The organism is Actinomyces sp. HMSC075C01 (assembly GCF_001812965.1).
Taxonomy (GTDB): Bacteria; Actinomycetota; Actinomycetes; order Actinomycetales; family Actinomycetaceae; genus Actinomyces; species Actinomyces acetigenes.
This window is the reverse complement of sequence record NZ_KV810928.1, coordinates 1-84,948: the sequence shown is the minus strand read 5'-3', so window position 1 is coordinate 84,948 and position 84,948 is coordinate 1. Positions and strand designations below refer to the sequence as shown.

The 84,948-nt window shown below is 68.7% G+C and carries 71 protein-coding genes, 1 tRNA gene and 1 pseudogene; 30 read left to right on the top strand and 43 right to left on the bottom strand.

Annotation, left to right across the window (positions count from 1 at the left end; genetic code table 11):
- Positions 1 to 127: 127 nt before the first annotated feature.
- Positions 128 to 2,488 (bottom strand): phosphoribosylformylglycinamidine synthase subunit PurL, encoded by a 2,361-nt coding sequence (gene purL / locus HMPREF2883_RS00720; RefSeq protein WP_070658257.1) that lies wholly within the window; start codon positions 2,486 to 2,488, stop codon positions 128 to 130.
- A 240-nt stretch (positions 2,489 to 2,728) separates the two neighbouring features.
- On the opposite strand from purL, the gene HMPREF2883_RS00715 reads away from it, so the two are divergent.
- Together HMPREF2883_RS00715 and HMPREF2883_RS00710 are read left to right on the top strand one after the other, a co-directional pair.
- A complete protein-coding gene (locus tag HMPREF2883_RS00715; protein WP_070658256.1) occupies positions 2,729 to 4,141 on the top strand; it encodes a glycosyltransferase in 1,413 nt (470 codons plus the stop codon).
- 306 nt (positions 4,142 to 4,447) lie between these two features.
- Positions 4,448 to 4,828: a TfoX/Sxy family protein gene (locus HMPREF2883_RS00710; RefSeq protein ID WP_070658255.1), complete on the top strand. Its 381-nt coding sequence runs from the start codon at positions 4,448 to 4,450 to the stop codon at positions 4,826 to 4,828.
- Positions 4,829 to 6,246: 1,418 nt separating this feature from the next.
- Here the strand turns inward: HMPREF2883_RS00710 and purQ are convergent.
- The 7 genes from purQ to HMPREF2883_RS00675 all read right to left on the bottom strand — a co-directional run bounded on the left by purQ (position 6,247) and on the right by HMPREF2883_RS00675 (position 13,762).
- Entirely contained in the window at positions 6,247 to 6,969 is a 723-nt protein-coding gene (gene purQ / locus HMPREF2883_RS00705; RefSeq protein ID WP_070658254.1) for a phosphoribosylformylglycinamidine synthase subunit PurQ, read from the bottom strand.
- Between the two features lie 3 nt (positions 6,970 to 6,972).
- Positions 6,973 to 7,227, bottom strand: a complete 255-nt coding sequence (locus tag HMPREF2883_RS00700; protein ID WP_070658253.1) for a phosphoribosylformylglycinamidine synthase subunit PurS — start codon at positions 7,225 to 7,227, stop codon at positions 6,973 to 6,975.
- 89 nt (positions 7,228 to 7,316) lie between these two features.
- Complete coding sequence (locus HMPREF2883_RS14970; RefSeq protein ID WP_070658251.1) at positions 7,317 to 9,041, bottom strand: hypothetical protein; 1,725 nt, start codon at positions 9,039 to 9,041, stop codon at positions 7,317 to 7,319.
- Positions 9,038 to 9,712, bottom strand: coding sequence for a hypothetical protein (locus HMPREF2883_RS00690; RefSeq protein WP_070658249.1), 675 nt, complete (start codon positions 9,710 to 9,712; stop codon positions 9,038 to 9,040). Before HMPREF2883_RS00690 ends, HMPREF2883_RS14970 begins: the two co-directional genes overlap by 4 nt.
- Positions 9,709 to 10,659 carry a phosphoribosylaminoimidazolesuccinocarboxamide synthase gene (locus tag HMPREF2883_RS00685; RefSeq protein WP_070658247.1) on the bottom strand — a complete coding sequence of 317 codons (951 nt, stop codon included), beginning with the start codon at positions 10,657 to 10,659 and terminating at the stop codon, positions 9,709 to 9,711. Before HMPREF2883_RS00685 ends, HMPREF2883_RS00690 begins: the two co-directional genes overlap by 4 nt.
- A 449-nt stretch (positions 10,660 to 11,108) precedes the next feature.
- Complete coding sequence (gene purD / locus HMPREF2883_RS00680; protein ID WP_070658245.1) at positions 11,109 to 12,389, bottom strand: phosphoribosylamine--glycine ligase; 1,281 nt, start codon at positions 12,387 to 12,389, stop codon at positions 11,109 to 11,111.
- Positions 12,390 to 12,526: 137 nt separating this feature from the next.
- Positions 12,527 to 13,762 carry a hypothetical protein gene (locus HMPREF2883_RS00675; RefSeq protein ID WP_070658243.1) on the bottom strand — a complete coding sequence of 412 codons (1,236 nt, stop codon included), beginning with the start codon at positions 13,760 to 13,762 and terminating at the stop codon, positions 12,527 to 12,529.
- A gap of 298 nt (positions 13,763 to 14,060) precedes the next feature.
- Between HMPREF2883_RS00675 and HMPREF2883_RS00670 the strand changes: the two genes are divergently transcribed.
- From HMPREF2883_RS00670 to HMPREF2883_RS00660, 4 genes are all read left to right on the top strand, one after another.
- On the top strand, positions 14,061 to 15,410 hold the full coding sequence (locus HMPREF2883_RS00670) for a hypothetical protein (protein WP_070658240.1): 1,350 nt from the start codon (positions 14,061 to 14,063) through the stop codon (positions 15,408 to 15,410).
- 107 nt (positions 15,411 to 15,517) lie between these two features.
- Entirely contained in the window at positions 15,518 to 17,830 is a 2,313-nt protein-coding gene (locus HMPREF2883_RS00665; RefSeq protein ID WP_070658238.1) for a TerD family protein, read from the top strand.
- 8 nt (positions 17,831 to 17,838) lie between these two features.
- The gene (locus HMPREF2883_RS15805) at positions 17,839 to 18,306 is read left to right on the top strand and encodes a type II toxin-antitoxin system VapB family antitoxin (protein WP_346477255.1); all 468 of its coding nucleotides are present in this window, start codon (positions 17,839 to 17,841) and stop codon (positions 18,304 to 18,306) included.
- Between the two features lie 195 nt (positions 18,307 to 18,501).
- Positions 18,502 to 18,993, top strand: coding sequence for a hypothetical protein (locus HMPREF2883_RS00660; RefSeq protein ID WP_256277253.1), 492 nt, complete (start codon positions 18,502 to 18,504; stop codon positions 18,991 to 18,993).
- Here HMPREF2883_RS00660 and HMPREF2883_RS00655 read toward each other — a convergent pair.
- Positions 18,981 to 20,225, bottom strand: coding sequence for a hypothetical protein (locus HMPREF2883_RS00655; protein WP_070658234.1), 1,245 nt, complete (start codon positions 20,223 to 20,225; stop codon positions 18,981 to 18,983). The two genes, HMPREF2883_RS00660 and HMPREF2883_RS00655, sit on opposite strands and share 13 nt — an antisense overlap.
- 357 nt (positions 20,226 to 20,582) lie before the next feature.
- Positions 20,583 to 22,430, bottom strand: coding sequence for a phosphoenolpyruvate carboxykinase (GTP) (locus HMPREF2883_RS00650; protein WP_070658231.1), 1,848 nt, complete (start codon positions 22,428 to 22,430; stop codon positions 20,583 to 20,585).
- 243 nt (positions 22,431 to 22,673) lie between these two features.
- Here HMPREF2883_RS00650 and HMPREF2883_RS00645 point away from each other — a divergent pair, with 243 nt between their 5' ends.
- From HMPREF2883_RS00645 to HMPREF2883_RS00625, 5 genes are all read left to right on the top strand, one after another.
- A complete protein-coding gene (locus HMPREF2883_RS00645; RefSeq protein WP_070658229.1) occupies positions 22,674 to 23,516 on the top strand; it encodes an LppM family (lipo)protein in 843 nt (280 codons plus the stop codon).
- A 48-nt stretch (positions 23,517 to 23,564) separates the two neighbouring features.
- Positions 23,565 to 24,596 (top strand): LppM family (lipo)protein, encoded by a 1,032-nt coding sequence (locus HMPREF2883_RS00640; protein ID WP_070658227.1) that lies wholly within the window; start codon positions 23,565 to 23,567, stop codon positions 24,594 to 24,596.
- Between the two features lie 76 nt (positions 24,597 to 24,672).
- Positions 24,673 to 25,503, top strand: a complete 831-nt coding sequence (locus tag HMPREF2883_RS00635; RefSeq protein WP_070658225.1) for an LppM family (lipo)protein — start codon at positions 24,673 to 24,675, stop codon at positions 25,501 to 25,503.
- A 197-nt stretch (positions 25,504 to 25,700) separates the two neighbouring features.
- A complete protein-coding gene (locus HMPREF2883_RS00630; protein WP_256277252.1) occupies positions 25,701 to 26,492 on the top strand; it encodes an LppM family (lipo)protein in 792 nt (263 codons plus the stop codon).
- Between the two features lie 176 nt (positions 26,493 to 26,668).
- On the top strand, positions 26,669 to 27,541 hold the full coding sequence (locus HMPREF2883_RS00625; RefSeq protein WP_256277251.1) for a hypothetical protein: 873 nt from the start codon (positions 26,669 to 26,671) through the stop codon (positions 27,539 to 27,541).
- 139 nt (positions 27,542 to 27,680) lie between these two features.
- Here the strand turns inward: HMPREF2883_RS00625 and HMPREF2883_RS14525 are convergent, their stop codons facing one another.
- Positions 27,681 to 28,544: a hypothetical protein gene (locus HMPREF2883_RS14525; RefSeq protein WP_141758975.1), complete on the bottom strand. Its 864-nt coding sequence runs from the start codon at positions 28,542 to 28,544 to the stop codon at positions 27,681 to 27,683.
- 176 nt (positions 28,545 to 28,720) lie between these two features.
- On the opposite strand from HMPREF2883_RS14525, the pseudogene HMPREF2883_RS00615 reads away from it, so the two are divergent.
- Positions 28,721 to 29,508 (top strand): annotated as a pseudogene (locus HMPREF2883_RS00615) (transposase family protein).
- Between the two features lie 135 nt (positions 29,509 to 29,643).
- Here the strand turns inward: HMPREF2883_RS00615 and HMPREF2883_RS14520 are convergent.
- The 4 genes from HMPREF2883_RS14520 to HMPREF2883_RS00605 form a co-directional block, all read right to left on the bottom strand.
- Entirely contained in the window at positions 29,644 to 30,465 is an 822-nt protein-coding gene (locus HMPREF2883_RS14520; RefSeq protein ID WP_141758974.1) for a hypothetical protein, read from the bottom strand.
- Positions 30,466 to 30,658: 193 nt separating this feature from the next.
- On the bottom strand, positions 30,659 to 31,228 hold the full coding sequence (locus HMPREF2883_RS14515) for a hypothetical protein (RefSeq protein ID WP_176747105.1): 570 nt from the start codon (positions 31,226 to 31,228) through the stop codon (positions 30,659 to 30,661).
- A 246-nt stretch (positions 31,229 to 31,474) separates the two neighbouring features.
- Positions 31,475 to 33,409: a hypothetical protein gene (locus HMPREF2883_RS00610; protein ID WP_256277250.1), complete on the bottom strand. Its 1,935-nt coding sequence runs from the start codon at positions 33,407 to 33,409 to the stop codon at positions 31,475 to 31,477.
- A 14-nt stretch (positions 33,410 to 33,423) separates the two neighbouring features.
- Positions 33,424 to 34,710, bottom strand: a complete 1,287-nt coding sequence (locus tag HMPREF2883_RS00605) for an adenylosuccinate synthase (RefSeq protein WP_070658215.1) — start codon at positions 34,708 to 34,710, stop codon at positions 33,424 to 33,426.
- A gap of 124 nt (positions 34,711 to 34,834) precedes the next feature.
- Here HMPREF2883_RS00605 and HMPREF2883_RS00600 point away from each other — a divergent pair, with 124 nt between their 5' ends.
- Positions 34,835 to 35,794 (top strand): LppM family (lipo)protein, encoded by a 960-nt coding sequence (locus HMPREF2883_RS00600; protein WP_070658213.1) that lies wholly within the window; start codon positions 34,835 to 34,837, stop codon positions 35,792 to 35,794.
- Positions 35,795 to 35,865: 71 nt separating this feature from the next.
- On the opposite strand, the gene HMPREF2883_RS00595 is transcribed toward HMPREF2883_RS00600, so the two are convergent.
- The 9 genes from HMPREF2883_RS00595 to HMPREF2883_RS00555 all read right to left on the bottom strand — a co-directional run bounded on the left by HMPREF2883_RS00595 (position 35,866) and on the right by HMPREF2883_RS00555 (position 44,557).
- Positions 35,866 to 36,546, bottom strand: coding sequence for a MusI family membrane protein (locus tag HMPREF2883_RS00595; RefSeq protein WP_070658211.1), 681 nt, complete (start codon positions 36,544 to 36,546; stop codon positions 35,866 to 35,868).
- Positions 36,547 to 36,658: 112 nt separating this feature from the next.
- Positions 36,659 to 37,564 (bottom strand): carbohydrate ABC transporter permease, encoded by a 906-nt coding sequence (locus tag HMPREF2883_RS00590; RefSeq protein ID WP_070658208.1) that lies wholly within the window; start codon positions 37,562 to 37,564, stop codon positions 36,659 to 36,661.
- A complete protein-coding gene (locus HMPREF2883_RS00585; RefSeq protein ID WP_070658205.1) occupies positions 37,561 to 38,406 on the bottom strand; it encodes a carbohydrate ABC transporter permease in 846 nt (281 codons plus the stop codon). Before HMPREF2883_RS00585 ends, HMPREF2883_RS00590 begins: the two co-directional genes overlap by 4 nt.
- Before the next feature lie 189 nt (positions 38,407 to 38,595).
- Positions 38,596 to 39,939, bottom strand: a complete 1,344-nt coding sequence (locus tag HMPREF2883_RS00580) for an ABC transporter substrate-binding protein (protein ID WP_070658203.1) — start codon at positions 39,937 to 39,939, stop codon at positions 38,596 to 38,598.
- 410 nt (positions 39,940 to 40,349) lie between these two features.
- Positions 40,350 to 41,399 (bottom strand): class II fructose-bisphosphate aldolase, encoded by a 1,050-nt coding sequence (fbaA, locus tag HMPREF2883_RS00575; protein ID WP_070658201.1) that lies wholly within the window; start codon positions 41,397 to 41,399, stop codon positions 40,350 to 40,352.
- 187 nt (positions 41,400 to 41,586) lie between these two features.
- Complete coding sequence (locus tag HMPREF2883_RS00570; RefSeq protein WP_371080126.1) at positions 41,587 to 42,240, bottom strand: TrmH family RNA methyltransferase; 654 nt, start codon at positions 42,238 to 42,240, stop codon at positions 41,587 to 41,589.
- 98 nt (positions 42,241 to 42,338) lie between these two features.
- Positions 42,339 to 42,908: an orotate phosphoribosyltransferase gene (pyrE, locus tag HMPREF2883_RS00565; protein ID WP_070658199.1), complete on the bottom strand. Its 570-nt coding sequence runs from the start codon at positions 42,906 to 42,908 to the stop codon at positions 42,339 to 42,341.
- Positions 42,909 to 43,029: 121 nt separating this feature from the next.
- A complete protein-coding gene (gene tpx, locus HMPREF2883_RS00560) occupies positions 43,030 to 43,527 on the bottom strand; it encodes a thiol peroxidase (RefSeq protein WP_070658269.1) in 498 nt (165 codons plus the stop codon).
- A 235-nt stretch (positions 43,528 to 43,762) separates the two neighbouring features.
- Positions 43,763 to 44,557, bottom strand: coding sequence for an SDR family NAD(P)-dependent oxidoreductase (locus HMPREF2883_RS00555; protein WP_070658197.1), 795 nt, complete (start codon positions 44,555 to 44,557; stop codon positions 43,763 to 43,765).
- A gap of 69 nt (positions 44,558 to 44,626) precedes the next feature.
- Between HMPREF2883_RS00555 and HMPREF2883_RS00550 the strand changes: the two genes are divergently transcribed.
- A complete protein-coding gene (locus HMPREF2883_RS00550; protein WP_070658267.1) occupies positions 44,627 to 45,436 on the top strand; it encodes an exodeoxyribonuclease III in 810 nt (269 codons plus the stop codon).
- Between the two features lie 59 nt (positions 45,437 to 45,495).
- Here the strand turns inward: HMPREF2883_RS00550 and HMPREF2883_RS00545 are convergent, their stop codons facing one another.
- Positions 45,496 to 46,347, bottom strand: coding sequence for a serine hydrolase domain-containing protein (locus tag HMPREF2883_RS00545; RefSeq protein WP_070658195.1), 852 nt, complete (start codon positions 46,345 to 46,347; stop codon positions 45,496 to 45,498).
- 215 nt (positions 46,348 to 46,562) lie between these two features.
- Here HMPREF2883_RS00545 and HMPREF2883_RS00540 point away from each other — a divergent pair, with 215 nt between their 5' ends.
- The gene (locus tag HMPREF2883_RS00540) at positions 46,563 to 47,366 is read left to right on the top strand and encodes a 3'-5' exonuclease (protein WP_070658193.1); all 804 of its coding nucleotides are present in this window, start codon (positions 46,563 to 46,565) and stop codon (positions 47,364 to 47,366) included.
- Positions 47,367 to 47,739: 373 nt separating this feature from the next.
- On the opposite strand, the gene HMPREF2883_RS00535 is transcribed toward HMPREF2883_RS00540, so the two are convergent.
- From HMPREF2883_RS00535 to HMPREF2883_RS15355, 3 genes are all read right to left on the bottom strand, one after another.
- Entirely contained in the window at positions 47,740 to 48,867 is a 1,128-nt protein-coding gene (locus tag HMPREF2883_RS00535) for a hypothetical protein (RefSeq protein WP_070658191.1), read from the bottom strand.
- Entirely contained in the window at positions 48,864 to 49,499 is a 636-nt protein-coding gene (gene dcd, locus HMPREF2883_RS00530; RefSeq protein ID WP_070658189.1) for a dCTP deaminase, read from the bottom strand. Before dcd ends, HMPREF2883_RS00535 begins: the two co-directional genes overlap by 4 nt.
- 79 nt (positions 49,500 to 49,578) lie before the next feature.
- Positions 49,579 to 50,097, bottom strand: coding sequence for a TM2 domain-containing protein (locus HMPREF2883_RS15355; RefSeq protein WP_256277249.1), 519 nt, complete (start codon positions 50,095 to 50,097; stop codon positions 49,579 to 49,581).
- A gap of 166 nt (positions 50,098 to 50,263) precedes the next feature.
- On the opposite strand from HMPREF2883_RS15355, the gene HMPREF2883_RS00520 reads away from it, so the two are divergent.
- A tRNA-Gly gene (locus HMPREF2883_RS00520) sits at positions 50,264 to 50,337 on the top strand.
- 113 nt (positions 50,338 to 50,450) lie between these two features.
- Here the strand turns inward: HMPREF2883_RS00520 and HMPREF2883_RS00515 are convergent.
- The 14 genes from HMPREF2883_RS00515 to HMPREF2883_RS00450 all read right to left on the bottom strand — a co-directional run bounded on the left by HMPREF2883_RS00515 (position 50,451) and on the right by HMPREF2883_RS00450 (position 64,357).
- Positions 50,451 to 51,668 (bottom strand): sugar ABC transporter substrate-binding protein, encoded by a 1,218-nt coding sequence (locus HMPREF2883_RS00515; RefSeq protein ID WP_070658187.1) that lies wholly within the window; start codon positions 51,666 to 51,668, stop codon positions 50,451 to 50,453.
- A gap of 186 nt (positions 51,669 to 51,854) precedes the next feature.
- Positions 51,855 to 52,562: a M50 family metallopeptidase gene (locus HMPREF2883_RS00510; protein WP_070658185.1), complete on the bottom strand. Its 708-nt coding sequence runs from the start codon at positions 52,560 to 52,562 to the stop codon at positions 51,855 to 51,857.
- Positions 52,563 to 52,616: 54 nt separating this feature from the next.
- On the bottom strand, positions 52,617 to 53,309 hold the full coding sequence (locus HMPREF2883_RS00505; protein WP_070658183.1) for a TetR/AcrR family transcriptional regulator: 693 nt from the start codon (positions 53,307 to 53,309) through the stop codon (positions 52,617 to 52,619).
- Positions 53,310 to 53,457: 148 nt separating this feature from the next.
- Positions 53,458 to 53,955 carry an NUDIX domain-containing protein gene (locus HMPREF2883_RS00500; RefSeq protein WP_070658178.1) on the bottom strand — a complete coding sequence of 166 codons (498 nt, stop codon included), beginning with the start codon at positions 53,953 to 53,955 and terminating at the stop codon, positions 53,458 to 53,460.
- Positions 53,952 to 54,941, bottom strand: coding sequence for a hypothetical protein (locus HMPREF2883_RS00495; RefSeq protein WP_256277248.1), 990 nt, complete (start codon positions 54,939 to 54,941; stop codon positions 53,952 to 53,954). The genes HMPREF2883_RS00500 and HMPREF2883_RS00495 overlap by 4 nt, the downstream gene beginning before the upstream one ends.
- Positions 54,941 to 56,044 (bottom strand): VWA domain-containing protein, encoded by a 1,104-nt coding sequence (locus tag HMPREF2883_RS00490; RefSeq protein WP_070658175.1) that lies wholly within the window; start codon positions 56,042 to 56,044, stop codon positions 54,941 to 54,943. Before HMPREF2883_RS00490 ends, HMPREF2883_RS00495 begins: the two co-directional genes overlap by 1 nt.
- Positions 56,041 to 57,153 carry a vWA domain-containing protein gene (locus tag HMPREF2883_RS00485; RefSeq protein ID WP_070658173.1) on the bottom strand — a complete coding sequence of 371 codons (1,113 nt, stop codon included), beginning with the start codon at positions 57,151 to 57,153 and terminating at the stop codon, positions 56,041 to 56,043. Before HMPREF2883_RS00485 ends, HMPREF2883_RS00490 begins: the two co-directional genes overlap by 4 nt.
- The gene (locus HMPREF2883_RS00480) at positions 57,147 to 57,668 is read right to left on the bottom strand and encodes an alpha-amylase (RefSeq protein WP_070658171.1); all 522 of its coding nucleotides are present in this window, start codon (positions 57,666 to 57,668) and stop codon (positions 57,147 to 57,149) included. The genes HMPREF2883_RS00485 and HMPREF2883_RS00480 overlap by 7 nt, the downstream gene beginning before the upstream one ends.
- 4 nt (positions 57,669 to 57,672) lie before the next feature.
- On the bottom strand, positions 57,673 to 58,674 hold the full coding sequence (locus tag HMPREF2883_RS00475) for a DUF58 domain-containing protein (RefSeq protein ID WP_070658169.1): 1,002 nt from the start codon (positions 58,672 to 58,674) through the stop codon (positions 57,673 to 57,675).
- A 22-nt stretch (positions 58,675 to 58,696) separates the two neighbouring features.
- Positions 58,697 to 60,031 carry an AAA family ATPase gene (locus HMPREF2883_RS00470; RefSeq protein ID WP_070658167.1) on the bottom strand — a complete coding sequence of 445 codons (1,335 nt, stop codon included), beginning with the start codon at positions 60,029 to 60,031 and terminating at the stop codon, positions 58,697 to 58,699.
- A 213-nt stretch (positions 60,032 to 60,244) separates the two neighbouring features.
- Positions 60,245 to 61,177 carry an LmeA family phospholipid-binding protein gene (locus tag HMPREF2883_RS00465; protein WP_070658165.1) on the bottom strand — a complete coding sequence of 311 codons (933 nt, stop codon included), beginning with the start codon at positions 61,175 to 61,177 and terminating at the stop codon, positions 60,245 to 60,247.
- Between the two features lie 16 nt (positions 61,178 to 61,193).
- Complete coding sequence (locus tag HMPREF2883_RS00460; RefSeq protein WP_070658164.1) at positions 61,194 to 62,027, bottom strand: FHA domain-containing protein; 834 nt, start codon at positions 62,025 to 62,027, stop codon at positions 61,194 to 61,196.
- Positions 62,028 to 62,129: 102 nt separating this feature from the next.
- Complete coding sequence (locus tag HMPREF2883_RS00455; RefSeq protein ID WP_070658264.1) at positions 62,130 to 63,494, bottom strand: hypothetical protein; 1,365 nt, start codon at positions 63,492 to 63,494, stop codon at positions 62,130 to 62,132.
- A complete protein-coding gene (locus HMPREF2883_RS00450; protein WP_070658162.1) occupies positions 63,491 to 64,357 on the bottom strand; it encodes a PP2C family protein-serine/threonine phosphatase in 867 nt (288 codons plus the stop codon). Before HMPREF2883_RS00450 ends, HMPREF2883_RS00455 begins: the two co-directional genes overlap by 4 nt.
- 410 nt (positions 64,358 to 64,767) lie before the next feature.
- Here HMPREF2883_RS00450 and HMPREF2883_RS00445 point away from each other — a divergent pair, with 410 nt between their 5' ends.
- From HMPREF2883_RS00445 to HMPREF2883_RS00420, 6 genes are all read left to right on the top strand, one after another.
- Complete coding sequence (locus HMPREF2883_RS00445; protein WP_070658160.1) at positions 64,768 to 66,060, top strand: variant leucine-rich repeat-containing protein; 1,293 nt, start codon at positions 64,768 to 64,770, stop codon at positions 66,058 to 66,060.
- Positions 66,061 to 66,147: 87 nt separating this feature from the next.
- Positions 66,148 to 67,398, top strand: coding sequence for an MFS transporter (locus HMPREF2883_RS00440; protein WP_070658158.1), 1,251 nt, complete (start codon positions 66,148 to 66,150; stop codon positions 67,396 to 67,398).
- 60 nt (positions 67,399 to 67,458) lie between these two features.
- Positions 67,459 to 68,817 (top strand): glycosyltransferase 87 family protein, encoded by a 1,359-nt coding sequence (locus HMPREF2883_RS00435; RefSeq protein WP_256277247.1) that lies wholly within the window; start codon positions 67,459 to 67,461, stop codon positions 68,815 to 68,817.
- 153 nt (positions 68,818 to 68,970) lie between these two features.
- Entirely contained in the window at positions 68,971 to 70,236 is a 1,266-nt protein-coding gene (locus HMPREF2883_RS00430; RefSeq protein WP_070658156.1) for an App1 family protein, read from the top strand.
- A gap of 240 nt (positions 70,237 to 70,476) precedes the next feature.
- A complete protein-coding gene (locus HMPREF2883_RS00425) occupies positions 70,477 to 70,797 on the top strand; it encodes a hypothetical protein (RefSeq protein WP_070658154.1) in 321 nt (106 codons plus the stop codon).
- A gap of 159 nt (positions 70,798 to 70,956) precedes the next feature.
- Positions 70,957 to 71,274 carry a protoporphyrinogen oxidase gene (locus HMPREF2883_RS00420; RefSeq protein ID WP_070658152.1) on the top strand — a complete coding sequence of 106 codons (318 nt, stop codon included), beginning with the start codon at positions 70,957 to 70,959 and terminating at the stop codon, positions 71,272 to 71,274.
- A gap of 25 nt (positions 71,275 to 71,299) precedes the next feature.
- Here HMPREF2883_RS00420 and HMPREF2883_RS00415 read toward each other — a convergent pair whose 3' ends face one another.
- Entirely contained in the window at positions 71,300 to 72,079 is a 780-nt protein-coding gene (locus HMPREF2883_RS00415) for a trimeric intracellular cation channel family protein (protein WP_070658260.1), read from the bottom strand.
- A 227-nt stretch (positions 72,080 to 72,306) separates the two neighbouring features.
- Here HMPREF2883_RS00415 and HMPREF2883_RS00410 point away from each other — a divergent pair, with 227 nt between their 5' ends.
- The 8 genes from HMPREF2883_RS00410 to HMPREF2883_RS00380 all read left to right on the top strand — a co-directional run bounded on the left by HMPREF2883_RS00410 (position 72,307) and on the right by HMPREF2883_RS00380 (position 84,772).
- Entirely contained in the window at positions 72,307 to 73,221 is a 915-nt protein-coding gene (locus HMPREF2883_RS00410) for a cation diffusion facilitator family transporter (protein ID WP_070658150.1), read from the top strand.
- Positions 73,222 to 73,287: 66 nt separating this feature from the next.
- Complete coding sequence (locus tag HMPREF2883_RS00405) at positions 73,288 to 74,199, top strand: copper homeostasis protein CutC (protein WP_176747106.1); 912 nt, start codon at positions 73,288 to 73,290, stop codon at positions 74,197 to 74,199.
- Positions 74,200 to 74,490: 291 nt separating this feature from the next.
- The gene (locus tag HMPREF2883_RS00400; RefSeq protein WP_070658148.1) at positions 74,491 to 75,312 is read left to right on the top strand and encodes an alpha/beta hydrolase family protein; all 822 of its coding nucleotides are present in this window, start codon (positions 74,491 to 74,493) and stop codon (positions 75,310 to 75,312) included.
- A gap of 86 nt (positions 75,313 to 75,398) precedes the next feature.
- Positions 75,399 to 80,189 carry a DUF3418 domain-containing protein gene (locus HMPREF2883_RS00395; protein ID WP_070658146.1) on the top strand — a complete coding sequence of 1,597 codons (4,791 nt, stop codon included), beginning with the start codon at positions 75,399 to 75,401 and terminating at the stop codon, positions 80,187 to 80,189.
- 192 nt (positions 80,190 to 80,381) lie between these two features.
- A complete protein-coding gene (locus HMPREF2883_RS00390; protein WP_070658144.1) occupies positions 80,382 to 80,681 on the top strand; it encodes an MFS transporter in 300 nt (99 codons plus the stop codon).
- Between the two features lie 79 nt (positions 80,682 to 80,760).
- On the top strand, positions 80,761 to 82,413 hold the full coding sequence (locus HMPREF2883_RS13770) for an alpha/beta hydrolase (RefSeq protein WP_075371307.1): 1,653 nt from the start codon (positions 80,761 to 80,763) through the stop codon (positions 82,411 to 82,413).
- 125 nt (positions 82,414 to 82,538) lie between these two features.
- Positions 82,539 to 83,618: a hypothetical protein gene (locus HMPREF2883_RS00385; protein ID WP_070658142.1), complete on the top strand. Its 1,080-nt coding sequence runs from the start codon at positions 82,539 to 82,541 to the stop codon at positions 83,616 to 83,618.
- Between the two features lie 215 nt (positions 83,619 to 83,833).
- Positions 83,834 to 84,772, top strand: a complete 939-nt coding sequence (locus HMPREF2883_RS00380) for a hypothetical protein (RefSeq protein WP_141758971.1) — start codon at positions 83,834 to 83,836, stop codon at positions 84,770 to 84,772.
- Positions 84,773 to 84,948 lie beyond the last annotated feature (176 nt).

Below are 84,948 nucleotides of genomic sequence, written 5' to 3'. Positions count from 1 at the left end.
GCACTGTCCGAAAAACACCTAGCAGTCCAAACCGGACGATCAGCACACTCACCAGGACCAACGACCCCTCACGGACATGGCTCCCAGTTGAGCCGCGTCCCGCGAAGGTGACGGTGGACGAGTGCGCTCAGAACAGCGCCGGCAGGACGCCCTCGACGTCGTCCCTCAGCTCGGCCAGGTCCAGGACGAGGGGACGCCCGGCACCGCCGTCGGAGAGCAGGTCGCTGCCGGCCACGGCGAGCAGGTCACCACCGGTGGTCCCCAGGCGCGCCACGGCGACGTCCTCGGCCTCGGCGGCCGCGGTGACGGCGGGCACGAGCTCCTCGCGCACGGCGAGGATCGCGCGGGCCCCGGACTCGGAGAACAGGGCGGTGAAGTCGTCCACGCCCTCCTCCTGGATGGCGGTCAGGTCCACGCTGGCCCCGACGCCGCAGCGCAGGCAGGAGTCCACGAGGGTCTGGATGAGGCCGCCGGTCGAGCAGTCGTGGGCGGCGCGCACCAGCGACTCGCCGTCGGGCCCCTCCGCCTCGCTCAGGGCCAGCAGCACCCGCCCGAGCGCCATCTCCGCCTCAAGGTCGACGCGCGGGGGCAGCCCGCCGAGGTGGTCGTGGACCACGCGGGACCAGGCCGAGCCGTCGAGCTCGTCAGTGGTGGCGCCCAGGGTCATAATGGCCAGGCCCTCCTCGTGCCAGCCCGAGGGGTTGGCACAGCGCACGTCGTCCATGACGCCCAGGACGCCGACGACGGGCGTGGGGTTGATCGAGGAGTCGATCTGCCCCTTGACCTTGCCGTGGGAGTTGTAGAGGGAGACGTTGCCACCGGTGACCGGCACACCCATGGCGGCGCAGGCGTCGGCCAGGCCGGTGATGGCCTCGACGAGCTGCCACATGGCGTCGGGGTCCTCCGGCGAGCCGAAGTTCAGGCAGTCGGTGACGGCCAGGGGCCGGGCGCCCACGGTGCACACGTTGCGGTAGGACTCGGCCAGGGCCTGGGCGGCGCCGGTGGCCGGGTCGAGCTTGGTGAAGCGGCCGTTGGCGTCGGTGGAGATGGCCACGCCGCGGCCGGTGGCCTCATCGACGCGGATGACGCCGGCGTCGTCGGGCTGGCACAGGGCGGTGTCGCCGCGCACGAAGCGGTCGTACTGGTTGGTCACCCAGGCGGTGGAGGCCTGGTTGGGGCTGGTGACGACGGCGCGCACCTGCTCGGCGAGCTCGGTGGCGGACTCGGGGCGGGCCAGGCGCTCGGTGGTGTCGGCGTTGAGCGCGTCCTGCCAGGCGGGGCGGGCGTAGGGGCGCTCGTAGGTGGGGCCCTCGTGGGCCACGGTGCGCGGGTCGACGTCGACGATCCGCTCCCCGAAGTGGTCGATGGTCAGGCGGCCCGAGCCGTTGACCTCCCCGATGACGGCGGCCTCGACGTCCCACTTGTCGATGACGGCCATGAACTCCTCGAGCTTGTCGGGCGCGACGACGGCCATCATGCGCTCCTGGGACTCGCTCATGAGGATCTCCCCGGCGGTCAGGGTGGGGTCGCGCAGGAGCACCTTCTCCAGGTCGACGTGCATGCCGCCGTCACCGTTGGAGGCCAGCTCGGAGGTGGCGCAGGAGATGCCGGCGGCGCCCAGGTCCTGGATGCCGAGCACGAGCCCGGCGCCGAACAGGTCCAGGCAGCACTCGATGAGGACCTTCTCCATGAAGGGGTCGCCCACCTGGACGCTGGGGCGCTTGGCGGGCATGCCGTCCTCGAAGGACTCCGAGGCCAGGATGGAGGCCCCGCCGATGCCGTCGCCGCCGGTGCGGGCTCCGAAGAGCACCACCTTGTTGCCGGCGCCGGTGGCGTTGGCCAGGTGGATGTCCTCGTGGCGCAGCACACCCACGCACAGGGCGTTGACCAGCGGGTTCTCCTGGTAGGAGGAGTCGAACTCGGTCTCGCCGCCGATGTTGGGCAGGCCCAGGGAGTTGCCGTAGGTGCCCACGCCGGCCACGACGCCGTGGACGACGCGCGCGGTGTCGGGGTGGTCGACGGCGCCGAAGCGCAGCTGGTCCATGACGGCCACGGGCCGGGCCCCCATGGAGATGATGTCGCGCACGATGCCGCCCACGCCGGTGGCGGCCCCCTGGTAGGGCTCGACGTAGCTGGGGTGGTTGTGGGACTCGACCTTGTAGGTCACGGCCCAGCCGTCGCCGATGTCGACGACGCCGGCGTTCTCACCCATGCCGACCAGGAGGTGCTCGCGCATTCCGGGGGTGGTCTTGGCGCCGAACTGGCGCAGGTGGATCTTGGAGGACTTGTAGGAGCAGTGCTCGGACCACATGACCGAGTACATGGCCAGCTCGGCGTTGGTGGGGCGGCGCCCCAGCAGCCCGCGGATGGACTCGTACTCGTCGGCCTTGAGGCCCAGCTCCTTCCAGGGCATCTCCCGCTCGGGCGTCGCGGCGGCGTCGGCGACGGTGTCGGGGTGGGCGGCTGGGATCACGGGCTCGGACGCCATGGGGGCTCCTGGTTGAAGAGGGAGTGCGGCCGAGCCAAGCCTACCCGCGCCCCCGCAGCACCTCACACCACGACCCTCGCGGGATCGCACTCCACACACCCTCCGCTCCCGCCGAGAACACCGCGTTCGCCCGATCAGGGCGCTGCGGAAGCCCGCCAGAAGAATGCCGAAACGGCAACAAGACGCCACGCCCACACTCAAAGTGCTGCGCCTCACAGGATTTCGGGGGAAGATCATGGCATGAGAGACATCGACGTCGCCCCGCTGCCCCTGTCGCACTTGGAGAGCCACCTGGACGAGGTAGCCATCAAACGACTGCACACGAGCCTGACGGGCGCCGAGGCCCTGCTGGAGGGGCACACCGTGTGGACGGTCACGCCGTCGGCCGCCGCCGGCTCGGGACCGGCGGAGACGGTCGCCCCCCTCGTGGGCTACTCCCTGGGCGCCGGCCTCAATGTGCGCTGGCTGACCCTGGACGCCCCCGAGGAGTTCACCCGGATCGCGGCCCGCCTGCACGCCGGCATCCACGGGGACCACGGCGACGGTGGCAAGCTCGGGGACAAGCAGCGCGACATCTACGAGCACGTTCTGGCCTCCAACGCGGAGAACATCGTCGAGGAGGTCCGCCCCGACGACATCGTCATCCTTCACGACCCACCCACGGCGGGCCTGGCCAAGGCCCTCAAGGCGGCGGGCGCCACCGTCATCTGGCGCTGCCACGCCGGGGCCGAGGGCGCGGGCGAGGCCGCTGACTACGCCTGGGCCTTCCTGGACCGCTACCTGGAGGACGTGGACCTCGTCATCGTCTCCCGCCCCGAGTACCGCCCGCCCTACATCGAGGCCGAGCGCTGCGCGGTCCTGGCCCCCTCCATCGACGCCGACTCCCCCAAGAACCGGGTCCTGGACCTGGACGAGGCCTGGTCGGTGGCGCGCCTGTCGGGGATCTTCGCCGGCGAGCCACCCTTCGAGGCCGTGCCCTTCATGCGTTATGACGGACGCGCCGACGCCTTCCGCGGCCTGCCCGAGGACCCGGTCCTGGCCGGCGACCCTGTGCCGCTGGGCGCCCGGGTCATCACCCAGGTCAACCGCTGGGACCGACTCAAGGGCGGCCTGGAGCTGGTGGAGGCCTTCGCCGATAACATCGCCGTGCTGCCCGAGGACGCCCACCTGCTGCTGGTCGGCCCGACCCCGGACGGGCGCGAGTCGCAGGCCACCCTCACCCAGATCGTGGAGCGCTGCTCGGTGCTGCCGGAATCGGTTGCCTCGCGAATCCACGTGGCCGCTGTGAGCATGGAGGACCGTGAGGTCAACGCCACCGTCGTCAACGCCGTCCAGCGAGTCAGCTCGGTGGTCACCCAACGCTCCCTCATCGAGGCCTTCGGGCTGACGGTGGCCGAGGCGATGTGGAAGAAGGCCCCGGTGGTCGCCTCCGCGGTAGGCGGCATCCGCGATCAGATCGATGACGGCGTCGACGGCGTCCTGGTCGACCCGGCCGATGGAGTCGCCTGGGCCGAGGCCGTGCGCGACCTGCTGCTCTTCCCCGAGCGGGCCCAGGAGATGGGGCTGGCCGCCCACGAGTCCGTGCGCCGGGAGTTCCTGTCCAACCGGCACCTGCAGGACCTCCTGCAGATCGTGGCCGACCTGGTGGGCTGACGAGCCGACGAAAGACGCCTGGCGGGGATGTCGGTGTCCATGGTGCTGCTCCCCATGCTACGCGTGGACGACCCCGCGTCGCCGAGGAGGAGCCGGCCGCGTAGGCCGCCGTCGCGTTCGTACCTTATGCCTCGCGTTCGGGGGTTCAGGGTACGAACTCGCGACCTACCCTACGAACGCGAGGGCTACCCTACGAACGCGCAGCGCTCGCCCAAGGGGGGAGCTCGGAGGCCGGGGTTCAACGCCGGCTCCGGGCCGGACCACTGGCAACCACTGACCGACTGACCATCAACGGGAGACGACGCCATGGCAGCCATGACACCCGAGCAGCACCACCTCGTTCAGCGCATCCGCGCGCTGGTCGACGACGAACCGGACGTGCGCGAGGTCCCCATGTTCGGAGGCCGGGCGATCATGGTCAACGACAAGATGATCGTCAGCGCCGGAAAGGCCGGGGACCTCCTGGTGCGTGTTGCCGCCGACCGCCACGAGACGCTCCTGAGCGAGCCGGGCGCCGAGCAGGCCCAGATGGGGACCGGGCGAGTCATGAGGCCCGGCTGGATCACCGTCGCCCCCGAGGCCATCGCCGACGACACCCGCCTCGCCTTCTGGATCGACGTTGCCATGCGCCACAACCGCACCGTCACCGGCGGGCAATCGGTAGGCAAGAAATCCCGGAGGGCATGAGGGGTCCTCCAAGGACCGCCGTCAGGCCTCTTGGGGCCCGACCCAACGAGCACGTCACACAGCGACGCCATAAGTCACTTCATTGAGGAGCCGCACATGACCACTGACAACAAGACCGCTGCCGACGCCGCCCTACGTGTTGTCACCGCCTATCACGAGGCATGGAGGCTTATTCAAGGAGAGCCACTTAGTTTTCGATAGGCTGTCCCATACTCCACCCACCGACTCTCGGTGAATGTGACTCGCACTGGTGACACCGCCTACTCTTCGCGGACCAGGCAGGGCGGATGCTGTCCAAACGGGACGACTTTGAAGTCGCTATGTGCAGGCCGAGCCAAGCTGAATCACCCTGACCTGCACAGATACAAACGGCACTCGCAGACCCTGGCGTCGAAGTCGTCCCATCTGGACACTTTGACGCCAATGACCCCACCTCCCTCGCGGTGCGCCCTCGGGGGCTGGCGGCTCTGAGCGCGCCCCGACGCTACGCAGACCCACTCGGGCTGGGAGGTGGCAATCTAGGAGCGACCGTCCGGTACTCATGCTGATCGGGACGCACCTCGTGGTCAGCGACTGCGTTCTCCCGCACGCATCTGGGCTCCGAGCGCAGTCGTTGGTGGAAGACGTACGTCCTGGACGCAAACCGCAGGCCGGCCGATGAGCCTGCGGAGGTCTGCGGGGGCGCGTTGCGCCGCCCCCACAGGGCTGGGGGAAGGTTGATCGCAGGTGGATCCGAGCCGCCTGCCCTCGCACGATTTCAGCAACCACCACAGCGCCAGAACCACCATCTCCCGAGGCCGCGAAGGCCACGGAGCGCAGACGCACCTGAAGTCGCGCACTGCCGTCTGCTGATCAATGGTCTGCCACACCTCACCCGACCATCGTGTCCCTCAGGCCTTCTCAGACGGCACCCGGACGGCCCACCCAGGAGGACCGCGAAGGGGGCTTCATCACACCCTGAGCGGAGTTATCCACAGGTCGTGTCCACAGGCTTGTGCAGGGGTGTGTGGGTTCGTGGAATGTCGCCACTCCCCCTGTGCACAAGACCCGTTCGAGACCTCCAACCCGGGTGAGCGATCATGCTGGAGGCTTCCCACAAACACTCCCGCACACCTTGGGGCATCATCGCTATAGACAGAGTTTTGGCTGGAAAGACAGGGAAACTGGCCGATCAGTCGGGTCCTGTCCCCGGGATTCCAACAGCCACGACCCCGGCGACGGCGACGGCACACTCTTCATCGTCGTGCAACTCGAACAAGACCGCTCCGAGGAGGTCCGGGCAAGGAGTCACCCCGCCCTCTCCACAGTTCCACACAGGCCCGACACGGATCTGTGGATAACTTGGAGGAGCGGGGTGTTCTGGTTCTCGCCCCCTGATGACCGTCAGAAGCGGCGCTGCCGGAGCGAGCCCGGCGGCCTCAGACGGACAGCAGCGAGTCGATGGCGGAGCGGAAGACTCCCAGGCCGTCGGTCCCGGTGCGCGGGCCGGCCTGTGAGCCGGGACCGAAACCGGGCTCCACGGCGTGCTCGGGGTGGGGCATGAGCCCGACGACGTTACCGCGCTCGTTGCGCACGCCGGCAATGTCGCGGGCCGAGCCGTTGGGGTTGCCCACGTAGCGGAAGACGACGAGCCCCTCCCCCTCGAGGCGGTCGAGCTCCTCGGGGGAGGCGATGAAGTTACCCTCGCCGTTCTTCATGGGGACGACGATCTCCTCCCCCTCCGCGTACCGGTTGGTCCAGGCGGTCTGCGTGTTCTCCACGCGCAGGCGCTGCTCGACGCAGATGAAGCGCTGGTTCGCGTTGCGCAGGAGGGCGCCGGGCAGGAGGTGGGCCTCAGCGAGGATCTGGAAGCCGTTGCAGATGCCGAGCACCGGCATGCCGCGCTCGGCGGCGGCCACGACCTCCTCCATGACGGGGGCGAAGCGGGCGATGGCGCCGCAGCGCAGGTAGTCGCCGTAGGAGAAGCCTCCGGGCACGACGACGGCATCGACCCCGCGCAGGTCGGCGTCCTTGTGCCACAGGCTCACCGCCTCGGCCCCGGCCAGGCGCACGGCGCGGGCGGCGTCGACGTCGTCGAGGGTCCCGGGGAAGGTGATGACGCCGATACGGGCGGCGGGGGAGCTGCTGGGCGACTCGCTCACGGCTCAGGCCTCCTCGTCGGCGGCGACGGAGACGACGTCCTCGATGATCGGGTTGGACAGGAGGGTGCCGGCGGCCTCGCGGGCGGCGGCCAGGTGCTCCTCGGTGACGGGGCCGTCCACGGTCAGCTCGAAGCGGCGGCCCTGACGCACACCGGTGAACTGCTCGAATCCGAGGCGGGGAAGGCTTCCGACCACCGCCTTGCCCTGGGGGTCAAGAATCTCGGGCTTGGGCATGACCTCGACGACGATGCGTCCCATGGGTGCTCCTCGGATAAGGCGGGATGAGTGCGCAGCCCAAGACTACCCGCATGCAGCCCGGGGCAGTGACTTGGCGGGCCCGCGCGGGCTCAGACCTGGCCGAGCCACTCGCCGGCCAGCCGGATCGCCAGGACTCCGCCCAGGGTGAGGGCGGCGGTGGCGATGAGCCAGCTAGAGCCCAGGATGAGGGCGACGACGGCGCAGACCACGGCGCTGGCGAGCATGAACCCGCCCACGGCGCCGGCGACACCGGCGGGGGCGTGGATGGACTGGTCGACGGTGGAGGTCCCCATGACCGGCGTGGGGCCGGAGTCCACGGTGGGGGCCGTCTCGTCGCCGCGCTCGGAGGTGCCCAGCAGGAGCGGTCCGCGAGCGCGGGCCACCAGCCGGGCGGGGTCGTGGACCTTGACGGACCCGGTGGTCAGACCGGCGGCGGCATCGAGCACGCCGGGCTTCCAGCGCTCGGCCTCGCGGCGCACCGGGGTGCCTCCGGCCCAGGCGAGGTAGCCGGCGGCGGCCACCAGCCCGGCCCCGCCGAGGACCGCGACGAGCCACGGCGGAATCCACGGGTGGCCGGCTTCGGCGTTGCGGGCCAGGTTCATGGCCGAGGCGGTGGCCAGGACCAGCCCCAGCAGGGCGAAGGCCACGCCGGCCAGGCGCTGGCGGCGCACGGCTGCCGGCCACGGGGAGCGGGGCCGGGCGCTGGAGCTCTTGGCTCGTCCGCGCCCCACGCCCCAGTCGGTGCCCGAGGAGGGGCGGCGGGGGCCGCGCCCCTTGGCGGGGCCGCGTCCCACACCCCAGTCGGTGCCTCCCTGGGCCTGGATCTCCTCGGCGTCCAGGGCGTTGGTGGCCGCTTCCCAGGCGCTGGACTCGGCCAGGATGCCGGCGTCGTCCTCCTCGCCCTCGGGCGGCTGGGCCGCTGGGCTCGTGGGCGCAGCGGGAGCAGTGGACGCAGCACTGGGGCGCGTCTGGTAGCCGCGGCCGCGGGCGGAGGGGGTTCCCACGCCGGGGGCTGGGGCGGCCGACGCTGCCGGCGCTGCTGGTACGGCCGGTGCTGCGGTCGCCGGCGGCGGTGCGGAGGCCACAGAAGCCGCTGAGGCGCCGCTGGGCACGGCCTCGGGCCTGCCCTGGGAGATGGTGAAGACACGGGTGGTGGTGGCTCCTGTCTGGGGCGCGCTTCCCGGTCCCTCGACGGCGGTGGGGCGCACGACGGGCCGTGGTGAGCGACCGTCGGCGCTGCCGGCGGCCCGCTCCTGCTGGGGGGACGGGGAGCCGGGGGCGCCGGCGGCACTGCCGGCGCTGGCGGGGAGCGGGTCCGGGGTGCCCGTCGGGTCGGGCTCACCGTGGCCCCCGGGGGTGTCGGAGGGCCGGCTGTCAACGTGCAGGATGGCCGGGGAGGCGGGCGAGCCGGCGGACCGGGCGGAGTCGGCCCAGCCGGCGTCGTCGTCGGACACGTCGGCCAGGTCAATGGCGATGGCGGCGTCGACGGCGTCAGCGGTTCCTGAGGCGATGGCCTGGGCCGCGGCCGAGCGCAGGTCCTCTTCCGTCATGACCGCCGCGTCACCCGTGCCGCCCGCCTCGCGGGCGCCGGCGGAGCCGTCGACCGAGCCGGCGCCGGAGGCCGCGGAGCCTCCCGAGGTGGACGAGGCAGCCGAGCCGGTGGGGGCGGGGTTGTTGCCGGAGCGGACGACCTCAAGCAGGCCACTGCCGCCGGGCCGGGTGGAGGCGCTCTTCGGTCGTGGGGTCCGTTTGGGCATGATGCCCCAGTTGACGGGCCCCTGCTCGTTGTCGGGACGTCGGTCACGAGGGGTCATGAGATCACCTGTCCCAGGATGGAGGCGAGCCCCAGGGCCACGAGCACGAAGCCGGTGGCGCCGAGCAGGAGCTGGCCGACACGGATGAGGGTCTCGCCGGTGGAGGTCCCGGCCAGGCGCTCGTCGACCGCACGCCCGAATGACGTCGCGGCCAGTGCGGTGGTGACGGGGCCCGAGACCACGTCGAGGGTGGTCAGCTCACGCCGACCTGTCGACTCAGGCACGAGCACCTTGGTTCCCGGCACGGTGAGCGTTGCCAGATCGGTGCCGGGCAGGCGTGCGCCGTCGGCCCCCGGGCCCCGCTGCGAGGACGGGGAGCCCTTGGCCCCCTTGCCGCTTCCCCCCTTCTTGGAGGACTCGCTGAGCTGCCGGGCCTGGGCCGCGCGGACCCGGTTGCGCTCCAGGCGCAGGCGGGGGGCGTTGACCACCAGGGAGCGTGCGGAGAGCCTTAAGGAGGCGAGCATGCCCAGCCCCACCAGGACCAGGGCGATACCGCCCAGGATGCGGGAGGTCTCGTCCGCCCCAAGGGCGGAGGTGATGGCGGCCGACAGCGCCAGCACGATCGTCAGGACGATGAGGCCGACCAGGACGTAGAAGCCCGGCCCCGGTTTGAAGGCGCGGGCGGTGCTCCCGGTATCGGGGAGGTCCGACGTGGGTGAGGTCGTGGTCATGACAGCTCCAGGGGGTGGCCGGTCAGCCGCTCGTAGGCCTCGAGGTAGCGGGCTCGGGTCCGTTCGACGACGTCGTCGGGCAGTGCGGGGGGCTCCTGGCCGCCGTCCCGGTCCCAGCCGGAGGCCGGGGAGGTGAGCCAGTCGCGCACGTACTGCTTGTCGAAGGAGGGGGTGACCCGGCCGGGCTCCCAGGCGTCGGCTGGCCAGAAGCGGGAGGAGTCGGGGGTGAGGACCTCATCTCCCAGGATCAGCTCGCCGTCGGCGTCGGTGCCGAGCTCGAACTTGGTGTCGGCCAGGATGATGCCGCGGTCCCGGGCGATCTCGGCGGCCCGGGAGTAGAGGGCCAGGGTGGTCTCGCGCAGGGCGGTGGCGGGCCCCTCCCCCACCATCTGGATGACGCGCTCGAAGGCGACGTTCTCGTCGTGCTCCCCGAGTTCGGCCTTGGCGGCGGGGGTGAAGATCGGCTCGGGCAGGCGGGAGGCCTCGGTCAGGCCCTCGGGCAGGGCGACGCCGCACACGGAGCGGCCCTGTCGGTACTCGACCAGGCCGGAGCCGGTGAGGTAGCCGCGGGCCACGCACTCCACCGGGTACATCTCCAGCCGCCGGCAGATCATGGCGCGTCCGGCGACCTGGGCGGGGACGTCGAGGGAGACGAGGTGGCTCGGGACGACGTCGGCGAGCCGCTCGAACCACCAGGCGCTCAGGGCCGTGAGGACCTTGCCCTTGTCCGGGATCGGGGTGGCCAGGATGTGGTCGTAGGCGCTGATGCGGTCCGAGGCGACCACGAGGAGCACGTCCTGCCCGCCCCACGGGCCGTCGGAGGTGGGGGCGTAGACGTCCCGGACCTTGCCGCTGGAGCGGTGCGCCCACCCGGGGACGGCGGGGGGCCGGGAGCCGGCTGCTGAGGCACTGGGACCAACTGAGGCGGAGCTCGCGGACTGAGTCATACCCCCATCCTGCCATCGGCGGGCACCCTGTGTCCGATTCCGGGCCGCTGCGTCGCCCGCAGGGCTCACCACTGGATGCCCGCCCGCTTGCCGCGCCATGACGCCCATTCATCCGGGCCGGCCCGTCGGTGGGAGCCGGGGCGCGACCGGAGCAAATCCCACCGACGGGATGGGAACGGATCTCTTCTCCCACCCCTTCCGAGCAGTCAGGCAGCGGACTGATGTGGGCCAACACCGGTGCCGGAATCCGCCCCTCACCATCCGGAGAAGGGTCGCAGTACTCCCTCAGGAAAGAGACGAGCGGTGTGCGTTTGGTCTCGGAAGAAGTGCGTGCGTCACGCGCGTCGCCTCCGCGGCCGGGTCTGGCGGCGCGGCCTTCGGAGGGTTCAGCGCACGGCGAGATGCTCGCCGTGGTCGCGACGGTCAGGAGGCTCTACTCAGCTACTCGGCTACTCGGCCCCGTCGGCACCGCCGGCACTGGCCGCCCGGGCGATGTCGGTGCGGTACTGGGCCCCCTCGAGGTTGATGCGCTCGACGGCCTTGTAGGCGCGTTCCCGCGCCGCCTCGACGCTCGCTCCCAGGGCGACGACGGACAGGACCCGCCCGCCGACGGCGACCAGCTCCCCACGCTCGGTGGTGCCGGTGCCGGCGTGCAGCACGTGGACGTCGTCGAGCTCCTCGGCGGCCTCGATCCCGGTGATGGTGCCGCCGGTGGTGACGGTTCCGGGGTAGCCGGGGGCGGCGATGACGACGTCGACGGCGCACTGCTCGGACCAGGTGGGCTCGGGGACCTCGGCGAGGCGGCCGGTGGCGGCGGCGTGGAGGAGCTCGGGCAGGGAGGAGGTCAGGCGGGCCAGGACGGCCTGGGTCTCGGGGTCGCCGAATCGGACGTTGAACTCGACGACGCGCAGGCCGCGGCTGGTCAGGGCCAGGCCGCAGTAGAGCAGGCCGATGAAGGTGGTGCCGCGGCGGGCCATCTCGTCGACGACGGGTTGGGCGATCTCGCGCACCACCTGCTCGACCAGGTCGGCCGGGGCCCAGGACAGGGGCGAGTAGGCGCCCATGCCGCCGGTGTTGGGGCCGGCGTCGTCGTTGAGGAGCCGCTTGAAGTCCTGGGCGGGTGCCAGGGGGCGGACGGTGGCTCCGTCGCACACGCAGAACACGGAGGCCTCGGGGCCGTCCAGGTAGTCCTCGACGACGACGCGACCGCTGCCGCGGGTCAGGCAGGCATGCCCGTGGGCCAGGGCGACGGGGCGCTCGTCGGTGACGACGACGCCCTTGCCGGCGGCCAGGCCGTCCTCCTTGACGACGTAGGGGGCCCCGAAGCGGTCCAGGGCGGCGGTCAGCTCGGCCTCGGTGGTGCACACGGCGGCCTCGGCGGTGGGGACGCCCGCGGCGGTCATGATCTCCTTGGCGAAGGCCTTCGAGCCCTCCAGGCGGGCGGCCTCGGCACCGGGTCCGAAGCAGGGGATCCCGGCCTCGCGCACGGCGTCGGCGACACCGGCTACCAGGGGCGCCTCGGGGCCGACGACGACGAGGTCGGCCTTCATCTGCGTGGCCAGGGCCACGACCTCCTCGGGGACACTGGGGTCGATGTTGAGGTTCGTGGCGATGGCCGAGGTGCCGGGGTTTCCGGGGGCGACGAGGAGCTCGGTGGTCTGCGGATCACGGGCGAGGGCGCGGGCCAGGGCGTGCTCGCGCGCGCCGGAGCCGAGGAGCAGGATCTTCACAGCCTCAGCCTAGTTGATGGAGGCCATAACCACGCCCGGAACTGCGGGGACTGTACGTTCGGCAGGGCATGTATGTCCGGCGGTGAGGACTGGTGGAGCGGTCTCCTCGGATCGGCTGCGCCTCAGTCCCGGATCGATCAGTTCTCCAGGACGTAGCGCGGGAGTGCGTCGAGGTAGGGACCGAGGTCGTCCTTGAAGGTCGGGGAGGTGATGATGTCCGGCCATGGCAGAGGCACGCGGTTGAGCTGGTGGTCGATGAACTCGACGACGTTCTGCGTCTGCCGGACGATGACGGCGAGGTTGTCGAGGTTGACGACACGGGCCTGCCCGATGCACTCGTTCCTCATCCTGCCCTCCGCGTCACACGTCCGCAGGTAGAACCCCTCGGCGATGAGATGGTCGGTCAGGTGAACGGAGTGGTGGAGGCTCGAGCCGGTGTCATCCGCCGGGGGCGCATCGGCCCACAGGAGGCTGTTGGCATCGTCGGGCAGCCACGGTTCCCTGACGTCGATGCACCCGGTATCGAGGAGGTCCGCAGTGTCGTCGCGCAGGGGGATGTGGAGGCGGTTCACCAGATCCTCGCCGGCGGGGTGTGACCGTCGGTTGAGCAGCTGCTCCAGGACGCGGTGTCGGCAGGCCCTGGCGGCGTCCTCATCGGCGAGGCAGAAGATGACGACGTCAAGGTTTCCCAGCGGGATCGGCTCCCGGTGCACCCGCGGGTGGTGGCCGAGGTCAGCCAGAGCGTTCCCGATCCTCAGGTTGAGGGAGTCCACCTCGGCGCGTCCCCGTATCCCTGCGGGGACGGCCACGGAGACGATGACGCCGTCCCGGTCACAAGGCACCAGGGTGGGCTGCCTGCCGGCCTCGAGGAGTCGCCGCGCCGGAGCGACGCCGTAGGACGGTTGTCCACTCCACCCGGTGCCGACGGCGCGCGGGTCGTCGGTGACGAAGGTGTGGCGGACCCGGCAGGCTGCGGGTGCCACATGGGCCAGGAGAGCGTCGGCGACGTCGAGGTTCCGCGGTCCCCGAATGCGCAGGTCGCCCAGCGTCAGCGCATTGGCGCCGGTGTAGGCAGCCAGGTCCTGCGGCCAGACCGGTCTGGGAGTGGGCGCCGGTTCGGCCGGTACAGCCAGGCCCGGTGCGGCGAGGAGCCCGCCGAGTCGGTCCCAGGCTGCCAGGACGGCTCGGCTCCGCCCCTCGATCATGACGGTGGTTGAGATGGTCCCCACGTCCACTGAGACCAGGGGCGGGGGAGACTGGGCGCCCCTGACATTGATGGAACGTTGAAGATCCGCTTTCAGCGCCGCCGAAAGCAGAGCCAGCGTGCCGATCCGCGACGGCCCCTCGTCGACGACGCCGTAGTCGAGGATCATTCCGAGCCTCAGGTGATCGGGACCTTGCCGGCCTGGATTCAGGATCCTCCAGTCATGTCCCGCATGGGTCACCCACTCGCTGTTATCCAATGCTCCCCCCTACTCTGCCCACTGGTTCTCGCAGAAGTCCGACGCATGAGTCCAGCGGAGGTCGAATGCGGTCAGCCTAGATGCTTGGGCCACTGCCCAGAAGCCCAGGGCCAGGCACTTTCCATGGGGAGAGTGACCCTGATGAATCCGCGAGATGACGCATATGCTGGGGTGAGCAGGTCGGCAGGGCAACAGACGGAGGACAGACGTGAACAGCACCGTGAACCCCGAGGTGGAGATGTCTAACCGTGTGGCCTCTCTGATGGGCACCACCCTGACCGGGGCGGACGTGCACCGCTTCCTGCTCGACGCCGCCGACATCCTGGGCACCGGGTCCTTCGCCGTCTACGGTCCGGACCTCTTCTTCCGCTGGCGGGTCGGGGAGCGGATCATCGAGATCGAGCCGGACTATCGCCCGTTGAGAGACGAGTACGAGCTGACTGTCAACTCCTACAACCCCACCTACCCCATCGATACCGACGAGTTTCAGAGCTTCAAGTGGGGCGAGGCCGAGGACTATCCATACTTATGGACGGTAGAACTTGGACGGGAGCCGGTCAGTGACTGGGGCCCCGGAGAGGCCTACGTCGTCAACTGGGAGATGTTCGGGCAGACCACGGCGAAGACTCTCGGCGGCCTTCCCGACAACCTGGCTCTCATGCCGCCGCAGTGGCGCCGCCCCTTCACCCTCCGCTGGGACATGGGCGCCTCGGGTCTGGGCCTCGTCTCCTTCACCGGCACGGCCGAGGGCCTCACGGTCACCGTCGAGTCCACCGGGGAGCAGGTCCTCATCCCCCGCCATCTCCTCGGCAGCGAACGAAGCCAGATCAGTATGCGCGACGTCGTCGCCGGCCTGGCCGGAGGACGCCCCCTCATAGACATCCGCTTCGCCGGCTCCGAGGGCTTCGGCGACTATGGTCTCATCGCCGCCAGCCCCAGCGGAGACGAGAACGATATGGAAAGGGACGATATCGACTTCCTCCTGGAGGATCGGGGGAAGGACTCACCCAGGCCCGCAATGACGATGGATGAGCTTCGCAGGCTGGCCGCCTCCACGCCCGCACCCACCGGTCCCGACCGGCCACCGGTGAACTGGCAGGTCGTACCGATGCGGATCGGACTGTCCATCCCCCAGATCCTCTCCGTCGTCGAGCAGGTCCTCGACGGCGCCGCCATCACGAGCGTCCTCAAGCGGCTCGGCGGCTGCCCGGGCATCAGGTTGGACCGCCCCATTCTGCGCGGAGACGGCTGGCTCGCGGAGAAATCGCGATTCTCCGACACCTGGGGCATCGAGGTGGTCACTAAGCCTGAGGGGGATGAGGAGGAGCGGCTGCGCTTCGACGACCGCCACGTGGCCGACTACACCTGGCGAATCGCCCAGGCCCTGGAGCAGCGCTATGGGTTCCCCTACGGGATACGCACCACGAACGACGGGTTCCTCATGCGCCTGTTCCAGATCGGGGACCACGGAGTCGAGGTGACCAGCGGATTCAGCAAGGTTGAGGTTGAGATCGACTCCTTTCGGACACTGCTGGAGAACTCGTACGGACGCTACTGAGTCACCCAGCCGCCTTCCACCCCCAGTGCGAGGAGCGATGCTCCCGGTAGGCTCAAGCCGCTTCCGGGGAGAGGAGTCCCTGGAGGGCGATGTGTCAGGAGGCCCGGGTGGAAGTCGATCAGTTCCCTGCCAGGAGGTCGCTCGCGGCTGGAGCCGGCACGCCGGCTGCCCCTTCCCCCGGTGCTGAGGCCGCCGCGGAGCTCAACGCGGTGACGATCCACCGGCTCGGGGCCGTCCATCTCCCGCCGGCCGCCGACGGGCCGGCGCCGTCGCGCTCCGCTTCAACGCAGGGTGCGGAGCCCGCGCCGCAGCGGGGCAGCGACGCGGGTGTCGACGCGGCCCTGACCACGCTGCGCGCCCTGGGCTACCGGCTCTCCGACCCCGCCCGGGCGGCCCTCACCCGCCCCGAGCAGGCCTGGGCGCTGGTCAATGCCGCCGCCCGCCTCACCTCCGGCTCCCCGGCCGCCGACTACCGGCCCTTCTACCCAGACTTCCCCGTCCAGGTCCGTACCGCCTCCGAGGCCACGCTGCTGGTCAATGCCGCCCTGCACTACCTGGGCGACGTCGTCGGGGTCCGAATCCTGCCGGACTACCGGCCCAGCCCCCGCCAGCCCCTGCCGGGAGACGACAACGCCCTCACCGAGCTGGGCCTGGCCACGGTGCAGGACCTGGAGCGGATCGTGGCCGACCTCGTCGCCCAGGCGACCCCCTTCAGCGCCCAGGACCGCGCGGACCTGACGGCCCTGCGCGACTTCGGTCCTACTCGGGCGCCGCACGTGGCGGTCAAGGAGAACCTCGCCGTCCTCACCGTCACCTTCCCCGGGCTGGACTTCTCCGCCTCCTACCGCACCGTCACTGACGTGCTGCGCCTGGCGGTCGCCCTGGCGGGTGGTGATGTCTCCCTGGCCGAGCCGTGCCGGTTCCCCTCCTTCTCCCGCGCCCAGCGGCGTCGGCTGCTGGGGCTGCTCGACGCCGTCGGGCAGGTCCAGGACGGCCGGGACTGCGCCGAGGAGATGGGTCGGCGCTGCGAGCGGTGGAAGCGCCTGGCCCGTCACCTGCGTCCCGGCGACTACGCACGCCGCTTCCCGCGAGCCGCCGCGCTGCTGCACCAGGTCGCCTCCGGGGGCGCCGAAGCGGGTTTCACCTCCCGCCTGGAGGAGGCTCTGGCGCGCCGCGACGTTGAGGGAGCTCTTCGCCTGCTGGCCGCCCGCCCCGGGGTCTTCGCCCGCCGACTCAACCACCTGCTGCGGCTGTGCGCCGATGACGCCGCCCGCAAGCGCGTGGTCGCCGAGTTCGCCCGGGTCGCGCCCGAGGTCTCTCTTCCGGTCCTGGTGCGCCTGTGGGAGTACTTCTCCTCCCCCGGGCCAGACACCCTGCCGTGGCGGGTCGTTGCCATCAAGGCGGCCGTGGGCACCAAGACGACGCTCATCCCCTCCACCCGCCGCCCCGGCCCCGTCGACGCGGAGGTGGTTCGCGTCGTCGAGGAGGCCCTGAGCCGGCGGGCGCACCTGGGGCGGATCGCCGTCGACCAGGGGCTTTATGAGGGTTACACGGCCCCGCTGGGTCTGCGCTCGGCCTCGCCGGGCCTGCGCACGGCGGGGCGCGGCACCCGTCTGCCGCTGCCCGAGGGCGAGACGATCCGCTTCTTCCTGCACTGGCACGACCTGCCCGAGCACCCACCCGAGACCCCGGAGCCTGCCGGACCTGTTGCCGAGGATGGCCGAGGGACCCGCGTGGACCTGGACCTGTCGGCCTTCTTCGTCTCCGAGGACCTCGCACGCACCGAGCAGATCGCCTACTACAACCTGCGCTCGACGGCGGCCGTGCACTCCGGCGACCTCACCTCGGCGCCCGACGGGGCGGCCGAGTTCATCGACGTCACCCTGGCCGAGGCGCTGCACCAGGGGTGGCGCTATGTCGTCATGACGGTCCACTCCTTCTCCCACCACCGGCTCAGCGAGGTGCCCGAGTGCTGGACGGGGGCGATGGCCCGCGGCACGGACCTGCAGCGCGGGGAGGTCTTCGAGGCCTCCACTGTCATGCAGCGCCTCGATCTGGTCTCTCCCACGTTCAACGCGACGCCTTTCGTCATTGACCTCGCCGAGCGCCGCCTCATCTGGTGGGACCTGCCCGTGGGGGTGGGTGAGCACCAGGTGGCGAACCTGGATCGCAGCAGCAACCGGGTCCTGGCGCACCTGCTCGACCTGCTGGAGGGGCGGCGCATGCCGTTGGTGCACCTGCTGGGGCTCCTGGCCGACGTCGTCGTCGAGGACCCCGATGAGGCCGAGCTGGTCTTCGGTGAGGGCGGGATCCTGCCGTGGCAGACCGAGCGGATTCTGGCGCTGCTGGGCCCCGCGGAGGTCACGGTGGAGGCGGCCTTCGACGCGGGCCAGGGCACCGAGGGTCGGCAGGCGGAGTAACCTGAGCCGTGTCCGGCCATGAGGGTGCTTCCTTCTGCCTTCACATTTCTCCCAGCGCCTTCGCTTCCCGGACGCAGTCGGGCGGGCCCACCGGTGGCCCCGCCCGACTGGTGCGTGAGGATCAGAACGTGGTGAGCGACCAGCGCGCACCGTGCGGGTCCGGCCGCCCTGGTCGCGACGGCGGGGCTGGTCATCCCATCCGAACCGCTCTAGAACTTGCATCACCTAATGACGATTCTGGTGCAGGAGGTATCGTGCGAACCACTGTGACACTCAGTGATGACCTCATTGCCAACGCGCAGGAGCTCACAGGCATCACTGAGCGCACCGAGCTGCTGCGGGCCGGTCTGGAGACCTTGGTCAGAGTGGAGAGTGCACGTCGCCTTGCGGCTCTCGGCGGCTCTGATCGGAAGGCGAGCGCCGCTCCGCGCTGCCGAAGAGTGCGGAGTCTCCTTCGTCGAGGGCCCAACGGCTGAGGGACGGAAATAGGCCGCTTCGCAGAAAACCTGACTTGCTACGCTACAACGGCAGTTGAAGCACAGCCAGAAAACGGATCGATGTCGACTCCCCAGAATCAGCCCCCGTATCAGCCGCCATACCAGCCCCCGTATCAGGCTGTACCCCCTTACGGGCAGCAGCGTCCCCGCCAGACGCACGTCGGAAAGTTGGTCATGGCGATCATCCTGTTCGTCATCGGCCCAGTGATGGGGCTGTTCATCGGGGGCATCGGGTCGGCCATCGTCGCCGCCAGCATCGCCACCAGTGGTGACGTCATCACTAACGGACAGCAGGTCAGCCTGAGCAGCAATGACGAGCGCGCCCTGTACGTGTCGAACGCCGCCACCGTCAACAGCTGCACCGTCCTTGCCCCTGACGGCAAGGAGGTCCCCACCTCCCGTAGCGGCGGGACGCATGTCTCCAACAACGACGGCGATTTCAGCTCGGTTCTCACATTCAAAGCCGACAAGGCGGGAGACTACCGGGTCTCATGCGAGGGCCTGGACAACACCGACGCGATCCTCGTAGGCCCCACCTTCACGTTCAGCAAGTTCACGGTGCCCCTCATCGCTGGCCTGGCCGCCGGGGCGATCTGCTGGATCCTTGCCATCATCCTGCTGATCTGGCGCCACCGGGCCCTGGCCGCACAGAATCAAGCGGGCTGACCCCGGCGAGGAACCGCTAAGCCGATCCCGCGTTCAAGGATCTCGCGCTCCTCCTGCATGCCGGCATTCCCAAGGGGGACATAACGACCGGTCTCCCGGGTCGCGCCATGGGCGACCCCCCAGAGCCAGATCGCCTCACACCTGGCGACCAGCTGCTCCTGTCTGCGCTGAAAGCTCCCCCACGTGACACCGGCACCATCCAGGGCCAGGTGCCTGCCGTTGCCATAGACGACGAAGATCCGGTCCCCAGCAACGAACAGTCCGGAGCGGGACTCCGGCCAGACGCACGAGCGTCTTCCCACGCGAATCCCCTGCTCGTCCACGACGACTCGCTGAAAGCACTCGTAGATCTTGTAGAGCGGATACGCCATGGTCACCGGACCGAGCAGAAGGAAGAGTAACGCGAAGGCGATATCCGATCCGCTGAGCGGCTCCGTCTCGAAGAACAGCTGCTGACCACCGATCACCAGGAACAGCACCCCCACGCCGATGAGGAAGAGCCCGCCGTTGCACAGGTGCTCCTTGATTCTGCGCCAGAGCGGAGTACGGAACACCAGACGGCTGCGCTGCAGCATCTTCTCCGCCCCGTGCCGTACCCTGGCCGCCACGAGATGTGGGTCCTCGCTGACAGCGACCTCCTCCGAAATACCCCACCCCCGCGCGTAGATGTAGTACTGCAAGTCCCCCACAGCCGCAGAGGCACGGTCCTCAGAGCTCCCCCATGTCATCCCGATGACGCACCCGGGAAGCCGGATGGCATCGTCGTCGCCGTTCTCGATGGCGATCCGAGTCCGCTCAATGAACCCGCTGTGCGCCGCGTCCTCAGTCAGATTGAGCGTGGACAGCGTGAACCTCGAGCCCACCGACTCCCAGGGGCGCCGCTCGGTGAACAGCAGGCGGCGCATGGTGATGCCGTTCTTGCTCAACACCGTCCGACGCCTCAGGGTATTGATCGCCCAGACCACCGGAATGCCGAACATGATCGCCCCGATCATGGCGTCCTTGACTTCATACTCGGTGATGTAGGGGCTCATCAGCGGCAGCACGTTGTAGATCATGGCGGGCACCCCCACCACGAGCGCCACCAACGCACAGCAGCGGATCATCACCGAGCGTCGCAGGAGCAGGCGCCCATCAGACGTCTCCGTCGCCCACCACCGCATCGACTTCCCCAGCGTCTCATCGAACAGGTTCCCCCGACCGCCACCGCGGTCGTTGTCCCGCCATTCCATGCTCCGCCCTTTCCACGCCGCTGCAGGTCACCGGCACGTTGGGAAAGCGATCCACGCTCCCACCATCGGCCCTTCGTCACTGTAGAAGCGACCGCGGCGCCAATTCGCATTCTCCGATGAGCATCGTTCACCATCCCGTCTGCGACGTCGCCCCGCGAGGACGCCCCACACGATCCGAGGACTGTGCCCCCGGCGCTCAGCTCTCGGGCCTGAGAGTGCGTTCTCGACGCCGACACTGCGCACAGCCGCCACTGAGCCGGCAGCAAGGAGCAAGAGCAGCAACGAGCGGGGGCTCCAGCCGGCGAACCGGTCGGAGCCCCCGCCTCATTCCTCCCCGGGGAAGGACCTCAGTGGCGATCAGGCCTTCTTGGCCTCGTCAATGCGCGCACGGAACTTGGCGAGCTGCTCCTTGATGGCCTCGGGCAGCTTGTCACCGAACTGCTTGTAGTACTCCTCGGTGTCGTCCATCTCGGCGGCCCAGGCCTCGGGGTCGATGTCGTACATCTTGGCCCACTCCTCCTCGCCCAGGTCGAGGCCCTCGAGGTTGAAGTCCTCGAACTTGGGGTAGCGGCCGGTGACGCCGTCGACGGCCTCGACCTCGCCGGCGGCGCGGCGCACGATCCAGTCGAGCACGCGGGAGTTGTCGCCGTAGCCGGGCCAGATGAACTTGCCGTTCTCGTCCTTGCGGAACCAGTTGACCTGGTAGACCTTGGGGAACTTGTCGCCCAGCTTCTCCTGCATCTCCAGCCAGTGCGACCAGTAGTCGGCCATGTGGTAGCCGCAGAAGGGCAGCATGGCCATGGGGTCGTGACGCAGGGAGCCGACCTTGGCGTCCAGGGCGGCGGCGGTGACCTCGGAGGCCACGGCGGAGCCGATGAACACGCCGTGGGCGTTCTCGTACTGCTCAGCGACCAGCGGCACGTTGGTGGCGCGGCGACCGCCGAAGAGGATGGCGTCGACGGCCACACCCTCGGGGGCCTCCCAGTCGGGGCAGATGATCGGGCACTGCGAGGCCGGGGTGGTGAAGCGGCTGTTGGGGTGGGCGGCCTTCTTGCCCTCGGCGGCGTCGGCCGGGGTGAAGTCGTTGCCCTGCCAGTCGATGAGGTGCTCCGGCATCGGGGCGTCGATGCCCTCCCACCACACGTCACCGTCGTCGGTCAGGGCGACGTTGGTGAAGATGGTGTTGGCCTTCATCGTGTCCATGGCCATCGGGTTGGTGCCGTAGGAGGTGCCGGGGGCGACGCCGAAGAAGCCGGCCTCGGGGTTGATGGCGCGCAGGCGGCCGTCGGGGCCGGGGCGCATCCAGGCGATGTCGTCACCGACGGTCTCGACCTTGTAGCCCGGGATGGTGGGCTGGAGCATGGCGAGGTTGGTCTTGCCGCAGGCGCTCGGGAAGGCGGCGGTGACGTGGTACTGCTTGCCGCTCTTCTCGTCGGTCAGACGCAGGATGAGCATGTGCTCGGCCATCCAGCCGTCGCGGCGGGCCATGGTCGAGGCGATGCGCAGCGCGTAGCACTTCTTGCCCAGCAGGGCGTTGCCGCCGTAGCCGGAGCCGAAGGACCAGATCTCGTTGGTCTCCGGGAAGTGGGTGATGTACTTCTCGTCGTTACAGGGCCAGGTGGTGTCCTTCTCGTGCTCGGCCAGCGGTGCACCGACGGAGTGGACGGCCGGGACCCAGGGGCGGCCCTCATTGATGAGGTCCATGGCGGCCGCACCCATGCGGGTCATGATCCGCATGTTGACCACCACGTAGGGGGAGTCGGTGATCTCGATGCCGAGCTGGGAGATGGGGCCACCCAGGGGGCCCATGGAGAAGGGGATCACGTAGAGGGTCCGGCCGCGCATGGCGCCGTCGAACTTCTCGTTGAGGATCTTCTTCATCTCGGCCGGGTCGTACCAGTTGTTGGTCGGGCCAGCGTCCTCCTCCTTCTCGGAGCAGATGAAGGTCCTGGACTCCACGCGGGCGACGTCGCTGGGCAGGGAGCGCGCGAGGAAGGAGTTGGGGCGCTTGTCGGGGTTGAGGCGCGTGAACACGCCGGACTCCACCATCTCAGTGGTGAGGCGGTCCCACTCCTCCTGTGAACCGTCCGTGAAGTAGACGTTCTCGGGCTTGGCCAGCTCGGCGATGCGCGTGACGAATTCGATGACATCCTCAGGGGCGTTAGCCGGCGCGGCGGCGCGAACGTCCTTCTCAGACACAGTCATGCGAGTCCCTTCCTTGGGTATGTTGATCCGGTGAGCGCGCCGTTGCCGGTTCGCTCGGTCGAGGGCCATCCTCCCCTACCTGGCGCCTCAGGTCACATCGCCGAAGGTCCCAACTCGACCTCACTCCCCTGCCGGACCAGCATGTGATCGGCCACATTCGGGAGGATGACGGCTTTTGCCGCCTTTGAAATGGCGGCGTTCCGCCCTCAGTGAAGGTCCAGTGCGAGCGTGTAGCGTGCCCGCATGCCCGTCGCGCCGTCCTCCGCGTCCAGTTCCACGAGCTCCTTGCCGCACGCCCTGCCCCGCCCGCCGGCACCCCGGGGCCTTCGACCGGCCGTGGTGGCGGCCGTCGCCTGTCTGACACTGTCGGCCTGCACCGCCCACATGGACATGACCATCAGCTCCCAGGGCAGATACGACGTCGCCCTGGAGATGCGCGACACGACCGGGACCGTCTTCCCGAAGGGAAAGGCCCCCGACTGCTCGGCCTACTCCGACCCCACCGCTCTGGGCGTGCCCGCGGGCACCACGGTCAAGGCCGAGCCCATCACCGGCGACGACGGACTCGGCTGCCAGGTCACCATCAGCGGCGTCAAGGTCCCCCAGGCCTCTCAGGCCGAACCGAACACGATCGTCGTTCGCGACGGCGAGGTCTACAAGGTGACGATCCAGCCCTTCCCCTCCGACCCCTCCCAGGACGCCAACGGGTCCGGTGACGCACAGGGGGGCGCACCGCAGGCCTCTGCTGCGCCGTCGGGCGGCCCGGGCGGAGCCCAACCGACCAACGCGTCCTTCAAGGGCATCGTCGACACCAAGGTCTCCGTCACCTTTCCCGGCGCGGTGACGCAGTCCGGCGGGGGGAAGGTCTCGGGGACCACGGTCACCTGGGACGATCCGGACACGGTGGCCAAGGGCGTGAGCGCCTCGGGCTACGCCCAGGACTCTCAGGGCGTATCTTGGTGGAGTCGCTCCCGCATCTGGCTGACCGCGGGGCTGGCCCTGCTCGGCGGCATCCTGGCTGTGGCCGTCCTCCGACGGCGCAGCAGCGGTCGCGCACCCCGCAAGGCAGCACGAGGGTGGCGCTGAGCATTCCGACTGTTCCGCGTAGACACAGCACCGAATTAGACTCGACGCATGAATCATGACTCCCGCACCGTCAGGCGACGCGTGGCCGTGGCGGTACTGACCGGCCTGGCACTGCTGCTGTCCGGATGCGGGGCTCACTACGACTTCGTCATCCATGACAACGAGACCGCCGACCTGACCTACGTCATGTGGGACTCATCGGGGCTGTCACTCATCACCCGGGAGAGCTGCACCCAGGACAAGCTCGAGAAGTCCACCCCCCTGCCCAAGGGAGTCAAGGCGATCTACACCTTCACGTCCCACAACGGGCAGCCGGCGTGCCAGGTCACAGCCAAGTCGGTTCCACTCAACAACCTGCAGACCGACATCTGGACGATCAAGCACCAGGGCGGGAAGTACGTCTTCGACCTGTCCCCCGAGGCGCTGAGCAAGCTCGGTCAGGACGACTCCCTCCCCTCCTCCTCGGGCGCCTCGGGAGGAATGAAGATCTCGATAGCCGTGACCTTTCCCGAGAAGGTGACGAAGTCCAACGGGAGGAATGACGACAACAAGGTCACCTGGGACAACGTGCTGGAGAGCCCCGAGGCCCTCCACGCCGAGGGCGGGGACGGCACGTTCCACCTGCAGTGGTGGATGATTGCGACGGCCTGCGCCGTCGTCCTCCTCATCGTGATCGGCGTCGTGATGTACCTCCTGAGGACTCGCCGCGCCAAGCAGCTGGCTCCGGCGCTGCCGTACGGCGAGGCCTTTCAGGGTGCCGCGGCGACCAGCACCATGCCTCCGGAGATCTATACCGGTGGCCCGTACCAGTCTTCCCCGGGTCCCCTGCAGCCGATGCCGGGATCGACCCACCCCTATCCCGTCACCAACCTTCGCGACGGCTACGCCCCCTACGCCGACCCGGGCCAGGACACCTGCGTCTTCGCGCCACCGCAGGTCTCTGGAAGCGCAGGCGTGTTCAGCACCTACGGGGCCCAGCAGGGGGGACCTCAGTCACCCGGACCCGGGTACACCCACATGCCCTACCAGGAAGGGCACAGTCCCACTGACTTCCAGCCCCCGTCTCAGCAGCCCCGGTGACGGTCTGCCCGGAGCGGGGAACGATACCCATAACGACCCGGTTACAACCTGGCATCTGACCCGCTACTGTGTGGGCATGACACCTGCCATCGCTCACCGCATCCCTAGGCCCCTGTCCGTCTTCACAGCTCTTGCGGCGCTCGCCCTGTCCGCACCCCTCGCACTGATCGGCACCCCGGGGCACGCCGCCCCCATGGCCGACGACTCCTCAAACTCCGGCCTGAAGATCACCTCAGACATCGTCATCAAGTCCAACGACACCTACTCCGTGAAAGCGGTGATGACCGACAATAGCGGTTTCGGCATCTTCAACAAAGACAATTGTAAAGTCGACGATTTCTCGAAAACGCAGTTCGGCAAGAACTCCAAGAACGCCAAGGCCACTTTCAAGGAGGATGGCGACTCGACTTCCTGCACGATTGAAGGGTCCGCCTCCATCAAGGACAGCGACGACACAATTAAGCATCAGGGCAGCGAGTACGTCGTCAAGATCGGCACCGACGAGGCAATCGGCGACACGGGCCAGCTTGACGTCACCCAGACCATCACCTTCCCTGGAAAGGTCACAGAGGCCGACGGCGGCAAGGTCGACGGCAACAAGGTCACCTTCACCGACGTCAAGTCCCACACCGTGAAGGGCAGAGACGGCTCCATCCCCATGTGGGTCTGGATCGTCGTTGGAGCCGGCGCCCTGGCGCTCATCGGTGGCCTGACCCTCTTCTTCGTCATCCGCAGCAAGAAGAACAAGACCCAGACGCCTTACGGAGCCCCCGGCCAGGGCTATGACCCGAACCAGGCGTTCCCGGCTCAGCAGCAGCCCGGCTACGGAGCCCCCGGCCAGCAGGCGGGCTACGGCGCCCCACAGGCACAGCCCGGCTACGGGGCCCCCGGCCAAGGCACCTACTGACCCATTACCCCTCCTGTTGTTGTGGCCCTCAGATCTGACGATCCAGGGCCACAACACCTTTTTTCGCGTCATCATTCCCCATGCGGGGAGCCCATCAACACTGACCAACTAGGGTGAGGACTATGGCTATAACCGCCCCCCGACACCGCTCCTTGGGCGCACTCGTCTTTCTGGCATTTCTCTTGAGCCTGACGCTCTTGACCCCTCCAAGTCACGCCGTCACTTCCGCCGCGCACGACGATCCAGACCGCTCGCTATCCGCGCGGATCGTCATCAACCAGGACGACACCTACAACATGACCGTCATAGGTCAAGTCAAGAGCAAGTCCTCCTCCGACAAGCGGGAAATGAAGGAGAATTGCAACTCTTCTGACGCCGGAGAGCCGTTTGACGACCTGAAGGCCTCCTACTCCGAGAGCAACGGCTTCCCCACCTGCACCTTCACCGGCAAGTCGATCGACCTCTCCGAGGCCGATGGATTCATCAAGCACAAGGGCGACGAGTACGTCCTCGACAGCCAGAAGGGGAACTTTCCCTCCTCTTCTTCCGGATTCGACATTGAGTACAAGTTCTCCGTGACATTCCCCGGCAAGGTCACGGATGCCGACGGTGGCAAGGTCAACGGGAGCACGGTGACCTTCACCAAGCCTGGAAGGTACCGCGTCAGCGGCAAGGACACTCCCGCCTTTCCCTGGGTATGGGTGATCGTGGGGGTCGTGCTGGTCGGAGCGACCGGCGGAGGCCTCTTCTGGTTCCTCAACCGCAAGAAGAGGGCGCAGCAGCAGGCCTACGCGGTCGGCACCGCGGGTTATGTGCCGCAGCAGCCCTACGCCCCTGGCCAGGTGCAGGCTCCCGGCGCCGTGCCCCCGTCTCCTTCCGGCTTCGTCGCCCAGGGTGACAACCAGCCCGGGCCGAGCGGCACGATGCCTCCGGGGGCTGTACCGCCCCCTCCCGGCTACCCACCAGCCCCTTCCTCCACTTGGGGCTGAGCTCCGACTGCGGCACCGACACTCTTCGCACCCTAGCGACAGCGCCCTCCGCACCGCTCTCCAGTCACCTCACCCACACCATTCGAAGGCTGCACATGCGCTACCTCACTTTGAGGCACACCACCCCAGTCACGAGTCTCGTCGGGATGCTCTGTCTCACGACCTCACTCCTCCTCGTGGCGGCAGCGCCCCCCAGCAGCGCCGCAGCTCTTGCAAAGCTCACGAACGAAGACAAGCTCAGCGCTGAGATCGTCATCAAGTCCGATCAAGAGGTGACGACAACCATCACGATCACTTCGCCGACCTCCAGAGAAAAGAACCTGAAAGAGTTCTGCGTCGAAAGCAGCTTTCGCCAGACTCCCACAAAGACCGATGCGACCTTCTCCAACGAAAACGGGGCTCCGACCTGCAAGGCCACGTCCACGAGAGCCATATCCCAAAACAAATATGTGTCTCACGACGGGGATGAGTATGTCGTCGACACTTACAAGGACTCCACATCCGATGGCAGCGACAACAACTCAACGCCTCTCACCATCGTCTTCCCCGGCAAGGTAACGGAAGCCGATGGAGGGAAGATCGAGGGCAACGAGCAGAACAAGGTGTCATTCTCAACCTTCTACGATCACAAGGCCCGCGGCAAGGACACCGCCCAGGCAGCATCTCAGCCTGAGTCCAGCTCAACACCCTCGTCCAGTTCGACGCCCACACCCGGTTCGACGTCCTCGTCTCACTCATCGGGCGGGATGACAAGCATCATCGTGATACTCATTGCGATCGCTGTTGTCGGAGCAGCTGTCGCCATCGTCAGCAACACACTCAAGAAGAACCGGGAGCAGAAGTACCTGGATGCGCTGGGGCAGCAGTCGATTCAAGCAAGTACTCCCATCCCCGCTTCCCAGCCGGTCGCCTTCCCCTCTCAAGCACAGGCAGGTCCGCTCCCCACCCAGCCCAACTCGCCTGCTTCCCAGCAGTACCAGCCGCCATTCCCTCAGGGACCAGGCCCCACGTCGCATGTACCGCCGAACCACAATGGCTACCGCGGCTAATGAGCCTCAGACTGATGCAGGTATCAGACCGCAGGCATTGATGCCCGTTACCTTGTTGTGAACCCGACGATATAATCACCGCGGCACGCTCAAACACAAGAGCCGCAAATCGCTCGCTCAACGACCAACTTACCCGATTTTACCTACACCCCGCCGACTCACCCCCACTCTTACCGTGAGCATGAAGATCCCCGACTATCTCCAGGACCGGAAAGTCCATTAAACTGCGAACGTGAACGAGTCCACTCCGGTGGCCGAGGTGCAGGCGAGCATCAGGATAGTTTGAGTAGAACTCAACAATTCTTTCAAACTGAACATACCCCAAAGGGAGCATAAACATCGGAAAAGCATACTGCACCCCATACTTATCTTCAATGAGGACGAACATCCTCCCATGACACCGTTGCCCTCCCACCACATGAGGTCGATCGCTCCAATCAATTCGAGCCCCATACCGCTCTCCAGGCCGGAGAACAATTTCGCTCGAGTTAAGGATGATGTCGGGTTCCGAGACACCACCGAATGGGGGCGTTACTAGACTAGCTGCAGCCAATATGAGCAAGAAAAGTGCGAAGGCAGCAGCTCTAAACGCAACCCGGACCGGGATCGAGCCACTTTCTGCAACGGACAGCGCCATCATTGCGATTGCACCTACAATGAGAATTAGGGTGCTCGCAGCCTCCCATAAAACAAACAGCGATGACGGACCGAATATCACCTCGTCACCACAAGCGTTCCAGCGCCTATACGACACCCTTGAGCATCTAAATTGTGTGTACTGCATCGACGCAATTGCGACTAAATACGTCCCACAGGTGAAATAAAACACTAGCGTCGGCACCGACGTGACACTCAAATATAGTGCACTAGCGCCGACCAAGATGATCCCAAATACAGCAAACAGATACGACTCTCTAAGGCGATTCTCATCCATAGCCTCACAGGAATACAGCTTGCTCATTGACCTAGGCTCCCCCACAGCGACCTTCCTGGCGAGAAGCATGCGACTCAGTGAGGTTTTCTCACCGGGGGTGGTGGTGCTGGCGGCCTGAGCGGTGGGATGGTGGGGATGTGCTGATAGGGCCGGGGTGGGGTGTGTCGGAGCGAGGTGCACGCGGAGCCGTGCGTCAGAGTTGTTTTCGACCAAGATAACCTGCTCGCAAGAAAGGCTCCGCGCGACTGTCCTATCGTGCCACTGTCGACGTACCCATCGCTACTGTGCGTACCGTCAGCGGCTGGCTGACCGCCCACCGCCGCGCCCACGACACCCGCCCGCATCAGCGGGCCGCCACCACCTGGGTCCAGGCCGTTGTGGTGCTGCGGTGGCTCAAGGACGGCACTGATGTGCGGGCCCTGGCCCGCGACTCCGGTGTCTGGCAGGCCACCGCCTACCGGTACCTGCATGAGGCCCTGAAGGTCATCGCCCAACGGTCTCCCGATATCGCCGACGTCCTGAACAGGCTCCGGCGCAGAGGCGAGCCGTTCGTCTGCCTGGACGGCACCCTGGTGCGCACTGACCGGGTCGCAGCCCGCACCCAGGCCGGCAACCACCTGTGGTACTCGGGTAAGCACAAGGCCTTCGGTGGCAACGTGCAGCTCCTGACCGATCACACTGGCTTCCCGGTGCGGACCGCGCCCGTGGAGCCCGGTTCGACCCATTTTCGTCACCGCCGCCCGCAACCATGCCCTGCCGGCGCTGTACCGGGCGGCGTCGCTGGGGCTGCCCACACTGGCGGACAAGGGCTACATCGGGGCCGGCATCGGCATCAAGGTCCCGGTCAAGAACCCCTGCCCAGATCCCGACACCCGGTGGCACGTGCGAGCTGATCACCTCCATGCGAGCCCCGGCCGAAAGAGCCAACGCACTGATCAAGCACTTCAAGGCCCTACGACACGTCACCCTCAGCCCCACAACCATCACCACCGCAGCCCTGGTCATCCTCACACTCCACAAAGGCCTCTGGTGAGAAAACCTCAGTGATCCTTCCCATCATCACCGCCTCCGTCAAACTCGGGACGATTCAACCCGACAACAGGCTCCACCCACCGCACCCTCAAACAAATAGAGTCGCGAGCCACTCGGCCAACCAACTACACCGAATTTACCGGCCCGCTGTCAGTTCACCCCTATTCTCACTGAGAGCATTAAGGTCTTCAACGATAAACGAAACAGGAGAATACATTAGCCTGCGAACATGGACTAACCCTTCTCGGTGACCAAGATACTCGCGAGCATCAGGATTATCTGAGTATAAGTCAATAACTTTTTCAAATTGAACATACCCCAATGGAAGGTAGGACATCGGAAAACTATATTGCAACCCGTTTTTGTCCTCAATGAGAACGAACATCCCGCCATTGCTCCTTCGGCCGCCTATCATGCGAGGTCGATCGCCCCAATTAATTCGGGTCCTGTACCTCCCTGCGGGCCAGACAATAATTCCATTCGAGTTGAGAATGATCTCCGGTTCTGTCATTGCACTGAACGGAAACGTCACTAGACTCATTATTGCCATGACCAGAAAGAAGACCGTGAGCATAGCAGCAACAATGGTGGCCCGCGGTGTAGTCGAGTCGCCTCCCGCAACAGCCATCATCCCAATCACTGCTGCTCCAGCAATCAGAACGATGGAGCTCATGACTTGCCATATGAGAAATAGCAACGAGGGTCCGAACGTTACCTCACCACCACTTGCGTTCCAGCGCTTGTACGACTTTTTTGCGAATCTAAACTGCGCGTACTGCATCAACGCCACCGTAACCAGATAAGTCCCGCCGGTGCGATAGAACACCAGTGTCGGCGCCAATGAGATACCGGAATATAGCACACTGGCACAGAGTAGGACGATCCCGAAGAATCCATAATAATATACCTCTTTGAGACGATTCGCGTCCATGGCCGAACAAGAATACGACTCGTCCATTGGTCTCACTTTACCCACGTGCAACTGTCTTCCTGTCGATCATGCATTCGCAGCCTCGACGACGCCGACCTCGGTAACTTAAGGTGACTGGCCACGCATGCGCACGCCCAGCATACAGAAGACGCCTCCAAGGGATCGACGAGAATCCACAAAACTGGATTTAAGTGCAACACCTTACGAATGCAAAGGTCACTTATATGCCAAGTTTATCCCACGTCCAAGCTGATGCGCTATTCCAGGCATCCGAGGCTTTATCCTCCAGGTACTTCCCAGTGTCTTCAGCCCAGTTCCCGACGGCATCTACTCCTTTACCTACCCCTTTCTTTGTTTCTTCCCAAGGGTGGTTAATAATCTCTCGATGCTCCAATGATATTGCATTATCATAGAGCCAACCTACCCCTTCTGCCGCGAGTGTCGCTACGCCAGCGACTACAATGACACCAACCATAGTAGCGGCTTCGGGTAAGAGCGCCACCGTGACTATGCCTGCAGCTGTCGTGGCCGCAACTTTAGCTAATGGGGCGCCGGTTGCAAGATCGACCGCCGGACCGCCAAACGCCACCGCCTTCCCTGCGAACTTGCGGACGCCGTCTCCGACTGCTTCAAGCCCATCAGCGGTTCTTCGCATGGCTGTCGGCTTTGGCTTGTTCAGCTTGTTCTCAATCGCTTTTTTGCTTGGAGGTCGACTTCGAGTTTTTACTGACGGGCTGTGAGACTTGTCGGCGGCCCGGTTGTATGCCCAAATACCAGCAGCTTCCCGCAAGGAATCTGCCCATCCCTCAGACGTCGCAGCTCAATCTCCGCGCCCCTCGCATTAGGAACCCCGGTCGAGGGCAGATACAGCGCAGGCGGCACGAACGGACGCTCCGGGTTCGGACCGAGCGATCCCTCATCGCCCAGCGGCTCAGCGGCCTCCGCCCGCTCAGGAGGGGACAGCAACATGAAGTCACGAGAAGATCTCATGCTCAACGCTATCGAGACCACTTGTGCATCGCAGCACTATTTACCACTAGTACTGTGACGTTGGTCGCTCCAGAGGCGCCACCGACGCTGGTCCAGTGAGCCCCTGCACACGCCACAGGCCTTCCTCAGTGGCGAGCTCGGCGCACAACTCAGGATGATGCGAGTAGAACGCCACCACCCGCTGCAACTGGACACTGGTCAGTGGAAGAGTGTCCATCTCCGCCCGGATGCGACCGACCCGATCGTTCTCCACCACGAGATTCCCACCGGCGCTGCGGCCCACGAGCCGCGGACGGTCGGCCCACCAGAACAGCGACTCACGGCTCGTCCCCACGGCGAAGCGGATGCGCTCCGCGTCAAGAACAATCTCCGTGCGGCGCCCAGGCAGCGGCTTCGACAAGCCCAGGAAGAAGGAGGCGATGAGGAAGACCATGGCCAGGAGTAGGGGCACCACCACGGTTCCCCGATCACTGCGGTCACTGACTGCCAGGAGTCCGACGGCCAGCAGGCCCCCGAGCGCCATGAGTGCTGCCTCGACGTGAACCGCGACCTGGACCAACCACGTGTTCCGCAGGCAGATTCCCTCACTGCTCCGGGTCCACCGCCGAGGAGCCGCTGTTCGAGACCTGCGCGCCGCGGCGAGTGCGACGCTGTGGATGAGGAGCACCAGGCTGAGGACCACCCCCAGAAGGAAGCCCGCTGTCTGTCTCCCGCTCGTTGCATACGTGAAACCGACCAGGACGATGACGGCCCAGATCAGGAGTCTCCACGGTGCTCGCTTAGCGCGTCGATCGGCTTCCTCGCATGTACTCGGCTTCGAGGAGTCCGCCTTTTCTCTCTGGTCCTCCTCCCCAACGCTGCGCTCCACGTCTGTTGACACGTGCGGCGCCGTCTCGACCGGCGCATCACCGACTCCCTCCCCTGCAGGAGCAGACGGAGTTGGGGAACAGTACGGGGCCGCGGAGAAGGGCCCCGCCGATCCAGGCACCGGGACATAGGCACTCGCAGAGCCGTAGGACTCCCCTTCCCTAGGCGGCCGTCCGCCTTGGGGGCCGCCGTACTGGATACCCTCATACGGAGAACCCGATCCCGGTGCTGCCCCATGCGCCGGCGTCGGAGATACCGGTACGCCCACCGACGGCGTCGAAGCCTGCATGGGGACACCGGAGGAGGCAGTCCTCTCTCCCTCCTGCACGGGAGGGGTCATGAGTGCACGCACCCGCTGCAGCCCTTGGCCAGTGCCGAGCTCTCCTCGCAGCTCGGCGTGAATCGAGTAGAGCTCGAGCACGGACTGAAGCTGAACGTGTCCAATGGGTACCACGAAGATAGGAAAGTTCACCGCCCCTCCCGCACCACCGGTGATCATGGCGTGCGGTCGCATGCGATGAGTAATGCTCGCCTCAAGATTCGGCCGCGCCTCCCAGGGAATGCGGACTCGTGTGTTCCCGCCCGCCCAGATCCATACCGCGTCCGGCGTCAGGACGATCTCCGGTGCTCCTCTACCACCGGTAGGAACAGTCACACAGCCCACCAGCCAGCCGAGCAGCACGACGACGGCCACGGCGATCGTCCATGCGCCGTCGGGAGAGGCCGCGGCGGAGAAGAGCTGCATCCCCACGGCGGTCAGCGCCCCTGTCCACGCCACCGCAGCAGGCAGATACTCCAGCAGGCCACTGAGGCGTGAGGGCCCGAACTGGACGCATCCGGGCCCTTGGCTCCAGTAGTCGGCGGACCGCGCGATCCGGCGGCTCAGGGCTGTCCTGCCCGCCCCGTACAGGGCGAGGCTCAGGCTGCCCACGACCAGCATGACGCCCAGTGGCTTCTCAGGACCGCGCAGGCACAGGAGGCCACCGACGAGGACGAAGGCGCCGAGCACCTTGACCAGGCACCCCTGGCCAGCCCTCCCACGGTCGGCACGCTCCCGGAAGGTCTCTACACCATGTCCTGCCTGCGACGCCGTCGAGTAACCACTCTCGCTCATGCTCCGCCCTCGGGTCACCCGATGAGCGAGTGACGGGAGATCGTGGCCTCGCGCCCCGGCCCGACGCCGATGGCGGAGATGCGGCAGCGGGCCAGCTCCTCGATGCGCAGCACGTAGTCCTGGGCGGCCTGCGGCAGGTCGGCGAAGCTGCGGACCTCGCTGATGTCTTCGCTCCAGCCTGGCAGCTCCTCGTAGACGGGGGCGGCGTGGTGGAAGTCGGACTGGGTCAGCGGCATCTCCTGGGTGACGGTGCCGTCAATGTCGTAGGCGACGCACACCGGAATGGTCTCGTGCCCGGTGAGGACGTCGAGCTTGGTCATCACCAGGTCGGTCAGCCCGTTGACGCGTGCCGCGTAGCGGGTGACGACGGCGTCGTGCCAGCCGCAGCGGCGGGGCCTGCCGGTGGTGACCCCGTACTCGCCACCCTCGGTGCGAAGACGCTCCCCCGTGTCGTCGAGCAGCTCGGTGGGGAAGGGCCCCTCCCCCACGCGGGTCGTGTAGGCCTTGACCACGCCGACGACCGAGTCGATCCGGGTGGGCCCCACGCCGGTGCCGGTGCAGGCGCCGCCGGCGGTGGGGTTGGAGGAGGTGACGAAGGGGTAGGTGCCGTGGTCGATGTCGAGCATCGTGGCCTGGCCGGCCTCGAACAGGACGGTCTTGCCCTTGTCCAGAGCGCTGTTGAGCACCAGGGAGCAGTCCACGACCATGGGCCGGACCCGCTCGGCGTAGGACAGCAGCTCGTCGGCAACGGCGTCGGCATCGATGGCGGCCCGGTTGAAGACCTTGAGGAAGAGGCTGTTCTTCTGGTCCAGGGCCGAGCGGACCTTCTGACGCAGGATCGACTCGTCGAAGAGGTCCTGGACACGGATGCCCACACGGTTCATCTTGTCCGCGTACGTCGGTCCGATCCCGCGGCCGGTGGTGCCCAGGTGACGCGAGCCCAGGAAGCGCTCGGTGGTGCGGTCCAGAACCCGGTTGTAGGAGGGGATGATGTGGGCGTTGGCACTGATGAGGAGACTGGAGGCGTCCTTGCCACGGGAGGTGATCTCAGCGATCTCGTTGAAGAGGACCTCCAGGTCGACGACGACGCCGTTGCCGATGATGGGCGTGACCCCGGGGGTGAGGACACCGGCCGGCAGGAGGTGGAAGGCGAACTTCTCGCCGTCGATGACCACGGTGTGGCCGGCGTTGTTACCACCGTTGAACTTCACGACGTAGTCGACGTCCTGACCGAGCTGGTCAGTCGCCTTGCCCTTTCCCTCGTCTCCCCACTGGGTACCGACGACGACAACGGCTGGCATGGCTGCTCCCTGACTTCAGTGACGGCGTGCCGGTGGACACACCGCCCTCAAGCCTACCGGAGCCGAGCGACGAGGTGCCGTCACTTCCCCCACCAACGGAACGAGGAGACGATACGGTGGAGGCATGTCTCATATCACCGTCCGCCGTAGCTCCACACAGCGCTCTGTGCTGGCGAGCCTCCTCGTCCTGACCGTATCCGCCGTCCTGGTCCTGGCCGGCACCCCGGGGTACGCCTTTCCCACGGCCGATGAGGATATGAGCTTCAGCATTTCCAGTGACATCGTTGTCAAGGACGAAGACACGTTCTCTGTGAAGCTCACGATGTCTGAGAGTGAATCCGTTCCGGTGCTCAGCGAGAGCGTGTGCGATAAGGGCTCGCCCGACTCAAGCAACTCGAGCATCAAGGACCTCAAGGTGAACTTCAAATCTGAAAACGGCACCCGTACGTGCACGATGGAGGGGACCGGCTCCATCACCTCATCCTCGAAGAACGTCAGGCACAAGGGCGATGAGTTCATCGTTCAGACGCTGAACTTCGATAACTTCCCCTCCGGCGTCTCCGCCGACGTCACCCAGTCAGTCACTTTCCCGGGTAAGGTCACCGAGGCCGACGGCGGCACGGTCGAGGGCACCAAGGTCTCCTTCAACGACAACGACCAGCATGAGGTCAAGGGGAAGGACAAGCCCGCCAAGAGCGCGGCGACCGGCAGCTCACAGGACGCTGCGGGAGAGGATGACAGCGGTTCCATTCCCGTGTGGGTCTGGGTGCTTGTCGGCACGCTTGCCGTGGCCATCGTGGGCGGCGTTGTGGCCGCGATCGTCATGAGCCAGAGGAAGAAGCAGTCCCAGTTCAATCCTTACGCGACTCCTGCACAGGGCTACGACCCCAACCAGGCATTCCCCGGACAGCCAATGCAGCAGCCCGACCAGCCCGGCTACACCGAGCCCTACCAGCAGGGCCAGCCGACGCCGCAGCCCTACCAACCGGGTCAACCGGGCCAGCAGCCCTACCAGCCCGGCTACACCGAGCCCTACCAGCAGCCCTACAACAACCAGCCGGGCCAGCCCGGCCAGGGGTTCTAAAGAGCCCCCGAGACGCATGGCCCCGGAATCAGTCGATTCCGGGGCCATGACACTGCGTGGTGACGCCGCACTCACCGAGAGCGCGTTCGCATCATTGGGGACTCCGACGTCGAAGCACCACGGAGCGCCACCATGGTGGAACGCTGCAGCAGGGCGATGAGGTAGGTCTGGAAAGCCGGCCCGACCAGAACCATGAACCACGTGACCGCGGCCCGCGAAGCCGGCAGCCCCCACAAGACGATCGCCGGCGCCGCCACAATCACCAGAGCAATCACCGTGACTCCCAGACGGCCCACCGCAAGACGAAGCGCATTGGACAGGTGCCGGCCGACCGGGGCGGCGAAGAAGGCGGCCAGCGGCAGCAGCCAGACGAGGATCGCGGCCAGGAGCACTCCCCCGGCCAGTACCAGCCCGGACAGCGCACCGCTCGTTCCACCGTTCCGCTCGCCCACCGAGGAGCCGGACAGGAGCAGGTACTCCCAGGCGCTCATGGCCACCAGGACGAGCACCGGCGGCCACCAGGCCAGGGACTGGCGCAGGTTGAGACGGAAGGACCGCCACCACGTGCTCATGACCGCCGGCTCGTCGTCGGCCACCATCTCACCGGCCACCCGGGCGCAGGCCGTCAGGGAGGCTCCTGCCGTCACCACCGGCAGGCAGCCGGCCAGAGTGAGGACGTTGAGGATGACGACATCCGCCGCTGCGGACCAGGCCCGGTAGGCCGGGCTGTCGGGGCCGGGGAACAGCGCCACGAGAGCTCCTTCGTCGAGACTCGAGCAGTAACAGGTGGACATGATACGGACGGTTCTCAAGGCCGGTGGTGGGGTCTTGAGAACCGCCCGTATCAGAACAGGTGTGAGGGGATCAGCCCTTGACCGCCCCCGCGGCCACGCCCTCGATGATGTGCTTCTGACCGAAGAGGTAGAAGGCGACGATCGGGACGATGGCGAAGACGAGCATGGCCATCTGGGCGCCCATGTCCCGGTTGCCGTTGGAGCCGACAAGAGACTGGATGACGATCGGGACCGTCTTGTAGCGCTCGTCCTGGCCGATCACGAGGTTGGGCAGGAGGAAGTCGTTCCACACCCACATGGCGTTGAGGATCGCCACCGTGACCGCCGTCGGCTTGAGCAGCGGCATGACCACCTTGAAGTAGGTCTGCAGCGGGGAGCAGCCGTCCATGTAGGCGGCCTCCTCGATCTCCATGGGGATCGACTTGATGAAGCCGGCGAACAGGAACACCGACAGCCCACCACCGAAACCGAGGTAGAGGACGATCATGCCCCAGGGCGTGGCCAGGCCGAGCTGGTCGGCCACCTTGACGGTGGGGAACATGACCATCTGGAAGGGAGCGATCATGGAGAAGGCGAAGGCGTAGTAGATCATGGAGGTCCACCACGTCTTGATGCGGGTGATGTAGTAGGCGGTCATCGCCGTGAGGAACACGATGACGACGACGGAGCCCACGGTGATGAACAGCGACCAGCCCATGGCGCTGGCGAAGCCCGACAGGGCCAGGCCGGTGGCGTAGTTGTCCAGGCCGGCGAAGGTCTTCGCGGTCGGCAGGGCGAAGGGGCTGTCGGAGATGTAGAACTTGCCCTTGAAGGAGTTGATGACGATGAAGGCCAGTGGAATGACCCACACGAGGGCCAGGACGGCCAGCAGCCCCACGAGTGTCTTCTGCCCCGTTGTCTGCGGAGCGGCCTTCTGACCGCCCTGACGGGCAGGGGCGGCGGATCCGGGGGACTGAGTCTTGACGGCGGTGCTCACGCGTCGACCTCCTTGGAACGAGTGGCGCTCAGCTGGATGAGCGCGATGGCGGCGACGATGAGGAAGAAGATGACGGCCTCGGCCTGGGCGACGCCCTCCTGGCCGATCTTCTTGTACATCGTGTTGACGATGCTGAGCGCGGCCATCTGAGTCTGCTTAGCGGGCGCACCGTTGGTCAGGGCGAGGTTCTGGTCGTACATCTTGAAGGTGTTGGCCAGAGTGAGGAACAGGCAGATGGTGATCGAGGGCATGATCATCGGCAGCGTCACGTTGCGCAGGGTCTGCCACCTGCCGGCGCCGTCGATCTGCGATGCCTCGATGAGCTCGGGCGGCACGTTCTGCAGACCGGCGATGTAGATGACCATCATGTAGCCCATGAGCTGCCAGTTGACGAGCATGACCAGTCCGGCCAGCCCCAGTCGCCAGTCGTTGACGATCGTCTGCCCCCAGCGCTGGAGAATCGCGTTGAGCATCACCTGCCAGGTGTAGCCCAGGACGATGCCGCCAATGAGGTTGGGCATGAAGAACACGGCACGGAAGAAGTTGGTGCCGCGCAGCTTACGGGTCAGGAAGTAGGCCAGGGCGAAGGCCCCCAGGTTCACCGTGACAATCGAGATGACCGAGACAACGGCAGTGAAGACAAGCGCCTGCGGGAAGTCGCTGCGCTCCCCCAGTGCCCTGGCGTAGTTGTCAGTGCCCACGAACCGCGCATTGGTGAGGGTGCTGAACTTGGCGAAGGAGAGATAGAGCCCCATGAAGAAGGGGACGATGAACGCGATCATGAAGGCCAACAGGGTTGGCCCTGCAAAAACTGGGAAGAACTTTTTCAGTGCCTTGGTCATATCTACCTCGAGGTGCGACCGGCACCCGACGAACTGGCCGGGTACCAGAGAGCTCCCACCGGGGCGGCAGCGCGAGACGAACGGCTCGAACGTGCCGCCCCGGCAGGAGAGGGGATGGGGAGATGAGTCGCCGTCGCGATGCCCGCTGGAGCAGCGCCCTCAGCGGTGGGCTCGGGCGACTCCTGGTTGTCAGCCCTCCTTGGAGGCCTTCTTCTCGGAGGCCCAGGTGGTCACGAAGAAGTCCTTGACCTTCGCCCAGTCCTCACTGCCGGAGGCGTACTGCGCCAGGTGCTGGCCGAGCTGGTCCTTGAAGTCCTGGCTCGGGAAGGTCGGGAAGACCCACTTGACGGGCGTGAGGTCCTTGTTGTTGATGGCCGCGGAGACCTCCTTGCCCAGCGGGTCGGAGGGGGCCAGCTCGGCGTAGGCCTTGTAGGGCGCGATGATGCTGAGCTTCTCGGCGGCGAGCTTGGCACCCTCGGCGTCGGTGAACAGCCAGGTGAGGAAGTCCTTGGTGGCCTTCTGGTCGCCCTCGGCGGCCTGGGAGTTGATCGTCAGGTAGTTCTCGGTGCCGATGGCGATGTTGGACTTGTCCTCGCCGGAGACGCCGACGTAGATCGGCATGAAGTGGACGTCCTCGGCCTTGACCGTGTTGCCCGAGACCTCGGAGATCTGCGACCAGCCCCAGTTGCCGTTCTGAACCATGGCGGCCTTGCCCAGGGCGAAGTCGGCCATGGAGTCGGTGACCGTCTTGGCACTGGCCTCGGTGGGCTTGATCGTGGAGTTGTTGAGGTAGAGGTCGAAGATCTGCTTGTAGTTCTCCGAGTAGGTCAGCTTGACCTCGTCGAGGTCGTCGACCTTGGCGTCGCGGTACTCGTAGTAGACGGGGTAGTTGGCCAGGTGGGTCTGCCAGCGCCAGTCCTCACCAGGGGACAGCGAGGTCGCGGCGAAGACGCCCTCGATGCCGAGGTCGGCCTTCTTGGACTGCATGTCCTCGACGACCTCCTTGAGCTTGTCGAAGCCCTTGATCTCGTCGACGGAGGTGGCCTTGGCGCCCTCCATGCCGAAGTACTTCTTGAGGATGGCGGCGTTGTAGATGATGCCGTAGCCCTCGATGGCCAACGGGACGCCCACGACCTTGCTCTCGTCACCCTTGAGGGCCATGGACTCATCCGTCAGCTGCTTGGTGAAGTCGGCGTCGGACAGGTCGGAGGCGTAGTCCTTCCAGTTGCCGTAGCCCACGGGGCCGTTGAGGTTGAACAGCGTGGGCGGGTTGGACTTGGCGACCTCGGACTTCAGGGTCTGCTCGTAGGTGCCGGAAGCAGCGGTGACGACCTTGACGTTCACACCGGTCTTCTTGGTGTAGGCGGTCGCGATGTCCTTGAACGCCTGCTCCGACTCGGGCTTGAAGTTGAGGAAGTAGACGCCTCCGGCGCCGTCGGAACCGGACGAGCCCTTCGAGCAGGCCGCCAGGGTCGCGGCGACGGCGATCGCAGCAGTTCCACCGAGCACGGAGCGGCGGGAGATGAGTCGCATTGGGGTCCTCCTTTGGACGCATGGGACAGGCGCGGACAGAGGCGTCCGCAAGGTGCGACTGCCGTGTCGCCGGCGGCGGACCCGTCGGCTCAACGGCGACGACCTATCATGGCACATTTCCGCCCGTATTGCTGCAAGGTTTGCAATCAGTGGCCTGGGTCTCAGCCAGACATCTTTCGTTCGACAGGCTGTTCACCCCGGCAGGTCGCAGATCCTGCCTCCCCTCTAGGAGACACCATCATCGCTTATCCCCCTTTGCAAGAATGCAACCGATCGATCAGTTCGCCGTCGGGAGCCTCTCCACCGACCCCACCACCCCCTGCGCGAACAGGATGTGGCCCCGGCACCACAGGGGTGCCGGGGCCACGCGCAGCGATCAGTCGCCGCTCACCCCCGTACGGGGTGAGGACTCACTTGCGGGCGGAGCCGACGGAGCCGAGGCGCTCGCAAGCCTCGACGACGCGGGCGGCCATGCCCTTCTCGGCGGCCTTGCCCCAGGCGCGCGGGTCGTAGGCCTTCTTGGAGCCGACCTCGCCGTCGATCTTGAGCACGCCGTCGTAGTTCTTGAACATGTGGTCCGCCACCGGGCGCGTGAAGGCGTACTGGGTGTCGGTGTCCACGTTCATCTTGATGACGCCGTTGCGCACGGCCGTGGCAATCTCCTCGGCGGTGGAGCCGGAGCCGCCGTGCATGACCAGGTCGAAGGGGGTCTTCTTGTCCCCGACCTTGGTGGCCAGGCGGTCGCCCAGGCGCTTGGCGACGTCGGCCTGGATCTCGCCCAGGAGCTCGGGGCGGAGCTTGACGTGGCCGGGCTTGTAGGCGCCGTGCACGTTGCCGAAGGTCAGCGCCGTGGTGTAGCGGCCGTTCTCGCCCAGGCCCAGGGCCTCGACGGCGGCCCAGGCGTCGTCGGCCGTGGTGTAGAGGCTGGCGTTCTCCTCGCCCTTGATGCCGTCCTCCTCGCCGCCGACGGCGCCGATCTCGATCTCCAGGATGGTGTTGGCCTTCTTGCTCATGGCCAGCAGCTCGACGGCGAGCTTGATGTTGTCGTCGAGGGTCTCGGCGGAGCCGTCCCACATGTGGGACTGGAAGGCGGTGGGCTCGCCGCGCTTGGCCTGCTCGATCTCGATCTCGAGCAGCGGCCTGAGCCAGGTGTCGACCAGCTTGCGCGGGCAGTGGTCCGTGTGCAGCGCGAAGGTGATCGGGTACAGGTCGGCGATCGAGTAGGCGTAGGCGGACATGGCCAGGGAGCCCTTGACCCTGTCGGCGCGGGAGGAGCCGGACCAGTAGGCGGCGCCCCCGTTGGAGACCTGGACGATGCCGTCGGACTCGGCCTCGGTGAAGCCCTGGAGGGCGGCGGACAGAGTCTGGGACGAGGTGACGTTGATCGCGGGGATGGCATACTTGCCGGCCTTCGCGCGGTCAAGCATGTCGGCGTAGGACTCCGGGGTTGCAATGGCCACTGGGTGCCTCCTGATTGTCTGTGTGAGTCAGTGGTGCGGGGCCGATTGTTCCACGAATTCGAGGCCGAGTGAACCGGATCATGGTCCCAAGTCGGGCAGCGGTCGGGCGCCATGCCCTGTTCAGGGGTGGTTTGGCCCCGCCGTCCACGAGGCGGGCCGTCGCAGCGAGCCGCAACGGCCCCCGGAGTCAGTCGGGCGCCGGCCCCGCGTGCTGGAGTATCCAGGCGTGCATGGCCACCGCCGCGGCGGCCGCCACATTGATGGAGCGGGTGGAGCCGTACTGGCCAATGCGCAGCAGGCGGGAGCAGCCGGCGCTCAGCTCGGCGCTGATGCCCTCACCCTCGGAGCCGAAGACCATGAGGCAGCGCTCGGGCAGATCGGCGGACTCCAAGGGCTGGGCCCCGGGGCCGTTATCGATGCCGACGACCTCGTAGCCCTCGGCCCGCGCCCAGGCGAGCAGCTCGCCGGGCTCGGGGTGGTGGCGCACGTCCAGGTAGCGGTTGGTGACCATGGCGCCGCGCTTGTTCCAGCGGCGTCGGCCGATGATGTGGACGCCGGCCACGTTGAAGGCGTTTGCGCTGCGCACGATGGAGCCGATGTTGAGGTCCTGGCTGACGTTCTCGATGGCGATGTGCAGCCGGTGGGCGCGGGCGGCCAGGTCGGCGCAGATCGCCGCGACGGTCCAGTAGCGGTAGCGGTCGACGACATTGCGCCGGTCACCGGCGGCGAGCAGCTCGCGATCGTAGCGGGGGTCGGAGGGCCAGGCCCCGGGGCCGCCGGGCCAGGGGCCGACGCCGACCTGACGGACGTCGGCCGGCCGGTCCTCCTCCGGACTCGGCACAGAATCCGCGACGGAGGCAGCGGGCAGGTACTCCCCCTCAGGCAGGTCGGCAGGGGCCTCAGGCTCCGCCCCACCCGCCCGCGGGCGCCGTCGGGTGCTCACTCCAGGCCGAGGTCGGCCAGATCGAGCGCCGCGTAGTAGGGCAGGCCGGCAGCCTCGATGCGCTCGCGCGCCCCGGTGGCCCGGTCCACGATGACGGCCACGGCACGCACGTCGGCGCCCGCCTCACGCAGGGCCTCGACGGCCTCCAGGGGCGAGCCGCCGGTGGTGGAGGTGTCCTCCAGGACCACCACACGGCGCCCGGCGACGTCGGGGCCCTCGATGCGGCGGCGCATGCCATGGTCCTTGGCGGCCTTGCGCACGACGAAGGCGTCCAGCTCCAGGCCGCGCGAGGCCGCGGCGTGCAGCATGGCGGCGGCCACGGGGTCGGCCCCCATGGTCAGGCCGCCGACCGCGTCGATCTCGTCGGTGCCCAGGCCCGCCTCCTCGAGGAGGTCGAGCATGACGTGGCCGATGAGGGGGGCGGCCTCGTGGTGGAGGGTGGCGCGGCGCATGTCCACGTAGAAGTCGGACTCGAGGCCGGAGGCGAGGGTGACCTTGCCGCGGACGACGGACAGCTCGTTGACGAGCTCGGCCAGGCGGGTGATGTGGGAGTCGTTGGTGCTCACGACTCCGATGGTAGTGGGATTCGGGGGCCGTGCGACGGGTAGACACCCGCCGCGGCAGGAGCCCGCCCCATCCGCGCCGCGCGGATGGGGCGGGCTCCTGGGGGCTCAGCGGAAGAGGGAGTCAGGACAGGGCGGCCACGGCGGCGTCGTAGTCGGGCTCCTGACCGACCTCGGGGACCTGCTCGGTGTAGACGACCTTGCCGGACTCGTCGAGGACCACGACAGCGCGCGACAGCAGACCGGCCAGCGGGCCGTCGGCCAGGGTGACGCCGTAGTCGGCGCCGAAGGTGGAGCGGAAGGTCGAGCCGGTGACCACGTTGGTGAGGCCCTCGGCGCCGCAGAAGCGGGAGCCGGCGAAGGGCAGGTCGGCGGAGACGCAGACCACGGTCGTGTTGTCCAGATCGGAGGCCAGCTTGTTGAACTGGCGCACAGAGGCGGCGCACACCCCGGTGTCCACCGAGGGGAAGATGTTGAGGACCACGCGGCGGCCGGCCAGGGACTGGCTGGTGACCGGGGCGAGGTCGGCGCCCACGAGGTCGAAGGCGGGTGCGGCCGAGCCCACAGCGGGCAGCTCGCCGACAGTGCTGACGGGGTCTCCGTGGAAGGTAATGGAAGCCATGGTGTGATGGTTGCAGGTCACGGCTCCCCCTGGCCAGCGGGAGCACTCAGCCCTGGGCGATTCCGCGGTGGGATCGGACCGCAAGCCGGCTCTCGCGCCCGGATCTGTCACGATTGGCGACTTTTAGAGGCAGTCTCCGCCGACCTCGCCGCATCTGTGCTGGTCAGCGCCTCGGGAAGGTCGGAAGTAATGCGAATAGCCCCGGAATAGTCGCCATCTGTGACACTTTGCGCCGTCAGTGAGCCCCCACGACCTCAGTCGCGCCCCGACCGGAACGCTCAGGGTCACCGGCCATTCGGCGCACGAGCCAGCGGGGTGCCAGTCGCAGTATGGCGTTGGCGCTGCGGTAGCGCAGGCTCGGGGTGCAGATGACCTGGCCGCGGCGCACCGCAGCGAGTCCGTCACTGACCACGCGCTCGGCGTCCAGCCACAGTGGCGCCTTCCACTGAGTCTCATCGATGCCGGCCGCGGCGTGGAAGCCGGTGTGGACCAGCCCCGGGCACAGCGCCGTGGCGCTCACCCCGGTGCCGGCGAGCTCGACGGCCAGTGCCTCGGTGAACCGCAGCACCCAGGCCTTGTGGGCCGCGTAGGTACCTACGACATTGTGCGCGGCAACGGAGGAGACGTTGAGAATGGCACCGCGTCCGCGCTCCACCATGGCGCCGGCCGCCGCGTGAGAGGCCACCATGACCGCCCGGACCATGACGTCGAGGGCCTGCTCCTCACGGGCCAGGTCTCCCCCGACGAAGTGCTGCCCCAGCCCGAAGCCGGCGTTGTTGACCAGGAGCCCCACGGGCTTGCTCTTGTCCCGCAGGCGCTCGGCGACGCGCTCGAGCTCATCGCGCTCGGACAGGTCGGCCTGCAGAGTCTCCACCTGGACGCCTGCGAACTGCCGCACCTCCTCGGCCACCTTCCGCAGGCGCTCAGGGGTGCGCGCCACGAGGACGAGATCATGACGGGCCTGGGCGAGCTGCCAGGCGAACTCCAGGCCGAGGCCGCTCGTGGCCCCGGTGACAAGTGCTGTTCCCATGGCGGCAGATTAAGGACGCTTACTGAGCGATCAATGGGAACCCGCCCTGCCGCCGGTTACCCTGCTGCCATGCGCCTGGCCACCTGGAACGTCAACTCCATCCGCACCCGCGTCGACCGCGTCCTGGCCTTCCTGGAGCGTGAGGACATCGATGCCCTGGCGATGCAGGAGATCAAGTGCCGCCCCGACCAGTTCCCGGTCGAGCCCTTCGAGGCCGCCGGCTACGAGCTGGCCATCCACGGGCTCAACCAGTGGAACGGGGTGGCGATCGCCTCACGCGTGGGTCTCGACGACGTCACCACCTCCTTCCCTGGCCAGCCCGCCTGGGCGGCCAAGCCCGAGGCCGAGCCGGTCGTCGAGGCCCGGGCGCTGGGGGCGACGGTGGGTGCGGCCTCGGATGCGAGGCCGGTGCGCCTGTGGAGCCTGTATGTGCCCAACGGCCGCGAGCTCACCCACCCGCACTACACGTACAAGCTCGACTGGCTGCGGGTACTGCGTGACGACGTCGCCGCCTGGCTCGAGGCCGAGCCCGACCTGCCGCTGGCACTGGCGGGCGACTGGAACGTGGCGCCCAGGGACGAGGACGTGTGGGACATGAGCGTCTTCGAGGGCGCCACCCACGTCTCCTTACCGGAGCGTGAGGCCTTCGCCGCCTTCGCCGAGGCGGGCATGAGTGAGGTCACGCGCGAGCGGGTCACCAACTACACGTACTGGGACTACCAGAAGCTGCGCTTCCCGAAAAACGAGGGCATGCGCATCGACTTCGTCTACGCCTCACCGGCCCTGGCCGGTCACGTCACCGGCGCCGCCATCGACCGCGACGAGCGCAAGGGCAAGGGCGCCTCCGACCACGTCCCCGTCATCGTCGAGGTCAGCTGAGGTCGAGGGCCGCGGCCCCACGGGCGGACGGACACCGGGCGTCCTTCGTCCGCAGCCCCCTACAAGGCCAGGATTTGGTCGCCGAGCTCGGGCCAGGTCCGCCGGTGAACCGCCCCGAAGGGCTTAGCCCCCAGGAAGACGGCCTGGCGCTCGGCGACCGGATCCACCCAGATGAAGGAGCCCGACTGGCCGAAGTGCCCGAAGGTCTGCTCACTGTTGCCGGTCCCGGTCCAGTGCGGGGACTTGGCTCCGCGTACCTCCACCCCCAGGCCGAAGGGGTTGGGGGTCTGTCGCCCATAGCCGGGTAGGACGCCGTCGAGGCCGAGCAGGACCGGAGTGCGGGCGCGCTGCGCGAGGGCGGGCGAGACGAGCCTGGGCGCGGCCAGCTCGCGGGCGAACAGGGACAGGTCGCGGGCGCTGCCCTCCCCGGAGTGGGCGGGCGAGCCGGGGATGAGGACGCTGGCCATCCCCAAGGGCTCGAGCACCGTGGTCTCCACCCAGGTCTCCAGGGGAGTGCCGGTGGCCTCCTCGAGGCGCTCGCCCAGGATCTCGATGCCGCGGTTGGAGTAGATGCGGCGCGTGCCCGGGGCAGCCAGGCGCTCGTCGGAGTCGGCCGCGATCCCCGAGGAGTGGGACAGCAGGTTCTCGATGGTCGCGCCGTCGGGTGCGGGAGGACCAGCGGGGGCCTCCAGGTCCAGCAGTCCCCGGTCGACGGCGACCAGGGCCGCCCAGGCGACAATCGGCTTGGTCACCGAGGCGAAGGGGAAGATCTCGTCAATGTCCCCGGCCTCGAGGAGCACGCCGTCGCCAGCGGCGGACCTGCCGGTCACGACGAGGGTGGTCGGGAAGGGGAAGGCGGCCAGTGCCGGCAGAGCAGGAGCCGGCGCCTGAGGGGTGTCCGGGGTGGTCATCGCTCCTCCTCACCTGGACTGGCTCTCGACGCGGCAGGCCGAGCGCCCCCGCGACCGTACCTTACGCCACGAGGACCGGACCCCCGCTTCCGTCTGCGAGCCGTCTGGCACAGCCGCGAGCGCCGGCCTGCTGAAGCCGGCCCGGACCACCCCGGTCAGCGCCCCGGCGCGCCGTGAGTCGGCAAAACCTGCCGGCTCGCGAGAGGATCGGAGCGATGCCCTTCTACCACCGCCCGCCCGCCGACCGCGGCCCGTTGCGCCCCCGCAGCTCCCCCACGGCCCCCGGCCAGGCGGCCGCCGCTCCCACACCCGCTGAGCTGGCCGAGGCCGCCGGTGTCGGCTACGCCGTCGTCGACCTGGAGACCACCGGCCTGTCCCCCACGACGGACTCGATCCTGGAGGTCGCACTCGTGCTCACCGACGCCACCGGGCGCGTCGAGCGCAGCTGGTCCACGCTCATCGACCCCGGTGCGTGCGTGGACGTCGGCCCCACCCATATCCACGGTCTCGTCGCCGAGGATCTCATTGGGGCGCCCGGCTTCGACGACGTCGCCGACCTGCTGGTGGCCAACCTGGCCGGGCGGGCGGTGGTGGCCCACAATGCCCGCTTCGACGTCGGTTTCCTCACCCAGGCGCTGGGGACGCGGGGGCTGCTCGACCGGGGCGCGCGGGTGCCGCGGGTGTGCACGATGGAGTGGGCGCGCCATTTCATGACGACGCCGTCGCGCCGGCTGACCACCTGCTGCGAGGTGGCCGGGGTGGAGATCGGCCGCCACCACAACGCGCTCGACGATGCCCTGGCCGCTGCCGGCCTGCTGCGCCACTATCTGGCGGTGGGGGCCCAGCGCGGCGAGGAGCCGGTGGCCTGGGTCCGCTCGCTCGTTGAGGCTCGCCGCTTCGCCGGTTGGCACTGGGACGCGACAAGGGCGCGGGACGGCGTCGAGCGTCTCACGGCGCGCACCACGCCGGGTGCCGAGCGAGCCCGCCCCGAGCCCAAGTCCGCGGGGCCGCGCCAGTAGGCCTCCGGGCTGCGAGCAGTGCCGGGGCCACCGGACCGGATGCCGCCGCACCGTCCCTGATCGGGGACTTACTTCTCCCACGAGGACTGCGTTGTCCCGCAGGCGACTGGGGTACGGCCTCAGTCGTCTGCAGGACAAGGACGTTCTGGGAGGAAAACGCAGTCCCCGTTTCAGTCGGCCACGTCCCGGCCGGCTACTCCACAAGCCTCGGGGTGGACTGGTCAGGGGTTGTGCGTGCTGCACGAGGGCCCGACCCGCGTGGAGAACCCCCGAACCTCACCCAGCAGCACCCCGCCCTCGTGCAGTACCGGAAGTCTCACGACAACGCCTCACCGGGGGCCGCGCGGCGCCCACACCGCCCTGACGAGACCTCTCAGGCCTCCTCGGCGTCCTCACCCAGGGAGACGAGGAATCCGTCGTCGTCCACGGCCACCCCGGAGACGGCGGCCACCAGGACGGTGGCGAGCTCCTCGACCAGGTCCCGGGCGGTCTGGCGCTCGCGGCGCCGGGAGCGGGAGACCACTTCGGCGTAGGCATCGGCCTGGTCCAGGGGGATCCAGCGCAGGTCGTAGGACAGGACCGCCCCACGCGCCCACGGCTCACCGCGCACGGCCAGAGGCAGTCCGTCGGTGGCACCGGCACGCACCTCGATGCGCCCCCAGCCCTCGTGCTCGGGGTCGACCGGGGTGACGACCGCGTAGCCGTCACGCACCTCCTCGATGACGTTGCCGGTGGCGGCGGCGACGATCTCCTGACGCATCGTGTCCTGGCGGACCTTCTCCGAGCCGCGCCAGGCCTTCTCGAAGACGTCCGGGCCGATGCGCTCAACGAGACTCTCCAGCTGCTCGGGGTCGATGGCGTCCAGCCCGACGGCGCCGCGAGGCTGAACGACCTCCAGCGCGGTGCTCACCTCGGGGGCCACGGGCTGCAGGACGGCCACCAGGTCCTCCGGCCCGAGCCACACCGGGGCGTAGACGGTCAGGGAGGCCGAGACCTCCGGGCTGGGCTCGACCAGGACCGGGTTCTCGTCGTCCCCTCCGGGAATGAGCCGCAGGGCCCCGGCCAGGCGCCGGGCGATGGCGCGCAGGCGGGTGAGGGCCACCAGCTCGGCCCCCGTAGGCTGGGCGTGGGGGAAGGCATCGGAGAGCGGGTCCAGGCCGGCGAGCTCGGCCGGCAGGGCGCCGGCACGGATGCGGGGGCAGTCCAGGATCATCAGCTGGGTGGTCCACTCCGGCGCCCCCAGGAGGCCGCGCATCTCGGCGTCGACCTTCCAGGGCCCCAGCAGGGAGACCCCGGGGAAGAGCTGGAGGCTGGAGACCCCCACCCAGCCGGACTGGATGTCCTGGGACAGGGCCAGGGCCTCGACCTCGTCGGGGGCGACGTCGTCAGCCAGGAGCAGGACGTGGTTGGTGTCCAGCAGCCCGACCGGCAGCATGGAGGCGGCAGTGAAGGTGCCGGTGTCGGTGGGCAGGGAGACGGCGAAGTCGGTCGAGTCGCTCATGCGTGCTTCTCCTGGGAGATGGGAGCGGCGCCGTCGGCGGGGGCCGCCAGGGTGTCGGGGATGCGGGTGCGGTGGAAGGACTGGTGGGAGCGGGAGGCCGTCGGTCCGCGCTGGCCCTGGTAGCGCGAGCCGGTGGCGCCCGAGCCGTAGGGGGCCTGGGCGGGGCTGGACAGGCGGAAGAAGCACAACTGTCCCACCTTCATCCCCGGCCAGAGCTTGATGGGCATCGTGGCCGTGTTGGACAGCTCCAGGGTGACGTGCCCCGTGAAGCCCGGGTCGATGAATCCGGCGGTGGAGTGGGTCAGCAGCCCCAGGCGCCCCAGGCTCGACTTGCCCTCCAAGCGGGCGGCGACGTCGTCGGGCAGGGTGATGCGCTCGTAGGTGGCCCCCAGGACGAACTCCCCGGGGTGCAGGACGAAGGGCTCGTCGGCCCCGACGTCGACCAGGTGGGTCAGCCCGGTCTGGTCGGCGGCCGGGTCGATGACCGGGTAGCGGTGGTTGTCGAAGAGACGGAACCATCGGTCCAGGCGCACGTCGATGGAGGCCGGCTGAATCATCTCGGGGTCGTAGGGGTCGAGGACGACCCGCCCGGCGTCGAGCTCGGTGCGGATATCGCGGTCTGAGAGCAGCACGGTCCCGATTGTGCCAGGTCCTCCCGGAGGCGTCACTCGGACTCCGACCCTGGGGGATCCGGGAGGCCCGGACCGCGCCTCAGCTGCTCAGCGGCATGCCGGAGGCGTCAACACCCCACGGCGCCTCGCCGGGGCGGGCCACCAGGATGAGGATGCCCTCGATGAAGGCCCAGATGGCGATCGGAAAGGCCAGGATCCCGCAGGTCAAGAGCGTGCCCAGGAGCTGGAAGAGCGCCTTGCCCGTGTAGCCCAGGTAGAAGTTGTGGATTCCGAAGGCTCCGAGGAGCAGCGCCAGAATGCCTGCGGCCACCTTGGACTTGCCCGGGTAGGCGGGGGGACCGTAGCCGGGGACGGGACCGTAGCCGGCAGGCGCACTGTACCCAGGAGGCGTGCCGTAACCGGGCGGGGGCGCGTAGGCCCACTGCGGGTCATACCCCGACTGGGCACCGGGACCGTAGGGGCCGCCATAGGGCGGGTACCCGCCTGACGGGTAGTCCGTGGGGGCGGAACCCGCGGGCAGCGCCGGCGCGTCCGGGCCGGGACTCGCAGCGGGCTCAGTCGGCTCAGCGGGCTCGTGAGAGTTGGAGGGATCAGTCATGCACTCACCACACATATGAAGACGTCAGGGAATCCGTGAGTAAGTGTAGTGGCGAAGGCGTCGCCGGCGCGGTCCACGAGGCCCCTGCGCAGGCCGATTTGCGTAGACGACCGGAGTCTGGGTTAGACTTCCGCACGCACCTAGGACGCACATCCACTGGTGCCACGCGGGTGTAGTTCAATGGTAGAACTTCAGCTTCCCAAGCTGACAGCGCGGGTTCGATTCCCGTCACCCGCTCCAGCCCGAGGGCCCGGACCGTCACGGTTCGGGCCCTCGTTCGTTGCTGCGCGGCCCCGACGGCGCCGGCCAGTGTCGGCCAGCGCCGGCCAGCACGGACCGACGGCGCCCCGGGGTCAGGACAGGACGGCCTGCAGGTTCACCTGGGCGCTGCCCAGGATGCTTGCCGGGTCGCCTCCGGCCAGCCCGGGCAGCTCGTTGTCGAAGTTGGCGATGATGTCCGAGGTGCCGGAGGCGGAGGGCACGGGCTGGGAGTACTCGACGCCGGCCAGGAAGGCCGCCTGGTCGGCGTGCTTTCCCTTCCAGGTCTCGCCGGCGGACTTGCCGGCGGGGACCGTGCCCGCCGCGCCGGCCAGGGCCACCTGCCGCTCGGCGGCGGTGAGGTACTCCACGAGCTTGATGGCGTCGGCCTTGTGCTTGGAGGCCTCGACGACGCCGTAGAAGGTCGGGAACTGCAGGGTCCCCTTGCCGCCGCTGCCGGCCGGCAGCTCGACCACCTTGTAGGAGACGCCCGAGTAGGTGTCCGCCAGGGTCTTGACCAGGGCCTCGGTCTCGATCACCATGGCGGCCTGCCCCTGGCCGAAGGCGTCGGCGGCGGAACCGGCGGGCAGGTCGGCGCCCCATCCGGCCGAGCCGGAGGACAGGAGCGTCTTGACCTGGGTCAGGCCCGCCACCGAGCCCTCGGAGGAGGCCGTGGCCTTCGTGCCGTCGGCGCTGGTCAGGCCCCCACCGCCCTGGATGAGGAAGGCGCCCACGCGCGCGTAGGAGGCATCGAGGGTCAGGCCGACGACCCCACCGGAGGTGAGCTTGGTGGCCACCTGGTCGAGCTGCTCCCAGGTGGTCGGGTAGTCCGAGTCGCTCAGGCCCGCGGCCGACCACAGCGAGGTGTTGATGTACAGGGCGAGGGTGGAGACGTCCCGGGGCGCCGCGGCGATCTTCTCCTGCCGGGTGGCGCTGGTCAGCAGCGCGGGGTGCGCGTCCTTGACAGCGGCCGACCCCTTGTCCCAGGGGTGCAGGGAGCCGGCGTAGCTGGACAGCTGGGCCGGGTTGAGGACGACGACGTCGATGGTCGGCTCGGCGGTGATCCCGCGGGCCAGCTCCTGGGAGACGTCGGAGACGGGCTTGATGTCCACCTCCACCTTGGTGTCCTTGGTGAATGCCTCCACCGCCTTGGACAGAGCCTCCGCGGCGGCCTCGCCCTCATCGGAGACGATGAGCGCCATCTTGCCCTCCTCGGTGGCTCCGTCCTTCGACTTCGACGAGCAGGCGGCGAGGGTGGCTGAGACGGCCAGCCCCAGAGAGGTCAGGGCGAACGTCCTGCGGGACAGCATCATGTGTTCTCCTTGAGGGAATCCCGGAGTGCCCGGGAGCGGGGTGAGCCCGGGGTCGCAACGGCGCCTATGGGCTCACGGTGAGCGACGTCGGGCGGGGACGGCGGGAGGGCACTGCCGGCCCCGCGTCGCCAGGAGGAAGCGTAGGCCATACCGGCGGCGGGCTCGGACGCGAGGCCCGCCCTCACCTCACAGGAGATCGCGCAGGGCCAGCCCGACGACGCCGGTGGCCGCCGCGTCCACGAGGAACCAGCTGGCCAGCCACACGCCGGCGGGAACCCGGGTCAGGTGGGCCAGGGTGCGGTGGTCCTGGCTCGGGTCGCGTGAGGCGGCGACATCGCGCAGGGAGTCCCAGGCCCCCACCAGCAGAGCCAGCCCGACCCCGGCGACGACGCCGTCGCGCCACTGCCCGCCCCACCACCACAGGGCCCCGGTCAAGAGGGCCACGAGCAGGACCAGCAGGACCGTGCGCACGGAGCGGGACATGACCAGCAGGACCGCCAGGAGGACCAGCCCCAGCAGGAGGACCGCGCTCGCCCAGCCCTTGAGGGCCAGGAGCACGACGACGGCGCCCAGGACGGCCGGGGCGGGGTAGCCGGCCCAGGAGGTGGCCACTCGGCCGGGGCCGGTGGGCTTGCCGGCGGTCACGGCGTGCCCGGACAGGTCCCGGCTCACCACGAATCCGCGGAAGCGCCGCCCCACCATGAGGCCGACGGCGGCGTGCCCGGCCTCGTGGACGATCGTCACCAGGGTGCGTCCCCAGCGGCGGGCCGGGGCCCAGGCCAGGACGATGAGGAGGATCGCCAGCGCCGGCCACAGCACGCCGGGATCCAGGCCGACAACGTTCGAGGCGCGGTTCAGCAGGTCGTTCCAGGTGTCAGTCCAGCTCAGGTTCACGAGCGGAAGTCTGCCAGGCCCGCCCACCTGCGCGGCAGGCCGTGGCTCACGCTGTCAGCCGACCGCGCTGTGATGAGGCGAACCGGGGGCCTCGGCGCCCTCCAGGGGCTCGGTGGCGTGGGGCTGGGCAATGGTCGGAACCTCGTGGGCGGGCTGACGGGCCCCCACCGCCCGCAGCACGAAGACGTCCAGGCTCTCCAGGTAGGCCCGGCGCTGCTCCGGATCCGTGGGGGTCGGACGCCCGCCCATGACGGTGGCGTGGATGAGGGGGATGACCTGCTCGGGCTCCTGGGTGGGGATGAGCCCCTGGTCCATGGCGTCGGTGAGGATCGAGGAGAGCATCTGGGCCAGGAGCGCCCCGTGGGCCTTGAGGCGACCGGCGGTCCCGCGCGAGACCGCCCCGGACAGCGGTCCCGACGTCGGGAAGTGGAAGTGCCGGGCGATGAGGACCTGCTGGCGCACGTAGATGCGCAGGCGGTCGATCGGGTCCTGGGTGCCGGCCAGCGCCCGGGAGAGCTCCTCGGCGTAGCGGCCGGCCTCGTGCTCCATGAAGGCCAGGAGGAGGTCCTCCTTGTCCGCGAAGTGGTTGTAGACGGCGGTGCGCCCCACACCCGCGTGGTTGGCGACGTCGGACAGGGTGATCTTGTCGAAGCTGCGCTGGCTCATGAGCTCGGACAGCGCCCGGAACAGGGCGGTGCGCGTGCGCTCTCGATGCTCGGCCAGTGAGGAACCCAGGATCTTCGGCATGAGGCAACCCTAACTTACGAGATGACGCGAGTGATAGAAGTGTCAGAAACTGGGAAGGGCCGGCGTCGCGGGACTGCCGGCATACTCGAGCCCACGGCTTGCAGGAGGGCCACCCGTCTCAACCCCGCCGCCGTCATCCCAGTGCCCATCAGCGCCCCAGGGCGTCCACGAGCGCGTCAATGATCGGCAGGTCCGCCTCCAGCCACGGCAGCCGGCGCAGCTGATCCGGCGGCTCCAGGCGCACCCACTCCAACCGTTGGTGGTCGGTTCCGACTCTGCCCCGGTCCCCGGGGCGGGCGGGCTCGGCCAGCCACACTCGCATCCTGAAGCCGTGCATGGCCGGCCAGGCCGGGGTGTCGTCGCCGGGGCCGCTGTCCGGTGGCGCCACAACCGCCAGCTGTCGGGGTACGACGAGCTCGGGTCCCAGGCGGACGCTCAGGCCGATCTCCTCGTCCAGCTCGCGGGCCAGGGCCTGCTCGGGCCGCTCGGCGGGCTCGACCTTGCCGCCGGGGAGCTCGAACTGGCCGGCGTGCTCAGGCGGGTAGGAACGGGCCGCGCACAGCAGGGCGGTCGCATGCTCCAGGTCGTCCAGGACCGCCGCCGCCACGACGAGGCGGGAGGTCCTGCCCGTATCGGAGTCGCTCACCAGGGCTTTCCCTTGTTGCTGTCACTGCCTCCGGGCTCCTCAGTGGTTCCCGGGCTGCCGTTGTTGCGGTCCCGCAGGCGCTTGGCCCGGTCGTCGACCGGGGTCGGGGTCGGCTTGGCGCTCGGGGTGCTGGAGGAGGTCTCGCCCGGCGAGCTCGACGCCGACGACGAGGGGCTCGCACTCGGGTCACTGCTGGGCTGCGAGGACGGACTGGAGCTCGGGTCACTGCTGGGCTGGGAGGAGGGGCTCGCGCTCGGGTCGCTGCTGGGCGTGGCCGAGGGGTTCGGGCTCGGGGAGGGATTCTGCTCGGGCGGGGGCGGCACCTCGCAGGTATCGGCCGCCTTCTTGGCCGCCTCGATGTGCTCGGTCACTGCCGCGGGGCTTCCGCTCTCCTGGGCCTGGGCCGCCAGGGTGAGGTGGGCGACGTACAGGTTGGTGCGCACCATGCACTCCGGGGAGCCGGCCTCCTTCGCCTTGGTCTTCGAGTCGACCTTGGCGGTGGGTGCCTCACTGAGAGCCTGGTTGAGGGTCGCCACCGCGGAGGTCGGATCCTTCGCGGCGAGCTGACCGGTGCCCAGGTTGAAGTGGACGCGCCACTGCTCCAGCCAGGGGTTGATCCTGGCGACCGTGCGGTAGCGCGACAGAGCCGTGTCGTAGTGGCCGGCTGCCGCGGCACGGTTTCCGGCCAGGGAGATGAGGAAGATCGAGCCGAGCCACAGGGAGATGATCGTGGCCAGCGCCGCGGGCACCCCGCCGATCGCCAGGAGCCGACGGCGCCGCTTGAGACGGGCCTCGCGCCGCCTGGGGTCCTCGGGGGCCGAGGGGTCCGGTGAGGAGGCCCCGTCATTCGGGTCCGCCTCCTGCAGGTAGTCGGGCACCTGCTCCGGGGTGCTGCCGGCGGCACCCTGCGCTCCCTCGACGGCACCGGGCTGCGCCCCGCCGCTGCCCTGCCCGGGGACCTCGCCGGGGGTGTTTCCTATCGTCATCATCTTCCCCTTCCCATGAGAAGACGCAGGCGACGGTCGGCTCGCATGAGATCGAGGATCTCCCACAGCAGCAGACCGAAGGCGATGAGTCCCAGTGGCCAGGTCAGGTATACCCGGGCGTTGGTCTTGGCCCGCCCGTCGGCGGAGACGGCCTCAATGTCGAGGTTGGTGAACTTGCTCGTCGGGTCGTCGCCCGACCCGCCGGTGCGGTGGTAGTAGGGCAGCCCCATCTCCTTGGCCACCTTCTGGAGCTCATCGGCGTCGATCTTCGACACCCCTGGCTGTCCGCCCTGGCCGTCGGTGATGTAGTCGGACTGGGTGTGCTCGCCGGTGGACGGCGAGCCGTCGTAGCTGCGCATCTTGCCGCCCTCGGTCGAGCCGTAGCCCAGCACCGCGCCGCCGTCGACCAGGCCGTCCAGGGACTGCCAGGAGATGCCGGCGTTGTCGGCCACCTGTGCGCCGCGGCCCTCGTCGGTGGCCTCGCCGTCGGAGAAGATGTAGACGAGGCGGATATCCTTGGGGTCGGACTGACGGGACTGCGCCAGCGTCTGCCCCAGCAGTGGAAGCGCCACCTCCAGCGAGGAGCCGGTGGCGTGGCTCGTGACCTCCTGCTTGAAGGAGCCGATCCAGGCGTCGACGGCGTTGGTGTCGTGAGTCAGCGGCAGCTCCCGGGCTGCGGCGTTGTCCAGGGCGATGATGGAGAAGCGCGAGTCCGGGAAGGCCTCGCGGATCGCCCGCATGTCCGCGCGCACGCCGTCGAGCCTGGTGGAGGCCGACTGGTCGACGCCCTTGGGCCCCTTGCCCTGGTAGTCCTCCGCCGCCATGGAGCCGGTGCGGTCCACCACCATGTAGATCTCCACGTTGGAGACGCTGATGGCCTCGCTGCCGCGGATCGCCGGCCCCGCCAGTGCCAGCACGATGACGACGACGATGGCCAGGCGCCTCCACCAGGCCCGGCGGGCGGCCGGCTCGGCATCGTCACGGACCAGGCGGCGTCGGGAGACGATGAGTAGCCCCGTCAGGGCGGCCGCCACGAGGAGGACGAGGATCCACCAGGTGACCGGGACGAACGCGAAGTCCCCGAAGATCGGAACCGGCTTCATGCTCGCCTCCAGGTAGTCAGTCCCAGGTAGCCCAGAAGCACCAGTGAGAGCGTGATGACGAGCCGCTGGGGGACGTCGGTGCGACGGGTCTGCTTGCGACCCCCGAGCGCAGAGACCTCGGTCTTCTCCAGCTCCTTGACGATCTGGCCCCCGGTGCCGGAGTCCTCGACGTCGTAGAAGCGCCCCTTGCCCTGCTCCTCGGTGACGGTCTTGAGCTCCTCGCGGGACTCCTCGGGAGTCTTGTTGAGGAGGTTCTGGTAGGGCTGGTCCTCGTCGGCGCCGTAGATGGAGAACAGGCGGATCTTGCGCTCGGTCAGGAGCTTGGCGGCGTCGGGCAGGGGGTAGATCTGCTCGTTGTCGGGGTCGATGACCTGGTTGTCGGTGGCCAGGATGATGGAGCGGGAGCGATCCAGGTCCTGGTTGTCGAAGGCCTGGGCGCAGGAGGCGAGCCCGTCACCGGCCAGGGAGGAGCCGTTGATGCTGTTGTTGATCGTTCCGCCGAAGGCCTCCTGGTAGGCGAGCTGCTGCTTGTAGGTGACGTTCTCCGGGTCGATGTCCAGCACGTCGCCCAGCTCGGTGAGCTGGTCACGCAGCAGCTCGTAGTCGTCCGTCAGCGGGACGATGGTCTGTGCGGATGAGTTCCAGGCCACGATCCCCACCCGCTCGCCGTCGAAGTCCTCCAGGATCTCGGAGAAGGTCGTCAGGACCGAGGAGTCGATCCTGACCATCGACGTCGACACGTCCAGGCACAGGACGATGTCACGGTTGGCCAGGGCGTCGGAGCGCTCGGTGACGCGCACGGGCCGACCAGCGATGGCGGCGGCGGTCACCAGGCCCGAGACCAGCATGACCGCCAGGAGCGCGTGCAGCCAGCGCTGAGCCCGGATGCGCTTGCGCACTGCTGGCAGCTGGAACAGGCTCGCCGAGTTGGCCAGGCGGCGGGGCAGCTCGACGGCCTGATCCTCGCCCCGCCGGCTCCAGGGCGCCCTAAAGCGCTTGGGCGCCCTGACGGTGGGGTCCCCGCTGGAACGGCGGTCGATGATGAAGACCGCGATGATGGCCGCGGCGGCGATGACGACAAGAACGATGAATAACCAGAGCATCACCATCGGGTGACCACCTCCCTGGCGTGGGTGAGGGCCTCCTGCGCGGCGGCCTGCGGCTCACGGTCGAAGGAGGGCTGCTCCCACACGGCGAGCAGCTCTCCGACGTGCCCCAGCGGGTTGATGTCCAGGGGACGGCCCGCCGCGCGCACGCTGCGTCGCCGCTCCTCCACCGAGCGCGGCCCGGCAGTTGCGGCCATGTCGAGGATCTCCGAGACCGTGGCGGTAGTGATCTCCTCCCCGCTGCGGGCCTCGGCGAAGCCGCGCAGCAACGCCGCCAGCTCCAGGTGCAGCTCGCGCAGGTCCAGGTCACCGGCGTCCCAGCGCTGGGAGATCTCACCAAGACGCTCACCCCACTGGCGGCGCTCACGGGGCGCCATGGGGATGTCTCCGACCTCCTGGGAGAGGTCGCGGCGGGTCACCAGGAAGGTCCGCAGCAGCCAGGCGGTCACCAGCAGCAGGCCGACGACCATGACGATGACCATCCATATCGGCATGAGAACCGGGGGCATGATCTGCATGGGGTCACCGCCTCCCTCTGGCCACGGCGGCGCGCTCACGCTGGAGGAGCTCGGCGATGGAGTCGATGAGCGTCTCCTCGGAGGAGACGACGCCGTACTCCAGGTGCCGGGCGTCGAGCACCTGCTCGACGCTGGTGCGCCACTGCTCGCGCACCACGGCCGCGTGAGCCGCCAGGTAGGAGTCCGCGCGCAGGAAGGCGGGGATCTCGAAGGGCAGGTCGATGTCCCGCCCGCGGCCGCCGCCTTGGCGCAGCGGGTCGTCGTCCTCGATCTGGACGACGATCATCTCGTGCTGGATCGACAGGCGCCGCAGCCAGGTCGCGGCATCGGGACCGGGGTGGGCGGTGTCGGTGATGAGGATGACCAGGCTGCGTCGGCGGTGCCAGGTGCTCACCCGCTCCATGAGGTGCGGCAGGCTGGAGGGCGGGGCCCCGGGGGCCAGCTCGAAGACGCCGGGCGCCCCCTCGACGGGAGCGTCGAGGTCCTCGAAGGTGCGGGCCAGCAGCGCCAGCAGGGTCTCCACGTGCTTGGCCCCGGAACGGGCCGGGCGCGAGACCATCCGGCCGGCGTCACCGGCCACGAGCGCCACCGAGTCCCCCCGCATCCGGGCCAGGTAGGCGAAGACCTCCGCCACTCCCAGGGCCAGGTCGCGCTTGTCCTCGCCCGTGGGGGTCATCGCTGCCATGGTCCGACCGGTGTCCACGGCCAGCACCATGGGCATCATGGACTCGCGCTGGTAGCGCTTGATGACCGGCTGCCCCAGGCGGGCCGAGGACTTCCAGTCGATGTCGGAGATGTCGTCGCCGGGCCGGTAGAAGGACATATCGTCGAAGTCCTGCCCGCGCCCGACGAACACCGACTTGTGGCGCCCGTCGAGCAGCCCTGTGGCGCGGCGCAGGGTCGGCAGGCTCAGAGCCGCGCGCAGACGCTCGATCCGCGTACCGCGCCGGCCCTCGCCGGAATCGGACTCGGGCGCCTCGGGGGCGCCGTGTACCTCCGTGCTCATCGCTGTGCTGGTCCCACCTGGCTCAGGGCGTGGGGACGGCCGCGAAGATGGCGTCGATGATCGCCTCGGGCGCGACTCCGTCGGCCAGGGCGTCATAGGTGAGCACCAGCCGGTGGCGCAGCACCCCGTGGCGCAGCAGGCGGACGTCGTCGGGGATGACGTAGGTGCGTCCCTCCTGGAGGGCGACGGCCTGGGCCACCTTCATCAGTGCGATGCCGCCACGGGGGGAGGCCCCCACGCGCACCTGCCGGTCCAGGCCGGGCACGGGCCGCGGCCCCCCGCCGCGGGAGGTGTTGATGAGGGCGACGATGTACTGCTTGATGACGGGATCGACATAGACCCGCTCGGCGGCCCGCTGAAGCCACTCGACGTCGTCGGTGGAGATGGGCCGACCGGTCACGGGCTGGTCGAAGGTCCCGTTGGAGATGCGGTCCAGGACGTCGGCCTCCTCCGAGGGCCGCGGGTAGGTGAGCACCTCCTTCATGAGGAAGCGGTCCATCTGCGCCTCGGGCAGGACGTAGGTGCCCTCCTCCTCGATGGGGTTCTGGGTGGCCAGGACCATGAAGGGGTGGGGCAGCGGGTAGACGACGCCGCCGATGGAGGTCTGACGCTCCTGCATGGCCTCGAGCATGGCCGACTGGGTCTTGGCGCTGGAGCGGTTGATCTCATCGAGCAGGACGATGTTGGCGTGGACCGGCCCCAGCTGGGTGGTCATCTCGCCGGTGGAGGAGTTGAGGATCTGGGTGCCCACGATGTCGTTGGGCATGAGGTCGGGCGTGCACTGGATGCGCCGGAAGGAGCCGGAGACGGCCGAGGCCAGCGTCTGGGCGGCGGTGGTTTTGGCCAGGCCGGGCACCGACTCCAGCAGGATGTGACCACTGGACATGAGAGCGGTCACCAGGGCCGTGCGCAGCTGCTCCTGACCGACCACGCGCTGGGAGAAGATGTTGGCCACGGACTTCAGCAGCTCAGCGGCGCGCTCCACGTCGGCGTCCCCGGCGCCCCGACGGCTGGAGGCGGCCCGGGCCTCTCGGCGCAGCGTCTCACGGGAGGGCAGGGGGCCGGTGTCGACCTTCTCCTCGGCCGGCGCCGCCGGGCCGGAGGGGTAGCCGGGAACCGTCATCCTGGATGATGCGGTCGGCACGGAGCGGGCCCCGGCGGCCTGCGGGTCAATCTGAGGAGGGACCGAGGGCGGCCGCTGCGCCGAGGCCGCAGCGCCCTGCCCCGCGGAGGAGCCGGCGGGCTGACCGGCCTGTCGGGCCGCCGGCTGGCCGGTCGACTGGCCGTACTGCTGGCCACTACCCCAGCCACCCGGCTGACTGCCGGGTTGGGCGCGGTGCTCGGGCTGCATGCTCATGGTTCTCCTCGCTCAGTTCTGGCTTGATTCCTCGCGCCACGTGCTCGCGCCTGGATAGGCAACGCATTGGCAGGCTATACGAGCCGGGGCCACCTGGGGCACGAGCGGAGGGGAAGTCCTCCCCACAGCCCCGACAGGCCTCCACTTTTTACCGGTTTCGCGCCACTTTGAAGGAAATGTGAGACGAATCGTCATGGGGTCGCCACCCCGGGGTCAGAGCTGGCCAAGGTTCACCCGGCTCCCGGCCAGGCTCAGCCGGAGCCCGTCGTTGGTGACGATGGCGCTGGTCGGGCGCAGCCCCGGCGGCAGGGACTTCGCGGGGATCGTGATCTGCGGGGAGTCCAGCCCGATATAGCTGAGCATGCTGTCCTGCCCCGTGTCGACGTCGACGTCGAGCTTGTTCCCACCCATCCGGGTGGAGGTGATGGTCAGGACCAGGCTGCCGTCGGCACCCAGCGACGGGACGATCTCGGCCTCACCGCTCAGACCGAGCAGGGACATCGAGGCCTGGATGACCCCCGGATCCTGGGTGCTCGTCCCCGTGCGCTTGGCCTGAAGGGTGACGCCCTTGAGCTTCGGGTGCGATGCGGCGGCGAGCTCGGCCACCTGCTGCCAGCCGATGGTGCCCGACGCCGCCACGGCGTCCGTCTGATAAGGCTTGTGCAGGCTGATGTGGCTCAGATCGACGTCGACGTCGCTGAGCGTGACCGAGGCGTTGCTCTGGCCCTTGGAGGTGAGCGTCAGGCTCGAGGAGTCCACGCTCAGGCTGTCCAGTGAGCCGCCGACGACCTGAGGCAGGACGATTCCCCTGGTGGCGATCCGGGCGTCCGGGCTGAGCCCCGGCAGGGCGGAGCGCACGGCGGCGTCGACCTGCCCGCGCACGAAGTACTCCGCCCCGACGGCCCCGGCGCTCATGATGACGACGAGCACCACCAGGACCGCCAGCCACCGCCACACGTGACGTCGCCGGGCAGGGCGGGGACGGTCACCGTCCGAGAGCTCCTCCTGCGAGGAGTCCTTCTCCAAGAGCTCGTCCTCCTCGGGATCGTCCGCCAGGACCTCGTCGAGGAGCGACCGGTTGGGGAACTCCTCCTCGACGACGTCCCTCTCCACTCGGGGCGAGTCCGCGTCTCCCCGGCGACTCATCACTCCTCGCGTCACGTCATCGCCTCGGCGCCGACGGCGAGCTCTGGGCCACCGGGGCGGTGCTCGCCGAGCGCTCGGCCGTCTGGTCGGCGGGGGCCTGGTTGGCGGCCAGCTCCTCGTCAAGCATGTAGAGGTCCTCGGCGGTGACCATGAGGGTGGACACGGCGTGCTCCACCAGGGCGGTACGCCGGTTGGAGGCGGCTCCGGCCACACGGCCGCCGCGCAGCCCGCGCACCCCCACCCGGTCGAGCTTCTCGCAGACGTTGTCGAGCTTGCGGTTGAACTTGGTCAGCGGCCAGCCCAGGCGCGCCGCGGCCGCCGCGGAGGAGGGGATCTCGGCGGCCCCGGTCCCGGCCCGTTTGAGCACCGGCTCAGACAGCGCCAGGACGAGCAGCAGCTGGGAGCGGGTCATCGGGGTCACCCCGATGGTGGTCTGGCCGGAGGACTGACGCACGCCGTCGATCCCGGAGAAACGGTCCTCCCCGGAGGTGATGAGGTTGATCTCGTAGGTGGTCGGGCCGGCGGAGAAGGTGAGGATGACCCGGGGGAAGACCAGCGGCATGCGGGCGCCCGGGGCCAGTCGGGACTGGACCAGTCCCTCACCATCGGTCAGGGTGGCCGATAACCGCGACCCCTCGTTGGCGATCCACCAGAGGTTCTCGGAGTGAGCGAAGACCAGGAATCGGCGGTGGAGGTAGGGGTTGTCGTCAATATCGAGGTCTCCGCCTCGGCCGATGACGAAGGCGTCGGCCGGAGCGACCCGGTAGATCTCTCCGGAGAAGTCCAGGACGAGCTCGTCGGGCTGCTCAGGATTGACCTCCGGCATCTCTGTCCACGTCAGGTCGCTCATGAATTCTCCTTCCACGGTCCCGGCTCATGATCGGCACCCGGGTCCAGTCTTACTGAGAAGCCGGAGCCGCACCGGCGAAGCACGACCACTCGGACAGTGACCTCAGCCACTACGGAACCTCAGCCACGACGGCGGGTCAATACGGAGCGTCACCCCGTCGCCGACGTCCATGAGGTCCCCCATGAAGACCGGCGTCGGCATTCCCGGTCCCAGCAGGACCGGCGTCGCACCGGGGCGAGCCAGGACCGTGCCGTTGGACGAGCCCAGGTCCTGGGCCAGGATGCTCCACCCCGAGGTCATGAGCATGAGGTGGGAGCGCGAGACCATGTGCTGCGGGCTGGCCACCGGGACCAGGGTCACGATGTGCGGATCGCCCCCGGCCTGCACCTGGGGGGCGCGTCCGATGACGACGTCGCCGGCGACCTCGACGGCGGCGCCGGTCGACAGGGTCAGCGTGGCCAGAGCCGGCCGGCGCACGTAGGAGATCACTCCCGTCAGGGGCTGGGAGCAGATGAGGCACTCCCGGAGCTCGGGAGGACTGGCGTGTCCCTGGGGGCAGATCGAGGCCCGCACGGGGGGCGCCGCGATCAGCGCCGCCTCGGAGGCGGAGACGACCTCCGTGTCGGGCAGGGCCTCCAAGGGCTGGGGCTCCCGGACGGGCTGGGGCTGCTTGCTCTTGGAGTTGTCCGGTGCAGTGGGAGTGTTGGCCGTCGGACTGCCGCCCGAGCTCGCCGAGGGGGCGGTGGGGGCCCGGTGGGCGCCGCGCCGCCGACGCCCCGAGCCGGGCTCCGGCTCGGGGTAGTCCGGGAACGGGCTCACGTCACCGGTGTCCAGGCCCTCCGCAGTGGCCTCAGTGTTCTCCGGGTGCTGCTGCTCCGGAGGCTCGAAGGGGTCGTCGGGGTCCTCCCAGACACCCGTCTCCAGCAGCTCGGGAGCCGAGTCCGCGGACCTGTCGGATTCGGCACGAGAAGCAGCCTCGGCAGGAGAGGCCACGACGGGAGAGGCCACGGCGGAAGAATCGGCCGGGGCTGGAGAAGGCACCTGCAAGGGCTCCGGGGCCGTCTCCTGGGGCGAGCCCGAGACCGGGGAGATCGGCTTGAGCAGCGTGGTCTCGTCACTGGGCTCGGCCGGGATGATGCCGGTGGGCTCCGATGCCATGGAGCGCGGGGCCGGGCGCCGCAGCGCTGCGGCCTGCGAGGGCGCGGCGTCCTGAGGGGAGGGCCCGCTCGAGGCCGCCGGGGCCGCCGGCCCCACCGTCGGCAGGTAGGTGCCACCCAGGGCCTGCAGGACCCGCAGGCCGGTCTCCACGGAGACGCCACCGGGCTCGCAGCCGGCAGCCGGGTTGATGACGGCGGTCCCGTCAACGCCGTCGACCCGCAGAGCGCCGTCCGACAGGCGCGTCAGCCCCTCGGGCAGCGGGACGCGCTCACGTGGCGGGCAGGGGGAGGGAACCGGGGAGTCCGTCACCACGCCCCCTGACTGCTCGCGCCACCGGGGGATGGCGTGTGCGCCGTCGATGGAAGAGCCGGCACCTGGAGGGAGTCGACGACGATGGCGGTGGTGTTGTCATGCCCTCCGCCCTCCAGGGAGGCGGCCACGAGGAGCTCGGCCGTGCGCTGCGCCGTGCAGCCTGCCGCCAGCACGGTGGCGATGGCTTCGTCGTCGAGCTCGTCACTGAGCCCGTCGGAGCAGATCAGGAACCGGTCCCCGGCGGCCACCGGAACGGTGTAGAGGTCCGGGACGCCGGAGTCGGCGATACCTCCGCCCAGCGCCCGGGTGACGATGTTGCGGCGGGGGTCGCGGCGCGCCTGCTCGGGGGTGAGCTCACCGGTCTCGATGAGAATCTGGACCCGGGAGTGGTCGCGGGTGACCTGGGAGAGCATGTCGTCGCGCAGCAGGTAGACCCGGGCGTCCCCCACGTTGAAGATGACCCAGGTCGGTCGCGTCACCCCCTGCTCGTCCACCACCCAGGCCAGGATGACGCCGGCGATCGTCGCTCCGGGCAGGTAGGCGGCGTGGGACGGGATGGCGATGATCGCCTCCTGCGCGGCCACCACCGCGCGAACCACCGTGTCGACGTCGGTGACGATCGTCCCGGCCAGCGAGTAGAGGGAGTCGAGGGCCACCTGCGTGGCCATACGGCCGGCGGCGTGCCCGCCCATCCCGTCGACGACGACGAAGGCCGGAGCGATGGCGAGGTAGCCATCCTCGTTGATCGTCCGCAGGCGCCCCACGTCAGTGGCCGCACCGACAACGACCTCCGAGGCCCTGATGCCGTCCTCACCGCGGATCGCGATGGCATCGGCATCAGCACGAACGTGCTCGGTCATCGGCTCCCTTTCCCTTGCGTCGCATGCACTCCCCTAGTAAACCCCAGCACCCCGTCCGGAACCACCGCACCACCGCCCCAATTCCATCATGTGGGAGCCTGCACCGAATCGCAGGCGGCGGCGCCGGCCCCCGCTGCGCCCGCAGACCGGGCCCCTCCGCCGCCGCCAACGGCGACGATCCGCCGTCGTGAGACACTGACGAGCTGCGGCCGTGACCCGTCAGGCAGTCGGAGTCACGGTGTCCTCAGGTAGTCTTCCAACGTGGCCGGCTGACCGACCCACATGCCGCCGAGATGGTACTGCGTTCCCTGACTCGGTATCACGGGTGGCCCGAACCCGACCCACGACGGCACCAGGTGCCGGTCACAACCTGGACCGACGTCGTTTTCCCGACCCTCGAAGGACCCAGCATGTCTCAGGCCAAGGACGAGCTTGTCGCGCGAGCGCAGGATCCCAATGCAGAGTTGGAGACCCTCCACCAGCTGGCACAGAACTACCCCGGCCTGCGCCCCTACATCGCCGCCAACCCACGCACCTATCCCGCTCTCCTGGAGTGGCTGGGAACCCTGGGGGACCCCGCGGTCGACGCAGCCCTGGCCTCTCGCGGCAGTCAGCCCCAGTCAGCGCCGTCGGCGCAGTCATCGCCTCAGCTGGCAGTAGTCTCGCCCCCCGGCGCCCAGCCGAGCGCACCATCGGCCAGGTCCTCCGAGGCCCCCACGCAGGTGACCCTGCCCCGTTCGCTCCAGCCCGGCAGCGCGTCCTCCGGCACCTCTGCGATCTCCGCCACCAGCTCGAGGAGCGCCGCGAGCGCACCGAGCGCCTTCAACGCAGCCGGTGCGAACACACAGGTTGACGGCTTCCAGGCCGCGGGCGACCCGACCGTCTCCGCCCCCACGTCCCGCCCCGCCCAGGCGATGGCCTCCCAGTCGCCGGCCCGGCCGGTTCAGCCCGCCCTGCAGCAGACCTTCCAGCAGTCCGCGAACGTCTCCCAGGCGCAGAGCCCGGTCATTCCGGCTCCCGTGCAGCAGGCCCCCGCAGTGACCGGCGACGACGGCGTCTTCGGCGTCGGCACCGAGGACGACGACTCCCAGCCCCCCTCCTCCTTCCTGACCTCCAACCGCATCCTGCTCATCCTGGCGCTCCTGGTGGCCACCGTCCTGGTCTTCCTGGCGACCTGGTACCTCTCCGGGGGCAGCGGCAAGGGCTCGGCCGCCGACTCGGGCACCGAGGCCCCGGCCGACTCCGGCCAGGCCGCGGCTCAGGACAGCCCCTCCCCGGCCTCCCCGTCCGCCTCCCCCAAGGCCTCGGCCACCCCGAGCGCCTCGGCGACCCCCACGTTCAAGGCGCCGGCGCCCGCCAACGCCCAGGAGCTGTCCGCCTTCGACGCCCCCAGCGGCAACATCACCTGCACCCTGAACGACCAGAACGTCACCTGCGTCATCAACGAGCACGCCAAGACCAATTCCTGCGACTCCTCGAAGCCGCTGACGGTCACGATCGACGCCGATGGGAAGTCCAGCCAGAGCTGCGGGTCGACCTTCTCCACCAAGGGCGTCAGCCTCAGCTACGGCTCGGCCGCCAAGCACTCCGCCTTCGCCTGCGAGTCGACCGATCAGGGCATGCACTGCTGGAACCAGGTCAACGGTCAGGGCTTCACTCTCAGCCGACAGAGCGCCACCTCCACCACCCACAGCGGCAACTGATCACTCTTACCCGAGGTCGGAGCCCCGCCCGTCGGGGCTCCGACCCGTTCTGTCAGCCTCACCTTCCAGCAGCACACGACATCCGACATGGCCACCTCCTACCGAACGATCCTCATTCACCCCGGTGCCCGCTCCTTCACCAGTGCCGGGCTCATCGCCCGTTTCCCCATGTCCATGGTGGGGATCTCCACGATCCTCGCGGTCGAGGAGCTCTACGGCTCCTACACGGCCGCGGGCCTGGTCAGCGCCGCGAACTTCGTGGCCATGGCCATCGGGGCACCGATCCTTGCCCGCTGCGTCGACCGCTACGGCCAGTCGCGGGTCATGCTGCCCGCGGTCCTCGTGTCGTCCTTGAGCCTGGTGGGGCTGACCCTCGCCGCCGCCATGCGCACGCACCTGGGAGTCTTGGCCGCCCTGTCGGCTCTGGCGGGAGGGTTGGCCGGTTCCATGGGCTCACTGGTGCGGGCGCGCTGGACGGCGATGCTCACCCGCCCCGAGGAGGTTCACGCGGCCTTCTCCCTGGAGGCGGCCCTGGACGAGGTGGCCTTCATTCTCGGGCCGGTGCTGGCCACGGCCCTGTGCACGACGCCGCTCCTGCCGGTGACCTCCGGCTGGGTGTGCTGTGTGGTGATGCAGCTGTTCGGGGGGCTGTGGTTCCTCAGCCAGCGCGCCACCGAGCCCACGCCGCACCCGACTCGGCGGCGCACCGCTGAGGCCGCCGAGCAGTCGGATCAGGCCGCGGAGCACCCTGCGGTGATGCGCTACGGCGCCATGGTGTCCATCGCCGTCGTCTTCCTCATCCTGGGGGCCCTGTTCGGGGCCAACGACGTCGCCGCAGTCGCCTTCGCCACCGAGGCAGGGCACAAGTCCGCCTCGGGACTCATCCTGGCGGTGTGGGGCGTGGGCTCCTTCGTCGCCGCCCTCCTCTACGGCTCGCGCACGTGGGGGTGGCCGCTGTGGAAGCAGCTCATGACCGGGCTGGTGGGGCTCGCGGTGGGGGCCTCAACCTTCGGTTTCGCACCGAGCCTGGTGGTGCTGTCCGTCCTGGCCCTCTTGACGGGGCTGGCCATCGCCCCCACCCTGACCAGCGGCAACAACATCGTGCAGGTGACGGTGGCCCCCTCCCAGCTGACCGAGGGCCTGGCCTGGGTGAGCACGGCGCTCAACATCGGGGTCTCGATCGGCTCCCTTCTGGCGGGGCAGGCCACGGACGCCGGCGGCTCGCGCGCCGGGTACCTGGCGGTGGCCGCCTTCGCCTGGGGCGCCGTCGTGGTTGGTCTCCTGGGGCTGCCCGCGCTCAGGCGAGCACGGACCAGCGGCTCTCTGGGCGGTCACTGAGCGACGTCGGCGGGCGGCTCGATTCCCAGCGCTCTTGGTGCCTCTTCTACACTCAGCACGATGCCGATCGCAGGAAATCCACAACACGCCTCCCGTCCCTCCCAGTCGGGCACCGACCCCACGGACCACCCGAGCCCTCGGAGCGGCGAATCCGCCGCCGAGCCCTCTCGGCTGGTCGCGGCCGCGCGCGCCGTCGCGTCTGCGCCGGCTGTCGCCATTCTGGGGTGGCTGGCCCTGCTGGTGCCCGCCTACTGGTCCCTGGTGGATGACACCGGCCAGTGGCTGTTCAAGCTGGACTCCTTCGTCTACTACGAGGCCGTCCGTCAGTGGCTCGACGGCGGGGACCTCTACAGCTGGTACGCCAACCCGGCCCAGCATCTGTGGCCCTTCACCTACACGCCCCTGGCGGCCTGGGTGATCGCGCCACTGACCTGGATGTCGTACCAGTCGGCCACCGTGCTGCTGATCGTGGCCACACCGCTGTGCGCCGCCGTGACCACCTACGCGGTTCTCAGGCGCTTGGGAGTCGGGTCCTGGATGGCCCACACCCTGTCGCCCTGGCTGGCACTCATCGGGGTCATCGCTCTGGAGCCCTTCCCCAAGACCATGGAGTATGCGCAGGTCAACGCCATTCTCATGGCGCTGGTGGCCGTGGACCTGTTCCTGGTTCCCCAGCGCTCGCGCTGGCGCGGGGCCCTCAGCGGCCTGGCCGCCGCGATCAAGCTGACGCCGGCGGTCGCGATCCTGGTGCTCCTGGCGCGTCGGGAGTGGCGGGCGGCGGCCACCATGGCGGGCAGCGCCGTCGGGCTGACGCTCCTGGCCGCCCTGGCGGCCCCCACCGAGTCCTGGGAGTTCTTCACCTCGGCCATGTGGGATCCGGGACGCGCCGGTTTCGCCGACTACTCGGGCAATCAGAACCTCAAGGGGGCGATCGCCCGGGGCCTGCCGGAGTCAGCCTGGAACCTCACCTGGGCGGCCTGCTCCCTGCTCGCTGTGGTGGCGGCCTGGTTCCTGTGCCGCCGACTGGATCGGTTGCGGGGTGCCGGCGACGCGGCCGAAGGTCCCGGGCAGGACGACGGCCTGGTCCTGTCCCTTCAGATCAGCGTGGTCATGGTGCTCGGCCTGCTCATCTCCCCCATCTCCTGGTCGCACCACTGGGTGTGGTGCCTGCCCGCGCTCATGTCGGTGGCGGCGGCGACCTGGCGCTGGCGCTCGACCGCGCTCGGTGTGGCCGGCGCCGCCGGGTTCCTCGTCTTCGTCCTGGCGATGCAGTGGTGGTTCCCCGAGCAGAACCATGTGGAGCAGAACTGGCCCACCTGGGCCAAGGCCGTCGGCTCGAGCTACACCTGGTGGGCGCTGGGCTGCGGGGCCGTCCTGTGGTGGGTGAGCGGCCGGCGCCTGAGGGCCCTGCGCCGCTGAGGGCCGCTGAGGGCCGCTGAGGGGCGCTCGCGGTCGTACCTTATGCCTCGCGTTCGGGGGTTAAGGGTACGAACCGGAGACCTACCCTACGAACGCACGATCTACCCTACGAACGCACAAGATCGGAACCACTGAGTCGTCTAGGATCCAGGGGTGCCCCTCTCCGACATCGCCCGCGCCGTCGAGGACCAGTTCCATCGCGACACCGTCCCCGTCCTCAAGCGCCAGGGCTGGCGCCCCCGCGTCATTCCCTACGACGGCTACGGCACCAGCGCCCCGGTTCAGCCCGGCCCGACGGCGCAGCGTCACCAGGAGCAGCACCAGGACACGGCGGCCCAGCGCAGCGCGGCCGGAGCCCACCGGCCCTCCGCCTCAGCATCCCGCGGGACCTCCTCCGGCTCCTCCCAGCCCACCCGACCCACCTCTATGGCCCGGGTCCTGGCCCGCATGGTGATGCGCCCCCAGGACGCCCCCGCCGAGGGGCCGCTGTTCCGCTCCCTGCCCGACGCCCTTCCCGTCAGCGCCGCCCAGGCCCGCAGCTTCGCCATGACCGGTCTGCTCGACGCCCAGCGGGGCTGGCGCCTGTTCATTGAGGTGCCGGTGGCCTTCCTGCCGGTGACGGTCCACGTGGGCCGGGCCAGTGTGCGCACCCGGGCCGACCGCGGCGGCTACATCGACGTCGTCGTGCGCGATCACGGCCTGGAGCCGGGCTGGCACGAGGCCAGGATCGAGGCGACCGGGGCGCAGGCGGTCGCCGCCAAGGTTCTCATCATCCCCGAGGGGCCGCGCCTGGGCATCATCTCCGACATCGACGACACCGCCATGGTCACGCACGTCCCCCGCGTGCTCGTGGCCGCCTGGAACCAGCTCGTCAAGTACTCCTCGGCGCGCGAGCCCGTCCCCGGGATGGCCGAGCTCTACTCGCGTATCCAGGCCGCCCACCCGGGCACCCCGATGATGTACCTGTCCACCGGGGCTTGGAACGTGGTCCCCACCCTGCGCTCCTTCTTCTCCCGCCACGGCTTCCCCTCGGGGCCCGCGCTCATGACCGACTGGGGGCCGACCAACACCGGCTGGTTCCGCTCGGGCATCGAGCACAAGCGCACCGAGTTGCGCCGGCTCATGATCGACCTGCCCCAGATCACCTGGATCCTCTTCGGCGACGACGGCCAGCACGACCCGTACATCTACGGCGAGACCGCCCGCCACCACGCCGACCGGATCGCCGCCGTCGCCATCCGCCACCTGACCGCCACCCAGCAGGTGCTCGCCGGAGGACTGACCGCCCACCCCATGGGTATCGGGCCCGAGGCTCGGACCCTGGCCGAGGCCGACGTGCCCGTCGTCGTGGGCGCCGACGGCTACGAGCTGGCCCGGCTCCTGCCCCGCGAGCTGCTGGAGGCCGCGCCGCGCCGCTGACGGCCTCATGGCGACCACCGCTGAGAGCGGACCGATTCCCGGCCGCCCCCTCCATGCGGCATGTCTCACGCAGGCCCCTCCGCCGACGACGATCCCCGCCAGCATGCGGATCGGCCCATGGCCCACCCGGTTCACAGGGACGGCACAGGCCCGCCCTACAAGGACGACAGGCCCCGGCGGTTACCTGGGTTCATCGGGGCGAACGCCCCCGTTCCCATCCCCACGAACAGGAGGAACCACATGACCCGCTTCTCCACAGACTCCACCGGCCCAGCAGAGCCCACCGGCCCCACCGGACCGACCGGCTCCGCCACCTCGACGGCGGCCTCGCTGCGCCGCCACGCGATCCTGGCCGACCTCAACGTGCTGCAGGTAGCCACCCTCCTGGGCACCGGGCTGCTGGTGACGCTCGGCGTCATCCTGGGCGGCCGCTCCTACATCACCACCGTCACGCCGGACGGCCTGATCGCCTCCCAGCCGAGCGCCCACGGCACCAGCACCCAGGCCCCTGCGGCGGGCTCGATCCCCTCCACCGGCGGCTCCTCGGAGGAAACCGTGTGATTCCGGGGGCGAGGACCGTAGCAGCCCCGCAGTGGCCCCGCGCGTGACGCTGTGGGCGATCACGCGGCCCCCGAGCCCCTGTCACGTCAGTCGCCCCGGCCCACGGCCGGTATGGTGATGGCGCACCAAGCAGTGCTTCCGTCAAGCTCAGGAGACGATATGGCCGGCAAGATCCCCTTCATCCTCGGACTCGGCGCGGGATACGTGCTCGGGACCCGCGCGGGGCGCGCCCAGTACGAACGCATCAAGACCGCGGCCTCCAAGGTCGCCGAGCAGCCCTTCGTACGCACCCGGGTCGACGCCGCCTCCAGCCACGTCAAGCAGGCCGTGCGCGCCCAGGGCGAAGCCGTCACCGAGAAGGTCGCCGACGTCGTCAAGGAGCGGCTCTTCGGGGCGCCGTCATCCAAGGGCAGCACCCAGTCCCAGCCCGTCGACGCCGGACAAGCCAGCGTGCGCCCGGTCGGCGAGAGCTCCTGAGGCCGGCTGACACCACCGACCGCCCCTAGCCCTGCTCGGGCCGCTGGGAGGGGGCGCCCTGCTGCGCCGTCCGCCCGCCGCGGCCGCGCCAGGAGGGGGCCTTGAACGGCCCCATCATGAGCGCCCGGCGCCAGCCCACCAGCGCGCCGCTCGCCTCGCGCCGCCCGGCCCGGCGCCGTTCCCGGTCGGAGATGACCGGCAGCTGCCAGGAGCGCCAGTAGGCGAGCACGCACAGGCCCGCACCGACCACGGTGGACACGAGCATGGCGTGCGCGTCGGCCACCCCCGCCTTGACGGCCACGACCTGCGTGCCGGCGGCGACGAGCGCCGGGATCGCGTAGAGCTTGTTGCCACCGAAGACGGCCGGGGTCTCCCCCACCGCGACGTCGCGGATCATGGAGCCACCGATGGCCGTGAGGCAGCCCAGCAGGAGCGCCGGCATGACTCCGAGCCCGTGGGTGAGGGCCTTCGAGGCCCCGGTGGCGGCCCAGCACCCCAGGATGACGGCGTCGGCCACCACGAGCAGGCGCCGGGTGGGACGCGAGGTCAACGGCACGAACCAGGCGACCGTCGCCCCCAGGCAGGCCGTGTAGAGGTAGTAGGGGTCGGTCAGGGCGAAGGGCGGGCCGGCCTGGATCATGACGTCGCGCAGGATGCCGCCGGCGGTGGCCGTGAGCATGGCCAGGACGACGAAGCCCACCAGGTCGAAGTTCTTGCGCCGGGCAATGAGCCCACCCAGGATCCCGTTGAGCAGGACCCCGCACAGGTCCAGCAGCCGGAAGGTGTCGGTCAGGGAGGCCGGCATGTGAAGCATGAGGGAAGAGAGGTCCAGCACCCCGGTTGCCCGCCTTTCACTCCTGTCATGGTGGCGTCCCGCCGTCGATCCCGGTGTCGGACCGGCAGCCCACCACTACCGGGCACCTTAGCCCACGGCGCAACGCGGGGCGGGCACCCGGCCGCCGCGGATCGCGCGTTGCGGCGATACGAAACCTCGGGTGGTCAGGGCGCTGAGGTCCGCGCCATGATCGGGGCGTGTCCTCCCGCTACTCGCCCCCCAAGGACCTGAGCCGCTACGCGTGGCTGTCCATCGGTGCCGCACTGGCCACGATCGCGCTCAAGGGGGCCGCGGCCTGGCTGACCGGCTCAGTGGGTCTGCTCTCCGACGCCGCCGAGTCCGTGGTCAACCTCGTCGCCGCCGCCGTCGCCCTCATCGTGCTGAAGATCGCGGCCAAGCCCGCCGACGCCGACCACCAGTTCGGGCACTCCAAGGCCGAGTACTTCTCGGCCGTCGTCGAGGGCGTCATGATCTTCGTGGCCGCCGCCTTCATCATCATCTCCGCCATCGAGCGCCTCATCAACCCGCAGATGCCCGAGCAGCTGGGGGCGGGTCTGGCGGTCTCGGTCATCGCCTCGCTCCTCAACGGCGCGGTGGCGTGGGCGCTCTACCGGGCCGGGCGCCGCGAGCGCTCCATGACCCTGGTGGCCGACGCCAAGCACCTGGCCACCGACGTCGTCACCTCCGCCGCGGTCCTGGTCGGGGTGGCGCTGGTGGCCGTCTTCGGCTCGGCCGTGCTCGACGCCGTCGTCGCCCTGGGGGCCGGGCTCAACATCATGTGGGCCGGCTTCACGCTCATCCGCGACTCGGTGGGCGGTCTCATGGACATCGCCCCGTCCACCGAGGTGCTGCGCACCGTGGAGGAGGTTCTGGCGCGCCACCGCCGGGCGGGCATGATCGACTTCCACGCGGTGCGGGTACGCGAGGCCGGCAACCGGCGCTTCATGGAGCTGCACGTGCTGGTCCCGGCGGCGTGGAGCGTTAAGAAGGGGCACGACTTCACCGAGCAGGTCATCGACGAGCTCATCGAGGCCGACACCAGCCTGCGCATCTCGGCGCACCTGGAGCCCATCGAGGATCCCAAGTCCTATGAGGATCTGGAGGACATCTGAGGACATCCGACGTCAACTCGGTTCCCATCAACGTGAGGACATGTCAGACTCAGCCCCATGAATGCAATGAGGCTCACCGGATCAGCACCGTCGCTGCGCCAGCACACGATCACCGCTCCCGTCCCCGCCTGGCGCCACCCCGACCACGTCGTCCTGGAGACCTGCGTCGAGGACATCGAGGGCGTGAGGATCTCCGCCCGGGCCGGGGCCGACCGGGCCGAGCTGGGCGACAACCTCACCGCCGCCGGCACCACCCCCTCGATCGGCACCATTGAGGCAGCCATCTTCGCCGCCGCCGAGCAGGTCGAGCAGCGCCGCGCCCAGGCCGGTGCCCACTGGGCGGATAAGCCCGAGGCCGCCGCCCCCTTCGGCCTGCGGATCCTCATCCGACCCCGGGGCGGGTCCTTCGTCTACGACGCCGATGAGGGCCGGGCCATGATCGCCGATGTGCGGCGCATCGCCACCCTGGCTCTGGAGATGGCCGAGTTCACCCGCCCCCAGGCCACGGGCGGGGGGCGCACCACGCTGCCGCCGGCCGTGGACCTGGGCTTCGTCGTCGGCGCCCTGACCGAGGACGGCACCATTGACCGCGGACTCGTGCGTCTGCTGGTCGACATGGCTAATGGCGCCCCAGTCACCTTCCACCGGGCCTTCGACCAGTGCCGCGACACCGTGGAGGCCTACGGGGACCTGGAGGGGCTCGGCGTGCGCTACGTCCTGACCAGTGGGGCGGCCCAGACCGCGGCCGACGGCGCCTCGGTGATCGCCGGGCTGGTGGCCAGTGGCGGGCCAACCGTGGTCGCGGCCGGGGCCGTGCGCCCCGACGGCCTGGTCGACCTGGTGGAGTCCACCGGCGTGCGCGAGGTCCACATGCGCTGCCCCCGCGAGGGGCTGACGCCCAACGAGCCCCAGCGCACCGATGAGGCCCTGGTGCGCCGCGCCGTCGAGACGGTCCGCGCAGTGCCGCTTCCCGAGTAGCTCGACAGCGCTGCCCGTCCCTGCCCTGCCCGCCCGACGGGCGGCTGAGGCCGGGTGGGCGCCCCGTGCGACTCGAGGCGCCCCCCGGCCTGGTGCCCTTGTCACCCTCCTCGGCCCTTGGTCCCCGGTCCGGGTTCCACCGTTGCCGGAGAATCCTCACGGTTCGTCGTTATCCACAGTCCTGGCGGCGATCAGCGGTTTCGACGCCCCCCGTCACGCTCGAAGCGCAATCGGAAGAACTACCGACGCTTCCCCCATGCTCACCCCTATCTTCTGTCTTAGGTTGACCCCATGAACGACGTCCGTATCGATACCCCACGCGGGATCACCCTGGCCGGCACCCTCCAGCTGCCCGCCGGAGCCGCCCCCATCGATCTGGAGGTTTCCACGACGTCGGAGAATGCCACGCCCCCGCAGGCGCGACCGGAGGGCGTGGTCCTGCTGGCGCACGACTTCCTCACCGACCGTCACGGTCAGGGCGGGCGCCTGGACTGGATCGGTGCCCGCTACCGCGAGGCGGGTCTGGCCACGCTCAACCTGGACTTCTCGGGTCTGGGCGAGTCCGACGACGACGTCATCACGCTGGCGGGAGAGGCCGAGGACCTGCGGGCGGCCTCCAGCTGGCTGGCCGGCTTGGGCTTCACCCGGCAGATGATCCACGCCAACGGTTTCGGGGCGACGGCGGCGCTCCTGGCGAGGCCCGAGCATGTGCGCACGGCGGTGCTCGTGGGGGCCATCGTGGGGCCGCAGTCGATCCTGTGGGAGGAGATCTTCTCCCCCGAGCAGCTCGATGAGCTCGCCCAGCACGGGCTGACGCGCCTGGTGGATGACAACCCCAACTCGCGGAAGTGGAACGTCCTGTCCAAGGAGACGCTGGCGGATTTCTCCATGCAGGATCCGCAGCGCACCCTGGCGGACCTGCCCTGGCCGGTGCTCATGGTGCACGGGGTGCTGTCCAACGAGCTGCCCGACACCGCTGAGGCGACCGCCGAGGGTTTCCCGCTGCTGCCCGACTCCAGCCAGATGGTCCATGTCCACGCCGAGACCCTGGAGCAGGCTCAGGAGAAGGTCGCCCGCCTGAGCCTGGAGTGGGCGCAGCGCCGCCTGCGCTGAGAATCTGAAGCCGTTGCCGCTTACCCCTCCGCTGTCAGCGACCTGAGAGAGGTGACCACGCGCGTATAGGTGACAATAGGTCACCTATGGAACAGGGCGAGCACCGCAAGCGGAATCAGGACGACGATCGCGTCGGTGGGCATCACGGCCAGCAGGACGGCGACCTCGGCGCACGCAGCACCGAGAGTGCACATACCTCCGCCGGCGGGCCGGCCGGGCAGGCCGCGGGCCCCGCACGAGGCGGCGCACCGGACCAGCGGAGGCAGCACGCCCCGCGCGGTGGCGGCAGGCGTCGGGGCAGGCGTCCGAACCGGACCGAGGGCAGGCGCCGCAACGCCTGGAAGGGCTACTCCTCCGAGCAGCTCGCCGCCCGCGCCGCCGCCGTCCCGGCGATCGTCTACCCCGAGGAGCTGCCGGTCTCCGCCCGCCGTGAGGAGATCGCCGCCGCCATCAGCGAGCACCAGGTCGTCATCGTCGCCGGTGAGACCGGCAGCGGCAAGACCACCCAGCTGCCCAAGATCTGTCTGGAGCTGGGTCGGGGCATCACCGGGATGATCGGCCACACCCAGCCGCGGCGCATTGCCGCACGCAGCGTGGCCGAGCGCATCGCCTCCGAGCTGGGCACCCCGATCGGGCGTGACGGCGTCGTCGGCTACCAGGTGCGTTTCACCGAGGAGGTCGGTGAGAACACCCTGGTCAAGCTCATGACCGACGGCATCCTGCTGGCGGAGATCCAGTCCGACCCCCAGCTGCGCCGCTACGACACGATCATCGTGGACGAGGCCCACGAGCGCAGCCTCAACATCGACTTCATCCTGGGCTACCTGGCGCGCCTACTGCCCCAGCGCCCCGACCTCAAGGTCATCATCACCTCGGCCACCATCGACTCCGAGCGCTTCGCCGAGCACTTCGGCCGCGAGCAGATCGGCGACCGCGGGCAGCCCTTCACCGTTCCCGCCCCGGTCATCGAGGTCTCCGGGCGCACCTACCCCGTTGAGGTGCGCTACCGCCCGCTGGCTCCCGACGACGTCGACCCCGCCTCCGACGACGCCGGCGGCTCACCGACCGGCGGCACCACCGTCCCCCGGCCCGGCCCGGCGGGACCCGGCGAGCTGAGCGAGGCCGAGCTGGAGGCCCTGACCTCCCCCGACCCGGCGGTGCGCGCCGCGGCCCGGGCCCGCCGCGAGGCCATCCGCTCCGGCGCCGGCCCCACCGCGCTCACGCCCCGCAACCAGGGGGCTCGCGGCAAGGGCCGGGGCCGGGCCGCCTCCGCTGCCGCCGAGTCCGGGGAACCCAAGGACCAGGTGACCGGGATCCTCGACGCCGTCGACGAGCTCCTGGGGGAGCCCAGCGGCGACATCCTCATCTTCCTGGCCGGTGAGCGCGACATCCGCGACACCGAGGCGGCCCTCATCGACCACCTGGGGGCGCGCTACACGCCCGACGGTCGCTCGCGCACGCCGGGGGCCATCGAGGTCGTCCCCCTGTACTCGCGCCTGAGCGCCGCCGAGCAGCACCGGGTCTTCGAGGCCCACCGGGTGCGCCGCATCGTCCTGGCCACGAACGTGGCCGAGACCTCCCTGACGGTTCCCGGGATCCGTTACGTCGTCGACCCGGGCCTGGCGCGCATCTCCCGCTACTCCAACCGCACCAAGGTCCAGCGCCTGCCGATCGAGCCGATCAGCCGGGCCAGCGCCAACCAGCGGGCGGGCCGCTGCGGGCGCGTGGCCGACGGCATCGCCATCCGCCTGTACTCGCAGGCCGACTTCGAGGCGCGCCCGGAGTACACCGAGCCGGAGATCCTGCGCACCTCACTGGCCAGCGTCATCCTGCAGATGGCGGCCCTGGGGCTGGGGGCGGTGGAGGACTTCCCCTTCCTGGACGCCCCGGACTCCCGCCAGGTCCGCTCCGGCCTGCAGCTGCTCACGGAGATCGGCGCCATCGAGCCGGCCGGGGCCGCCTCCGCCCGCTCCGACGACGCCCCCGACCGGGGCCGCAGGGGGCCGCGCCTGACGGAGGTCGGGCGGCGCCTGGCGCGCCTGCCCATCGACCCGCGCCTGGGGCGCATGCTCCTGGAGGCCGGTGAGCTGGGCTGCGTCGGGGAGGTCATGGTCATCGTGGCGGCCCTGTCCATCCAGGACGTGCGCGAGCGCCCGGCGGACAAGCAGGAGGCCTCCGACGCCCTGCACCGGCGCTTCGCGGACCCGACGAGTGACTTCCTGACCTACCTGAACCTGTGGCGCTACCTGCGCACGCAGAGCCGCGAGCTGTCCGGCTCGGCCTTCCGGCGCATGTGCCGGGCCGAGTTCCTGCACTACCTGCGGGTGCGCGAGTGGCAGGACGTCCACACCCAGCTGCGTCAGCTGGCACGCCCCCTGGGCCTGGACGCGGCCCCGGTGGAGCTGCCGACGGCCCGTTCGATCCGGGCGGCCACAGAGGCCCTGGAGCCGGGCAGCCACGCCGCCCAGATCGCCAACGGGGGTGTGGCGGCCGCCGTCGTGGCCCTGGGGCGCAGCGCGGACACGCCCGACGCCGACGCGATCCACCGCTCGCTGCTGGTGGGGCTGCTGTCCAATGTGGGCAACTGGGATGAGCGTCGTCGGGAGTACGCCGGCGCACGCGGGACCCGTTTCACGATCTGGCCGGGCTCGGGCCTGCGCCGCAAGACCTACGACTGGGTGATGACCGCCGAGCTGGTGGAGACCTCCCGGCTCTTCGCCCGCACCGTGGCCAAGGTGGACTCCCGGTGGATCGAGCAGGTGGCGGACCGGGCGGGCCTGACCCGCCACATCTTCGGTGAGCCCTACTGGTCGACCCGCCAGGGGGCGGCCATGGTCCACGAGAAGGTGCTGCTCTACGGGATGACGCTGGTGGCGGACCGGCCGGCGACCCTGGCGAGCGTGGGGACGGACTCGGCCCGCCAGGTCGCCCGGGAGATGTTCATCCGCTCGGGCCTGGTGGAGGGCGGCTGGCACGCCCGCCACGGCTTCGTGGAGCGCAACCGGGAGCTCATCGAGGAGCTGCAGGACGTGGAGCGGCGTCGGCGCGAGCACGGCCTGCTGGCCGACGACGCCGCCCTGTTCGACTTCTACGACGACCGCGTCCCCGAGGAGGTGACCTCCGCGGCGGCCTTCGACGCCTGGTGGAAGGAGCAGCGGCGCACCACCCCGGACCTGCTGGACTTCACCCGGGAGCTGCTGCTGCCCGGCGGGGGCGACGCGAGCGGCTTCCCGGACACGTGGGTGCAGGGGGACCTGTCCCTGGGCCTGAACTACGTGTTCGAGCCGGGCCACCCCGAGGACGGGGTCAGCGTCCAGGTGCCGGTGGAGGTGCTGGGGCGCCTGTCCCCGGAGGGCTTCGACTGGCTGGTGCCGGGGATGCGGGCCGAGCTGTGCGTGGCCACGATCCGGGCGCTGCCCAAGCGGGTGCGCCGCCAGCTGGTGCCGGCCCCGGACGTGGGCGCCCAGGTGTGGGCCCAGATCGCCCAGGAGTTCCCGACGCCGCCGGGTGCGAGCTGCCCCGAGGTGCCCTTCGAGGAGGCCTTCAGCCGGGTGGTGCTCCGCCTCAAGGGCGTGGAGATCACGGAGGCCGACTGGGCCGAGGCGGCCGAGCGGCTGCCGGATCACCTGGCGATGGGCTTCGCTGCCCTGGATGCGCGGGGGCGGGTTATTGGCCGTGGCCGGGACCTGGTTGCACTCCAGCAGCGGCTGTCGGGCAAGACGGAGGCTGCTGTGCGCTCGGTGGTGCGCGGTGCGCTGGCCCAGGCGATGGCCGAGGCCCAGGAGCGTCAGGGCGCGCAGGGCGGGAAGTCGGGCCGCAAGGGTCGCAGGAAGAAGGATGGGCGACCGGCTGCCGCCCAGCGTCCGGGCGGCGCCGCTGGGACCGCGGGAGTCGCGGGAGGCTCAGGGGCCGCTGCTGGAGGCGGCGCCGGCCTGGAGGAGCGCCGGGGCCTGACCGACTGGCCTCGGGGTGTGCCGGGCCTGGGCGACCCGGATGCCTCGACGATCCCGGCCTCGGTGGAGTCGGCGGGCCGGGCCGGCCTGGTGGTGCGCGGCTACCCCGCCCTGGTGGCGAACGGAGCCAGGAGCGCGGACTTGAGGATCCTGCCCGACGCCGCCGCCCAGCTGGGTGCTCATGGCGCCGGAGTGACGGCGCTGGCCCTGGCGCACACGGCCTTGCCGGCGGCCCGGGTGACGAGCCGGTGGAGCGCTCAGGAGTCGCTCATCCTGGCGGCCAGTCCCTACCGGACCACGGAGGCTCTTGTGGAGGACGTGCAGGCGGCCGCTGCACGGATCGTGGCCAGGCGTTGGGCGGCGTCGGCCTCCGGCTGCGCGCTGGCGGAGGTGCGCAGCCGGGAGGTCTTCGAGGCGCTGGTCGATGTCATGCGCGATGAGCTCGAGGACGAGGTCTACCGGGTGGCCCGGTATGCGGCCGCGGCGCTCACGGCAGCCCGGGAGGTGGAGCGCGTGGTGGGTGAGCACACCTCCCTGACGCTGCTGAGCACGCTTCAGGAGGTGCGCGAGCACGCGGCCGCCCTGGTTCCGGAGGGTTTCATCACCGCCACCCCGCCGGAGCACCTGCCGCATTTGGAGCGCTACCTGCGGGCCCTGGTGATGCGGGTGGAGAAGGCGGCCTCATCGCCGTCGGCCGCCTCCCAGGACGCGGCCTTGGCCTTCCAGGTCTCCCAGGCCCGGGAGGTGGTGGACAAGGCCCGCGCCAAGGCGGCCTCACTGCCGGCCGACCCGCAGCGTGAGACCCTCCTGGAGGAGGCCCGCTGGATGGTGGAGGAGCTGCGGGTGAGCCTGTTCGCCCAGACGCTGGGCACGAGCCGCAAGGTGAGCCTCCAACGCATCACCAAGCTCCTCAGCGCCATCTGACCCCGCTTCCGACGCCTGACTTATTGGCCGCCATGTCCACTAAAAGCCGTGGACCTCGGGAGGATTTCGTCGTCCATATGTCCCCCGCGGCCGCCGATTGTTGGTTATCGTGTGATCGGTCGGTTCGCTGTGGCGGCCGCGACTTGATAGCCATGAGGCGGTTTTCGCCGCAACAAGGAAGGACGAGGACAGGTGGCTGATCTGCAGACCTGCGAGGAGACGACGTCGAAGATCCGTTCGGAGGTGGAGAACTGCATCAGTGAGGTGAACGTGTCGGGAGGCGACAGTGATGTGCGTTCCTCGGCGAACGGCCTGACGGGAGCCGGACTGTCCAGCAACGCGTCAAAGGCGGCGGACGCGGTCTCCAAGGCTCGCACAACCTTCGCCAACAGGCTGACGAATCACCACAACGGGATCTACAACGCCACCAACCAGCTCAAGGCGGCCGACGGCGCAGTAGCAGCCTGCACCCCCAAGAACGGCGACAGCTGACCCACGTCAGACACCATCACCCCCACTTAACACACTTCACCCTTAACAACTCAGTCCGTTTACTCTTTTGGAGGACCCCGTGGTTACGTTCAATGACCTCCTGTCCTGGGATGGCACCAACCTCGACACGGCCGGCGACGCCTTGATAGCCGCCTCACACAAGTACGAGCAGGTCAACGCCGACCTTCAAAAGAAAGACCTAGGTGACGGCTTGTCCGGAAAAACTTTCGAGGCCGAAGCTAAGGCGCGACGAATCCTCGCCGACGACGCCGAAGACCTATGGACAGGGCTGAGTAAAGCGGGAAACGACCTCAAGGACGCCTCCGAAACCGTAAACACGATCAAGAATAGTGCATCAAGCACCCAATCTAGCGTATCCGCGGCAGGGTTAGAAATCAAAGACGACAATACCGTCGCAGTCAAGGACCAACAAAGTGGCGCCAGCGCCAGCACATCGATTACTTCATACCAAAATGAAGTAGACCGTTTAGTAGAGCAGGCACGCGACACCGTCACCTTCATTTCATCCGTCTACGATGAAATCGTCAAACTGGACGATACGGCAAACGGCCCGAGCCCCGAGGTGGTCAACCACGGCGAGAGACCCCCGAACCCAAACTGGACGCCCAGTCAGGTCAACGACTGGTGGACTTCGCTGACTGACGCACAACGGCAGAATATTATCAACAAGCACCCGGCCTGGATCGGCAACCTTGACGGCATCCCCTCAAATGAGCGATACCAAGCGAACTTGATTTGGCTCCCCATCATGCAAGCCGAGATAGACAAGAGTGTCAAAGACTACGAACCAAAGTTAACAAGAGACGGCATCATCACTCCGGGGTACAAAGAAATGCTCCAGAGACAAAAGGACATTCACGCCCTGTCGACCATGTTCCTAGACGACAAGGGAAAGCCCAAATCCCTGGACGATGAAGGTAAACCATCACCTGTAGATGGGCGCACCCTGCTAGTGCTGGACAACAGTGGCGACCACTTCCGGGCCGCAATCGCTTCCGGGGATGTCGACAACGCCGACCATGTAGTGGTCACCACGCCGGGCATGGACTCAACGGTTGATAACGGCCTCGCCAAGAGTAATGGTGATCCTGCGAAGTATGTGAACGGCACCGAGAACATTATGACGGAAAGTGGATTGGGGTGGTCCACGACCGAAAATAAGGACCAGGAAAAGGGGCAGGAAACCGTCGCGGGGGTAACCTGGCTGGGCTACGATGCTCCTCACACAGAAAAAGTCTTCTCCTCAGGAGAAGCCAAGGAAGGGGGGAAGCACATGGCCGACTTCTATGATGGCCTTCAGGAGACCCACCATGGAGATCCACACCTGATGGCGGCTGGCCACTCCTACGGCTCCCTAACGACCGGATACGCCCTCAGGCAATCGACCGCACCAGACGATTTTTCCATCATGGGTTCACCAGGCCCCAGCTCAGTAGACGCTTCAGAATTCCACATGCTTCCTGACCACACATTCGCAGCAGCGAACAATTGGGATCCAATTGCAGCATCTGGATACTATGGAGGAAACCCCACCACCAACCCTAACTCTGATTTTACAGCACTAGACACAGACGCCAACGGCCCCTACAAATACTCGTCAGGACATTCACACTACACAGACAAAGGCAGTACCTCCCTGCACAGCCAAGGACAAATCTTGAAAGGCGTGAAACCCGACTATGTTGATCGGCCGTCAATTAAACACGGATAGTAATTCATGTGCAGGGCATCAGATTGAGTCGCCCCCGCGAAACGGACGGAGAAGTAGAGCAGCCGATTAGCCCACCACAACGGATCAGGAAGAATACGTCCAATCAGCCGATAAGGGAGCAGCCGATGCCTGACGAGCAGACCACACCTGAACACAGAGGAGGCGTCGGCGCAGACGAAGCCCCGGCCGTCAACTCGGGCAACGACGCCTCTGTCGGCAGGAGGAAACCGTCGTCAGGCAGGTCGGCGGGATGGTGGGCTATCCGGGTGATGCTGGTCGTCCTCGTGGTGATCATTGGTGGTGTCATCTATCTGATCGACATCACCGTGCACCCCGACAGCGGCCCGGATGGCTTCCAAGTCCGGCGCGTTGCCAGCACAGCCTCCAAGCACCTCTCCAGCAGCCCGGACGTCATCTCCGCCGAAACCACTGAGGCCTCAGCCGACCTCGGAGGCAACGACGTCCGACTGGACGTGCGCCTCAAGGACAACACCAGTGCGGAGGCGGCCGCCAACCTGCTGGCCTCTACTCGCCAGAAGACACTCCAGCAGGTACCCCACTACAGCGGCGAATTCGTCATCTCCGTGTCCTGGAACGCCAAGGGCAGCACCATCGACGTCGACGTCTCCTGTCAACGAGATCCCGAGGCAATCCGGACCGACGTGAAACGCGCACTCACCCCCGTCGGAGAAGCGAAGACCTTCACCGGCAACATCGACGAGTATCAGGGACCGACAATCGACTACGGAGACGTCACCACACTCCCCACCACCCTGACCCAACCAGGCATGAAGAAATCCTCCAAGACCTTCACCATGAACGGCTGGAAGGTCACCTCCACCAGCAACACCGACGGCCAGTTCAGCAACCCACCCTTTGACCAGCTCACCACCGCCACCGGGCAGGCCAGCCCCACCGGAACCATCGAGCTCAGCAACGGGACCCTGTCCGTCACCGGCCTAGTCACCGACGAGCGCAAAGGTCTCACCCCTGAGGCAGCAGCACCCGTCGTCCACGCCGTCGCCGACTGCCGCGCCGCAGGACTCACCACGCTCCAGCTCAACGGCAAGCTGCAGAAAGGCCTCTCAACCGACAACGACTACTGGCTGACCTTCACCTGCAACAACGGCACCTGGACACCCACACACGAAAGCACAAGGGGCCAAGACGAAGCCGCCATCCTCAACAAAGCCGCAGAACTCTAGCAGCCCCACCGTTCCTCCTTCGCCTCGTCGCCGTCGGACCAAACACCCCCACCACCACAACGGATCGGGAAGAATACGTCGGACAAGCAGAAGGGAGGTGCATAGTGGATGAGTCGACCGACTCCGACCAGACCGGCAGTCACGCCCATGCTGTTCCTGAACCCGACAGGGCGTCTCCTCAGCGATCGCCGAACCGTCTTTTCAGAGGATGCCTGGTGCTGATTGTTGCGGTAATCGTGAGCATGGCGGGTATCTGGATGCTGTTCGTTCGCATCGACGCCAGCCTGCACCCCCAAGCCGGACCAGCGGATCGTGCGTATGCCCGCCAAGTCGCCCAGGAAGCCGCCGACCACCTCGGTCACAACCCACTTGTCACCTCAGCACCCTCCGCCTCATCCGAGGCAGCCACGCCGTCGGACATCTCCGCTCACGTGAGCATCAGCCTCAAGGACGGCACCAGCGTCCAGGAAGCCGCCGACCTCCTGGCCTCGACCCACGAGGCCGCTCTTCACACCAAGGACGGCACCCGGAAGATCACGCTGACCGTGTCCATGTCATGGACCCTGGGCGGCACCAGCATCGCAGCAGACTTCGATGCCAGCCGCGCCACCACCGACATCATCTCCACCACCACACGCGATCTGACCCCGGTCGGGGAAGCCAGGACCATTAGGCAAGGGGGGTCCTCCCTCCTAGGGATCGATTACGGCGAAGTCGGTTCTCCCCCGGCATCACTGGCCAGCCCCTCCGGTTCACGCACATGGAAGTCCTTGACCATGGCGGGTTGGCAGGTGACATCCACCAGCAACGAGACAGGACAGTTCGCCACCCCACCCATGGAGCAGATCCTCGCTGCGGCCACTCAGACCAGCGCTACCGGCTCCATCACGTTCGAGGCCGACCCGGGATCCATGTCCGTCACCGGCCTGGCCACCGACGACGGCGGCTTGGCTCCCGAGGCCGCAGCACCCGTGGTGCACGCCTTGTCCGACTGTCACGCCGCAGGGCTGACCGAGCTCAACCTCAACACCACAACCGGCCACGACGGCCCCTGGCGGACTCTCGTATGCCAGGGCAGAACCTGGACACCTAAGGACGACGGCGTAATAGGCCAGCAAGAAGCCGCCATCCTCAACAAAGCCGCAGAGCTGTAGACAGCCTGCCTCCCGCGTGCCCTGCGCCCGCCTCACCGAACCAACTCCATCCGCAGGAACGGCCGATTTGAGAAAATACGTCCAATCAGCCGATAAAGGAGCAGCCGATGCCTGACGAGCAGACCGAAACGTCTCACAGTGTGTGAATCGTCCCGGGTTTGATGGAGGCAGTGATG

Bases quoted from the DNA above. Each gene is read 5' to 3' on its own strand.
- HMPREF2883_RS00445 (WP_070658160.1), top strand. From the start codon at position 64,768: ATGTCTCAGGCCAAGGACGAGCTTGTCGCGCGAGCGCAGGATCCCAAT.
- HMPREF2883_RS15355 (WP_256277249.1), bottom strand. From the start codon at position 50,097: ATGACTGATCCCTCCAACTCTCACGAGCCCGCTGAGCCGACTGAGCCC.
- HMPREF2883_RS00505 (WP_070658183.1), bottom strand. From the start codon at position 53,309: ATGCCGAAGATCCTGGGTTCCTCACTGGCCGAGCATCGAGAGCGCACG.
- HMPREF2883_RS00645 (WP_070658229.1), top strand. From the start codon at position 22,674: ATGCCCGTCGCGCCGTCCTCCGCGTCCAGTTCCACGAGCTCCTTGCCG.
- HMPREF2883_RS00540 (WP_070658193.1), top strand. From the start codon at position 46,563: ATGCCCTTCTACCACCGCCCGCCCGCCGACCGCGGCCCGTTGCGCCCC.
- HMPREF2883_RS00485 (WP_070658173.1), bottom strand. From the start codon at position 57,153: ATGGTGATGCTCTGGTTATTCATCGTTCTTGTCGTCATCGCCGCCGCG.
- HMPREF2883_RS00650 (WP_070658231.1), bottom strand. From the start codon at position 22,430: ATGACTGTGTCTGAGAAGGACGTTCGCGCCGCCGCGCCGGCTAACGCC.
- purL (WP_070658257.1), bottom strand. From the start codon at position 2,488: ATGGCGTCCGAGCCCGTGATCCCAGCCGCCCACCCCGACACCGTCGCC.
- HMPREF2883_RS00580 (WP_070658203.1), bottom strand. From the start codon at position 39,939: ATGCGACTCATCTCCCGCCGCTCCGTGCTCGGTGGAACTGCTGCGATC.
- HMPREF2883_RS00425 (WP_070658154.1), top strand. From the start codon at position 70,477: ATGACCCGCTTCTCCACAGACTCCACCGGCCCAGCAGAGCCCACCGGC.
- HMPREF2883_RS00605 (WP_070658215.1), bottom strand. From the start codon at position 34,710: ATGCCAGCCGTTGTCGTCGTCGGTACCCAGTGGGGAGACGAGGGAAAG.
- HMPREF2883_RS14525 (WP_141758975.1), bottom strand. From the start codon at position 28,544: ATGCTTCTCGCCAGGAAGGTCGCTGTGGGGGAGCCTAGGTCAATGAGC.
- HMPREF2883_RS00475 (WP_070658169.1), bottom strand. From the start codon at position 58,674: ATGAGCACGGAGGTACACGGCGCCCCCGAGGCGCCCGAGTCCGATTCC.
- HMPREF2883_RS00400 (WP_070658148.1), top strand. From the start codon at position 74,491: ATGAACGACGTCCGTATCGATACCCCACGCGGGATCACCCTGGCCGGC.
- tpx (WP_070658269.1), bottom strand. From the start codon at position 43,527: ATGGCTTCCATTACCTTCCACGGAGACCCCGTCAGCACTGTCGGCGAG.
- HMPREF2883_RS00495 (WP_256277248.1), bottom strand. From the start codon at position 54,941: ATGACGATAGGAAACACCCCCGGCGAGGTCCCCGGGCAGGGCAGCGGC.
- HMPREF2883_RS00675 (WP_070658243.1), bottom strand. From the start codon at position 13,762: ATGATCCTCGACTACGGCGTCGTCGACGAGGGGCCGTCGCGGATCGGC.
- HMPREF2883_RS00700 (WP_070658253.1), bottom strand. From the start codon at position 7,227: ATGGGACGCATCGTCGTCGAGGTCATGCCCAAGCCCGAGATTCTTGAC.
- HMPREF2883_RS00450 (WP_070658162.1), bottom strand. From the start codon at position 64,357: ATGACCGAGCACGTTCGTGCTGATGCCGATGCCATCGCGATCCGCGGT.
- HMPREF2883_RS00545 (WP_070658195.1), bottom strand. From the start codon at position 46,347: ATGACCACCCCGGACACCCCTCAGGCGCCGGCTCCTGCTCTGCCGGCA.
- HMPREF2883_RS00710 (WP_070658255.1), top strand. From the start codon at position 4,448: ATGGCAGCCATGACACCCGAGCAGCACCACCTCGTTCAGCGCATCCGC.
- HMPREF2883_RS00640 (WP_070658227.1), top strand. From the start codon at position 23,565: ATGAATCATGACTCCCGCACCGTCAGGCGACGCGTGGCCGTGGCGGTA.
- HMPREF2883_RS00660 (WP_256277253.1), top strand. From the start codon at position 18,502: ATGGCGATCATCCTGTTCGTCATCGGCCCAGTGATGGGGCTGTTCATC.
- HMPREF2883_RS00385 (WP_070658142.1), top strand. From the start codon at position 82,539: ATGCCTGACGAGCAGACCACACCTGAACACAGAGGAGGCGTCGGCGCA.
- HMPREF2883_RS00685 (WP_070658247.1), bottom strand. From the start codon at position 10,659: ATGACTCAGTCCGCGAGCTCCGCCTCAGTTGGTCCCAGTGCCTCAGCA.
- HMPREF2883_RS00465 (WP_070658165.1), bottom strand. From the start codon at position 61,177: ATGAGTCGCCGGGGAGACGCGGACTCGCCCCGAGTGGAGAGGGACGTC.
- HMPREF2883_RS00655 (WP_070658234.1), bottom strand. From the start codon at position 20,225: ATGGAATGGCGGGACAACGACCGCGGTGGCGGTCGGGGGAACCTGTTC.
- HMPREF2883_RS00480 (WP_070658171.1), bottom strand. From the start codon at position 57,668: ATGCAGATCATGCCCCCGGTTCTCATGCCGATATGGATGGTCATCGTC.
- HMPREF2883_RS00415 (WP_070658260.1), bottom strand. From the start codon at position 72,079: ATGCCGGCCTCCCTGACCGACACCTTCCGGCTGCTGGACCTGTGCGGG.
- HMPREF2883_RS00585 (WP_070658205.1), bottom strand. From the start codon at position 38,406: ATGACCAAGGCACTGAAAAAGTTCTTCCCAGTTTTTGCAGGGCCAACC.
- HMPREF2883_RS14970 (WP_070658251.1), bottom strand. From the start codon at position 9,041: ATGACCCCTCGTGACCGACGTCCCGACAACGAGCAGGGGCCCGTCAAC.
- HMPREF2883_RS00715 (WP_070658256.1), top strand. From the start codon at position 2,729: ATGAGAGACATCGACGTCGCCCCGCTGCCCCTGTCGCACTTGGAGAGC.
- HMPREF2883_RS00460 (WP_070658164.1), bottom strand. From the start codon at position 62,027: ATGAGCGACCTGACGTGGACAGAGATGCCGGAGGTCAATCCTGAGCAG.
- HMPREF2883_RS00435 (WP_256277247.1), top strand. From the start codon at position 67,459: ATGCCGATCGCAGGAAATCCACAACACGCCTCCCGTCCCTCCCAGTCG.
- HMPREF2883_RS00420 (WP_070658152.1), top strand. From the start codon at position 70,957: ATGGCCGGCAAGATCCCCTTCATCCTCGGACTCGGCGCGGGATACGTG.
- HMPREF2883_RS00550 (WP_070658267.1), top strand. From the start codon at position 44,627: ATGCGCCTGGCCACCTGGAACGTCAACTCCATCCGCACCCGCGTCGAC.
- HMPREF2883_RS00535 (WP_070658191.1), bottom strand. From the start codon at position 48,867: ATGAGCGACTCGACCGACTTCGCCGTCTCCCTGCCCACCGACACCGGC.
- HMPREF2883_RS00490 (WP_070658175.1), bottom strand. From the start codon at position 56,044: ATGAAGCCGGTTCCGATCTTCGGGGACTTCGCGTTCGTCCCGGTCACC.
- HMPREF2883_RS00405 (WP_176747106.1), top strand. From the start codon at position 73,288: ATGAGGCTCACCGGATCAGCACCGTCGCTGCGCCAGCACACGATCACC.
- HMPREF2883_RS00440 (WP_070658158.1), top strand. From the start codon at position 66,148: ATGGCCACCTCCTACCGAACGATCCTCATTCACCCCGGTGCCCGCTCC.
- HMPREF2883_RS00690 (WP_070658249.1), bottom strand. From the start codon at position 9,712: ATGACCACGACCTCACCCACGTCGGACCTCCCCGATACCGGGAGCACC.
- HMPREF2883_RS00555 (WP_070658197.1), bottom strand. From the start codon at position 44,557: ATGGGAACAGCACTTGTCACCGGGGCCACGAGCGGCCTCGGCCTGGAG.
- HMPREF2883_RS00635 (WP_070658225.1), top strand. From the start codon at position 24,673: ATGACACCTGCCATCGCTCACCGCATCCCTAGGCCCCTGTCCGTCTTC.
- HMPREF2883_RS00515 (WP_070658187.1), bottom strand. From the start codon at position 51,668: ATGATGCTGTCCCGCAGGACGTTCGCCCTGACCTCTCTGGGGCTGGCC.
- HMPREF2883_RS00395 (WP_070658146.1), top strand. From the start codon at position 75,399: ATGGAACAGGGCGAGCACCGCAAGCGGAATCAGGACGACGATCGCGTC.
- HMPREF2883_RS00610 (WP_256277250.1), bottom strand. From the start codon at position 33,409: ATGAGCGAGAGTGGTTACTCGACGGCGTCGCAGGCAGGACATGGTGTA.
- HMPREF2883_RS00600 (WP_070658213.1), top strand. From the start codon at position 34,835: ATGTCTCATATCACCGTCCGCCGTAGCTCCACACAGCGCTCTGTGCTG.
- HMPREF2883_RS00470 (WP_070658167.1), bottom strand. From the start codon at position 60,031: ATGAGCATGCAGCCCGAGCACCGCGCCCAACCCGGCAGTCAGCCGGGT.
- HMPREF2883_RS14520 (WP_141758974.1), bottom strand. From the start codon at position 30,465: ATGGACGAGTCGTATTCTTGTTCGGCCATGGACGCGAATCGTCTCAAA.